Consider the following 112,802-nt stretch of genomic DNA (forward strand, 5'->3'; position numbering starts at 1 on the left):
AGGCGCGGCGGCTGGCCCACCCGGCGATGGAGCGGTTCGCCGCCGAGACGTTCCCGGGCGGCAACGGCGGCCTGGTCATCGACGACGTGGCGGTGCCGCGCGGCCGGCTGGCGGAGCTGCTCGACGGGGTGGCCCGGATCGCCGAGGCGTGCCGGGTGCCGATCGGGGTGGTCGGCCACGCCGGCGACGGCAACATGCACCCGAACATCGTTGTCGACCGGGCCGATCCGGCGAGCCTGGCCCGGGGACGGCAGGCCTTCGACGAGATCATGCGGCTGGGGCTGGACCTGGGCGGCACCTGCACCGGGGAGCACGGCGTCGGGCTGCTGAAGCGGGACTGGCTGGCCCGCGAGATCGGCCCGGTGGGCGTACGCGTGCACCAGGCGATCAAGGCGGCACTGGACCCGGCCGGGCTGCTCAACCCCGGCAAGGTGTTCTAGCCCTTGTCCTCCGCGGGCGTGGCCTGGGTAACGAGCAGCAGCACGTCGTAGGCCACCTTCGGCTTCGGCTCGCCCGGGCAGTCCTGAATGGTGACGGTAAGGTCCGGCGGCACGAGCAGCGTCGAGGTCAGCACGCCGATGCAGCCCTGCTTGTAGTTGCGGGCCTGGTCGGTCTCCTTCGCGATCGCCGGGTCCGCGAGCATCCGCTGGAGCCGCCGCTTCTGGTCCGGGCTCAGCGTGCCGGTGGCGTCCACGCCGTCACCGGCGCAGTCGCGGCACTGCCAGCGGCCGGACGGGTCCACGTCGAGGTTGCGGACCGGGCCGTCACCGAGCCGCTGCACCAGAGAGACGCGCCTGCCGTCCGGTGTCGGACTGGCCGCGCCGACCGCCCCGGGTGTGGTGGCGCCCTCGGCCCGGCCGAAGGAGCAGCCGGTCAGAGCGGTTGCCAGCAGCACAACAGCGGACAGGGCGGGGACGCGCAACCAGGATGGGCGAACCACGCGGGGAAACCTACACTTCCGTAGGTAGCGCGCACCAGCGGCCGAGCGGCCCGGGTCGGGGATCCCCTACCTGGGGGAGGCCGGAAGTTCAACGCCCGGGCCGTCGGTCCCACGGTCTGCCGCGAATCCGCGCACATCGGGCGCGCCGAGGCGGGCCGCGTCTGCCGCGATGTCGTCCGGCATGAGCTGCGACTCCCGCTCGGCCAGCACCCGCGCCCGGTAGTGGGCGACCTCCCGGTCCCGGGTCGCCGCGTCCCAGCCGAGCACCGCACCCATCAGCTCGGCGGCGTGCTCCGCCGACTCCAGGCCGCGGTGGCTGGTCTCGATCGAGATCCGGGTACGCCGGGTGAGCACGTCCTCCAGGTGCAGTGCGCCCTCGGCGCGGGCGGCGTACGTCACCTCGGCGGCGAGGTATTCCGGCGCGCCCGCCAGCGGCGAGCCGAGCAGCGGATCGGCGTCGACCAGGGCAAGCAGTTCCAGGGTGAGGCTGCCGTAGCGCTCCAGCAGGTGCTCGACCACGCCGACCGCCACCCCGTGCCGGCGGGCCAGGTCGGCCCGGTCCCGCCACATGGCGGCGTACCCGTCGGCGCCGAGCAGCGGCAGGTCGGCGGTACGCGAGGAGCGGGTCCGGCCGAGCCGGTGCATCGCGCGGTCGACCACGTCCGAGGCCATCACCCGGTAGGTGGTGTATTTCCCGCCCGCGACCAGCAGCAGGCCGAGCATCGGCTCCACCACGGCGTGCTCGCGGGACAGCTTGGAGGTGGAGTCCGCCTCGCCGGCCAGCAGCGGGCGCAGCCCGGCGTAGACGCCCTCGATGTCGGCGGTGGTCAGCGGCCGGTCCAGCACCTCGTTCACCTGCGACAACAGGTAGTCGATGTCGCTGGCGGTCGCGGCCGGGTGGGACCTGTCGAGTTGCCAGTCCGTGTCGGTGGTGCCGATGATCCAGTGCCCGCCCCAGGGGATCACGAACAGCACGCTCGTCGCGGTACGCAGGATCAGGCCGGTCTCGCCGACGATCGCCGAGCGGGGCACCACGAGGTGCACCCCCTTCGAGGCGCGGACCCGCAGCTTCGGGCGCAGCCCGACGTCGTTGAGCATCCGCGACATGTCGTCGCTCCACACGCCGGTGGCGGCGATCACGGTGCGGGCGCGTACCTCGAACTCGGCGTCCGGCGAACCGGCGGGCGCCTCCAGGTCGCGGACCCGCACGCCGGTGACCTCCCGGGCCTGCCGGGTCAGGCCGACCGCGCGGGCGCTCGTCACCACAGTCGCGCCGAGGCTCGCCGCGGTGCGCGCCAGCGTCACCACCAGGCGGGCATCGTCGACCTGGCCGTCGTAGTAGCGGATCGCGCCGGCCAGCTTGTCCGGCCGGAGGCTGGGGAAGATCCGGCGGGTGCCCTCGCGCGTGAGGTGCCGGTGCAGCGGCATGCCGCGCCCGCCGCCGAAGACCCCGGCGAACGCGTCGTACGCGGCCACGCCGAGGCCGTAGTAGGAGCGGCGGAAGAACCGCCCGGGCAGATCACGTGCGCCGCCCTCGGCGGGCAGCGGCACCAGGATCGGCACCGGCCGGACCAGGTGCGGCGCGAGCCGGGTGGCGAGCAGGCCGCGCTCGGTCAGCGCCTCGTGGACCAGGTGGAACTCCAGCTGCTCCAGGTAGCGCAGGCCGCCGTGGATCAGCTTGCTGGACCGGCTGGACGTGCCGGCGGCGTAGTCACGTGCCTCCACCAGGGCGACCTTCAGCCCTCGGGACGCGGCGTCGAGCGCGGCGCCCGCTCCGGTCACGCCACCGCCGATGACCAGCACGTCGAACCGCTCGGCCCGGAGCCGGCGCAGGTCGTCGGCGCGGCGCTCGGCGGACAGCCGGCCGGCCGTGGATCGGGACACACTCGGGTCACGCACCAGTCAACGGTAACCGTCCCGGGCGCGCGGCGACACGGCCCGGCCGTACCGTGATGACCATGCTGACCGGTCCGCCGCTCGCCCCCGTACCGCCGCCGCCACCGCGCGGGACCGGTCCGTGGCCGGTCGTCGCGGCGGTGGCGACCGGCGTGTGGATCGTGCTGGTCACCGTGCCGGGCCAGGTCACCGGCTGGCTGGTCGACCAGGTGGCGCTGGTGATCGGCGCGGACCGGCCGGTGGCGGCCTGGCCGGTGGTGGCGGTGGCCACGGTGCTGCTGGCGGGCGCCCCGGCGCTGGCGCTGGCGCTCGCGCCCCGCTCCCCCGCGCTGCGAGCGACCGGCCGGGCCTGGGCCGCCGCCGTGGTGGCGCTCGGCACGACCACGCTGCTGCGGGCGGTGCCGCCGGTGCACCACGAGGCGTACCTGGCCGCGCTCGCGGTGACCGCCGCGGTGCTCGCGCTCGTCGCCGTCCGTCTCGGCCGGGTCCGGCCACCGGTGGTGGTGGACGCGGCTCCGGAGGGCCGGTTCGGGCCGGTGTCGCTGCTGGCGATCGCGGCCGGGCTGGCCCTGCTGCTGCCGTGGGCCTGGGTCGGCGCGCTCGGCGGAGCGCTGGAGACGCTGCTGGCCGGCCTGGCCGCCGCCGCGCTGGGCGCGCTCGCCGGGGCGCTGCTCGGCGCCGGCTTCTGGGCCGCGTTCGGGCCCGGCCCGGTCCGGCTGGTGCTCGTCGGCGGCCTGGTCGCGGGTGTCGCGCTGACGCCGCTCGCGGCCGGCGCCGGGCAGACGGGCGTGCAACTGCCGGCGCTGCTCCTGCTGCCGCCGCTCGGGTTCGTGCTGGCCGCGCTGGAGGCGGCGGCCCGCCACGCGGGCCGTCCGGCCGGGCCCGCGCCGGTGCGCCGGCTGGTCGGGCTCGCCCTGCTGGGGCCGCTGGCGTTCACCGACCCGGAGGAGATCAGCCTCCTGCTCTCCGCCACCCGCGACATGCCGTTCTGGGTCGCGGTGGGCACCGGCGTGGCGTTCGCCGTCGCGGTCCTGCTCGCAGTCGGGTACGGCGTGCTGCTCGCCCGATCCCGCGCCCGCGCGCCCCGGCGCGGTCCGGCCGCGCTGGCCGCCGCCGCGCTGCTCGCCGCCGTCGCCGTGGTGTACGTGGTCCCCGGCCAGCCCGGCCTGTACGGCGAGCGACTGCTCGTGGTGCTGCGCGAGCAGGCCGACCTGACCGGCCTGCCGGCCGGGACGCCGGGCCGGGCCGGACGGGACGCCCGGGCGACCGAGGTCTACCGGCGGCTGGTGGCGACAGCCGACCGCACGCAGGGCGACCTGCGCCGCACGCTCACCCGGATGCGGCTGAACCCGACGCCGTACTACCTGGTGAACGCGATCGAGACGGACGGCGGCCCGGCCGTACGGGCCTGGTTGTCCAGCCGTCCCGAGGTGGCCCGCGTGCTGGTCAGCCAGCGGGTGCGCCCGCTGCCCGCGCTCGCCCCGGAGGCACGCGGCGACCAGCCGGCACCGGCCGGCCCGGCCTGGAACATCTCGCTGATCGGCGCGGACCGGGTCTGGTCCGAATTGGGGGTCACCGGTTCCGGTGTGGTGGTCGGCAGCTCCGACTCCGGGGTGGACGGCCGGCACCCGGCGCTCGCGGGCGGCTTCCGGGGCGGCGACGACTCCTGGTACGACCCGTGGGAGGGCCGCCGCGCCCCGGCCGACCGGGGTGGCCACGGCACCCACACGCTGGGCAGCGCGGTGGGCCGGGACGGGATCGGCGTCGCGCCCGGCGCGAGCTGGGTCGGCTGCGTCAACCTGGACCGCAACATGGGCAGCCCGGCCCGCTACCTCGACTGTCTCCAGTTCATGCTGGCCCCGTTCCCGCCGGGCGGGAACCCGCTGACCGACGGCCGTCCCTCCCGCGCCCCGGACGTGCTCACCAACTCGTGGGGCTGCCCGCCGGTCGAGGGATGCGACCCGGGGGCACTGCGACCGGCGACCGCCGCGCTGACCGCGGCCGGCATCCTGGTGGTGGCCGCTGCCGGTAACACCGGCCCGTCGTGCGGCTCGATCGCGGACCCGCCCGCGCCGTACCCGGACGTGCTGACCGTCGGGGCGGTGGACCGGCAGCGCCGCGTCACCGAGTTCTCCAGCCGGGGCCCGGCGCCGGACGGCCGGGCCAAGCCGGACCTGGTCGCCCCCGGTGCGGCTGTGCTCTCCGCGATGCCCGGCGGTGGGTACGCGACGCTGGACGGCACCTCGATGGCGACGCCGCAGATCGCCGGTGTGGTGGCGCTGATGTGGTCGGCGAACCCGGCGCTGCTCGGCAACCTGGAACGGACCCGGGCCATCCTGCGCGACACCGCGCAGCCGGTCGCGTCGCCTGCCGGCACCTGCGGCGGACCGCAGGACGTCTCCGGCGCCGGGCTGGTGGACGCGTACGCGGCGGTGCGCGCGGCCCGGGCCGGGTGAACGCCAGTCGTCACCGCCGTACCACCGGCCACCGCGACGCCCCGCCGGTCAGTCGAGCCAGCAGATGACCGCGTCGCCCGCCTTCGCCGCTGCGGCGAAGTAGTCCCGGGCGTACGGCAGGTGGTGGGCCACCCAGTCCAGCTCACCGTCGCGGTCCCAGATCAGCGGATAGATGTCCGCAGCGGTCAGCTCGGCCGGGTCGACGCCCCGCAACAGGTCCTCCTCGGTGATCCCGGCCAGCGCGGTCGCCGCCTCGGCCACCTGCTCCGGCGTCAGGTAGGCCGGCGGGCCGTAGCCCCAGTCGTACGGCTCGAGGAACTCCGCCCAGTCCATGCCCTCCGGCGGGGCGTCGGGCAGCGCGACGAGCAGCTCGCCGCCGGTGACCAGCGGCACCGTGACGCCGCGCCGCTCCAGCAGGAACTGCAGTGCCTGCCAGGCCTTGCCCGTGCCGGCGTGCCGCACGTCTTCGGCATCGGCCGCCGCCTGCGCGAACTCGTAGGCCCAGTCGTGGTCCGCTCTGGCCCGCGCCAACTCGTCGGGCCTCACCCGGATCCAATTCCCGTTCATGCTCACGGGCGCAGCCTAGAGACCGGGCCCGACACCCGTCGTCCGGCGGAGGGCGCTACCGTCGGCAGCCATGAACGTGGAGATCACCGATCTGCCGCCCGAGCCGTCGCCTGCGGTTGTCGACCTGTGCGGGCGCGCGCTCGACCTGTCCGAGGACGCGGCCGAGGCGCCGGGCATCGTGGACACTCTGACCCGGCGGGCGGCGGCGCACCGGCCGGTCGTGGTGCTCGGCGCGGTACGCGACGGCGCGCTGGTCGGCGTACTGATCGGGTCGCTGTCGGCGGCCGATCCGCGCCTCGGCCACGTCGACCTGGTCGCGGTCGCGCCTGCGGAACGCCGCCAGGGCGTCGGCGGGGCGCTGCTGACCGAGGCGGAGAGCCGGCTCGGCGCGCTCGGCGCGGCCGAGGTGCTGCTCGCCGGCAACCCGCCGCACTACGCCTGGCCCGGCATCGACGTGCGCTACACCCCGGCGGTCTGCGCCGCGCAGCGGCTGGGTTACCGGCAGGACCGTACCGCCTGGAACATGACCGCCGAGCTGGCCGACGGGTCGGCGGCGCTGCGTCCCACCGAGGCCGCCGAGCAGCGGCTGGCCGGGCGGGGCGTGACGGTACGCCGGGCCGGCCCCGACGACCTGCCGGCGCTCGCCGCGTTCGCCAGGTCCACGTTCGGCGGCACCTGGGACGGTGAGCTGGCCGGTTCGGTGGGGCGGCCGGACGCGGGTGTGCACCTGGCCGAGCGGGACGGCGAGATCCTCGGGTTCGCCGCCTACGGGTCGGCGCGGCCGAGCTGGTTCGGGCCGATGGGCACCGCACCGGCGGCGGAGGGCTCCGGGATCGGCGGCGTGCTGCTGCGCCGGTGCCTGCGTGACCAGGCGGCCGCCGGGATCACGGCGGCGCAGATCGGCTGGGTGGGGCCGGTGCCGTTCTACTCGAACGCGGCGGGTGCCCGGATCGAGCGGGTGTTCTTCCTGTACCGGAAAGCCGTCAAAGGGGCATAGACGTCAATAGCGCCATTCGGCCTCCTTCGCCATCGACCGGGCTCTACGGTCGGAGCAGAGGAGGCGGTGCATGACCACGAATGACGAACGGGCCGAGGACCCGGCGGCGGGCCGGCGCCCGTCCGACGAGCTTCCCGGCCAGCTTCCGTTCGACCGGCTCGACGTCGGTGACGCCGAGCAGCTCGCCGAGCTGACCGGCGGCGACGGGCCACCGGTGGAGGAGACACGGCAGCCGGTGGACGAGCCGAGGCGGTTGCCGCCGCCGTACGACAGGGCGCACAAGCGGCGCAACCAGCGCCCGCTGCCCACCTGAGCCGGGTACGCGGAAAGGGGGCGGACCGCTGACGCGGCCCGCCCCCTTCGGCGTACTGGATGGAGCTGGACTCAGAAGTCCATCTCCCCGCCACCCGGGCCGGCCGGGGCGGCCGGGGTCTTCTCCGGCTTGTCCGCGACGACGGCCTCGGTGGTTAGGAACAGCGCGGCGATCGAAGCGGCGTTCTGCAGCGCGGAACGCGTCACCTTGGCCGGGTCGATGATGCCCGCGGCCAGCAGGTCCACGTACTCGCCGGTCGCGGCGTTGAGGCCGTGGCCCGGGTCGAGGTTGCGGACGCGCTCGACGACGACGCCACCCTCCATGCCGGCGTTGACGGCGATCTGCCGCAGCGGGGCGTCCAGCGCGATCTTGACGATCTGCGCGCCGGTCGCCTCGTCGCCGGCCAGGTCCAGCTTGTCGAAGGCGGTCTTGCCGGCCTGCACCAGCGCGACGCCACCACCCGGGACGATGCCCTCCTCGACGGCGGCCTTCGCGTTGCGGACGGCGTCCTCGATGCGGTGCTTGCGCTCCTTCAGCTCGACCTCGGTGGCCGCGCCGACCTTGATCACCGCAACACCGCCGGCCAGCTTGGCCAGACGCTCCTGCAGCTTCTCCCGGTCGTAGTCGGAGTCGCTCTTGTCGATCTCGGCCCGGATCTGGTTCACCCGGCCCTGGATCTGCTCGGCGTCACCGGCACCGTCGACGATGGTGGTCTCGTCCTTGGTCACCACGACCTTGCGGGCGCGGCCCAGCATCTCGAGGCCGGTCGCGTCCAGCTTGAGGCCGACCTCCTCGCTGATGACCTGACCACCGGTGAGGATGGCGATGTCGGTCAGCATGGCCTTGCGGCGGTCACCGAAGCCCGGCGCCTTGACGGCGACCGACTTGAAGGTGCCACGGACCTTGTTGACCACCAGGGTGGCCAGGGCCTCGCCCTCCAGGTCCTCGGCGATGATCAGCAGCGGCTTGCCCGACTGCATGACCTTCTCCAGGATCGGGAGCAGGTCCTTCACCGACGAGATCTTGCTGTTGACGATCAGGATGTACGGGTCGTCGAAGACGGCCTCCATACGCTCCGGGTCGGTCATGAAGTAGGCGGAGATGTAGCCCTTGTCGAAGCGCATGCCCTCGGTGAGCTCGAGCTCCAGGCCGAAGGTGTTGCTCTCCTCGACGGTGATGACACCTTCCTTGCCCACCTTGTCCATCGCCTCGGCGATGATCTCGCCGACGCTGGGGTCGGCGGCGGAGATGGAGGCGGTGGAGGCGATCTGCTCCTTGGTCTCCACGTCCTTGGCGAGCTTGAGCAGCTCCTCCGAGACGTTGGCCACGGCCGCCTCGATGCCCCGCTTCAGGGCCATCGGGTTGGCGCCGGCGGCCACGTTGCGCAGACCCTCACGGACCAGGGCCTGGGCCAGGACGGTCGCCGTCGTCGTGCCGTCACCGGCGACGTCGTCGGTCTTCTTCGCGACCTCCTTGACCAGCTCGGCGCCGATCTTCTCGTACGGGTCCTCGAGCTCGATCTCCTTGGCGATGCTCACACCATCGTTGGTGATGGTGGGGGCACCCCACTTCTTCTCGAGCACGACGTTGCGGCCCTTGGGGCCGAGGGTCACCTTCACGGCGTCGGCGAGCTGGTTCATGCCCCGCTCGAGGCCGCGGCGCGCCTCTTCGTCGAACGCGATCATCTTGGCCATACGGCGTTGTCCTCCTGGACACTCACGGGCCACCCGGGATGCCCGGATGGGCCGTCTGGTGTACGCACCTTGGGGACGTCGCCACCTGGCGACGACGACGTCTCCTCGGTCGGGCCGGACAGCCCGCGACGACCGGCCTCGTACCGCTCCGGCACCCCTTCGGACACCGGTGCGACCGTGGCCCTACCGCCCCGACCTTCTGGCACTCACCGTACGCGAGTGCCAATGACTTGTTTAGCACTCTCCCTAGCCGAGTGCAAGCACGACAGCCCCGCTCAGCCGAGTTCCGCCGCCAGCCGAGCCGCGTTCACCGGGCCTTCGTGAGCCCGCTGTTCGGCGTACGTGACGACCAGCCCGACCTGCTGCGCCAGGTAGGCCGGGGCGGCGAGCAGGGCACCGAACACGGCGAGCACCACGGCCCCGATCGCGGTGCCGACGGCGTTCATCGGCGTGACGCCGAACGCCGCCCCACTGATCCCGCCCACCACGGCGTCGAGCACCGTCGCCGCGAAGAGCACCGCGATCACCAGCGCGACCCGGCCCAGCACCATGCCGAACCGGCTGTGGAACATCCGCCACGCGCGCCCGATCGGCTCCCGCCGCTCGAACAGGTAGACCGGGCCGAACAGGGCCAGCGCGAACGCGGCGTACAGGCCGGGCAGCAGGCAGAAGCAACTGCCGAGCACGACCAGGAGCGAGACGAGGAGCGTCCAGCCCCACAGGCCGAGAGCGCGGCGCAGCCCGTACCGGAAGGCGGCGCCGAGTTCGACCGGCTCGCCGGCCGCCTGGCGGGTGACCACCCAGGTGCCGGCGGCCCAGCCCATCGCCTGGAGCAGCCCGAAGACCAGCCCGGCGGACAGGAGCACGCCGTAGAAGGCGAACATCTGCCCCCAGAAGCCGGCCGGCAGCACCGGCGCGCCGTCCGGCGCTGTCGCCAGCTCGCCCTCGGGGCTGAAGACGAGCGTGAGGACGCTGATCACCGAAGCCGGGAGCACCTGGGTGAGCAGCACGATCGGCAGCAACTGCCGCCAGCCGCGCCGCAACGCGGCGGTGCAGCGGGCGAACCAGGGACCGATGCCCGCGTGCGGCGGGTTGACGAGCGGATCCTGCGGGTCGAGGCCGGGGAACCAGCCGGCGTACGCGCCGGGACCGGCCTGCATCGGGTACGCGGCACCGGGCACCGGGTACGCCGCGCCGGGCATGGGATGGCCCGGGTACGCGGGAGGGCCCCAGCCGGTGGGGGGCGTGCCGGGCGGCGCGTTCCAGCCGTGTGGCGGGGTGCCCGGGGCGTTCCAGTTCTGCGGCGTAGCGCCCGGCGCGGTCCAGCCGGGCGGGGTACCCCAGCCGGGTTGGCCGGCCGGGTTCGGGGCGCCGGGCTGCGGGCTGCCGTCCTCCGGAACGATCGGGGCGTGGCCGGTCTGACCGGCCCACGGGTCGGCGCCGGGCGGGCCGGAGGCGGGCGTCCCCGGCGGTCCCGGCGCGGCGGCCGGCGGTGGGGGCGCGGTCGGGTCGGCCGACGCTGGCGGCACCGGCTCGGTGGAACCCGACGGGGGCAGATCGGACATGGGCCCTCCTCAGCGACTACGGCTGGAACGGCTCATGATCTTCCATGGTGGCCGGCCGCGACGCAGCCCCCCGGTCCGGGGCCCGGTCACGGAGCACCGCCCGCCGCAGATCAGGCGATGACGCGGACCCGCTCGGCCTGCGGGCCCTTCTGCCCCTGCGCGATCTCGAACTCGACGCGCTGGCCGTCGTCGAGCGCCTTGTAGCCGTCCATCTCGATCGCGGAGAAGTGGACGAAGACGTCCTGCCCGCCGTCGACGGCGATGAAGCCGTAGCCCTTTTCGGCGTTGAACCACTTCACGGTGCCCTGTGCCACGGTGCACTTCCTCACTCTGCGCGGCGTTCCAAGACCCGGGGACCGGCGGACCGGCACCGGCGGCGCACCGGGCCCAGCGATCGGTAATGCTGAATTCGGTGACCGAAATCGCACGCTACACGAGGCGTGACGACGGCGCACGACCACAAATCGGGCATATTCCGGGCGTGGAACAGCCCGGTCGCACACGCGCGTCGGGTCGTCCGGTATGCATGCGGCATGACCAGCGTGCGCACCACGACCATCGTCCACCGGGTCCGGCCGACCGACGCCGCCCGGATGCGGGCGCTCCGGTTGGAGATGCTGGCCGACTCTCCGCTGGCGTTCCTGGAGACCGTGGCCGAGGCCGCCGCCCTGCCGCACACGGAGTTCGCGGCCCGGGTCGCGGCCGTCTCCCGGGGCGACCACAACGCGCAGTTCGTGGCCGATCCGGGTGGCCGTCTGGTCGGCCACGCCGGCGGCGTCGCGGCGCCGGACGAACCGGGCCTGACGCTCGTCTACGCGGTCTACGTGACCCCGGCGCTGCGGGGTACCGGCCTGCTGGCGGCGCTCGTCGACGAGGTGGCGGCCTGGTCGCGCGCCTGCGGGCGGCCCGAACTGATGATGGAGGTGGTGGTCGGCAACGACCGCGCCTATCGGGCCTATCAGAAGCTGGGCTTCGTGGACACCGGGGTACGGGTGCCGCACCCCCGGATCACCGGCCTGTACGAACTCCAGATGCGCCGCCCGGCCTGAGAACGCCGCCGGGCGCGTCGGTCGTCACCGCGACGACCGACGCACCCGAAGGCGGTGACTCAGGCGTGCCGGCGGCTCTGCACGATGCGGAACCGGTTTGCCACGTACGCGCCGTCGGTCAGCGCCGAGTTGGCCGCCGCGTTCGCGCCGGAGCCGTGGAAGTCGGAGAACGCGGCCGACTGGTTGACGAAAACCCCGCCGGTCAGGTTGCAGGACAGGTGCACCCCGGCGTCGACCGCCGCGGCCTCGGCCGCGTCCAGCACCGCCTCGTCGGTGGAGTAGACGCCCGCGGTCAGCGCGCCCTTCTCCCCCACCGTCTCGCGCAGGATGCGCAGGCTGTGCTCGGTCGAGTCGGTGGCGATGGCGAACGAGATCGGCCCGAACCACTCCCGCGAGTAGGTGGCGGTGTCGGACGCGTCGAGCTTCACCACGGTCGGCGTACGCACCACCGCGCCGGGGAACGACGGGTGCTCGACGGTGCGCGACTCCAGCACCGGCTCGCCGACCTTGGTGACCTCCTCCAGCCGCTCCAGCACGCCGTCGTTGACGATCGCGCCGGTCAGCTCGACGCCCCGGGCCGGGTCGGCGGTCAGCTTCGCGACCGCGCCGGCGATCCCGGCGGCCACCTCGTCGAAGCTCTTGTGCCCCTGGTCGGTGGAGATGCCGTCGCGCGGGATCAGCAGGTTCTGCGAGGTGGTGCACATCTGGCCGCTGTACAGGGTCAGCGTGAAGCCGAGGTTGCGGCAGAGCCCGGCGAAGTCGTCGGTGGAGTCGATCACCACCGTGTTCAGGCCGGCCTTCTCGGTGTAGACGGCGGCCTGCCGGGCGTTCGCCTCCAGCCAGTCGCCGTACTCGGTGGAGCCGGTGAAGTCGACGATCTTGACGGCCGGGTGCAGGGCCAGCGTGGTGGCGAGCTTCTCGCCGTCGGTCTCGGGGGCGAGCTGCACCAGGTTCGGGTCGAAGCCGGCCTCGGCGAGCACCTGGCGGGCGTACTTGACGGTGATCGCCAGCGGCAGCACCGCGCGCGGGTGCGGCTTCACCACCACCGGGTTGCCGGTGGCCAGCGAGGCGAACAGACCGGGGTACGAGTTCCAGGTCGGGAACGTGTTGCAGCCGATGACCAGCGCGACCCCGCGCGGCACCACGTGGAACGTCTTGGTCATCCGCAACGGGTCGCCCTTGCCTGCGGCCTTCTCCCAGCCGGCGGTCCCCGGGTGACGGGTCATCTCCGCGTACGCGTAGGCGATCGCCTCCAGCGCCCGGTCCAGCGCGTGCGCGCCACCGGCCTGGAACGCCATCACGAACGCCTGGCCGCTGGTGAACTGCACCGCGTTCGCCAGCTCGAACACGTTGCGGTGCAGCCGGTCCAGGATCTCCAGGCAGACACCGGCGCGGGCCTGCGGTCCGGCGTCGCGCCAGGCGGGCAGCGCCGCGCTCGCGGCGGACACCAGCTGGTCGGCGCCCGCGTGCGGGTAGCGCACGTCCAGCGCCACTCCGAACGGGCTGGCCTCGGTCGCCACTGTGGTGCCGTCACCGGCCTGGTCGAGCGGGAAGTCGCCGCCCAGGTACGCCTCGAAGGCGGCCCTGCCGTCGGCGGCGGCGGTCTCGCCGTACACCCGGGGGCTGGGCGACTCGGGGTAGGCCGACCAGTACCCGCGCTCCGCGATGGCGGTCAGCGCCCGGTCGAGGGTCTCGCGGTGCCTGTCGTACAGGGGGTGCGGGGTCTCCGTCATGCCCGCCATCATGCAACAGAAAGGCACCAGATCAGTAGGGGCGTGTCACAACTCAGATCGTCAACTGCCAGTCGACGGAACCGGCGGCTGGGCGGAACCCGAGCCGCTCGTTGATCGCGATCATGTGCCGGTTCGCCGCCGCGTTCCAGGTGTCGACGGCCCGCAACGCCGGTTCGTGCGCCAGCGCGTACGCCAGGTTCTCCGCCTTGCAGAGCAGGCCGAGCCGGTGGCCGCGGTGATCGGGGTCGACCAGGGTGATCTGCTGCCAGGCGTGGTCGGTGCTGCTCGCGTCAAGGCTGAGCTGGGTCCAGCCGACCAGGCGGCCGGTCGCCTCGTGCACCACGCCGGTGTTGTACCGGCGTACGCCCCGGGCATCAAGCGCCCGCTCCGCGTCCCGCACCCGCGCCGCGTCCATCCGCTCCGGCTCCCAGTCCAGCTCGCCCATCGGCGCGTCGAGCAGCAGCCGGCTCTCCAGGTAGGCGGCGTCCGCGACGTACTCGTCGGGCGCGTGCTCGCGCCACCGCACCAGCCGGTAGCCGGTGGCCGCGGCGCGGGCCTCGGCCAGCAGCGCGGCGAGCCGGTCACGGTCGAGCCCGGCCACGTCGAGCCGGCGGCGGACGTCGGCCAGTGCCGGCTCGGCGCCCAGGGCGGCGGCGAACGCGGCGCCGGGGAAGGCCTGGTCCTCCTCGCCGGGCAGCGCGGCGACCGTCGCACCGACCAGGCGTTTGCCGCCGCGCTCCCGCAGCAACCGGACGCCGTGCTCGTGCAGCATGCGCCCGATGCCACGCCGCCGGTACGCCGGGTCGACTGTCAGTTCGACGCTGGCGTTCTCGGTGTTCTCGATCGTGTGCAGGTGCAGCCGGAGCCAGCCGACCGGCAGCCCGTCCAGGCGGGCGACGAGCCAGCGTCCCTCGATGCCGGGCATCGGGTGCGACAGCAGCGCCTCGAAGCGGCGGCGGCAGGTCGGCGGAAGGTCCGGCTCGTCGACGGCCTGGGCGGCGCAGGCGATCCGGTACACCGCGTCGAGCGTCTGCCGGTCGGTGGGATCCAGCGGCGTCACGGTGAGCGTCATGCCACCGAGGGTGCGCCGGACACAGCGAAGGGGCCAGCGGTTTTCCGCCGGCCCCTTCGAACGTTGGTCGGGAGGGACGTCCGCACAACGCCTCCGGCGTTGGGTCGCAAGAACTTGAAAAGTCTCCGGCGGATGCCCTCCCGCACGAAGCATCTTGCGCCGTCCGGTTCCTGCCGTCAAGTCCTTGAGGGTGGTTTTCTGGCACTCACCGCACATCACCGGTTACCCACCGGTCTCACCCGATCCCCCACCCGGGCGAGCCCCACCTCCCCCACCCGGCCATCCCGGCACGGCCGGGGTGGCGGGAGAAGGGACCGTCAGGCGAGGAGGCCGGCGTCGCGGGCGGCGCGCAGGCTGGGCTTGATGCGGTGGGTGGGGCCGACCTGGGCGGCCACCGCGTCGAGCGTCTTCAGGCCCTCGCCGGTGTTGAAGACGACAGTCTCGGCGGACGGGTCGAGCCGGCCCGACTCGACCAGCTTGCGCAGCACGGCGACGGTCACGCCGCCCGCCGTCTCGGCGAACACCCCCGTCGTACGGGCGAGCAGCCGGATGCCGGCGCGGATCTCGTCGTCGTCGGCGTAGTCCATCCAGCCGCCGGTACGGCGCACCGCCTCCAGCGCGTACAGCCCGGCGGCCGGGTCGCCGATGTTCAGCGACTTGGCGATGCCGACCGGCTTGACCGGCGTGATCGTGTCGGTGTCGCCGTGCAGCGCGGTGGCGATCGGGTTGCAGCCGGCCGACTGCGCGCCGAACACCTTCCAGCCACCGGCCGGCGCCTCGACCAGCCCGATTTCTACCAGCTCGGTGAACGCCTTGTCGATCTTGGTGAGCAGCTCGCCACTGGCCATCGGGATGACCACCTGGGCCGGGATCCGCCAGCCGAGCTGCTCGGCCACCTCGTAGCCGAGCGTCTTGGAGCCCTCGGCGTAGTAGGGCCGCACGTTGACGTTGACGAACGCGGTGTCCTCGAACTCGTCGGTCTCCACCAGTTCGCCGCAGAGCCGGTTCACGTCGTCGTACGAGCCGTCGATGGCGACCAGGTCGCCGCCGTACACCGCGGTGGTGACGACCTTGCCCTGCTCCAGGTCACCGGGGATGAAGACGACCGACGGCACGCCGGCCCGGGCCGCGTGCGCGGCGACCGAGTTGGCGAGGTTGCCGGTGGAGGCGCAGGCGTAGCGGGTGAAGCCGAGCGCCTGGGCGGCGGTGAGCGCCACCGAGACGACCCGGTCCTTGAACGAGTGGGTGGGGTTCGCGCTGTCGTCCTTGACCCAGAGCGGCGCGGTGAGCCCCAGCTCGGCGGCGAGGTTCGGGGCGGCGACCAGCGGGGTCAGCCCCGGGTCGAGCGTGACCCGGGTGGCCGGGTCCTGACCGGCGGGCAGCAGTGCCGCGTACCGCCAGATGTTCGCCGGACCGGCCTCGATCTGCTCCCGGGTGACGGTGGCGAGCGCGGCGGTGTCGTAGTCGACCTCCAGCGGCCCGAAGCACTCGTAACAGGCGTGCTGGGCGGCCAGCGGGTAGCGCGCCGAACAGGCGCGGCAGACCAGGGCGCGGGCCGGGCTGAGGGTGGTGTCGATACCGGTGGCGACGGGAAGCGTCGACGTCATGTCGAGGAGTTCCTCTCATCTTTCCCCGCATCGCCGGGTGCGGCGGGGACGGAATTGGCACCTGCCCGCTGTCGCTCGTCGTCGAGCGTGCGGGTGGTTGCCGGGGCGTCGTCGGGCCGTATCCCTCAGCCCCTCTGGATGAGGTATTCAGTTGTGCCGCCGAGTCTATGCGCTGCTCACGGCCGCGCCACCTCGGGATCCCACGCTGTGGGCCGGCTCAGCGTCCGACCACCGCGACCGGGTCCACCACCGCGGGCCGGTCCACCACCGCGACCGGTGCCGGCACCGTCGCGGTCGCCGCTGCCGAGGGGGTACGGGTGACGAGGTTCGCGGCCACCAGGGCGGCGATGGTCAGCCCGGCGCCCACCAGCTCCACCGCGACCGGCCGGTATCCGCGCACGATCTGCACCGCGAACGTGGCCACCGGCACCAGGTTCATGAACAGCGCGGCATTCGCCGGGCCGAGCCGCCGCACGCCGGTGTTCCACGCCAGCACCGCGAGGACGGCGGCGACCAGCACCGCGTACGCGAGCTGCGGAGCGACGGCGACGAGGTCGGCGGTGGACGGCGCGTGCTGGAGCCCGGTGAGGTCGGCGACGGCGCTGGCGCCGATCATGGCGATCATGCCGGCGACGGCGGTCAGCGTGGTGTAGCGCAGCGCGGACCACTCGGGGAACCGGCTCGCGCCGTGGGTGTAGAACGCCCAGCCGAACACGGCACCGATCATGAGCAGACCGCCCCAGCCGAACTGGCCCAGCCCGTCGAGCCGGCCGCGGGTGATAACCAGGCCGACGCCGGCCAGGGCGACGAGCGAGATGCCGAGCAGTACCGGACGTGGGCGGACGCCGTCGCGCGCCCAGCGGACGAACTGGGTGACCAGCGGCACGGTGGCCGCGAACAGCGCGATCTGCTGCGGCGCGGCGTGGCCGAGGGCGAGATTCGTCAGCGTGTTGAACCCGGCGAAGCCGAGCGCGCCGAGGAGCACCACCTCGAGCCCGCGCCGCTGGGTGGACAGGGCGGCCACGCCCTCGCGGGCCAGCAGCAGGGCGAGCAGCACGGCGGTGGCGAGCACGTACCGGACGGTGGTCAGGTTGAGGGCGTCGACGCGGGTGAGCGCGCTGGCGAGCACGGGGAACATGACGCCCCAGCTGACCACGGCGAAGATCGGGAGGGTGGCGTGACGGGATCGCATCGCAGCTCCTATGTTCGAGTACCGTCGAACCAACGCCCCGACTCTAGGAACTTGTTCGACGATTGTCGAACATGGGTTATCGTTGTCACATGGAGCTGCACGAACCCGAGCTGCGCGAGGTGCCCGTCACCGCCGTCCTGGCGGCGCTGGCCGACGACGTCCGGCTGCAGATCGTGCGCGCGCTCGCGCCGGGCGGAGAACACGCCTGCGGCTCGTTCGAGTTCGGTGTCTCCAAGGCGACCCGAAGCCACCACCTCAAGGTGCTGCGGGAGGCCGGCCTGACCCGCACCCGGGTCGCCGGCACCACCCGCTACGTTCGGCTGCGCCGCGAGGAACTGGACCGCGTCTACCCGGGCCTGCTCGACGCGGTCATCGCCGAGCGCGACGGAGTGGCATGATCGCCGGATGCGGAGACCGGCGCGCCTGATCGGCGCCCTCACCGGCATGGCGCTGCTGACCGCCTGCGCCCCGGCGCAGGGGCCCGCCGACGGGCGGCTGCCCGACCCGCCCCTCACCGGTGTCGACCCGCTGACCACGGTGCCGCCGCGACCGGGCGCCCCCACGGCCGGGCCGGCACCCGCCGCCACCTGCTCCCCCGAGGGCATCGCGATCACCGAGCTGGGCGTGAGCGCCGCGATGGGGCTGCGGGCGATGGGCCTGGACCTGCTCAACTGCGGCGACCAGCCGTACGAGCTGCGTGGCTATCCGGCGGTCACGCTCCGGGACGCCGACGGCGACCCGATCGAGGTGCGGATCATCCCGGGTGCCAAGCCGATCACCTCCGGCTTCGACCACCCGCCCACCCGGATCGTGCTGGCCCCCGGCGAGCGGGCCGGCGCGGCGTTGATCTGGCGGAACCTGGTCACCGACCCGACAGTGGTGGCGACGGACGGCACCGAACTCGACGTCGCGCCGGTGGCCGGCCGGCCGGCGTACCCGGTCGCCCTGGACGGGCCGATCGACCTCGGCAACACCGGCCGGCTGGGCGTCAGCGCGTGGAAGCGCCGGGAGCCCGGCCCGGCCGGCACGCCCACGCCGGCCGCCCCAACGCCGCCCACGACGCCGCCGGTCAATCCGCTGTAGAACCAGAACCCGGCACGGGAGCGCCCCGACCGGGATCTGGTTCGGCGCGGACGCTCAGACCGGGACCGAGGCCGGCGCGGCGGCGCGCTCGGCCGGGACGGCGTTGCGGCGGGCCAGCAGCGCGTCGATCGCCCAGTTGCCCGGGCCGAGCACCGCGACCAGCAGGAACGACCAGCAGAAGAGCGCGGCCAGCTCGCCGCCGTTCTGCATCGGCATCAGGTGGTGCGGCTGGTGCACCACGAAGTACGCGTACGCCATCGAACCGGAGGCGAGCAGCGCGGCCGGCCGGGTGAACAGGCCGACGAGCACCAGCGCGCCGCACACGAGCTGGATCAGCGCCGCCCACCAGCCGGGCCAGGTGGCGAACGGGACAGCGCCGCCGGTGGCCGGATTGCCGCCGAAGACGCCGAATATCGAGGCGGCGCCGTGGCAGAGGAAGAGCAGGCCGGTGACGATGCGGAACAGGGACAGCGCGGGGGCCTTCAGCTGCGCCGGGATCATGGGAAACCTCCTGGTACGGGTGGCGGACGCCGTCCAGGATGGCGGGACTATTGATAGATGTTAATCGATATCTTTGCAGGCGGGACAATCTCATGGGAACGCTCCCATGATATGGGCCCGGCCGCCCCGCCGCGACCCCGTCCGGTCACCTCAGCTCGTGACGTCCTTGCGGGTGAAGCGCCAGAAGGCCAGACCCCAGAACAGCGTGGCGTAGACGACCGCCGAGAACGCGCCCTTGACCACGTCGTCGGTCTGCATCGGCGTGGACAGCAACCCCAGCCAGGCGCTGCTGTAGTGGGTCGGCAGCAGGTTGCGCAGCCCGCCCAGCGCGGTGATCTGGTCCAGGATGCTGGAGAGGATCCACAGCAGCACCGCCCCGCCGACCGCACCCAGCGCGGCGTCCGTGGTCACCGACAGCAGGAACGCCAGCCCGGCGACCACCAGCAGCACGACCGCGAGATAACCGAGTACGCCGAGCAACCGCAGCAACCCGTCTGCAGGCGCCAGCTCGGCCGAGACCTGGCTGCTCAGCGGCTTCCAGCCGTACCGGAGCGTGCCGGCGAGCAGCGCGGTGCCGGCCAGCAACAGCAGGGCCAGCCCCGAGTACGCGAGCGCCACCACCAGCTTCACCGCGAGCAGCCGGGCCCGGGGCACCGGCACCGCCAGCAGGTAGCGCAGGCTGCCCCAGCTCGCCTCGCTCGCCACCGTGTCGCCGCAGAACAGCGCCACCACCACGACCAGCAGGAACGACGCGGACACCAGGATCGAGAACAGGGTGAAGTTGAGCCCGCCCGAGGTGGCCAGGTCGGCCAGGCTGGAGAACTCGCCCCGCCCGCCGCCGTCGTCGTCCCCGGCGTCGAACTGGAACGCCACCAGGATGATCAGCGGCAGCAGCACCATGAACCCCAGCGCGAGCTGGGTACGCCGGCGCGACGCCTGCCGCCGAAACTCCGCGGCGAACGGGAGCGTGGCCGAGGGCCGGTAACCGGCCGCCGCCCCGCCCGCGCCCGGCGCCGCCGTACCGGACGTGCCGCCACCAGGCGACGATGCCACAGACGAACCCGCCATCACCGGTCCCCGCTTCCCCGAGAGTTCTCGCCCACCAGGGCGAGGAACGCGTCCTCCAGGCGGCGCCGGGGCACCACCCGGTCCACCCCGATGCCGGCGCGGACCAGTTCGGCCACCACCTCGCTGCGGGCGGTGCCGTTGGTGTCGACCACCAGACCGCCCTCGGTGTCGGGCAGCACCCGTACGCCGTCGAGCCGGTCGAGCACCGTCCGGGCCGCGTCCGGGTCGCTCACCTCGAACAGCACGCTCGGCGACTCGCCGACGATGTCCTCCACCGGGCCGGACGCCACGATCCGCCCCTTGTTCACCACCACCGCGTGCGTGCAGGTCTGCTCCACCTCGGCCAGCAGGTGGCTGGAGACCAGCACCGCCCGGCCGTCGGTGGCGTAGCGCTGGAGCACCCGGCGCATCTCGGCGATCTGCGGCGGGTCCAGCCCGTCCGTCGGCTCGTCCAGCACCAGCAGCTCGGGCAGGCCGAGCATGGCCTGGGCGATGGCCAGCCGCTGCCGCATGCCGTGGCTGTACTTCTTCGTCCGCCGGTGCACCGAGTCGCCCAGGCCGGCGATCTCCAGCGCCTCGTCGAAGTGCGCGTCCTCCCACGGGCGGCCGGTGGCCCGCCAGTACGCCTTGAGGTTGTCCAGGCCGGACAGGTGCGGCAGGAAGCCCGGCCCCTCGACCAGCGCGCCGATCCGGGACAGCACCGGCGAGCCCGGCACCAGCCGGTGCCCGAAGACGTAGATCTCCCCGGCCGTGGGCTGGGTCAGCCCCATCAGCACCCGCAGCGTGGTGGTCTTGCCCGCCCCGTTGGGTCCGAGCAGGCCGACCACCTGACCGGGGTGCACCTCGAAGTCGACGTCGGAGACCGCGACGAAGCCGTCCGCGTACTCCTTGCGCAGGTTGCGCACGGCGAGCGGGACGCCCGCGTACTCCGGGTGCACGGAGTCGTCCTGGCGGCGGTGCCGGCGGCGGGTGAGCAGCACGACCACGACGAGCCCGGCCACGATCGCGGCGAGCAGGCCGGCCAGCGCCCAGCGCCAGATCGTCGCGGTGGTGGGGATCGGTGTGGAGTCGACTGTGGGCAGCGTCAGCGACCCGTCGGCGAGCGCCACCGTGTGCACGGCCGGTTCGGCCGGCGAGGCGTACGCCTGGTCCGACGTCGCCACCACGAGCCGCAACCGGTGCCCGGCCTCGACCCGCCGGACGATCCCCGGCAGCGTCACGGTGACCGGCGTGGCCGCGTCGACGGTGGCCGGCAGGCCGGTCAGGCGCACCGGCGCGACCAGGCCGGACGGCAGCGTGGCGGCGCCCTGCGGGTCGACGTCGTAGAGCTTCACGAACAGCACCGCCTCGCCGGTCGGTGAGGCGGCCCTGATCCGCACCGTGGGCGCGCCCACCACGTCGACCGGCTCGTCCAGCGGCGCCGACTCGAAGCGGGCGTGCTGGCCGGGGATGTCACCGGCGACGCCGTCCAGCAGCGAGCCGAGCGCACCAGCGAACGGCACCGAGGAGATCGCCGCCGGGTTGCCGTTCGGCGGTACGGCGACCGGCTGCGGCGGCCCGGCGAGCGTCACCTCGCGCCGGTCCTGGCCGGCCAGTCCCGGATAGTCGGCGGTACGGAAACCGGTGGCGACCAGGCCCCGGTCGAGCGCGTCGAAGCCGGCGATCCGGGAGAACGTGAACGTGCCGCCGGGGGCAGCTCCGTCACCCTTGACGTAGTGGTCGAGCCACTGCGCGGTCAGGAACTTCACCCGGTCGGAGTCGGAGGTGGGCCCGGAGCCGCCGTCGTGGCCGCCGGTGAACCAGGCGACCCGCACCGGCGTGCCCGCGGCGGCGATGCCCCGGGCGTTGGCGTCCGCCTCGGCCAGCGGGAACAGCGTGTCCGCCTCACCCTGCACCAGCAGCGTCGGCGACTTGATCCGGTCCAGCACGCCGGCCGGCGACGACCGGCGCAACAGCTCGACCGCCGCCGCGTCGGCCCGGCCGGTGGTGGCGATGCGCAGGTACGCGGCGCAGACGTCGGCGGCGAAGCGGCCGCAGGACGGGTCGGCGGCGCCGGCCGGCGCGCGACCGGAACCGGTGCCCGGCCCGGCGCCCGGCTGCGGGCTCGGCGGGCCGGCCGACTCGGGCGCGCCCTCCGGCGCGGCGGCGGTGGCCCCGGAGAGCCCCGCCGGGCCGGAGCCGGCGTTCCCGCCCCCGCCGAAGAAGATGCCCGCCCAGCCCTTCTTGAACACGCCGTCGGTGGGCTGCCGGCCGCTGCTCTCCGGCAGGAAGGCGCGGGACAGGTCGTTCCAGGTGATCATCGGGACGATCGCGTCGATCCGCTGGTCCTGCGCGGCCAGCAGCAGGGCCAGGCCGCCGCCGTACGAGCCGCCCACCACACCGACCCGGGGGTCGCCGGCCGCGTCGAGGCGGATGTCCGGGCGCTCGGCGAGCCGGTCGAGCAGGCGCTGCGCGTCCCGCACCTCGTAGTCGGGGTTGTCCAGGTGGATCTGGCCGCCGCTGCGCCCGAAGCCGCGGGCGGTCCAGGTGAGCACCGCGTACCCGCGGGTGACCAGGTCCTCGGCGTCCGAGCGGACCGAGTCCTTGGTGCCGCCGAAGCCGTGCGCCAGCAGCACCGCCGGTACCCGCTTCGACGACGAGGCATCGGCCGGCAGGTAGAGCGTGGTGTCCAGGTCGACGGGCTCGTCACCGGAGGGCCCGGAGCGTACGGTCACCAGCGCCGCCTCGGTCCGGAAGTCGTCACCCCGCGGCCGGGCCGTCCAGACCAGCGCGGCGGCGACGAGGACGACCACCGCCACCGCGGCGACGATGCGGCGCGGATGGCCGGCCAGGGCGCGCCGGAGCCGCGCGGCGGTTGATCTCATGCGGCACACGGTACGGGCCGGCGGCTGAGCATTCGCTGAGATCCGCCGTACGTCTGTCCGGTTGCGCCGATCGTCGCGTAGCGTCCGTCATCCGCCAAAGGTCCAGAGCATCCCAGCGGGACGTATTCGGATCACGTGAATTCACATCTACAGGCGCAAACCATCGTCGATGTCATTTCTCGGCAACTCGATCACACGCTACGTACCTTTCGCCCTGACACAGGGTCACCCAAAATGGACTGACGTGAAGCCGACTCATCGGCCGAGGTCTCACGCGCGTCCGGTTCGGCTACTTTTCCGGTCCGGTGCACGGGACTGCGTACGGCGACCTCCCGGGGCACCGATCGCCCCGCCGTCGCCGGAGGAGAACACATGACAGTCCCCGCGTCGCGGGTCCGTCGGCGGCCCGCCGTACCGGGCCGTACGCTCACCCTGGTTCTGGTGCTGGCGCTGCTGGCCCCGCTCGGGCTGATCTTCATCCAGGCCGAGCGCGACTTCGCCGACGACCACGACCTGGTGAGCCGGGAGCGGCTCGGCGTCCGCTACCTGCGCGCCCTCGGGCCGGTCACCGACACGCTGGTGGAGGCCCAGGCCATCGCCGTCGCCGAGGGGGCGGTCTCCCGGGCCTCGCTCGCCGCCGCCATCGAGGGCGTCGCGGAGGTGGACAACGCCGTCGGTGACGAGCTGCGCACCCACGAACGCTGGGCCGGGCTGCGGGCCAAGCTGGAGGCGCTGCCGGACCGCGGCATCGGTGACCCCGAGGCGGCGTACCGGGCCTACGGCGAGGCGTCCGACCTGCTGCTGGCCCTCTACCGCAAGGTGCGGGAGAGCTCCGGGCTGATCCGCGACCCCCGCTCCGACTCGTTCTTCCTCCAGGACGGCATCGGCGGGGACCTGCCCACCGCGACGGTGCTGGCCGGGCGGCTCGTCGACCTGGCCCGGCTGTCCGCCAAGCGCCCCGCCGCCGAGCGCGCGCGGGTGGGCGCCGAGCTGGCCGAGCTGCGGGTCGCCGCGCTCGGTCCGGCCACCGACCTGGTCACCGACCTGCGCTCGGCGGTGGACAGCTCGGAGAGCACCGACCTGGGCGCCAACGTGCTCACCCCGCTGGACACCTACCAGCGGTCCCTGGAGACGTTCGCCGTCTACTCGGCGCCCGGCGCCGGCCGGTCCGCGCCGGGCACCGACCAGCTCACAAAAGCCGGGATCAGCGCGCAGAACGCCGCCAAGCAGCTCCGTACGGTCATCCTCGACCAGCTCGACGCACTGCTGCGGGAGCGGCTCGACACCCTGGAGCGGGACCGGCTGCTGGGCCGGATCGCCGCCGGAGCGGCGGTGCTGCTGATCGCCGGCATCGTCGCGCTGCACGTGGCCGCGCTGCGCCGGGACCGCTCCCGGGCCACCCCGTCCCGCCGGGAACCGGCCGGGGCCGCCCCGGCGGCCCACCCCGCCCCGCCGCCCGCCGTGCCCGAGGACGACCGCCAGCCGGTCGCCGTGGGACACGGTGGCGACGCCGACCGGTGGAGGCCGTTCGATGCTGCTCGGTAGGTTACGCATCCGGGGCAAGCTCGCCCTGCTGGTGATCATTCCGCTGCTCAGCATGGTCGGCCTGGCCGTACCGGTCGTCATCGACCGGGTGACCGCCGCCCGGCAGGCCGCCGACACCGCCGAGACCGTCCGCGTCGCCAGCCGGGTCGGCAGCCTGGTCCAGGACCTCCAGCAGGAACGCCTGCTCTCGATCGGCCTGCTGCTGCGGCGGGTGAGCCGCACCGAGCTGATCCAGAAGTCGGCCACAGTCGACGACCGGGTCGCCGACCTGCGCGCCGAGCCGCTCCCCGCGGCCGTCCGCGAGAGCCTCGACGGGGTACGCCGGCTGGAGGACGTCCGCAACGCCACGCTCGCCGGCCGGGCCACGCCGCAGCAGATCCTGACCGTGTTCGGCGAGGTCGACACCGCCCTGATCGACGCGTTGCGGCTGCCCTTCCGGGTGGACACCGACACCGCCGCCGGGCGGCAGGTGCTCGCCCTCGACGCGCTGCTGCGCGTCGACGAGGCCCTCAGCTCGTGCACCACCCAGATCGTGCTGGTCAAGGCCACAGGCGATCCGCAGGTCGCCCGGGCGTTCGTGGCCTGCATGGCGGCGCTCAACGTCGACAACCGGCGGTTCCGCAAGCTGATCACGCCCGAGCAGCTCAAGGTGGCCCAACTGGACGACGCCGCGGTGGCCGCCCGCACCAGCCCGACGTTCCTGGTGGACAGCCTCCGCGACCCGGAGGGCGCGATCGCGCCGGTGCCGCTGGACGTGCTGTTCCCCTCGGCCCGGTCGATGATCACGCTGGGCCAGTTCGTGGAGAAGAAGGTCGTCGCGGACGTCATCGCGGAGACCCGCGCCCGGGAACGGGAGGCGCTGACCGCGGCCTGGCTGGTCAGCCTCGCGGCGGCGGCGATCCTGCTCGTCGTGGTGCTGCTGAGCATGACCGTTGCGCGGACGGTGGCCCGGCCGCTGAGCCGGCTCACCCGCTCCGCCGAACGGGTCGCCCGGGTCACCGAGGCCGAACTGACCCGCGTCGCCGACGACGAGTCCGAGACGGTCCCCCCGGTACGCCTCGACCCGGTGGAGGTAAGCGCCCGGGACGAGATCGGCGACCTGGCCCGCGCGTTCGACCGGGTGCAGCACACCGCCGCCCGGCTGGTCGAGCGGCAGGTCGCCGGCCGGCGCAACGTGGCGCAGATGTTCGGCCACGTCGGCCGCCGTACGCAGAACCTGGTCGGCCGCCAGATCGCGCTCATCGACCGGCTGGAACGGCAGGAGACCGACCCCGGCCGTCTGGAGCACCTGTACCGGCTCGACCACATCTCCAGCCGGTTGCGCCGCAACGCGAGCAGCCTGGTGGTGCTCTCCGGCGCCACCGGCTCGGACGGCCACGTGGCCCCGGTGCCGCTGGCCGACGTGGTCCGGCTCGCGCTCGGTGAGATCGAGGACTACACCCGCGTGGACGTGGAGGTCCCGCCCGGCGTGGCGGCGGCCCCCGCCATCGCCGGTGACCTGGTGCTGACGCTCGCCGAGCTGATGGAGAACGCCACCTCGTTCTCGCCGCCGCACACCCGCGTGGTGGTGACCGGCGAGCTGACCGACGGCGGAGCCCGGCTGGTCGTGGTCGACCACGGCATCGGCCTGACCGGGGACCGGATGGCCGAGGAGAACGCCCGGTTCACCCGGCGGGAACGCCTCGACCTCGCCCCGACCGAGGTGCTCGGCCTGTTCGTGGTCGGCCGGCTGGCCCGCCGGCACGGCTGGAGCGTCCAGCTGAGCCACACCCCCGGTGGCGGCGTCACCGCGGCCCTGGAAATCCCGGGCGCCTCGCTCGTGATCCGCCGTCCCGAACCGGTCGGCGTCAGCGCCGGCCGGGCCGCCGTACCCGGCGCCCGCGAGCCGGAGCCAGCGGCCGTCGAGGCGCCGGCCGGCTTCGACGCCGAACTGCTGAGCCGGGCCACCCGCAGCATGTCCAGCGGCGACCCGTGGAACGCGTTCGGCCACCAGGCCGAGGGCGTGGAGCCGGCCGAGGACCAGGGCCCGCCCACCGGCGGTCCGCCGCCGGTCTGGCCGCCGTCGGCCGTACCACCGGCGCGTCCCGGGCATCTCTCCCCACCGACACCGGTCGCCGGCCCGGCCCCGGCCGCTCCCCCGGCCGCCGGGCCGGCGACCGGCCCGACAGTGACGCCGCCGGTCACCCACCCGGTTCTGGCGCCGTCCGCCGGGCCGGCGCTCGCGCCACCGCCCGCCGGGCCGGCCGTCGCGCCGCAGCACGGTCCGGGCCTCGCGCCGCAGCACCGTCCGGCGCTCGCGCCACCGCACGGTCCCGGGATCGCGCCACCGCACCGCCCGGGGCTCGCGCCGCCACCGGGTGGCGCGCGCCCGCCGGCGCCGGCCGGGTCACCCCCGGCCGTGCCGGCGCCGACCGGGCCCAACCCGGTCGGCCCGCCCGCCGGCCGCCCCGGTACCCGGTCGCCGATCCGGCAGCGGGTGCCCGGCGCGAACCTGCCGGCCGCCCCGCCCGCCGGACCGGCCGCACCGGCCACCGGCGGTCCGCTGATCGGCGTCCCGGCGGATCCGTCGAGCGTCCGGGCCCTGGTCGAGGCGTTCCAGGACGGGGTACGGCGGGCCGAGGGCGCGGTCGATCCCACGCCCCCGGCGACGGAACGGCCCCGGCTCAGCCGCCGGGTGCCCGGCGCGAACCTGTCCGTCTCCCCGGCACAGTCCGCGCCTCCCACCAGTTCCGACCCCGGCGATCCCGTCGAGGTCCGCAACCGGATCAGCGAATTCGAGGCGGGCGTCGCCCGTGCTCTGCGCGAAGTCAGTACCGACCGCCGCTACGAAGAGGACCCATCACGGTGACCAGCCCCTTCCTCCACGAGAACGTCGAACAGAGCACCACCGGCGACCTCAGTCCCGAGGCACGCACCTTCAACTGGCTGCTCGACTCGTTCACCTCCAGCACCGCCGGGGTGATGGAGGCGATCGCGGTCTCCTCGGACGGGCTGCTGATGGCCATGTCCGCGATCAAGGACAGGTCCAACGCGGAACGGCTCGCCGCCGTGGTGTCCGGCATGACCAGCCTCGCCGGGGGCGCCGCGAGCTGGTACGCGCTCGGCGCGCTCAACCGGGTGATCGTCGACATGGCCGAGGGATACCTGCTGATCAGCGCGATCAGCAGCGGCTCGGTCCTCGGCGTCGTCGCCGACCGCACTGCCAACCTGGGCACCGTGGCGTACGAGATGACGCTGTTCGCCGGACGCGCCGGCGGCGCTCTGAGTCCGCGTCTGATCGCCGAGCTGAAGAACGCCGTACAGCAATGATCCCAGGGGCCGCCGGCGCGGACCCGGAGCCGGAGCCCGGCGTCCGGATCCGCCCCTTCCTGAACGCGTCCGCTCCGGTGCCGGAGCCGGACGCGGGCGACGGGGAGCCGACCGGCCCACGCCCCTTCGTGCTGACCTCCGGACGGGTGGACGGTGACCCGGCGATCGGCCTGGAGACCCAGGTCACCGCTCGTCCGGGCAGCACCTCGTGGGCGGTGACCGCCCGGTTGGCCCCGGAGCTGGCGGCGATCGTCGCGATCTGCGCCGAGCCCGTCTCAGTGGCCGAGATCTCCGCCCGGACCCGGATGCACTTCGGGGTGACCCGGGTGCTGGTCGGCGACCTCCGGGCCGCCGGCCATCTCGACGTGCACGTCGCGGACGTCGACGACGCCCTCGATCCCGACATCATCCTGCGAGTGATTGATGGACTTCGTGCGATCTCCTGAATGGCCGGCGGCCGCCACGGGCGGGCCGGCCGCGAACAGCGCCCCGAGCCGCTACGGCGGCCCGGCGCCGCTGATCGGCCGGGCCACGCCGCCCCCGCCCACGCCGCCGCTGCCGTACCTGCCGCCGGGTGTGCCGCCGGCCGAACCGGCCCCGATCGTCAGCCGGGTGCCGGCGCCCCGGCCGCCGATCCCGGTCAAGATCCTCATCGCCGGTGGCTTCGGGGTCGGCAAGACCACCACAGTCGGCGCGATCTCCGAGATCGCACCGCTGACCACCGAGGCGGAGATGACCACCGCCGGCATCGGCATCGACGACCCGGGCGGGGTCGCCGGCAAGACCACCACCACAGTGGCCATGGACTTCGGCTGCGTGACCATCGACCGCAGCCTGAAGCTCTACCTCTTCGGTACGCCCGGACAGGCGCGCTTCGGGTTCATGTGGGACGACCTGGCCCGGGGCGCACTCGGCGCGCTCGTGGTGGTGGACAGCGCCCGGCTCGACGACTGCTACCCGGCGATCGACTTCTTCGAGCGGTCCGGGCTGCCGTTCGCGGTGGGCGTCAACGCCTTCGACGGCCGGCTGGCCCTGGACCTGCCGTCGATCCGCTGGGCGCTGGCGATCGGTGAGCACGTGCCGCTGGTGCAGTTCGACGCCCGGGACCGCCTCTCGGTGCGGGACGCCCTGCTCGTCGTCCTGGACCGCGCGCTGGACCGGGCCACCCGATCCCGGGCAGGCTGAACCGGCAGTCGTTTCGATCCGTTGTCTGGCGAAGGGGTGGACGCCATGAGAGGTGATCTGGACGAGACACTGGCCCGGATGGCGCGGCGCGAGGAAGCGCTGCGCCGCCGGGCGCCGACGCCCGGCGAGGCGGCCGGGACGCCCGAGCGGGACGTACCCGCGGAGGCGGCGGACGAGCCCGGCGACGGGCGGGCGGGGCACGGCGCGTACCGGCTGCGCGGCGGTGAGGCGCCGCCGCGGCGTGACCCGGTCGAGGAGGTCGCCGAGGCGGTCCGCCGGGTGGTGGCCGAGCACCCCGGGCTGGCCGTGACGCTGCGGGTGGAACTGGGCGAGCAGGCGTACCCGCTGCGGGTCTCCTGGTCCGGCACGGCGGTGACGGTGGGGCCGACCACGCCGCCCGCGCCACCGCCGGCGTGGCCCATGTCGGTGAAGACGGTGCCGGCGCCCGGCCACGACCCGCTGGAGTCCGACCCGGCGGCCCGGCTGGCCGAGATGATCCGCCGCGACCCCTCGCTGCTGGACGATCCGGGCCCGCGCTGACCGGCACCCGATGATCGGGGCGGCTACTGTCGGCGGGTGGCCGAACCCGACCTGACCCTGACCGCGACGCTGCGGCCGGCCGCGCTCGACGCCCGCCGCGGCGTGGTGCGCCTGCATCCCGAGGTGCTCACCGCGCTGGCGCTGCGCCCCGGCGACCCGGTCCGTCTGACCGGCCGCCGGGTCACCGCCGGCATCGCGGCCGCCGCCGAGCCGAGCACCAGCGGCGCCCTGCTGCACGCCGACGACCTGCTGCTAGGCAACCTCGGCCTGCGGGCCGGCGGCCAGGTCACGGTGAGCCCACTGCCCGCGACCCCGGCACGCCGGCTGACCCTGTCCGGCCCGGCCGCTGTGGTCGCCGCGGTGCCGCCGGAGATGCTGCGGCTCGCGCTGCTGGGCAAGGTGGTCACCGCCGGGGACGACGTCTCGCTGCTGCCGCAGGACGTGCTGCCGGACGCCGCCGTGCGCGGCCTGATCGAGGCCGCGCGGCGCAGTCTGGCAAGTTCCGTCGGGTACGCCTGGACGAGCACGCTGCTCACCGTCGTGTCGGCCGAACCGGCGGTCGGCGCGCTCGTCACCATGGACACGGTGGTGGGCTGGGAACACGGTCCCGCCACCCGCGGTTCCGGCCCGGCGTCCGCCGCCTCCACCGTGCGCGTCTCCGCCCCCGCCACGCCGCCCGGGACGGAACCCGACACCGACCTGCTCGGCCCGGAGGACGCGCCCGACGTGGACGAGCTGCCCGGCCTGCGCGCCCAGGCCGAGGAGCTGACCGAGCTGCTAGACCTGGGCTTCCACCACCGTGAGGTGCTGGGCCGGCTCGGCACCACCGTCTCGCTCGGCGTGCTGGTCGAGGGCCCGGCGGGCTCGGGCAAGTCCGCGCTGGTGCGTGCCGTCGCCGCCAAGGTCGGCGCGGGCGTACGGCCGCTCTGGGCGCCCGAGCTGGCCGCGCTCAGCAACGACGCGGCGGCCCGCCGGCTGCGCGAGGCGGCCTCGGCGGTACGCGCCGGCGGTCCGGCCGTGCTGCTGGTCACCGACGTGGAGTCGATCGCACCGGCCGACGAGCCGGGCCCGCTGGCCACCGTGTTCCGGCAGGTGGTGGCCGAGACGCTGCGGGCCGGTGCCGCAGTGGTGTGCACCAGCGGACGCCCCGAGGCGGTCGATCCGGCGCTGCGCGGCCCGGACCTGCTCGCGCTGCGGATCACCGTGCCGCTGCCCGACGTGGCGCTGCGCCGGGAACAGTTGACTGTGCTGACCCGTGAGGTGCCGCTCGCCGGTGACGTCCGGCTGGACGAGGTGGCCGCCCGTACCCCCGGTTTCGTCGCGGCGGACCTGGCGGCGCTGGTCCGCGAAGCCGGGGTCCGCGCGGCGCTGCGCCAGAAGACGGCGGAGACGCCGACGGTGGCGATGGCCGACTTCACCGCCGCGCTGGAGGTGGTCCGGCCGACCACGATGTCCGCGTCCACGCTGGAGCTGGCGTCGGTGACGCTTGACGACGTGGGCGGGCTGCACGAGGTCAAGCAGACGCTCACCGAGTCGGTGCTGTGGCCGCTCACCTACCCGGACACGTTCGCCCGGCTGGGCGTGACGCCGCCGCGCGGGGTGCTGCTCTACGGTCCGCCCGGCTGCGGCAAGACCTACCTGGTGACCGCGCTGGCCGGCTCCGGGCGGGCGAACGTGCTGTCGGTGAAGGGCGCGGAGCTGCTCTCGAAGTGGGTGGGTGAGAGCGAGCGGGCGGTCCGGGAGCTTTTCCGCCGTGCCCGCCAGGCCGCGCCCACGCTGGTGTTCCTGGACGAGGTGGACGCGCTGGCCCCGGTACGCGGGCAGGCCACCGACGGCGGTACGACCGACCGGGTGGTGGCGGCGCTGCTGACCGAACTGGACGGGGTGGAGGCGCTGCGCAACGTGGTCGTGGTCGGCGCGACGAACCGCCCTGAGCTGGTCGACCCGGCGCTGCTGCGTCCCGGCCGGCTGGAACGGCTGGTCTACGTGCCGCCGCCGGACGGTCCGGCCCGTACGGAGATCCTCCGCGCGTCCGCCCGGGACGTCCCGCTCGCGCCGGACGTGGACCTCGACGCGCTCGGCGCCGAGCTGGACGGCTTCTCCGCCGCCGACTGCGCCGCGCTGGTCCGGGAGGCGGCGCTGGCGGCCATGCGGGAATCGCTGGAGGCGAGCACGGTGACCGCCGCGCACGTCGAGGCGGCCCGGAACCGGGTCCGCCCCTCCTTGGACCCGGTGCAGCTCGCGCACCTGGAGTCGTACGCCGCCGGCCGGTCCTGACGAACCGGCCGCCTCCGGTCAGCGCTCGTCGCGGCGGCGGGTGGCCGGGCGGCGGGGCCGCTGCGGGACACGGCGGCGGCGCTCGGGTTCGCGCTGCCCGCCTGCCGTCCGGCTGCGGGCACGCTCCGGCTCGGTCCGGACCGGCTCGCCGGCGTACTCGTCGTCGTCGAAGTCGTTGCCCTCGTCGTAGGCGGCGTACTCGTCGTCCGACGGCCCGCCGTCTCCCCGCTCCTCCCGCAGCGCGGTCTCGTGGTCCTTGACGACCTGGGAGTCCTCGATCTCGCCGCGCCAGCCCTCGACCGCGTCCGGGTCGAGCACGGTCCGGGTCATCACGTGCCGGACGAAGTGCTTCAGCTCCAGCCGGACCCGGCGGCCCTGGGCGCGCCACAGGTTGCCGGTGTGCTCGAAGAAGCCCTGCGGGTGGTACTCCAGCACGACCAGGATCCGGGTCAGGTCCGGGCCGACCTCGTGGAAGCTCACCGTGCCGTCGACCGAGCCCTTCTCGCCCTTGGACCGCCAGTGGATCAGCCGATCCGGGATCTGCCGGACGATCGTCGACTCCCAGGTCCGGTGCGACCAGAGCACCTGCGCCTTCCAGGTCATCTTCTCGTCGGCGTCGCAGTCGGCCTGCTCGACCTTCTTCATGAAGCTCGGGAAGTCACCGAACGTCGTCCACTGGTTGTAGGCGACCCGGACCGGCACGCCGACCTCGACGGCCTCGACGATGTTGGTGACCTTGAGCGTCTTGCCGCCGTCCCGGCCACCCTTGCGACCGAACGCCGCCATCAGCTTCTCCTTACCGCCGGCCACGCCGGCATGGAACATGGCAGTCACCGGGGAGGCGCCACCGGCGAGCCGCTGCGCGCCGGTGGCCGCGGCGACCAGGCCCGGATCGCCGCCCTGCTTCGCGTACTCGCTGAGCCGCCCGGTGGCATCAGTGACCCGATCGGTGACCGCCTGCACGGCGCGTTCACCGAGGGCCGTGGCGAGGTTGCGCAGCTCGCCGCCGATCTCGTCGCGTACCCGGTCGGTGAGGTTGCTCGTCGCCACGACTCACCGCCCCCGATCGGCTCGGGCGGGCACCGGCGCGTCGGGCTGGTCGTCCAGCTCCGGCTCCTCGTCGGGCGCGGAACGCTCGGCGTCCGGCCGGCCCGTGCCGCTCCTGCGGCGCAACGCGTCGGCACCCCCGCGCAGGCGTCCGCCGATGGCGTCGATGCCGTTGCCGGCGGCGGCGGTCGCGGCAGCCCGCCCGGCGGCCACCAGCGGCGGGCCCAGCCCGCCGAGGTTACGCAGTTGCGGGTTCGCGGCGACCAGGTTCGCGCCGAGCTGCTTGAGGCCCCCCGGGCGCTGGCTGGCCCGCCCGGCGGCGACCGCCGCGGCGAGCGTCAGCGCGGTACGCATCTTCTTGCGGCGACCCAGCAGGTAGCCGAATCCCACCGCCAACGCCACTCGTGCTCCGCTTTTCATCCGCACTCCTTCGCGCTCCCCGGGAGGCGGACGTCGCGCTCCCGGAGAGGCGGGCAGTACCCGTCATCCCATTGGCAAAACATTTCCGCAGGAGCGCAAAATCGCCCAGCTAGGCAGAGCTGAGCAGGAGAAACGCGGCCGGGGTGAATGCGGGGAGAAGCGGGTCAGCGGATCGGCAGGGCGGAATCCAGCGACATTCGGGCGTGCAGTTTTCCGTCTTCCTCACGCAATTCCGCGCCGCATTTGCGCAGCACCGAGATCGCGCCCGCGTTGTCCGGCGTGGTGTCCGCGACCACCGTGTGCATCCCGGCCGCCGCGGCGGCGTGCAGCAGCTGCCGCAGCGCGGCCGCACCCAGGCCCCGGCCCCGTGCGGACCGGCCGAGCCACATCCCGGTCTCCACGGTGCCCGGCTCGTCCCGGCGGGTCATCCGCACCATGCCGACCACCTCACCGCCGGAGACGATCGCGTACATGGCGGTGCCGGTCGGGCCGTTCAGCCCGCCGAGGCTGGCGCGGTGGAACTCGCGGAACGCGTCACGGCGGGCCAGCGACCAGCCCGCCGGGGCGTCCACCGGAGGCATGACGTCCTCCGGTTCCGCCTCAGCCGCCGCTACGGAGAGCAACGGTTCCAGGTTCCGTTCGTCCACCGGCTCCAGCCGTACAGCACCCGTCACGTCGCGCAGTCTGCCGCGCGTGGTCCGGGTCGTCCACCCCTTTGGGGAGGGATTGCCGCTATGGCCGACCGCCTCGTCCGGTCGTACCCCCGGGGTGTTCCCGCCTCACGCTGCGTTGTCATCCGACCGGTTCTTCCGGCGTGAGCGTGGTCACGGCCGACTGTCGAACTCGCAGAGCACCGCCGACGCGTCGTCGGTGCGCTTGCGTCGCCGCAGCCGGTCCGGATGGTCCCGCTCGGCCACCCGGACCCGGTCGATCAGCCCGTCCGGGCCCTCCACCGTCAGCACCTCCAGCAGCCCGGCCCAGTCGAACAGGCCGAACTGGTCGACAGCGCAGGAGGCGCCGTCGCTGAGCAGCGCGGCCCGCCGCAGCGCACCCGGACCGCGCAGCGGAAGCGTCCCGGTGAGCGCGTGGTACGCGGCGTCCGGGTCGCTCGCCGCCGCCCAGTAGCCGTGGGTGCGGTTCATCCGGGCCCGCTGCACGGTCGTGGCGCGCCGGAACCGGGTGGCCGGGTCGGTGTCGCCGTCGGGCAGCTCGGCGGCGCTGCGACGCAGGTCCGCCACCGCGTCCGCGAGCCGGTCGTCGGTGACCACCTCGATCCCCCGGTCGGTGTCGAGCACCAGCGGGCTGTCGCAGAGCACCAGGTGGTCGACCCGGTCGCCGCTGTGCCGGAGCAGGCAGACGGTGGACGACGGGGTGCCCGGATGGTCGAGGTCGCACATCCCGCCGTGGTCGGCCCGTACCGCGAGGATCGCCGCCGCGAGGCTGCTCATCAGCGTGGCGGCGGGACGGGCCGCGACCGCCAGGCCGATCCGGGCGGCCAGGTGCCGGACGTACCAGGCGGGACCGTGCGCGCAGCCGGTGTCGAATCCCTCGGGCACCGTGGCCCCGTCGAGGACGCCGACGAGCGGGCCGAACCGGAAGACCACGTCCTCGTTCTCCGGCCGGCCGAGAGCCGGGTCGGAGGCGGAACGCACCCGCATCACCGGCGCCTGCGCGGCCGGACGGGCCGGGCTGCTGCCGATCGCGTACCGGCGGTCTGGTGCCCCCATCGTCGGCCTCCGTTCGTCGTCGCCGACCGCCTACCCGGACCGCGCCCGGTCATCCGCCGCCGACCCCGATCGTGGTAACCGTGCGTCATCTCCTCCGGACCTTCGGTAGCGTCGGACGCGACCGGGTCGGTCCCGGTGACAGGGGGTACGACATGTTGGAGCGGTTGCACGAAGGTGGCATCCGGGCGGAGCACGCCTACCTCGCCGGATTCGTCAGCATCGGCCTCTCGGTCACCAGCTGGTTCCTCTCGAAGCACATGGAGCGCGCCGGGGTGGCGCGAGCGGACCGCTGGGGCATCTTCATCGGCGAGTGGGCGCCGACGTTCTTCGCCATCGGCAACGGGCTGCGCACGTACGAGAAGTGACGCCGGTCAGCGACGCCGGTTGCGGGCGCGCGACGACCGCAGCCGGCGCAGCCGGCCGATCAGCAGCGGCTCGGCGGCGAGCGCGGCCGGGTGGTCGAGCAGGGCGTTGAGGAGTTGGTAGTAGCGGGTCGCGGAGAGCCCGAAGGTGTCCCGGATGGCCTGCTCCTTGGCGCCGGCGTGCTTCCACCACTGCGCCTCGAAGGCAAGGATCCGCTGCTCCCGCTCGGTGAGGCCGGCGGGCGTCGTGCCCGCACCGGTCGCATCTGCCGCATCCGGACCGGCCTGCTCGACCGGCGCGGCGGACTCGACGGGCGGCGAGGCGGGCCCGGCGGCGGCGGGCTCGGCGGGCCGAGCGGACTCCGACGGCTCCGAGGGTGCCGTGGATTCGACGGGCGGAGCGGTGCGCGGCGGCGGAACGGTCCCGCCCGCGTGGCGCGTACCCGCTGCCGGGCCGGACCGGTCGACGGCAGCCCGCTGCGAGGCGTCGGCGGACATGACGCTCCTCTCCGACGGCGGGTGACCGGCACGCGGAGCGCGCCGGCCGGGGAAGCCCCAGCGTAACCAGGGCCGCCCTCGGCCGCATCGGACGCGGGGTCCGCGCCGCCGGGGGGAGCCGGCGGCGCGGACCAGGTCAGGCGATGTCCCGCCGTCGCATCGTCCAGAACGCGGCCACGAGCGCACCCACCAGGGCCACGCCGAACACCAGGGCCGACTGCTGCCAGGTGACCACGTACGTCGCAGGCTCGCAGGCGCCCTGGGAGAACTGGCAGGTGTCGTAGTCGAACAGTTCCGCCTGCTTCAGGAACCACGACTGGGCATACGTGGACAGCACGTACCGGTCACCGAACTGGACGCCGAGCACCGCCACCGCGATCCGGATGCCGATCTCGCTCACCGCGAAGATGCCCACCGCCGCGCCGAGCGCCATCGCCGTGTGCCGGCCGAGCGAGGCCAGCGCGAACCCGACCGCCGCCACGAGCAGCGTCATCCCCAGCGCCCGCAGCCCGTCCAGGCCGATCGACTGCCACACTCCGGCGGTCATCTTCGCGGTGCTGCCGCGCTGGCCGGCGATCAGCCAGAACGCCGCCGTCCAGAGCGCGCCGAGCACCACGGTCAGGCCGAAGACGGTGGTGAGCAGGGCGGCCAGCTTCGTGCCCAGCACGGTCAGCCGCTTCGGCCGCCAGAGCAGCAGGTTCATCATTCCGCCGGTGTTCCACTCGGCACCCACGAAGGAGGCACCGACGATGAAGCCGAACAGCGCCACGGAGGCGGCGAACACGGCGATGAACAGGGGGAACTCGGCCCGGAAGTCGAACTGGTACGGCAGGTACCACTTCGCCTCGAACATGTCGGGCTGCGGCTGGTAGTCCTTGCCGCAGTTCGGGCCGTACCGCTCCTCGGTCTTCTCGCCGCGCGCCTGGGCCGCCTCGCACTCCGCGACGGTGCGCTTCCAGTCCGTCATCGCGGACTGGTAGTCGTTGTTCGCCTTGGCCTCGGCCTCGGCCACGGCGGCGGGCGAGAGCTTCTCGCTGGAGAAGCTGAACGCGGTCGCGACGGTGGCCAGGCCGAGCACCAGCAGCACGAGCATCAGCCGGGTCACCCGGCGCTTGCCGAGCCGGCGCAGCTCGGTGACGAACAGGCTCATGCGCCCCAACCTCCTGCGGTGCCGGTCTGGTCGACCTTGGCGGACTGATCGACCTGACGGTGCTGGCCGGGGACCGGCGCGGTGGCGGTCAGTTCGAGGAAGACGCTCTCCAGGTCGACAGCGACCGGGGTGAGCTCGCTGACGTACAGGCCCTGCTCGGCGAGCAGGCGGCTGACGGTGGCCGGCTTGTCCACGCCGGACAGCATCAGGTGGTCCGGCTCGGCGGCCACCTGGACCCCGGCCCGGGTGAGCGCGTCGGCGGCCTGGGGCAGGTCGTCGACCGCCTCCAGGCGTACCCGCACGGCGCCCTGGGAGTGGGCCGCGAGCACCTGGTCGACCGGCCCGAACGCGACCCGGCGGCCGAGCGAGATGATGGTGACCGAGTCGCAGATGAGCTGGATCTCGCCCAGGATGTGGCTGGAGAGCACCACTGTCATCCCGGCCTCGGACAGCTCCCGCATCAGCCCGCGCATCTCCCGGATGCCGCCCGGGTCGAGGCCGTTCGCCGGCTCGTCGAGGATCAGCAGCTTGGGGTTCTTGAGCAGCGCGGAGGCGACAGCGAGGCGCTGCTTCATGCCGAGCGAGTAGGTCTTGACCCGCTCGCCGGCCCGGTCGCGCAGCCCGACCAGCTCCAGCACCTCGTCCACGCGCTGCTTGGGCAGCTCACCGGCCTGGGCGAGCAGGCCGAGCGTGTCCCGCGCGGTGAAGTGCGGGAAGAACTGCGGACTCTCCACGATGGCGCCGACCTGCCCGGCGACCGCCGGCAGCGCGTGCGGCAGCTCCTGGCCGAGGATGGCCATCCGGCCGCCGTTCGGCTTGATCAGGCCGAGCAGCGTCCGCAGCGTGGTGGTCTTGCCCGAACCGTTCGGGCCGAGGAAGCCGTGCACCTGGCCGGCTTCCACTCGCATGTCGAAGCCGTCGAGCGCGTGGCGAACCCCGCGTTTCCGGCTCCGGTACGTCTTGCGGAGACCTTCGATCTCCAGGACAGCCGACACAGCTGACCTCCCCCGATAAGTAGGCGTCAGCGACACCATACGCGGTATGCACCCGAAGGCAATACCCGGTATGCAGTGTCGGTGTGTCGGGAGAGGTCAGGCGCAGACGACGTGCACGCCCGCGTCGCGGAACGCCGCCACCACATCGGGGGCCGCGCCGGAGTCGGTCACCAGCGTCTCGATCCGGTCCACCGGGCAGATCCGGGCGAACGCGTGCCCACCCAGCTTCGACGAGTCGGCTATCACGACGACCCGCTTGGCCCGGGCCACCATGAGGCTGTTCATGGCCGCCTCGCCCTCGTGGTGCGCGGCGGCGCCGAGCTGCGGGTCGATCGCGTCCACGCCGAGCAGCGCCACGTCCAGCGTGACCTCGCGCAGCAGCGCCCCGCCGAGCGGGCCGACCAGCTCGAACGACTTCGGCCGGACCACGCCGCCGGCCACCACCACCTTCATCCGCGAGCGCACCAGCAGTTCGTTGGCGATGTTCAGCGCGTTCGTGACCACTGTGAGCTGGGCGCCCTCGGCGCTGGTGTTGAGATCAGGGCGGACCGCCAGCGCCCGCGCCACCTCGGTGCTCGTGGTGCCGCCGTTGAGACCGACCACGGTGCCCGGCGACACGAGTGCGGCGGCGGCGGTGCCGATCCGCTGCTTCTCGGCCGAGTGCTTCGCGGTCTTGTAGCGCAGCGGCAGGTCGTAGGAGACACCGTTGGCGACCGCGCCACCCCGGGTACGGGTGATCATCTGCTGCTGGGCGAGCTGGTCGAAGTCGCGCCGGATGGTGGCCTGGGAGACGTCGAGCCGCCCGGCCGCCTCCTCGACGCTGACCCGGCCGCTGTCGGTCAGCATCTCCAGCAGCGCGTTCCAGCGCGCGTAGCGGTCCACCGCGGGGCCCTCCCCAGACTGTGCGTGAACGGTGATCGGTTGCGTGCACACTAGTGCGCGAAACTGGGTCCGCGCAAAACCCTGCGCTGCGCGAACGGGGAGACGGTTGCCACGACCACCAGGTTTCGCGCAGAATGACGCGCGAAAGGCGGCCGTATCGCGCCGTATTGCGCAAGGTCTCCCCTGGGGAGGAGTTGTCATGGCGTACGTGCACGCGGAGATCGCGAGCCAGCCCGACTGCTGGCGGGAGGCGGCGCGGCTCGCCCCGACCGTCGCCGAGCACCTGCCGCGCCCCGGCGAGCGGGTCGCCGTGGTCGGTTGCGGCACGTCGTGGTTCATGGCGATGGCGTACGCCGGGCTGCGCGAGTCCGTCGGCCAGGGCGAGACCGACGCCTTCCAGGCCAGCGAGTTCCCGGCCGGCCGCCGGTACGACCGGCTCATCGCGATCACCCGCTCCGGCACCACCACCGAGGTGCTCGACCTGCTCACCGCGCTGCGCGGACGGATCCCCACCACGGTCCTGGTCGGCGACCCGGACTCGGCCGCCGTCACGCTCGCCGACGCCACAGTCGCGCTGCCCTTCGCCGACGAGCGGTCGGTGGTGCAGACCCGCTTCGCCACCACCGCGCTCGCGCTGCTGCGCGCCCACCTCGGCGAGGACCTCGGACGGCTGGCCGCCGACGCCGAGGTCGCCGTACGCGCCCCGCTGCCGATCGACCCGGCCGGCATCGAGCAGGTCACCTTCCTCGGTCGCGGCTGGACCGTCGGGCTGGCCCAGGAGGCCGCGCTGAAGTGCCGCGAGGCGGCCACGTTCTGGGCCGAGGCGTACCCGGCGATGGACTACCGGCACGGCCCGATCTCGGTCGCCGCGCCCGGCCGGCTGGTCTGGGCGCTCGGCGAGATCCCGGACGGCCTGTCCGAGGACGTGGCCGCGACCGGCGCCGCGTTCGTGCACAGCCGCACGCACGGCTGGCGCACGGTGCTGACGAGCTGGTCGGCTGGCCGCAACCCGGTCGACCCGATGGCCGACCTGATCCTGGCCCAGCGCTTCGCGGTCGCGCTCGCCACCAGCCGCGGTCTCGACCCGGACGCGCCGCGTCACCTGACTCGGTCCGTGGTCCTGGCATGAGCGAACGCACCGAGCGAAGCGAGGGCCGTGAGCGCATGCCCAGCCAGCACAGCATGAGCGAACGCACCGAGCGAAGCGAGGGCCGTGAGCGCATGCCCAGCCAGCACAGCATGAGCGAACGCACCGAGCGAAGCGAGGGCCGTGAGCGCATGCCCAGCCAGCACAGCATGAGCGAACGCACCGAGCGAAGCGAGGGCCGTGAGCGCATGCCCAGCCAGCACAGCATGAGCGAACGCACCGAGCGAAGCGAGGGCCGTGAGCGCATGCCCAGCCGGCACAGCGTGAGCGAGCGAAGCGAGCCCACGGCGTGAGCACAGGCGACGAGGTCGTCGTCGCGCTGGACGTGGGCGGCACCGGGATGAAGTGCGCCCTGGTCCGGCCGGACGGCACGACTGTGCACACCGAACGGCACGCCACCGGCGCCCAGCGCGGCCCGGAGGCGGTGGTCGGCACGATCCTCGACGTGGCCGAGGGGCTGGCCGGCAAGGCCCGCGCCGACGGCCGTACGCCGGTGGCCTGCGGCATCGCCGTACCCGGGGTGGTCGACGAGGCGCGCGGCGTCGCGGTCTGGTCGGCGAACGTGGGCTTCCGGGACGTACCCCTGCGGGAACTGGCGGGCACGCGGCTGGGACTGCCGGCGGCGCTCGGCCACGACGTGCGCGCGGGCGGCCTGGCCGAGGCCCGGCTCGGCGCCGGGCGGGACGGCGGCCACGTGCTGTTCGTCGCGATCGGCACCGGCATCGCCGCCGCCCACGTGGTCGACGGGTCGGCCACCACCGGCGCGCACGGCGCCGCCGGGGAGATCGGCCACATCCTGGTCCGCCCCGGCGGCCCGCGCTGCGGATGCGGGCGGACCGGCTGCCTGGAGGCGGTGTCGTCGGCGTCGGCGATCGGGCGCCGGTACGCCGAGCTGTCCGGTGCGCCCACCACCGCCGCCCAGGTGGCCGACCGCGCGGCGGCCGGTGAGCCGCTCGCCGTGGAGGTGTGGCAGGAGGCGGTCGAGGCGCTCGCCGACGGACTCGCCACCGGGCAGGCGCTCTACGATGTCTCGACGGTGGTGCTCGGCGGCGGGCTGGCGCAGGCCGGTCCCCGGCTGTTCGACCCGCTGCGGACGGCGTTACGTGAGCGGCTGACGTTCCACCGCGAGCCGCGCCTGGTCGCGGCCGGCCTCGGTGACGAGGCCGGCTGCCTGGGCGCCGCCCTGCTGGCCCTGGACACCCTGGCGAAGGAGAGTCGATGACCCGGCGCGTGACCGGCAAGGTGGTGACCCCGACCGGCGTCATCCGGCAGGGTTGCGTGGAGATCGCGGACGGGCGGATCACCGCTGTGGCCGAGTATCCGTCGGTGCGCGACGGGCACTGGATCGTGCCGGGTTTCGTGGACATGCACACCCACGGCGGCGGCGGCCACACGTTCACCACCGGCGACGCGGAGTCGGCGCGGCAGGCCGCCGCGTTCCACCTCGGGCACGGCACCACCACGCTGCTGGCGAGCCTGGTCAGTTCCCCGTTCGAGCTGATGCGCGACGCGACCGCCGCCTACCGCCCACTGGTGGAGTCCGGCGTGCTCGCGGGCGTCCACTTCGAGGGCCCGTACCTGTCCGCCGACCGCTGCGGCGCGCAGAATCCGGAGTTCCTGCGCGACCCGTCGACCGGCGAGCTGACCGAGCTGATCGAGCTGGGCGGCGGCGCCGTCCGCATGGTCACCATCGCTCCCGAGCGCGACGGCGCCACCAAGGCGATCGAGCTGCTGGTGTCGCACGGCGTGGTCGCGGCGGTCGGGCACACCGACGCCACCTGGGAGCAGACCCGGGCGGCGGTGGCCGCGGGCGCGAGCGTCGGCACCCACCTGTTCAACGGGATGCGCCCGGTGCACCACCGCGAGCCCGGCCCGGTGGTGGCGCTGCTGGAGGCCCCGAACGTGGTGTGCGAGCTGGTCGCCGACGGCGTGCACCTGCACGACGGCATGCTCGGCTTCGCCACCTCGGTGGCCGGCCCGGAGCGGGCCGCGCTGATCACCGACGCGATGGCCGCCGCCGGCATGCCCGACGGCGAGTACGAGCTCGGTGGCCAGGCGGTCACCGTGTCCGGCGGGGTGGCCCGGCTCAGCCGCGACGGCGCGATCGCCGGCAGCACGCTCACCATGGACGCGGCGCTGCGGCACGCGGTCGGCGCGGGCGTGGCCCTGCCGGACGCCTGCCGGATGGTCGCCACCACCCCGGCCCGCGCGATCGGCCTGGGCGACCGGGTGGGCGCGCTCGTCGCCGGGCTGCGCGCCGACCTGGTGATGCTGGACGACGACCTGAACGTGGTGCGGGTGATGCGCGGCGGCGACTGGGTGGAGTGATCCGCCCGGGCGTCAGACCGTGGGCACCTCGACGCCGAGCACCGCCTGCTCGTCCGGGCGGTGCACCAGCACGTCGGCGAGGTACGACTGCACCGCCCGGCGCATCCCGACGTCCCGCCCGGCCTGCTCGGAGAGCAGCCACTTGTGCTCGATGATCTGGGCGAACAGCTCCTGCGGCTCCAGCTTGCGGCGCAGGTGCGCGGGCACCGCCCGGACCACCGGCTCGAAGACCTCGGTCAGCCAGCGGTGCGCCGCCTGCTGCTCGTCGGTCAGGTCGCTCTCCAGCCGGTAGGCGTCCAGGTCGTTGAGGAGCCTGCGGGCCTGGTTCTCCTCCGCGTCCAGGCCGGTCAGGCGCAGCAGCCGCCGGGTGTGGTAGCCGGCGTCGACCACCTTCGGCCGGACCAGGTAGCGCCCGTTGTCGACTGTCGACATGGCCACCTCGGCCACGTCGAAGCCCAGTTCGTTGAGGCGGCGGATACGGCGCTCGATGTCGTGCCGGGCCGAGCGCTCGACCTGCTGCTCGTAGGTGATCTCGTGCCAGAGCCGCTCGTAGCGCCGCACGACCTCCTCGCAGACCACCTCCGGGTCGATCGACTCGTGCAGCAGTCCGGCGGCCTGGAGGTCGAGCGCCTCGCCGAAGATGTTGACCCGGGCGATCTCCAGGTCCTCGCCGCGCTGGCCGTTTGACAGCGACGGGTACAGCGCCCCGGTCTCGGCGTCGACCAGGTAGGCGGCGAACGCGCCCGCGTCCCGCCGGAACAGCGTGTTGGACAGCGAGCAGTCGCCCCAGAAGAAGCCGGTCAGGTGCATCCGCACGATCAGCGCGGCCAGCGCGTCCAGCAGCCGGTTCATCGTCTCCGGGCGCAGCGTGTTGGAGAACAGCGCCCGGTAGGGCAGCGAGAACTGGAGGTGCCGGGTGATCAGCACCGGGTCCAGCGGCTCGCCGTCGTCGGTCTGCCGGTCGGCCACGATCGCGATCGCCTCGACCGACGGGAAGTCGATCCGCTCCAGCGCCCGCAGCAGGTCGTACTCGCGCTCGGCGACCCGCTCGCCGGTCTCCTTCACCGCGTAGACGTACCCGCCGAGCCGGACGAATCGCACGATGTGCCGGGAGATGCCCTGCGGCAGCGCCACCAGGTGCTCGGCAGGCCACTGCTCCAGCGGGGTCGACCAGGGGAGGTCGAGCAGCGCCGGGTCGACGAGAGCCGAGGTGATCCGCACGGCAACCAGTGTGACCGCTGACCCCCGCGCCGCGCTTCCCTTCGTGGCTGGGCACACAGCCGCCGATGCCCGCGCCGCCCGGCCGCCGCGCGCGGCCGGTAGCGTGGTCGCGTGCGTCAGACCTCGGGGGTACGCGGTGACCTGCGGCTGCGGCCGGTCCGGCCGGCCGGGTGGTGGTTCGACGGGCTGCTGCTCGCGGCAGTGGTGGCGCTGACCGTCGCGCTCGCCTCCGGCCACCTGTTCGGCCTCGACCGGGCGGTCGCCGACTGGTCCGACGAGAACCGCCCGGCGGCCGCCCGCTGGGTGGCGATGACGCTGAACCTGCTCGGCCAGGGCACGCCGCTGACGCTGCTCGCGGCCGGGCTGGGCGTCCTGCTGGCGTGGCGGCTGCGCTCGGTACGGCCACTGCTGCCGCCGGTGGCCGGTTTCGTGCTCACGTTCTTCACGGTCGGCCCGCTGAAGGTGTGGACGGCCCGGCCGGCGCCGAGCGCCTCGGTCAAGGAGCCGTTCCTGTCGCCCGAGCAGACGCTGCCGCTGTTCCAGCACGACCTGCCGGTGCGTTTCGCGCAGTCGTACCCGTCCGGGCACGTCGCCAACTCGATCGTCTGGTACGGCGTCCTGGCGCTGCTGCTGGCCCCGCTCGTGCGCACGCTCGGCCGTACCGTCCCGGCCGGGCTGGTCACCGCGGTCCGGGTGGTGCCCCCGGCGGTGGTCTTCTGCACCACCGTCTACCTGGGCTGGCACTGGCTGACCGACTCCGTCGCCGGGCTGCTGCTCGGCCTGCTGCTGGACCGCCTGCTGCACCGGGTGCCCTGGGACGACCTGCCGCTGCCGCGTCGCCTCGGCGACCGGGGACGGCCGGTCGCCTGGTCCGCGCCGGCCGCCACCTCCGGAACGCGGTGACGGGCGGACGCGGCGCTCAGCCGGCCGGCCGGATCTCCACGATGCTGATCCGGGTACGGGTGCTGTAGGTGAGCTTGCGGCGGTGGTCGCCGTCCGCCGGCCGCACCGCCACCTGGATGCGGATCTGGGTGCCCTTCGGCAGCTCGACCCGTTCGTCCGGGGTGCTCACCACGAACACCCCGCCGGTGGTCTCCGGGTCGACCGACACCCGCTCCTGCCGTAGCAGCGGGGTGTCGTTCTCCGAGTCTCCGGGCCGGGTGTACTCGGCGCGGATCCGGACCAGGTCGTCGCGCCGCAGCCCGCGCAGGTCGACTGTCGCCTGGATGCTCACCAGCCCGGTCTCCGGCACGGTCCAGTGGTAGAGGCCGGTGGCCCAGCGGATGGCGTGGAAGACGTCAGTGGTGTCGAGCGTGTCGCCGGCGTGCGCGGTGCTGTGGAAGGTGGCGATCACGTCCCGTTTCGTCGTCGTGGACGTCTTCTCCCCGATCATCTTCGCGAAGTCGTCGGTGGTGCCGCGGAACGCGTCCGCGTCGCAGGTGTGCTGGCGGCCGATGATCGCCGAATCGGTGAACTGCCAGATGCGCGGCGTCTCCGCCGGCTTGCCGTAGCGGGACCAACCCGGCCCGGAGTCCCCGCCGGCCCGCGCGTACGCGGCCTTGAAGTCCTCGGCCACCCGGTACGGGTAGTCCGCGTTCCAGCGCGGGAAGTCGCCCAGGTCGTCGTCGCCGTACTCACCGCGCGAGGCGTACATCACCGCCACCTTGCCGGTGCGCTCCTCCAGTTCCTCACCCACGTCGACGCCGATGCGCGGGGGCACGTCGTCGGTCGGCCAGCGCTCCAGGTCGATCTGCCAGAAGAACCCGTCGTAGGTGCGCCACCAGGGGGTGTGCTTGTCGGCGTAGTCGATGGCGGTGGTGGCCTGGTCCTCGATGGAGACGTCGGAGTGCACCACCACGTACATGCCCAGGAACGGGATGCCCGCGTCCTTCGCGGCGGTGAGCATCACCCCGTAGTACTGGCTGTGGAACGTGCCGTCGCGCGACTGCTCGGTGCCCTTGTAGGTCATGAAGTCGATGCCCGCGGCGCGGGCCTCCCGGATCCGATCGGCCGTCAACCCCCGGTCGACGTCGTAGTCACTGGCGTCCCAGCCGAAGAGCGTCATGTGCGGTACCTCCCGCGTTCGCGGAGAAGACGTTCCGGAAATTGCTTGTGCCGAATCGCGGGCACCATCGCCCGATCGGCGCAGAAAAAATCTGATCATCGCCATCGGATAATCGGCGCGGAACATTCGCAAAGCACTTGACCTGCGTAAACGACTCTACCCAGACCCTCCGCAATCAGCCACCGCTGAGCACCGGTTAAATTACACAAATCATTTTCGTCAATTTCCGGTCGCTGGGCACCTACCGTTCACCTGAGCACCCTAGGCTGCCGGTGTGGAACAACTGGCGCGGCGACTCGGCGTACCCGATGCGGTGGTCGTCGGTCTGGGCTCGATGCTCGGCGCGGGTGTCTTCGTGGTCTTCGCACCGGCCGCGGCTGCGGCGGGCGGTGCGGGCCTGCTGGTCGCGCTGGCGGTCGCGGGCTTCATCGCCTACTGCAACGCGACCAGCTCGGCCCGGCTCGCCGCCCGCTACCCCGAGTCCGGCGGCACCTACGTCTACGGCCGGGAGCGCCTGCACCCGTTCGCCGGTTTCCTGGCCGGCTGGGGGTTCGTGGTCGGCAAGACGGCGAGCTGCGCGGCGATGGCGCTGACCGTCGGGGCGTACCTGTGGCCGGGGCGGGCGCGGCTCGTCGCGGTCCTCGCGGTGGTGGCGGTGACGGCGGTGAACCTGCGCGGGATCGGCAAGACCGCCACCGCCACCCGGGTCCTCGTCGCGGTGGTGCTCACGGTGCTCGCCGTGGTCGCGGCGACCGGCGCGCCGCAGGTCGCCGCCGACCGGCTCACCGCACCGGCGGGCATCGGCGCGGGCGGCGTGCTGACCGCCGCCGGCCTGCTGTTCTTCGCCTTCGCCGGGTACGCGCGGATCGCCACGCTCGGCGAGGAGGTACGCGACCCGGAGCGCACCGTCCCCCGGGCGGTGCCGCTGGCGCTCGGCGCGGTGCTGGCGATCTACCTGACGCTGGCGGTGGTCGCGCTCGGGGTGCTCGGCTCCGACCGGCTGGCGTCCACCGACGCGCCACTGGTCGAGGTGGTGACCGCCGCCGGGCACCCGGGCCTGGCCTGGCTGGTCCGGGCCGGTGCGGCAGTCGCGGTGACCGGGGTGCTGCTGTCGCTGCTGGCGGGCGTCGGCCGGACCACGCTGGCGATGGCCCGCCGTCGGGACCTGCCGGGCGCGCTGGCGGCGGTCCATCCGCGCCACCGGGTGCCGCACCGCGCCGAACTGGCGGTGGCCGCCGTGGTGATCGCCGTGGTGACAGTGGGCGACATCCGGGGCGCTATCGGCTTCTCCAGCTGCACGGTGCTGATCTACTACGCGATCACCAACGCGTCGGCGCTGACGCTCGGCCCGGACCCGGACCGGCGCGTCCCGGTACGGCTGCTCGCCGCGCTCGGGCTCGTCGGCTGCCTGGTGCTGGTGGTCAACCTGCCACTGCCGAGCGTGCTCGCCGGGTTCGGCGTGCTCGCGCTCGGCGCGCTCGGATACGCCGTCCGCCGCCGTGGGCGACCCGCCTGACGCGGCCGGTCACTCCTGCGGGCGGCGCGCGACGGGCGGGCCGGTGGGCGCCGGCGGCGGCGCGGGCGTGGTCTCCCGGAGCAGCGCGGTCAGCCCGGCCCGCCGGGCCACCACCGTGAGCCGGTCACCGGCCTGGATCACCACACGCGGGTCGGCCGACCAGTCGGCCTTCTGGCTCGGCCGGGTGTGCGCGAGCAGGCGTACCTCGCCCGGCCTGGCCACCGCGCTCAGCGGACGGCCGTCCAGCGGCGAACCGGCCACCACCGGCACCTCCGTGACCAGCAGCGCGTGCCGGTCGACCGGGATGGTGGCGACCACCGCGCGATCCAGCAGGGCCGCCGCGAACGCCGGCGCGGCCAGATAGGACACGCTGCGCGAGATGCCGATGCCGAACGCCTGCTGGATCCGCTCGGCGAAGTCACCGTCGAACAGCCGCAGCACCACGCGCAGGTCCGGGTCGAGGGACCGGGCGATCAGCGCGGCCCGCAGGTTCGTCCCGTCGTCGGTGGACACCACCACGAGCGCCTGGCAGGTGTCCACCGAGGCGGACCGGAGCGTCTCCTCCCGGCCCGCGTCGCCCACGATCAGTGGCACCCCCAGCCGGCGCGCCAGCGCGGCGCCGCGCGCGTCCGGGTTCTTGTCGATCGCCACCACCTCGACGCCGAAGTCGTGCAACTGCGCCATCACCCGGGTGCCGATGTTGCCCAGCCCGACCATCACCACATGCCCGGAGCGGTCCGGCTGGACCCGGCCCGCGTGCAACGCCAGCCGGGCGTTGACGATGCCGTCGACCACCGCGGCCGTGATCAGCGGGATCAGCGCCAGCCCGGCCAGGTTGAGCACCACCTGCATCACCTGCGCCGCTACCGGCTTGCCGACGTCCGGATCCTGGCCGGTGAGCGTGGTGACCAGCGTCAGGTAGATCGCCTCGCTCCAGCTCACGTCGGCGGCCCGCGCGTTCAGCCAGCCCAGCGCCGCGATCACCCCGAGCAGCACCAGCACCGCGATGCCGATCTTGCGGGTGGCGAAGTGGCGGACCGCGCGCAGCAGCACCGCCACCGGCTGCCGGCGCCGCCGCGCCCGGACCAGCCGCCGCGCGGCGACCTCGGTGCCCGCCGGCCGCCCGGTCGCCTCGGCCAGCACCACGTCGGCCGCCGCCTCGTCAGCGGGCAGCACCCGGACCAGGTCCGGATCCGTGGTGACGGCCAGGCCGCAGACCACGTCCTGCTGGGGTACGTCGTCGCGGCGGGCCACGTAGAGCGTGCGCCCCGCGTGCCGGAAGTGGGTCGGCGCCACCTCACCCAGCGCGGCGGCCACGAAGGCGGGTGCGGCCATCGAGGCGTCGGAGAGCACCGCCGAGTCGGGGAAGAGCTGCCGCAGCCCGTCCGCCAGGTTGGTGTTGAACATCCGCACCACAAGGCGCAGCCGCGACTCGACCTCCTGGGCGCAGAGCGCGGCGTGCATGTTCCCCACGTCGTCCTGGTGCAACAGGGCCAGCCCGGCCGCCCCGGCCAGCCCGGCCCGGCGGAACGCGGCCTCGTCGAGCCGTTCGGCAGTCACCACCCGTACCCCGGGCACGTCGCGGCCGTCGGGGCCCTCGGACCGGCGGCGACCAGGCACCACGAGCGTCACCCGCACCCGGCCGTCGGCGTTGTCGGTCGCGAGCAGCGACCGGACCACCCAGTAGGCGAGCGGGTCGGAGCCGCAGACCACGTAGTGTGGGCGTTCGTCACCGTTCATCCGGAGCCGCCAGCCGGTCGCGCGGCGCGCGCGGTCGCGCAGAGGCTCGGCCATGTCCGGATCGTAGTCAGCCGCTCGCGATGTGCGCAGCCCCGGCGATCATGGACGCATGGCGGGGGCGGGTACGGGTAGAGCACCGGCATGCAGACGTTCCTGCCGTATCCGGACTTCCTGGCCAGCGCGCGCACGCTGGACCAGAAGCGGCTGGGCAAGCAGCGGGTGGAGACGATCCAGGTGCTGCGCGGGCTGACCCGGCCGGACTACGGCTGGCGCAACCACCCCGCGGTGAAGATGTGGGCCGGGTACGAGGAGGCGCTGACCCGGTACGGGCTGGACATGTGCGCGGTGTGGTGCGAGCCGGGCCGGGCCGACACCTGCGCCGGGACGCTCGCCACCGATCTCGCCGCCGCCTGCGGCATCCCGCTGATCCGTACCCAGGACGAGCTGGCCGCCGCGGGTGAGCTGCCGCCCTGGCTGGGCCGCGACGACCTGCACCGCAGCCACCGCTCGTCGCTGCTGCGCAAGGACCCCGCCCACTATGCACGGTTGTTCACCGACGTCTCCCCCGATCTGGAGTACGTCTGGCCCCCGTCGGACCGCCCCCGCCGCTGCCTGCCGTGAACGCCCCGTCGACGCGTACCCAGCGGGTTGCCCACCCGACCGGCAGACTGTGAGCACCGCCGACTGGAGGATGGCCCGTGAGTCTGTCGCAAGTGGTAGGTCGTCTGATCGGCGTACGCGAGCACCTGGTGGACCCGGGCGGCGGTGGCGCCGACCGCGTGCCGCGACCGGTCCCGGCGCTGGTGGTCGGCGGCGGCATCGCCGGCATGTCGGCGGCTGTGGTGCTGGCCGAGCGCGGCGTGGCGGTGACGGTGCTGGAGGCGGCGCCGCACCTCGGCGGACGGCTCGGCGCCTGGCCGGAGGAGTTGTCCGACGGCGTCCAGCGCAACGAGCACGGCTTCCACGCGTTCTTCCGGCAGTACTGGAACTGGCGGTCGATCCTGCGCCGCGTCGATCCGGCGCTGGGCTTCCTCAAGCCGATCCCGGGCTACCCGATCCTGTCCGAGCAGTGGCCCACGGAGGAGTTCGGCAAGCTGCCGCCCGCGCCGCCGGCGAACCTGCTGGCGCTGCTGCTGCGCAGCCCGAGCCTGCGCCTGGCGGACCTGCGCACGATGGATCGGGACGCGGCGCTGCCGCTGCTCACCTACGACCCGGTACGCACCTACGAGGAGTTCGACGAGCGGACCGCCGACGAGCTGCTCACCTCGCTGCGGCTGCCGGACCGAGCGCGGGCCATGCTGTTCGAGGTCTTCTCCCACTCGTTCTTCAACCACGAGGCGGAGATGTCGGCCGCCGAGATGATCGCGCAGTTCCACTTCTACCTGCTCGGCAACCCGGAGGGACTGGCCTTCGACTGCCCTGATCGGGACTACGGCACCGCGATCTGGGAGCCGCTGACCCGGTACGTGGAGAAGCACGGCGGCCGGGTCACGACCGGCTCGGCGGCGGCCCGGCTGGACCGTACCCCGGCGGGGTGGCGGGTGACCGGCGCCGACGGTGACGTCTGGGAGGCGTCGCACGTGGTGCTCGCGGTGGATCCGCCCGCGCTCGCCGCGCTGGTCGGCGCCTCCCCCGGCCTGGTCGCGGCGGCACCCGAGCTGGTGGCGCGGATGCCCGCGTTCGGCACGCCCGGGCCGCCGTACGCGGTGGCGCGCTACTGGATGGACGGGGACGTCCGGGCGGACCGGGCGGTGTTCAGCGGCGTCTCCCGGCAGCCCACGCTGGACTCGGTGACGCTCTACCACCGGCTGGAGGACGAGCCCCGCCGCTGGGCCGAGCAGACCGGCGGCTCGGTGGTGGAGCTGCACGCGTACGCCTGCGAGCCGGACGTGCCGGCCGACGAGCTGGCCGCGCGGATGCTGCGGGAGCTGACCGCGCTCTGGCCGGAGGTGGCCGGCCTGCGGGTACGCGAGCTGCGCGCCCGGGTCGAGGCACAGGCGCCGGCGTTCACGCCGGGTAGCCACGCCTGGCGTCCCGGGGTGGAGACCGACGCGCCGGGCCTCTACCTGGCCGGGGACGGCATCCGCACGGAGTTCCCGAGTGCGTTGATGGAACGGTCGGCAGCCACCGGGATCATCGCGGCGAACCACATCCTGCGGGCCGAGGGGGCGGCGGCCGAGCCGGTCCGGTCGATCCGTCCACGCGGTCTGCTGGCCGGTCGCACCCCCGCAAAACGCCCGTAAGCGGCCAAAAACGGCTCTACGCTCGACTGATCCGGTGACACGGGAGGTCGGGCGGTGAGCACCGCGACACGGGAGCGGCGCGACGAGGAGCACGGGACACCGCGGGACGAACGGACCGCGGTGGTCACCGCGCTGCGACTCGGCTGGTCGATGGCGGACGCCTACCACCACGCGCAGACCGCCGACCTGACCGACGGCGGGAACCGGCCGGTGGCCGCACCGCCGAAGTTGTCGAACCTGACCGAGCTGGCCGGACGGCACCGGCTCGGCATGTATCTGGACGGCGTGGACGTGGCGCTGGCGCAGATCGCGCCACTGACCCCTGCCGGCCGTACCGTGCCGTCCACCGCCGCCGCGCGCCGCGCCACCGGCACCGACCGGGAGCCGCTGCTGCGCGCGCTCGACGACCTCAACATCGACGTGCTGCGCTGGACGATGGCGACGAACCACCGGGTGGGTGTGGCGTACCGGCTGGGGCGCTCGCTCGCCGACACCGTGCGACGTGGCGACGCCGACCAACTGGCCGCGCGCTTCGGTGGCCGACACCTCCAGATCAGCAGGTGGCTGGACGAGCTGGCGAGCGTGCTGCCGCCGTACTCGGCCGCCGTGGTGCGCCGCTCGCTCGCCGCCTGGGCCACTGCTGTCGGCCGCGCCACGGTGGGTGACCCGGGCGAGGCCGGGCTCGCGGAGCTGGCCCGCGAGCTGCGCAACCAGGGCGACCTGTGGCAGGACGTGCTGACCGGCGGCCTGTACCCGCGCGACCTGCTGGACGAGGAGAACTGGGCGGTGATCGCCCGCAACGTCGTCATCCGGGACCGGAAGCTGGTGGCGCAGGCGGCCCGCGGCATCTTCTGGCCGGTGCTGGCACCACTGCTGGTGGTGCTGCTCGCGGTCGTGGGGGTCAGCGCCGCCGCTGCGGCCGGCTCCCCCACCACCCGGGCTGCGGTGGCGCTCGTCGGCCTCGGCGCGGGCCTCACCGCGATCTGGCGGTCGATCTCCACGCCCACGCTGTCGGTGGCGGCCGAGGTGAACCGCCCGCTGCTGGACAGCGAGCTGGTGGTGCAGATGACCGCCCGGATCGACAGACCGCTCACCGCCGCGAGACGTGCCGGGCGGGCCGGACGGCAGCGGCGGCCCGCCGACGACGGATCGAAATACGTTGGCCACGACTCCCGGATCGATCTACCGTGAGCGCGCAAGGTCAACCACCGTTCCAGGAGCCGTCGATGTCGCTGCGATACGCCACCACGATGACGTCGTGGCTGCTCGGCGACGGCTGCCGGGAACACGGTCCCTGGCCCGGAGGGCACGACTGACGCGCGTCGCGCGTCCCGTCGTCGCCGCCCGGTCCCCGTGGACCGGGCGGCTTTTTCGTCGCCGTACCGCCGATCGTGAAGGGAGAACCCGGTGGACGCCGTCCTCGTCATAAACGCCGACCTCGGCCCGCTGCACCGGGTCACCGTCAAACACGCGATCCGGATGCTCTGCCGCCGGGTCGCCGAGATCCACGAGGCCGAGCCGGACCGGGTGATCGGCGTCTTCCCGCTGCCGCGGGTGGTCCGCCTCGTCCGGTACGTGGTGACCCGCTGGCGGTTCAGCGCCGGCCCGGCCTGGTCCCGGGCCGGGGTGCTGGCGCGCGACCGGCGGAAGTGCGCGTACTGCGACGGCGCGGCGAGCACGATCGACCACGTCCTGCCCCGCTCGCGCGGTGGCCGGAACACCTGGGGGAACACCACCGCCGCCTGCTACGCGTGCAACCAGCGCAAGGGTGACCGGACCCCGGCCGAGGCGGGCATGCCGCTGCGGCGGGAGCCGGTGACGCCGAGCTGGGCCGCGCTGGCGCGGTGACCGACGGCCGGCGGGCACAGGGGGCGGTGTCGGGGGTACGCCCCGGCGCCGCGCCCGCCGGTCCCACCAGGGCGCCTAGCTGTCGAGCCGCCGGGCCAGCCCGTCGAGCAGGAGGTCGAGCCCGCCGCCGAACTCGTCCTCCGGTGCGACCGCGCCGGCCTCGCGCGCGGTCGCGGCGAGCAGGGGGAACTCGTCGCGGGGCAGCGCCGCGATGACAGCCGTTCCGGGGCCTGACAGCGCGCCGAGGTGCTCCATCTGGATCGCCCCGACCACGTAACCGAGCAGGGCGCGGAACGCGATCACCCGTCCGACGGCGGTGAAGCCGGCCCCGGTCAGCACCGCGAGCACCGCCTCGCCCCAGCGCAGGATCGTCGGCGAGCGGTGCCGGTACGCGGGGAGCAACGGCACCACCGCCGGGTGGACACCGACCGCGCGGCGTACCCGCTCGGCCAGGTCACGGATGCCGTCCGCCCACGGGACGGCGGGCGGCGGGCGGGTGTCGACCGGTTCGAGGACCCGCTCGACGACGAGCGCTTCCAACTCGTCGCGGTCGGCGACGTAGCGGTAGAGGCCCATCGTGCTGGTGCCGAGCTGCGCGCCCACCGCGCGCATGGTGAGGCCGGCGAGGCCGTCCCGGTCGAGCACCGCGAGCGCCGCGTCGGCGAGCTGGGCGTGGGTCAGGGAACGGGGACGGGGCATGGCCTTGACAGCGTACAAGATACGCCTACGGTTGTAGGAGTACGTCGTACGCCTACAACGGGAGCGCGCATGGACGTCGTCACCCCTCGCCACCTGACCAGCGTGACCGGCGCCGGAATCGACCTGCCGGATCCGGACCGCCTGATCCACCTCCAGTTCCGTCGCTTCGCCGGCTGCCCGGTCTGCAACCTCCACCTGCGCTCGATCGTCCGCCGGCACGCCGACATCGAGGCGGCCGGCGTACGCGAGGTGGTGCTCTTCCACTCCCCCGCCGACGAACTGCGCGAGCACGTCGCGGACCTGCCGTTCGCCGTGGTGGCCGATCCGGACCGGCGGCTCTACCGGGAGTTCGGTGTGGAGTCGGCGCGGCGTTCGCTGCTCGACCCGCGCGCCTGGCTGCCGATCCTGCGAGCAGTGGTGACCGGCACCTGGCACGTCCTGCGCGGCCGGGAGAAGCTGCCGTCCACCTCCCCGCACGGCGGGCGGCTCGGGCTGCCGGCCGACTTCCTGATCGCACCCGACGGTCGGGTCCTCGCCGAGAAATACGGCGAACACGCCTCCGACCAGTGGTCGGTGGACGAGTTGCTGGCCCAGGTCAGCCGGAGCCGGTCGGCGCGGTGACCACCGGATCGCCGGGGTGTTCCCGCAGGAACGCCTCGGCCCGGGGCACGTCCCGGAGGATCTGCCCGCAGGCGAGCGCGAACGCCACCGCGGCGACGCCGGACAGGACGAACCAGATCGGCGCCAGGCTGAGCAGCAACTGGCCGAGGTTCATCGTCACCAGGCCACCGAACAACGGCACGAGTCGCCGTTGCCGGATCATCTGCGCGGCGGTGATGCGCAGCCACGGCAGGTCATCCGCGGAGTCCACGACCCCGCGCCGGACGGCGCGGGCCAGTTCCCGGCGACGGCGGAAGCTCAGCGCCCAGAGCCGCGACTCGCGGTCGGCCCGGTAGCTGCCGCCGCGGACCATGCGGACCAGCGCGACGACTTCGAGCCCCATACCCAGCACCGCGAGGACCAGGCCGGTCACCTCCACCCAGTCGGGTGGGTCGCCGCGTTCCAGCCAGCTGCTCGGGAACGCACCGTCCGCCATCAGCCCGACCAGCAGCGACGCGAGCGCGAATGTCAGCACCGTGCCGACCAGCAGCAGCCGCACACGACGGCGTCCCCGCTTGATCTCCCGGCGTTCCGAATCACCGTCCACGATGGTCCCCCGTTCGACGACCGGGACGTACCCATCGGGGGATGCCGGGCAAACGGCGGTCAGTGGGTGGTCGGCGGGGTCCAGCCGAAGCGCGGCGGGCGGCGCTCGTTGATCGCCGCCACCCCCTCGCGGGCCTCGCCGCTGTCCCGCACCTGGGCGTGCCACCAGGCGAGCCGGTCGGCGTCGGCGCGCCCGTCGACGATCTCCTTGGCGGCGGTCACGGTGAGCCGGGACCGCTCGGCGATGGTGGCGGTCAGCGCCGCCACCCGCCCGGCCAGCTCACCGGTCGGCAGCACCTCGTCCACCAGGCCGATCCGCAGCGCCCGCTCGGCGTCGACCAGCTCGCTGGTGAACAGCAGGTGCTTGGCCGCCGACGGACCGACCAGCGCGGCCAGCCGCCGCGTGGTCGGCGCCGGGTAGACCAGGCCGAGCCGGGCCGGGGGTACGCCGAACCGGGCGTCCGCCGCGGCCAGCCGCAGGTCGCAGGCGACGGCGAGCTGGCAGCCGCCGCCCACGCAGGCACCCTCGATGGCGGCGACCGTGGGGCGGCCGAACGCGGCCAGCCGCTCCTCGGCGGCCACCGCGATGCTGCCGTCACCGGCCGCCAGCAGCTCGTCCAGGTCGCCCAGGTCGGCGCCGGCGCAGAACGTGCCGCCCGCACCGGTGAGCACCAGCACCCGTACCGCCGGGTCCGCCTCCAGGCCGTCGAGCAGTACCGGGAGCTGCCGCCACATGGCCGGAGTCATGGCGTTGCGCCGGGCCGGGTTGTGGATGACCACCGTCGCCACCGGGCCGTCCAGGGTGACTGTCAGTTCCGCGTCGGACATGGTGCGACCGTAACGGCCGGGGCCCGCCGGCCACCCGCGTGGGGTGGCCGCCGGGCCCCGGGATCGGCGGTCAGGTCAGGAGACGTTGAGCGCGGTGTCGTCGATCACGAACGAGGTCTGCAGCGAGCTGTCCTCGGTGCCGGTGAACTTCAGCGTGACGGTCTGCCCGGCGTAGGCGGCCAGGTTGAACGACTTCTGGCTGTAGCCGCTGGCCTTGTTCAGGTTCGAGTAGGTCGCCAGCGTGGCCAGCACCGAGCCGGACGAGTTGAGCACCTGCACGTTCAGCTTGTCGTACTGAACGCTGCTGGTGCTCTCGGCCGAGTCGATGTGCAGCCAGAACGAGAGGGAGTACGCGGAGCAGCCGCTCGGCAGGCTCACCGACTGCGACAGCGTGTCGGTGCGGGTGCTGCCGTAGCCGTTCAGCCACGCGTTCCACGTACCGGTGCGGGTCGGCTGGCCCTGCGAGCCGTACTGGCCGATCACGCCGGAGGTGGTGGCCCAGACCGTGTTGCCGGACTCGAAGCCGGGGTTGCCGAGCTTCTGGCCGGCGCCGGTGCAGCCGCCGCCGACGCTGCTCACGGTCAGCGAGTACGTGGCGGTCTTCGTGCCCGACGCCGCGCTGCCGGTGACTGTCACCGAGTAGGTGCCGGCCGGGGTGCTGGAGCTGGTGGCGATGGTGAGCGTGGACGAGCCGCCCGAGGTCACCGAGGTGGGGCTGAACGACGCGGTGGCGCCGGTCGGCAGGCCGGACGCGGAGAACGTCACGGTCTGCGCGGTGCCGCTGGTGGTGGAGGTGCCGACGGTGGCCGAGGCCGATCCGCCCGCGGTGACCGACCCGGAGGTCGGCGAGAGCGAGACGGAGAAGTCGTTGCCGGTCGAGCTGCACGGCGCGTCGTTGCCCGCCACGTTCACCGCGGTCCACGCGGCCTGGACGGTCTTGTACTCGGTGGAGCAGTTGCCGTACAGGTCGGTAGCGGCCCGCAGGGTGTACGCGCGAGCGGTGTTGGCCGGGTTGCTGGTGTTGACGTACGAGGTGTTCGAGGTGAAGTACACGTCGAGCGCCCGGTACCAGATCTTCTCCGCCTTGGCGCGGCCGATGCCGGTCACGGCCGGGGCCGAGCCGCAGACCGGCGAGGTGCCGTACGCGGTGGCGCCGGTGCCCTCGGCGAGGTTGAAGAAGAAGTGGTTGCCGACGCCGGAGGAGTAGTGCACGTCCTTGTTCTTCGTGCTGGTGGACCAGCAGGAGTCGGACGAGCCGTCCAGCGACGGGTTGTACATGTAGCGCAGCGGCGTACCGTTGCCGTTGATGTTGATCTTCTCACCGACCTGGTAGTCACCCGGGTCGCTCGGCGCGGCGGCGTAGAACTCCACCATGTTGCCGAAGATGTCGCTGGTGGACTCGTTGAGGCCACCGGACTCGCCGGAGTAGACCAGCCCGGCCAGCGCCTCGGTGACGCCGTGGCTCATCTCGTGCCCGGCCACGTCCAGCGAGACCAGCGGGCGGGAGTTGCCCGAGCCGTCGCCGTAGGTCATCTGGGAGCCGTCCCAGAACGCGTTGACGTAGTTGTTGCCGTAGTGCACCCGGCTCGGCACGCCCTGGCCGTTGCCGAAGATGCCGTTGCGGCCGTGCACGTTCTTGAAGTAGTCGAACGTCTTTGCGGCGCCGAAGTGCGCGTCCACGGCGGCCGACTGCCGGTTCGAGGTGGCGCCGTTGCCCCACGCGTTGTCCGCGTCGGTGAACGTGGTGCAGGTGGAGGTCCCGTTGTTCATGTCGCAGGTACGGCCGTTGCCGCGTACCGGGTCGATCATCTGGTACGTGCTGCCGGAGAGCGTGGTGTCGATGGTGACCGAGCCGGTGTAGATGCCCTGGCCGGTGCCGGCCACCGACTCGATCTCGTCGTACGAGCCGATCACCTTGCCGGTGGTGGCGTCGGTGATGACGTGCAGCTTCGACGGCGTCTGCTTGTCCGCCTTCCAGCCGGTCGCGACGGTCTCCCAGGCGAGGCGGCCCTTGCCGCTGCTGGCGTCGACGAACAGCTCCGGCGCGCCGACCGAGGTGAGCGAACCGGAGAACGTCTTGCGGGCGCTGGCCTTGGCCGCGTCCGCGCCGACCTTCGCGGTGGTGCTCAGGGTCAGCGGTGCGGACAGGCTGACCGACGCGCTGGTCAGGGTGCCGTTCGGGGCGGTGTGGATGACGAAGTCACCGCCGTACACCCGCAGACCCTGGTAGGTCCGGCTGTACCGGGTGTGCGCGGCCCCGGAGGGGTCGACCTTGGTGCGGACGGCCTGATAGGCCTCACCGCCGGCGCCCTGGACGACGCCGGGGTTGGCGCGCAGCAGGCTCGCGGCCTTGGCTGCGGCAGAGGTCTCAGGGCTGGGGGCGGTTGGCGCTGCCGCTTGCGCCGAGGTGGTGACGCAGGCCAGCACGCTGCTGGTGAGCAGCGCTGCGCTGACGGCGGCGACGGATCTTTTCACGGGCCCTCCTGGAAGGCGAAGTTGTGACGGGGGTAGTCACTGATGTAGATATAGCGATACATCGAAGAACGTGAAAGAGGCTGGCGAGAACCCGCCGGAGACACTGACCGAACGGATGAGGAGGAGCGGTGACCCGGAACCGGGTGGTCCCGTCGCGCGTCCGAACCGATATGAGAGCTGCCCCCGCCGTGGCGGCCGTCGCCGCCCTTCTCGTCCCGCTCGCCGGCTGCGCCCGCACCGACGCGCCACCCGTCGTCACGGACGGGCCCCCGCCGCTCGTCTCCGAGGTCGTGCTCGAGAAGTCGGGAGGCATCGCCGGGCTGTCCGACACCGTCCGGGTCGGGCCGGACGGCCACTGGACGAGGACCGACCGCGCCGGCGCCTCCCACGAGGGACAACTCGGCGCGGAGAAGCTCACCCGGCTGCGGCAACTCGCGGCCGACCCCCGGCTGGCCACCGAGGCCGCCGCCACCGTCCCGCCGACCATGTGCGCCGACGCGTTCACCTATCGGCTCACCATCGGGCCGAACCAGGTCGGCTACGTCGACTGCCCGCCGGAGACCACGCCGCCGGCCGTCACCGCGCAGGTGGTGGACCTGATCAACGGCGCCACCGGCTGACCCGGCCCGATTTCAAACCCGTTCCGGCTGTGACATCGGCCTATGGCCGGCCGGCGGGCGGCCGGGCCAGCATGGAAGGCATGACTCGCGCACTCATCGCCCTGACCAGTCACTCCGAGCTGGGCCGCACCGGCCGCTCGACCGGCTACTACGTCGGCGAGGCCGCCGAGCCGTGGGAGGTGTTCCGGGCCGCCGGGTACGACGTCGACCTCGTCTCCGTGGCCGGCGGGGAGCCGCCCGTAGACGGGCGGGACGAGAACGACAGCACCCAGAACGACTTCCTCGCCACCGCCGGCGTCACCGACACCCCGAAGGCCGCCGACGTCGACCCGGCCGGGTACGACGTGATCCTCTTCGCCGGCGGCCACGGCACCATGTGGGACTTCCCCGACGACCCCGACCTGGCCCGGATCGCCCGCTCGGTGTACGAGCGCGGCGGCGTGGTGGCCGCCGTCTGCCACGGCCCGTCGGCGCTGGTGAACCTCACCCTCACCGACGGCTCCCGGCTGATCGCCGGCAAGCGGGTGGCCGGGTTCACGAACAGCGAGGAGGCGGCCGTCGGCCTCACCGACGAGGTGCCGTTCCTGCTCGCCGACAAGCTCGGCGAGGCGGGCGCGCAGCACGTACCGGCGCCGGACTTCACCGAGCACGTGGTGGTCGACGGGCGGCTGGTGACCGGCCAGAACCCGCAGTCCGCCCGCGCCGTGGCCGACGCCGTGGTGAAGCTGATCGCCTGAGTCAGATCCGGTAGTCGCCGGGCAGGCCGGTGGCACGCAGCTCGGGCGGCAGGTGGGCGACGTCGTTGAACGCGATGAGCGCCGGCGGGCCGCCCGAGCTGTAGCGGATCACCGTCAGCCCGCAGTTCTGCTGGTTCAGCCCGATCCACCGGCGCGCCGGCGCGTCCACCGCGTGCAGCACCAGCCACGCGACCAGGAAGTTGTGGGTGACGACCAGCTCGCGTACGTCACCCTCCGCGGGGGCGGCGGCGAACCGCGCCACCGCCTCCGCTGTCACGCGCGGTCCGTCGCGCCGCTCCCGCTCGGAGAAACCGGCCAGGAACGCCGCGTACGACTCCGGCAGGCCGGCCGGGTCGGTGTCGTGCGGCAGGTGGTCGCCGGCGCGGTCGTCCTCGCGTACCGGAACATCTGGCAGCGACGCCGCGACCAGCGCGGCGGTCTCCGCGGCCCGGCGGGCCGGCCCATGATGCACGGCGGCGAAGCGCGTGCCGCGCAGCCGCTCGCCCAGCAGCGTCGCCTGCCGCCGCCCTCGCTCCGACAGCCCGGTGTCCGCCTCCTCCTCCGGCCGGTCCTGCTCGCCGTGACGGACCAGGTAGAGCAGGCGGCTGGGCATCGGCACCTCCACGGTCGGGGACCGCGAGACTAGCCCGCCGCCCGCCGTCCGGATGGCCCGCCGCTCACTGCCCCTGGCGCATCTGCCCGATCCGGATGCGGTTGCCGAAGGGGTCGCGGATGCCGAAGTCGATGCCGTACGGCTGGTCGGTCGGCTCGTCGGTCACCTCGACGCCCTTCGCGACCAGGTCCGCGTACGTCTTGTGCGCGTCGTCGGTGGTGAAGAACAGGAACCCGCCCGCGGCGCCCTTGGTGAGCAGTTCCCGGACCTGCTCGGCGGTCTTCGGGTCCAGCGCCGGCGGGCCCGGCTTCTCCAGCAGGATCTCCCGGCCCGCGTCGCCGGGCACGTGCACGGTGAGCCAGCGCATGAAACCGAGATCCTGGTCGAGGCTGACCTCCAGGCCGAGCTTGCCGACGTAGAAGTCGAGCGCCTCGTCCTGGTCGAGCACGTAGATCTGGGAGCGGGAAGTCGAAAGCATCGTCATGCCGACGACGCTAGAGCAGCGCCCCGGCCTGCTGCTTATCCAAAACCGCGCAGTCCTGCGGCCCGGCACCCTGGTCCGGCTTGCGTCGTTTGTCCAGACGGGGACACCACCTCGTCACCCGCTGTTAACGTCTTCGCGACGACATCGGGGGAAGTCGATGCAGTTGATGTTGGCCTGGGCCGCCACGAGCGCCCTCCCGCGGTCCCGTGGTGACGCCGCCGTCGCCCGGTTCCACAGCGCCGCCGCCGAGCTGGTGCCGGAGAGCTGGCACCGCCGGCACCTCGGCGGCACCGACTCGGGGGTGCTGGTGCTGCACCCCTCCGACCCGGGCGGCTACCGGTGGCCGCCCGTCGCCGGCGACGACGACGTCACCGCCGTCTCGGTGGGCATCCCGGTCGGCGTCGACGGCGACGACCCGGTGACGCTCGCCCGCCACCTGCTCACCGGCGCGGACGTGCACCGCGACGTCGTACCGCCGTTCGCGCTGCTCGCCCTCGGCCACGACCGCCTCGCCCTGCAACAGGACTGGCTCGGCATGGCCCGCGTGTTCACCGGCACCGCCGACGGCGTCACCGCCTGGTGCACCCGGCCCGGCCTGCTCGCCGCCTTCCTGCACGGCGAGGCCCGCCCCGACCCGGCCGGCTGGTCGTCGTACCTGCTCACCGGCCACTTCGGCGGCGACCTCTCCCCGCTCGCCGACATCCGGCTGCTGCGGCCGGGCGAGCGGATCACCGGCCGCCGCCGCGCCGACGGCGGCTGGCAGCTCACCAGCGAGATCCGGTACGCCACCGACGACGTGGTCCGCAGCGGCCTCACCGACCGGGACCGGCCGCTCGGCGAGCGGCTGGACCGGGCCGCCGACGCGCTGACCCGGGCCGTCGCCGGCCTGCACCGGCTGCACGACGGTGAGGTGACGCTCGGCCTCTCCGGTGGGAAGGACTCCCGGCTCATCGCCGCGACGCTCGTCGCCGCCGGCCGTACGCCGAACCTGGCCACGAACGACGACACCGCCGCCGAGGGCGACGTGGCCCGCGAGCTGGTCCGGCTCGTGCGGGACCGGCGCGGCCTGGAGCTGCCGCACCGCCTCGTGCCGGCCGCTCCCCCGGCCGCCGTCCTCGGCGTCGGCCTCCGGGAACGAGCGCGACGGCTCGCCGCGCTGCACGACCACCAGTTCCCGTCGAACTACCTGGCCCGGCCGGCCGTGCGCACCCGGCTGCCCGAGGTGGTACGCGCGCCGAGCCTCACCGGCGCGGCAGGCGAACTGGTCGTCGGCTACTGGTATCCCCGGGCCGACGCCGACCCGGCGCCCACCCCGGAGCAGGCGGGCCTGACCAAGCTGCTGGCGGGCGTGCCGAACGCCGCGGTGTCACCGGAGGCACTTGCCACCGAACGGGACCGGGTCACCGCCCTGCTGGCCCACGCCCGCGACATCGGCCTCCGCGACGAGCACCTGATCGACTACCTCTACCTGGTCGAGCGGATGCGCCGGTGGTGCACCTCCGCGTACACCACCGGGATGGTCACCCCGTTCCTGGCGCCGGGCTTCGTCGCGGCCAGCTTCGCGTTCACCGCGGCCGAGAAGCGGGCACGGCTGCCGCACACCGCGCTGATCGCCCGGCTCGTACCGGAGTGGGCGGACGTGCCGTTCGTCAGCGCCGCCACCGGGCCGTCCCGGGCCACCCGGATCTGGGAGGGCGACGGCGTCGCCGCCGTCTCCGACCTGCTGGACACCGTCCACGGGCCGCTCACCGAGCTGATCCGGCGGCCGGTCGTGGAGCGGGATCTGCGTACCGCCGCCCGAGGCGGCCGGCCCGATCCCCGCGTGCTCGCCCAGTTCACCGCGCTGGCGGTCGCCTCCGAACGGCTGGAGCCCGGCTTCACCAGGCCGTCGACAGGTGCCACCTACGCCCGGGTCACCGCGCCGCCGCGCCCGCGTACGCCGGCGAAGAGCCGGCTGGCCGGATTGCGCTGGGTACGGCGCAGCCGGCTCGGCGACCGGCTCTGGGTCATCGTGCGGCGGCAGGTGCGGGGGCGCTGAGCACGGCGGCTGGCTTCTTGCCCGCCGTGGCCGGCTTGGCGGCGGTGGCCGGCTCGCCCGCGGTGCTGCTCGGGCGCATCCAGGCCTTGGTGAAGCAGCCCGGGACGCCGGTCGGCGCGGTCTTGCGGCGCCGGTAGGCCGACGGCGACTCACCGACGATGCCGTGGAACGTCCGGCTGAACGTGCCCAGACTGCCGAAGCCGACCAGCTGGCAGATCTCCGTGACCGGCTCGTCGGTGCCTACCAGCAGGTACATGGCGCGTTCCACCCGGCGGCGTTGCAGGTAGCGGTGCGGTGTCTCGCCGAACGTGGCCCGGAAGGTACGGATGAAGTGCGCCTCCGAGACGTACGCGATCCGGGCCAGCGCGGGAATGTCCAGCGGCTGCGCGTACGCCCGGTCCATCGCGTCCCGGGCGCGCAGCATCGCCCGGTTGGACTCCTCGACGGCGCGACTCATCGCTGGTCAGCCTACTGCGCGGCCCGCGCCTCCCGCCCCTACGGCTCGTTCGCGAGGCTCTTGGTCATGATGTGCTCGCGGCGCACGCCGTCGGGCATCAGGCCGCCGACGTCGCCGGTGTCCCGGAAGCCGTTGCGCAGGTAGAGGGCCCACGCGTTCGGGTTGCCCTCCGCCACGGCGAGCCGCAGCGTCCGCGCGCCTGCCAGCCGGGCCCACTGCTCGACCGCCCGGACGAGGTGGTCGCCCACGCCCCGGCCGCGTCCCCCGGGTGTCACGTACATCGAGATCAGCTCGACGACCCCGTCGTGCGCGGTCGGCATCCCGCTGGCCATCCCGACCGGTTGCCCGTCGAGCAGCACCACGATGTTGTACGAGCCGGGGACGGCCAGCCGCCCGCGCCAGCGTTCCTCGCGGTCACCGTCGCCCTGCCAGTCCGCCAGCTGGGCACCGAAGGCGTACCCGGCCTCGGTGAGCGCGGCGAGCCGCAGCTCCCGCCACACCTTCCAGTCGTCCTCGCCGAGGACGCGCGTCTCAAGCATGCGGAGAGGGTGGCGCAGGCATCCCGAGCAGGCAATCGATATCCGGCGTGGGCGGGGTCGGGTGGCCGGGCCTCCACGCCGGCGCCGGCGCCGGATAGCCTGCACCGGCCGCGACGACCAGGGAGCCCGACCATGAGACTGCCGCCCGGGGCCACCGGCTTCCACGCACCCGGCGGACGAGCGGACGTCAGGGCCTTCACCGCCGTCTGTCACCACGCCGCCCGCGCCCTCGGTGCCACCATCGCCGGCGTGACCCCCGCCGGCGTCACACCCAGCTTCCACACCGTCGGCATCGCCGCTGCCCGGCACCACGTCGCGGTGCTGCGGCACGTCACCGTGCCGTTCATCGCCTTCGCCCGCCCGCGAGCCGTCGGCGACGCCACCGTGACGTTCGTCGACCATCCCGGCCTCGCCCCTGTCCTCGCCACCCTGTCCGACGCCCGGGTCCTCACCGCCGATCAGCTAGGGATCCCGCTGTCGCAGGCCGACCTGAGCGCCCTCGACCGCGCCGAACACGACCAGATCGGCTACTGGACACCGGCCACCGTCGGCGAGCTGCTGTTCAACTTCTGGGACTGACCATTAGTGGCCGAGCGCCGTGGCGAGTGCCTCTCGGTCCGCGTGGCATCGACCTCCGCGACTTCTCGCTCCTGCTCGCCGGAATGGCTGCTCGTCAGATGCCAGGGCTCTCTCTAGCCTGAATCCGGCAGGCTCAGCCTGACAGCGCCCAGCGGGGGAGAAGATCATGGAACGCGTGACGGGTATCGGCGGCGTCTTCTTCCGGGCCCACGACCCGGACCGGATCAACCACTGGTACGCCACGCACCTCGGGGTCGACCTGGCACCGGAGTCCTACGACGTGTCTTCCTGGTGGCAGAAACCCGGCCCTACCGTCCTGGCGGCCATGCCGGCGGACTCCGAGCACTTCGGCGGCCCCGAACACTCCTGGTCGCTCAACTTCCGGGTCGCGGACCTGGACGCGATGATCGACCAACTGCGCGGTGCGGGTATCGACGTCGAGGTGGACCCCGAGGAGTATCCGAACGGCAGGTTCGCGAGCCTGCGAGACCCGGAGGGCAACGTGGTGCAGCTCTGGGAGCCCGCAGGTGCCGACAGCCGTGGGCCCGCCTGACCGCTCGTGCGGCACGCCGTCGTGTCGCTGCTGACGGAGCCCGGCGTCCCGCGGCGACATGGGCCCCGGAACACCTTGTGAAAATGGAGCCCCCGGCCGGGATCGAACCGGCGACATCTCGCTTACAAGCTCTGTGCGTCGCGTCCCCACCCGTCCAGCAACGGCTGGATGCTCGGAGCTCCGTCCGTGCCAGCACTCATCGGCGTGCTGCCGTCCGGGGCCGTTGCTGTCAGCGTTGCTGTCGACAGCCGTTCCGCCGGCGCTCCTGCGGCATAGACTTGTGCCTGCGCGTTTGGAGGATCCGATGCAGATGGATGCGGCAGTTCACCGACGGAAGGCCTGGCGACAGGCGGAAAGTCCCCGTGTGCTCACGAAGAACATGAGCGGGAGTACCACCTGGGTTCGGACACCGGAGATGATGTCTGCATCGCTGTGGTGCCACCTGGGCTCGCGGCACGACGAAGCCCGGAGCGCTCGACGCACAGGACTACTAACGCCACCAGTTAACCAACTACGGGCAGGAGAAGTCCTGCCGGCCTGGTAGTCGGGCCGATCACGCCTCGCTACCTGGACAAACGTCGTCGCCAGTGGGCTAGCCAGCATCGATCGCCCCACGACGGCCTGGTGGCGGCCTGGCCGCGTCCCATGCTGCCTTCCACGCGCGTTGGTCGAGCCGAGCACGGGCATGCGGCTCATCCTGCCCGGCCGACAAGAAAGATCGCCTCCACGCCTTTCAATCCGTACGCACGTTCGACAGAATCGGCTCAACCGGCCAGGGAGTGTGGTCATGGCAGACAAGAGCTCCATCGAGTGGACCGAAGCCACGTGGAACCCGACGACTGGTTGTGACCGCATCTCGCGCGGCTGCGATCACTGCTACGCCCTCACCCTTGCGAAGCGCCTGAAGGCCATGGGGTCGCCCAAGTACCAAACGGACGGCGACCCGCGCACCTCCGGCCCAGGCTTCGGCGTGGCCACCCACCCGGCCGAGTTGGCACTCCCCCTGCGATGGCGAGAGCCCCGGATCGTTTTCGTCAACTCGATGAGCGACCTGTTCCATGCCAGGGTGCCCTTCGACTTCGTCGAGCAAGTCTTTGAAGTCATGGCGGCAACCCCCCAGCACACCTACCAGGTACTCACCAAGCGGGCTTCTCGGCTAGCGAAGCTTGCTCCGCGGCTGACCTGGCCGAGCAACGTTTGGATGGGTGTCAGCGTTGAGGACGCCTCTGAGGTTGATCGGACCGATCATCTGAGGACCGTGCCGGCCGCAGTCCGATTCATCTCCGCTGAGCCCCTTCTCGGCCCCGTGGCTCCCCTCGACCTGACCGGCATCCATTGGCTCATCGCGGGAGGCGAGTCAGGGGTGGGCGCCCGGCCTGTAGATCCAGCATGGGTTCGTGACCTCCGCGACCAGTGTCAAGCCGACGAGGTCGCATTCTTCTTCAAGCAGTGGGGCGGCAGGACGCCAAAGGCGGGCGGGCGCCACCTTGATGGCGCGACCTGGGACGAGATGCCGCAGCTTCCCGCCATGCCAGCCGTCGCATAGCGGGGTGGCCGATCAAGACTTCATGTCATACGGTGTCGAGACAACTGCGCACCGTAGACAGGGGGAGCCTTGCCGACGCCTGACGACGTGCTATGGGACAAAGACCCACACACAGCCGCGAAGCACCTCGTGTACCGCAGTTACCTCAACGCCTGGTTCCCCATCTTGCTCCAATCTGCTTACGGAGCGAAGGGCGTCACCTACGCTGAGGGCTTTTCCGGACCGGGCGAATACAAGGATGGCTCCCCCGGATCCCCGATTATTGCCCTGAGGTCAGCCCTCGGATGCATCGCGCCACCACGACCAGGCCGAGAAGGTCGTTTTCTGCTCCTAGAAGAGGATCAGGCGCGAGTCGATCACCTAAGCACGGTCCTTATACGTGAGCTCGGGACACTCGACCGGGCTGAGCTTGCAGCGCGAGGATTGGTGGTTGACCCCCAAAAAGGCAACTGCAGGGATCACCTACTCCCTCTCCTTGATAAGCATCGGGTGTGGAACAAACCATTACTCCTGATCCTCGATACCTGGGGCTCGGCCGTCGACTTTGAGATCCTGGTAAGGACCGCCAACAGCAGAGCCGCTGAAGTAATCGTGACAATGCAGCCAAGTCAGTTCTGGAGGTTTGCCTCCGACCCTCGCCACTACGGCGATAGGGTATTTGGTCCGGTCGTATGGCGGGACGTGCAAGCCCAACCCAAGGACGAGAAGGCCCAATACATCAAATCACAGTACCGGCGCGTACTTAACGAAGCTGGCTTCCAATACGTACTTGACTTCGAGCTGGCGGACGAGCGCAAGAACCTTCTCTACCTGGTCTACGGGACTAACTCGGAGAAAGGTGTCGAGAAGATGAAGGATGCAATCTGGCGCGCTGATCCATATCAGGGAATTGGCTACCGCGACCCTAGAGACCCTAATCAGGAAACTCTCCCCATACAACCAACGCCGCAACTCGGGCCGCTTCGCCGCCTCCTTTTGGAACATCTCGCGAACCTTCCAGGGCAGAGCGCAACCCTCGATGAGTTGCGCCGGTTCACGCTTCTCGACACCATCTTCCGTCCAGGTCAAACCTTGAACGCTGTGCGGATGCTGGCGGCAGAACGAAGCGTGAGCATCGAGCCGGAGGCGCGCCGCGTTGTTGGATCCTCGCGGATCGCCCACACCGGGGCCGTCGGCCTCTTCTGAGCGGGTCACGTCAGCCATCGGCGGCCGGCCTGGCGGCGTTCTTCCTTCCTGAGTGGACGATGTCGCTCGGTGTCCGTGTGCTCGTGCTGTACCCTCTATGGCGACACCCCGGAGGTGTTCCGCCTACCGTCATATTGGTGCGTCATCCAATGACCGCTCGCCCTCCAGCGCCCGAGGGCCACGGTAGTCATGGCGTCGGGAGGCCCCGCAGTGACTGATGAAGTCGCACCGAGGGATGGCAGCACTGGGCACAAAGCTCTAGAGAGTAGGACCGGGGAGGGTCTTCCCCAAGCGGGTGCAGGAAGCGCCAGCTCCAGACAGGACGACGCATTGCATGTGGTCGTACTTGGCGCGTCCGATCTTCATGGTGCCACCCATCAGGCCCTTACCGAAGCTCTTGCCAAACACGGCCGCGTGCTCCTCAACGAGGCAAGCCGCCTTGAGGCCGCCGCCAACCCCGGGCTCGCGCCGCCGATGATCACGCCAGGAATGATCCACGACGCGGAAACCTTGCAGCGCATCGGCTATGCCCAATCCGGTAGGGCAGCTGACCGCCGGAACTGGATGCTCGGAAGCCTTACGGCGACCTTCGTTGGCGGTTTTTTCACCAACAACTTGACCGAACCGTGGGGGGCGATCGGATTCGTAGTGTGCGGTGCTCTGGCGCTCGCATTCTTCAACAAGGGGTCGCAGACATGACAGTAGATGATCGTGGGATCCCAAACCTCCAGCTTTCAGAGGACGGAAAGGAACTCCTGGCCAACACCTTGATGGAGCTGCGCTCGGAGGCCCTGTCCCTTGCCGCCAGCCGAGCGGTAGAGGAGGGGGCTAGCGAAATCTCCTCCTCGGACCTACGGGCAGCCCTGATGGAGCTTGGGGTAATTTCAGCTGCCGCGCTGGACCGCAAAGAGGCGGCGCGGGGGCGCTACCGAATCGTTGCCGTTGTTGTAACCGCTCTAGCGACAGCAGTTTCTGCACTCATCGTCAATCTCCTCACAGGCGGCTGGGACGGCGACATGCCGCTTGACCGTGCTGACCAGATCGCGGCGAGTATCAGCTTCATGGTGGCAACGGCGTCGGCACTCGTGGCCGGCTTCGCTTCCTTTCGTGCCAAGCAGGCAACGAACGAGGCAGAGAAAATTAGCCACGTGGTTCAGGATAGGGTTAGAGCCGCCAATTTCCTGACTCTTTGGGGAGAACTTGAGACGCAGATTCGAGCTGCGGTTGCCGAGAGTTCAGGATACGCAAAGCGCGATATTCCCATTGGTGTTCTATTCAAGCATTATGCTCAGCTAGCCGGACTGAGCGACTCCGAGCGCAACTCACTGACGAGCGTTCTGAATCTTCGAAATAGGGTTGCCCACGGCCGAGTCGATTACACGAGCGCCGCTAACGACATTCGGAAGGGCTCCGTAACAATCGCGCACCACATTGAGCGAGCCAGAGATCTAGCAACGAGGTAATACGGCTCCTGCCATCCCGTTTGCCGTCGACCCGCCCTCCTGGGGAGCGGGCCGCCGCCCGGCCCGCCATTGTCAAGCGGACCTTGACGCAGGTTCGGACGCTGGCGGGCCGGGCGGTGGTCTGCTCGGCTTGCCCGGGTCGATGGCAGATGGGATGGCCTACCGCAACCACCCACGGACCGTGACCCGTCGACGGAGCCCCGGCCATCCTGGAGCCGGAGCGCCCCCGCCGGAGGCGCACTAGCCGCAACCCCGTGACCGCCAGCAGCTCGCCGACGCGCCCGGAGTGCCCTCCCCTACGCCGCGCGGGCTCGTGGCCGCGCGGCCCGGCCGGCTGCCGGCCCACCCCACCCGTTCAATACCCCTGTCGTTCTGCGGCGGCCCCTTGGGCTTCACGCTTCCGCGCCAGCCGCCGGGCGTGTCGCGTGGCCGGAGTCGGAGCGCCAGCGGAGCGACGGACGCGCGCCCAGGCGGCGGCGCGTGCGGCCCGTTGCGGGCCGCCTTGAAGACGTACAGAAACTTTGAACCACATCGCCGGCAGCCGGTTGTCCGGTCTCGGGACCTGCGTGACACATCGGTATCGGGACTTGGGTGACACTCCGCCGAGTGTTGGTGGAGATGAGCGTGATGGAACAGCGGTATCGAGCCGTCCAGGACGTGCTTGCCGGATCCACGGTCACGGACGTCGCCGAACGATTCGGGGTTTCCCGCCAGGCCGTGCATCGCTGGCTGGCCTGGTATCAGGACGAGGGCTTGGAAGGGCTTGCCGACCGATCCAGCCGTCCGCGCTCCTCACCAGGGCAAACGTCGCCGGAGGTGGAGGCGCTCATCTGTGAGCTGCGCCGGAACCATCCCCGCTGGGGCGCCCGTCGCCTCGTCTATGAACTCGGCCGACGTGACTGCCCCGGCCCAATCCCGTCGCGGGTCACGGTGCATCGGGTGCTGATCCGGCACGGCCTGGTCGACCCGACACCTCGCCGACGTCGGCGGGAGGACTATCGGCGGTGGGAACGTGGCCGGCCGATGGAGCTGTGGCAGCTCGACATTGTCGGTGGCATCCAGCTCGCTGACGGTGGTGAGGCGAAGGTCGTCACTGGCGTCGACGACCATTCCCGGTTCTGCGTCATCGCCGCCGTGGTCCGTCGGGCCACCGGCCGGGCGGTCTGTCTCGCCTTCGCCGAGGCCCTGCAACGGTTCGGGGTGCCCGAGGAGGTGCTCACGGACAACGGCAAGCAGTTCACCGCCCGGTTCGGCCGCGGTGGCGGGGAGGTGATGTTCGACCGGATCTGCCGGGAGAACGGCATCACCCACCGGCTGACCAAGCCCCGTTCACCGACCACCACTGGCAAGGTCGAGCGGTTCCACCAGACCCTGCAACGCGAACTCCTCGACGACGTCGAGGTCTGGGCCGACCCGGAGGAAGCTCAAGCAGCGATCGAGGTGTTCCGGCAGGAATACAACAGCGAACGACCGCACCAGTCCCTCGGGATGGCGTTCCCGGCCGACCGGTTCACCGCCCAGCCCGCCGGGGAGCAGATCCCCCTGCGGCTGCCGCCAACGCTGGCCACCACCATCCCCGCACCCCGAAAGCCGCTGCTTGCACCACCACCGGCGCCTCCATCAGCCGCCAGCTCGGTCACCGCCGCAGCAGCAGCACCATCGGCGACCGGCGACGACGTCGGCCTGGCCGTGGAGGTCACCCGCCTCGTTCCCGCCTCGGGCAACCTCACCGTCTGCGGGCAACAGTTCTGGCTCAGCCCCACCCGCGCCGGACTCCCGGTCACCCTCTGGGCCGACACCACCGTCGTCCACCTCCTTATCGACGGCGTCCGACTCAAGACCGTCCCGTCCCGGCTCACCCCCGACCACCTGCGGCAACTCCTCACCGACGACGGCGTCCCAGCTGGGCCACCACCGATCACCACCGGCCCCGTCCAAGCCGGCGCCCCGATCGAGATCGAACGGCTCGTCAACGCGACCGGCCTGATCAGCCTCGCCGGCCGGCAACACCCCGTCGGCTACCACTTCGCCGGCAGGCGCGTCACTGTTCGACTCGACCGCGGCCTCATGCAGATCACCGCCGACCGCATCCTGCTACGCAGCCTGCCCAACCCCCTGACACCAGCCGAGGCCGCCAGCATCCGCGACGCCCGCCCCGCCGGACCACCACCCACCCCGGCACCCGAACCGCTGCGGGTCGAACGCCGCGTCAGCTGCCGCGGAGCCCTGGTCATCGCCGGTCAACGCATCCACGTCGGCATCGCCCACGCCGGCCGCACCCTCACCGTCGAAGCCGCCGACAACACCTTCCGCGTCCACGACGGCGACCAGGTCCTCACCGAAGTGCCCCGCACGACCGTCAAACCGGTCGCCCGGTTCAAGGTTCGCAAGCCCGAACCCTCGCGGCGCAAACCCAGCGGTCAGGTCGAGTCGGAGTACGCAAGGTGAGCACCGCAGTGCCGGCAGCGGAACAGAAACGCGGTGACCAGGCCGTCCTTGCCGATCGCCTGCAGATACCAGTCCTTTTCCTCCGCCGACCAGCCAGACCCGGCCATCTCCAACCGCAGATGCTCCACAGCGTCAGGAAAGTCGGCCAACTCACGCGCACCGACCTCGCCATGAAACTCCGCCGCATCACCGCAATGGTGCAACCACCGCTCCTGCTGCCAGCCGGCGAAGCCCGGCGTTCGGCGAAGAACCACCTCCGTCACATCGGACGGGACATCTTCCGGCACGCGCCAATGCGCATCGGTGAACTGCGCATCGAACATCGCCGCGGCCCGGCCGTCCGCGATGCACCACGGACACAGCCTCCTGCCCAGCTCTTCGACGGCATACACAGGGCCGACATACATGAAGGGCCGCCGCTGTTCGCAACACGCACACACCACCTCGGCGGCCACTACCGAGCCCGTCGCCACCGGGTCTGGGTGGTAGGGAAACCGCGGAAGACCTGCCTGATCAGCCAGCACCCGCCGATCCTAGGGCGCTACGAACCAGCCGCTCGACCCCCAAGCAATTACCCTGACCTGAAGATCGTCTAGCCGGACGTGTCACCCACGTCCCGAGACTGATCTGTCACGCAGGTCCTGAGACCCGACATCGCCGGCAGCCGGTTGTCCTCCGTCGGCTGATGCGCGACACGTGTTCGCCAACTGATCTGCGACACCTCTGCGGCATGAGCGTGTGGCCCGTGAGATCGAGCCGTGCCCGCTGCGCGGCGTTGGGATGCGACCATGCTGCGCCCTCAGCGTCCGGCGGTCAGTCCTCCTCGCCGCTGGGGCCAAACGCCTCCTCGATCATCTCCGCGCACTCGATGTCGGTTGCGCCGCGCCACTCGCCGGTCGTCGGGTCCTGAACAAGCCATGGCTGGTACAGCGTGCCCTCGACCCACTTCGAGAACCAGTCAACGATCGTCATGTGCTGCGGGAACGCGCAAGACACGCCGTCCGGGGCCGGGTTCGGGTCGTAGCCCCAAATCTCGCCGTCAGCGAGGTTGAGTTCACTGCTAATGCCGCAGCCCCAGTCGCACAAAGTGAGGACGCCGCCCTTGAGTCCGGTCAGCGCGTCCAGGCCGCCAGTTCGATGTCCGTCCCTGAGGCCGAGGAGACCGTAACCGGGGCCGAAGCCGCCGTTGCCGACCTCCAGATAGAGCCGGCGCAGCAGCGACGGCAGTGATCGCCCGGCCAGTCGTTCGGCCTCCGCGACTGCGGCAGGCGGCGCGGGTCGGAGCAGCCCTACCCGGCTGGCTGGCACCTCGTCGATGTACCCGCCGGCAGCGATGCGTCGGACCACCGCATCGAACACCTGGTCCTCTCTTGTCGACATGGCCCGCAGCGTAGCCGCACGGTGTGCGATTCATCCGTCGGCTCGTCGGCTGGGCTCACGCACCACACCGAAGGCGGCAGATCCCGCAGATCCCGACGCCCACCGATGTGCCCATAGATTCATCGCGCTGTCGCGCATCACCAGGCAGAGATGTGTCGCGCATCAGTTGTCCGATCACACGCCGGCAGCCGGTTGTCGTACTCCGCTTGATCCGTGACGGGGTGGCGTCACATGATGCGTGACACTCGGCCGGGGTGCTGGCGCAGGCGACCGCGGTTTCCGGCTGGAAGCGGAGGAGCGACATGGATTTCGCACTACCGGACAATCGGGTTCTGGGTTGGGCGGAGTACGGCGACCCGGCCGGGGTGCCCGTGGTGTACCTGCATGGCACGCCAGGTTCTCGGCTCAGCCGCCCGGACGACGCGGCGTTGGTGGGTGTTCGCCTGGTGACCGTGGACCGGCCTGGATACGGTCGGTCGACACCTGTCCGGCGGCCAACGCTGCTCGGCGTCGCCGATGCGGTCGGTGCGCTGATGGCATCTCTGGGAATCGAGCGTTTCGGAGTGGTCGGGTTCTCCGGTGGCGCACCGTACGCTGTGGCCTGTGGTGCCCGGTTCCCGCATCGCCTTACCGGCGTCGTCGTCGCCGGCTTCACCGGCCCGTACCGGGAGCTGCGGACCGTACGCGGCTGGCAGCGGCTTCAAGCGTGGACGGTTTGCAACATCCCGGGACTCGGCCGCCCCTACGTGACTCGCGCTGCCGCCTGGTACGCGGAAGACCCCCTCAAACAGCACCGAGAACTGCTTGCGAGTGGCCAGGACACCTGGATGCAGCCGAGTGGGGAGTCCAACCTCGAAGGCGCCCGTCAAGGCGCGGCTGGCCTGGTCAGCGACTGGCTGGCCACAGACATTCGTCCGTGGGGATTCAAGCTTCGAGACGTGCCCTGCCGCGTCCTGATCTGGGCTGGTCGACACGACCCCGGCCGGGCTGTTGCCGACGCGCCACTGATCGCCGCACGGATGCCGGACGCTGAGGTCCGCATCGGTGAGAACGCCGCTCACACACCGTCTCCTGCCCACTGGCGGGAAGTGCTGGCATGGGTCAAGGGTGGCTAGGACCCGGCAGGCATACGGCGTGCGATAGGGCCGGCACCTCGCCAAGCGATGAACGAACTCGCGTCCGGCTACACCGACTCAGGAGCCTGACACCAGCGAGATCGACTAGCCGGAGCTGTCACGCATCATCTGATCCGGATCTGTCACGGATCAAGTGGAGCTCGACATCGCCGGCAGCCGGTCGGCCACCGCTGGGCCGGGGAGATTTCCCGCGCTCCCTCGTTTGTGCGCGCTGCTCCACCGAGAGGCTGATCTGGTTCGGGGCGACCCGCTGTTAGCGTGCCCTCGTGAAGGTTGCCGGTGCACTGACGATGATCTTTGGCATCATCGCCGGAATCGTCTTGTGTCTGCTGCCGGCGAGCGTAAGCGTCTTGGGTACGTCGGTAAGTTGCGGGCCGCCCATAGTGCGGCTCGTGGCACCGGACACAGCGGGGGCCGAAGACTCACTAACGGCCGCGCTGATGCAGGACTGCCGCAGCCAGTCGGCCGTACGCAGCTTCCTCGGTCTCGCGGTCTTCGCGGTGTCGGTCGGTGGTGGCGCAATCATGCTGGTTGTTGCTGGGAATAAGGCGTCCGAGCCTCAGTTGGTATGGGACGGCTACCGCTGGGCTAGTCGCAGCTAGCCGCTACTTCTCATCCCTGGGCCGCTTGATGCCAGAATGATGGCCGTGGGGACTGGCCCGGACACAACCGCGGAGTGGTGGACGACCTCCGACGTAGCTGCCTACCTTGGCGTCAAGGTGGCGACTGTGACGAACTACCGGAAGCGGGGCCAGATGCCGGAACCTGACGCGACGGTCGGTCGTACCCACATGTGGCGCCCGAGCCGAGTCGTGTCCTGGCACGAGAACCGGCCTCGTCCCGGTGTAGGTGGCCGGCCGAGCCAAGGTGGTTCGGGTGAAAGCACGGGTGGAGTCAGCTCGCGGTGAGTGCGCGGACCTCATCGAGGTAGGAGACCGCCTCCGGCTCCTTCGGGTACCGCTCCCGGAGCAGGGTCGCCAGTTCCTTGGAGCACATCAGCAGCGACGGCAAGGACTTGCGATCTCCATTCAAGGCCCGGCGCCCGTACGACACTGCCTGGTCGAGATCCCCGCTGCGCGCCGCCACGACGCCGAGCGTGATCCGGGCTTCAGCGTTGCGCATGGGCTTACGCTCGGTCCCGTCCGGGTCTGTAGACGAACGGATGACCTCACGGGCGTACATCTCCGCAAGACGGTCCTCACCGGCGATGCGGTAGCAGTCCATCGCGTAGAAGTCGAACTTCGCCGGGTCCACCACGAAGTGATGATCGGTGTCCTCCGGGTACGGCAGCGATTCCAGCAGGGATCGACCCTTATCCAGCGCCGTTTCCACCTGCCGCCTGTCGCCGAGCCGCGCCCAAGCCTTGGCGCGCTGCGCCGTCAACTGGACCGCCGCCCCGTCGTGCGCTGCTACTGCTTCGCCAGCCTCAGCGGCGGCGATCACACCTCGATAATCGCCCTGGGTAAGCGCGTACCACGCTCGCATCTCGTACGCCCAGCCAGAGATGGCGGCGTTACCGGCTTCGTCGCCCAGCTGTCAACGCCGGCTGAACTTTGACCCCTCTGTTCCGGCCGAATTTTGACCCCCTCGTTGGTTGTTGATGTTCAGTCGTTGGTCTTGGTGGCTGCGGGGACGCGGCCGAGGTCGCGGTCTTTGAGTCGGTAGCTGTCGCCCTTCATCGAGATCACCTCGGCGTGGTGAACGAGGCGGTCGATCATGGCTGCGGCGACGACATCGTCGCCGAACACTTCGCCCCAGCGGCCGAAGGGCTTGTTGCTGGTGACGATCAGGGTGGCTCGTTCGTAGCGGTTGGAGACGAGCTGGAAGAACAGGTTCGCGGCTTCGGCTTCGAAGGGGATGTAGCCGACCTCGTCGACGATCAGCAGCGGGATCCGGCCGAGTTTGACCAGTTCGTCTTGCAGGCGGCCGGCGTGGTGGGCATCAGCCAGGCGGGACACCCACTGGGCGGCGGTGGCGAACGCGACCCGGTGTCCTGCCTGGCAGGCCCGGATCCCGAGGCCGATGGACAGGTGGGTTTTGCCGGTGCCGGGCGGGCCCAGGAAGACGACGTTCTCTCGGCCGGTGATGAAGTCGAGGGTTCCCAGATGGGCGATGGTCTCCCGCTTCAACGACCGTTGGTGGTCGAAGTCGAACTCCTCCAGGCTCTTGCGGGCCGGAAACCTGGCTGCCCGGATGCGTCCTTCTCCGCCGTGGGCTTCGCGGGCGGCGACCTCGCGTTGCAGGCAGGCGGCGAGGAACTCCTCATGCGTCCACGACTCTGCCCGGGCCCGCTCCGCCAGGCGCTCCACCGACGCGGCCAGGGACGGCGCCTTCAGGGCACGGGTGAGGAACGCGATCTCGGATGCGACGTTGCGGCTGGTCTTGGCGGCCATCACGCAGCCACCTCGTCCAGGCCGAACATCCGGTCGTAGTCGCTCAACGGCCGGCGTTCGACTTGGGCGTCGACGGCGGCCGTCGGGGTGCGTTGGGCGGCGATGCGCAGATCGGCGGCGGCTTGGCGGTGGGCGGGGTCGGTGATGCTCTGATGCTTGGCCCAGCAACGGTCGTGCCGGGCCACCGGTCGGCCGTCGCAGAGCACCGTCACGTGGTCGCAGTCGGCGGTGACCTCGACCCGCCGGCCGACCACTGACGGGTGCACCGAGTAGTCGTTGCCGTCCAAGCGGACGTAGTGATCGCGGGGCAGCCGGGTGGCCTGCCGCCACCCGACCACCGGCGCGACCGGCGGCAGCGGCAGCATCACCTGCCGGTCGGCGTCCCACCGCTCCGCCGGGCGGCAGCCCAGCATCCGGTGCTGGCGGTTGTTCGCCCGCACCAACCACTCGGACAGCTGAGCGTTGAAGTCGCCGGGTGAACCGAACCGGCGTCCGGGCAGGAACGAGGTCTCCAGATAGCCGTTGGCCCGTTCGACCAGGCCCTTCGATTCCGGGTCCGCCGGCCGGCACTGGATCACCTTGATGCCGAGGGTGCCGCGGAAGGCGTTCATCGCCTCGGTCAGCTGCGGCCTGCCGGCCCGCCACTGCCCGACGGCGGACTCGTTGTCCCACACCAACGCCTTGGGCACCCGCCCCCAGCCGGAGATCAGCGTCCAGTGTCCGACCAGCAGGTCCGGCGACTGCCGCGACGGGATCATCACCGCAGACAGCCACCGCGAATACCCCGACACCATCACCAGCACCGGCGGCCGACCGACCTGCCCGAAGCCCAACGGCACGTCCGCCGGCGGGAACCACAGATCACACTGCGCCAGCTCACCCGGCAGATACTCCGTCCGCTGAGCCGGATCCGGCCGGCGGAACAACGGCCGCAGCTGCTGCACCCGATCAGAGAACACCGTCTTGCCGCGAGTCCACCCGACCCGCTCCATGATCACCGTCGTCGGCATGTCCGGGAACTCCGCCAACAACGCCCTGATCTGCGGCTCCACCGCGTCCACGATCGAACCCTTCGCCGCCCGCTGATAGCGAGGCGGCTCATGACTGGCCAAAGCCTTACGCACCGTGTTCCGCGAGACCCCCAGCCGACGGCAGATGGCCTTGATCGCCATCCGCTCCGCCCGGTACAACCGACGGATCTCCGCCCAGTCCTCCACGCTCAGCACCTCCCGATGCTTCCGGAAGGGGTCAAAATTCAGCCGGAACCACGGGGTCAGTTTTCAGGCGGAGCCGACACCAGCGTCAAGGCAGCCTTGCGGGTGCCTTCGGCAATGCGGCGTAGCCCCATGTCGTACTCCACGCAGCCAACGAGAAGCGCGACCCACCCGGCGAGACTCAATACCTCCTGGTGCTGGGCAAGAGTCAGCCGACGATCCATCAGGGCGGTGATTCGGCGGAGCCAAGCCCGTCCCTCCACCCGTAGCTGTTCCGACGCCATGTAGGGGTACTCGCAGCAGAGGCGGTCAGCGGTAATTCGGAGCGCTTCGAGCGTCGCTGCCGAGACGTCGGAGCTGCGCAGGCGAGCGAGAATCTCGACTGTCTCCATGCCGGTGCCTGCGATCAGTGCCGCGTCAGCCTCATGAGGCGTCGCGGGTGGGAAGAAGGCGGCGGTGACGGTGCCGAACGTCTTCGCGATCAGGGTCTTGTAGAAGCCGTCAGGCTCGGAACTTCCCGCCTCCCACCGCTTCCAATTCCGCAGCAGGGTGCTATCGGTCGGAAGCTGTTCGGTGGCGTGCACCCGCATCGCTCGGACGGCTTCTCCTTGTGACCATCCTCGGGCAGTGCGTTCAGCCCTGAGCCGGGTAGCCCAGACGGGGCGGTCGAGGTCAGCAGCTACGTCAGCCATACGGCCAGTATCGCCCCATCGCGGGGGCATGGCGAGGGGACTTAGACCTGTCACCAGAGTGACACCTGTCGTTCTATCGCAGCGAAAGAGATCGTTATGTGTGCCAGCGAAACGCCGAACCGATTCCGGCAAGAGTCTGGTGAAGTACCAACTGAGTTGGTACTTTGATGGCGAGGCAGTCATCCAACAGGGGATGCGCCTAGACACAGGAGGTCTGTGGTGAAGCTGTACGTGGACACCAAGGGCAAGCAGGTGACGGTGTCGAAGGACCCGGAGCCGAAGAACGACCAGAACGGCAACCAGCGGTCGGAGAAGGGAACGGGCCGGCTCATGTGGGCGACCCAGGTCATCGTGCTCGACGAGACCGGCGGTGAGGTCATCAGCATCACGACGGCGGGAGAGAAGCCGGGTGTGATGGTGGGGCAGCTCATCGAGGTCGAGCAGTTGGAGGCCATTCCGTGGGCGACCAACGGGCGCAACGGCGTCGCGTTCCGTGCGATCTCGCTGAAGCCGAAGGCTGGTTCGGCGGCCAAGTAGTCCTTCGCACAGCGTGCTGTGTGAAGCCTGGCGGTGTCTGACCTCCAGCGGCCTGAGGTCCGCTGATCGAGCCAAGTGAACAAGCAGTCCGAGGACGGCTCCGGCGTCCAACGTTCTCGGCCTGGTGACCACGACCGGTGGTCACATCCCGCGAGAAATGGCGCGGGGTCGGTACCGGCGTCCAAACCTGCCGACCCCGTGCCCTCCAACTCATCCGACCCAACTCGCGATTGGGAGGGATTCGTCGTGTCCAAGTCTAGCCCTCGCCGCTCCTTCGGACGGAAGTCCAGCGGCACCATCACCGTGATCGAGGCCAAGGTCCACCGGTCCTCGGCACGCAACGCCCGGTTGGCGTTCATCCTCACGGCGGTCATCGTCGGCCTGCTGTCGGCCGTGGTGGCCGCTTCCTACATCCACCCCATCCTCGCCGTCTTCGTCGGCGCCCTGATCGGGGTTCCCCTCGGCGGCCTCGCCTGGCTGCTCGTCCGTGTGTGGCCGGTGCTGCGGCTGCTGTGGTGGTGGACCCCCGAAATCGGGATCACCATGCTTCTCGGCACCTGCTGGGTGCAGCTGGTCAACCACACCTCGACCCCGGTCACGCTCATCGTGGTCGCCCTGGTCGTCGGCGTCCCCGCCGCCGTGCCGGTGTCCCGCCGGTCGCTGATGGCCTGGACCTGGTGCCTCGTGGTCAGGCACCGGCTGCGCGTCTGCTTCGCGCAGTTCATCATCGCCAACCAGTCCGGCAGCCTGCCGCTCATCCTCTGGGCCAAGCCCACCCCCGTCGGCGAACGGGTCTGGGTCTACCTGCGCCCCGGCCTTTCCCTGGCCGACCTGGAAGGACGACTCGACCGCATCGCCGTGGCCTGCCACGCCTCCACCGCGCTGATCGAGCGGGCCTCCGACCGTAACGCCGCCTACCTGCGGTTCGACATCAAACGCCGCGAGGTGCTGACCGCCCAGGTCGGTTCCCCGCTCGTCGACGTCATCGACCCCGACACCCCGGCGACCGAGCGGATCCCGGCCACCGTGCCGACCGCCCTGGACCTGCCCGACATCGACGCCCCGACCGTCACCCTGCCCACCCAGGGCAAACCGGCCGCCAAGAAGCCGCCGGCCACCACCGCCAACGGCAGCAAGCCCGCTGCCACGTCCTCGGCTGTCGAGGACGACGTTTCGGACTGGATCTGACCATGACGCAGATCGAGTACGACGAGGCCACCGACGCCTTCTACTTCCACTGCTACGCCTGCGGCCGTGACGGCCGCACCTGGGACCGCCGCCGTGACGCCGAGCTCGACGCCGACCGGCACGACGAGCAGCACGACGACGGCCTGATCTAACCGCCAACCCAACCCGGACGCGAGGAGCCCTGCGGGCTCGTTCGTGTGGCTCCTCGCGCCCACCAACGCCCAAGGAGGGCACCTCATGACCACCACACCCGCCCCGACCTCCGGGGTTCCGGTGGGGCCTGGCCTGTCGATGTTCGACCCCATCTTCGTCGGCATCGACGAGTTCGGTCACCCCGTCTACATCACCCTCGCCTACCGCAACCTCCTGGCTGGAGGCGAACCCGGCGGAGGCAAGTCCGGTCTGCTCAACACGATCGCCGCCCACGCCGCCCTCAGCGTGGACTCCCGGCTCGTGTTGCTGGACGGCAAGCTCGTCGAACTCGGCCAGTGGGAGGACTGCGCCGATGCGTTCATCGGCCCTGACATCACCGCCGCCCTCGACATCCTCCGCCGCCTGCAGCTGGTGATGAACAACCGCTACGCCTGGCTACGCGCCCACGGCCGCCGCAAGCTCACCGCCGCCGACGGCCTGTCCGTCATCACCGTCCTGGTCGACGAGATCGCCTACTACTCCGCCACCGTCGGTTCGAAGCAGGAGCAGGAAGAGTTCGTGGCTCTCCTGCGTGACCTGGTCGCCCGTGGCCGTGCCGCTGGTATCCCGGTGGTGGCCGCGACTCAGCGGCCGTCGTTCGACATCATCCCCACTTCGCTGCGGGACCTGTTCGGCTACCGGGCAGCGTTCCGCTGCACGACTCCGAACACCTCCAACATCGTGCTCGGGCACGGCTGGGCCGAGCAGGGCTACACGGCCACCGACATCGCCCCCACCAACCAGGGCGCCGCCTACCTCATCGCCGAAGGCGGCACCCCCCGCCGCATCAAAGTCGCCTACCTGACCGACGCCCAGATCGCCGGGATCGCGGACTACGCGGCCTGGATCCGCCGGCCCCGCCCGTTACCGGCCCTGATCCCGGACCTGACCCGGGTGGATTTCGAGGTGGCCGCATGACCACCCGCGAACAGGCCTACGCCAAAGCCAACAGCCAGCGTGCCGCCCGGTACGTCGAGATCTGGATCGTCGCCCAACCCGGCGAGATCGCCTCGATGGTTCAGGTCGCCTCGGCCAGCGGCCGACTCGTCTACCTCGGCCCACCCCACCCGGTGGGCGGCGACGACACCCGCCAACGCCGCTACCTGCGGCTCCGCACCCGATAAATCGGCCGACAGGACCAGGACCTCGCCTGGCAGCAGATCTGGTCCTGCCGACCTCCCACCAAGCCCTTCTGAAAGGACGTGGCTGCCATGAAGGCTACCCACAACCCACCCACCGCAGCATCGGTCACACCCGCTGACCTGCTGCGGATGGCTGCCCTCTACCTGCGCCGGCACGGCTGGCACCAGGGCACCTACTACCCCCACACCACCGACACCCCCACCCCGGCGGCCTGCGCCGTCGGAGCCATCGGCATGGCCTGCACCGGACACCCAGTGCACCACTGGTACGACCTCGACACCGACGAGCGGATCACCTACCTCGCCGCCATCGCCGCGTTCGTCGACTACCTCGACGACTTCGCGCCGGTCTTCCACATCGACGAAGACGGCTACCTGCTCGACGAGCACATCTCCCCCTACTCCTGGAACGACGACCCCGGCCGCACCGCCGAGCAGGTCATCACCGCCCTTGAGAACGCGGCCGACGAGTGGGACCGCCTCCACAACCAGGAAGGCGCGACGCGATGAACACCGTCAAGAAGCCCTTGACGCCGCGCATCCCGGTACAGCGTCGCCGGGACGTCGTCGAGAACGACGCCTTCGCCGCCTTCGCCCGGCGCATCATCCGCGCCCACGGCCGCCGCGTCGCTACCGGCGACGTCGAAGCCCTCCGCGACCTCGTCACCCTCTCCGCCGACCTCGACCGCGCCATCACCGACGCCGTCGTCGGCCTGCGCCAGTTCGGCTACTCCTGGGCCGAAATCGGCCAGCGCCTTGGCATCTCCCGGCAGGCCGCCCAGCAGCGCTGGGGAGACCGGCCATGACCACCTACACCTACGACCCGGCCAACCCCACCGACGATTTCCCCACCTACCCCTACCGGCTCGCCCCCGACGGCCTGGCCACCCGCCGCCAGTTGCGCGCCGCCGGACTCCGCCCCGGGGGACATCACGCGGTCGCGCAGATCCTCTGGCGTCGCGGTAAGCGCGTCGCCTACCTCTACCGCCTCGACTGGGCCAAGCCGAAGCGCGTCGCCACCCCCGCGCAGCGGGAGGCCATCGCCAAAGCCCTGCTCGCCCGGCGCACCTGCCGCGACTGCGGCCAGATCAAGCCCTACTACATCCCCCGCCGCTACGGCTGCTGCCTCGACTGCCACGGAGGCCACTGATGGCTGTCCTGATCACCTTCGCCGTCGTCCTGCTCATCGGCATCGCCCTGGCCTACATGGGAGGCGTCCGATGACCACCACCACCGCCGTCAACTTCGCCGCTCAGGAGCGGATGACCCCGGACGACTACGTCGTCACCGCCATCGCCCGGGACTTCGCCGCTCGCGGTGAGCTGTCCTTCGAACGGTTCCTGTCCGGCTACTACGCCGAAAGCCTGCGCATCATCCACGACGCGCACCTGACCCAGTGCACCGCCGGTCCCGACCAGCACTGCCCCACCTGCAACGGCATCCGCGTCGGCCTCGCCGGACTCGCCGCCGAACAGCACGCCGTCACCACCGGGCAGGTTCCCCATGACCACTGACCGACCCACCGGCCCTCGTATCGAGGGCCTGGTCCTGGTGCTCATCCTCATCGCCGTCGCCGGATTCGCCGGCGCCGCCTCCTTCACCCACGTCAAGGACTGGACCCTCGCCAACAGCCCCACCGGCACCGGGGCATGGTTCGGCTGGGCCAACGCCGTCATCAGCGAACTCGTCCCCATCGCCTGCCTGCTGACCATCCGCCGACGCCGCCGCAGCGGCGCACCCATCGGCTACCCGCTGTTCCTGCTCATCGCCGCCGCCAGCCTGTCCCTCGCCGCACAGTTGGCGGTTGCCAAGCCGGGCATCTCCGGCTGGCTGCTCTCCGCCGTCCCCGCCCTGGCGTTCATGGCCCTGGTGAAACTCGTCCTCGCCCCGGCACCCACACCGGAACAACCCACCACTCCGGCGGCTGCCCCGGCTGAACCCATCCGGGTCCAGGTGGCCGAGCAGGTCACCACCGAGCCGGTACCACCGGCCGCCATCACCCCAACCTCGGCCACCGAGCCGAAACCCGTCGCCGCACCGGCCGAGCCGGTCGACGTCCCTGTCCCTTCTCACCTGCTGCCGATGGCGCGTTTCGCGGCCGTGCAGCACGAACAGGCCACCGGCCAGCCCATCACCCCGGCCGAGCTGGCCGACCGCCTCGACGTCACCCCACCCGTCGCCGGACAACTCCTGGCCACCATCGGCGGTGGTGCCCGATGAGCATCCACACCGTCGACGTCGTGCAGCTCCTGCACACCTGCCCGGCCGAGCCGGAGCCCCACCCCTACGACATCCGCCGGACCGTCATCGACGTCATCGACGGCGGACCCTGCCGCAACCCGGTCACCATCCGCTGCGGCGACACCGTCACCCAGATCCGCTGCGGCCGGCACGAACCGTCCAAGCGCCAGTGCGGCGCCTGCCGGGTCATCGTCATCGAACGCACCATCACCAACCTGCACCCCACTGCTGGGGTGGCCGGTTGATGGCCTCGACGCTGGACCTCACCCCCCGCGCCTCGGCCCGGGGGGTGGGCTCGAACGCCGATGTCCCGCCCGTCTACAGCTGGACCGCTGCCGGAGCCGCGTTCGAACGCGCCACCCGACCCGACTACTTCGGCTGGCTGGAACACGTTCGCGCCGCCGCCGGCTGCACCCGCCCCATCCGCCTCGCCGGACAGATCCTCACCGTCGAGCAGGCCACCGGCCGTGTCCTGGATGCTCGGCACACCGACGCCATGCCCGACGCGGCGATCTACACCGCCTGCGGCAACCGACGCGCCACGGTCTGCCCCGCCTGCGCCCAGACCTACCAACGCGACGCCTTCCAACTCCTCCGCGCCGGCCTGGTCGGCGGCAAAGGCGTCCCCAAGTCGGTGGCGTCGCATCCGGCGGTGTTCGCCACCTTCACCGCACCGTCCTTCGGCACCGTCCACGCCCGGATCGTGAAGCGGCACACCTGCCGCAACCGACGCCGCTGCGACTGCCGCGCCGAACCCTGCCACGCCCGCCGCGACACCGGACTCTGCCCCCACGGCCGACCCGCCGTCTGCTGGGCACGGCACGAGCAGGGTGATGCGGTGCTCGGGCATCCGCTGTGTCTGGACTGCTACGACCACGACCACCAGGTCGTCTGGAACATCTTCTCCGGCGAACTCTGGCACCGCACCAAACAAGCCGCAGAACGCTGGCTCGCCAAACTCGCCCAGCGCCGCGGCATCCCCCGCGTCGAGATCCCCACCGCCTCCGGAAAGACCCGCAAAGTCGCCCCGGTACGGCTGTCGCCCGGGAAAGTCGCCGAACTGCAAGCCCGGGGAGCGGTGCACTTCCACGCCATCGCCCGCCTCGACGGCGTCGACCCCACCGACCCGCAAGCGATCGTGCCCCCACCACCTGGGTTCACCGTCAACGACCTCGTCGACGCGCTCCGTCACGCCGCCCGGCAGATCGCCTTCCACACCCCGCCCCACCCGGACCGGCCCGAGGGATGGCCGATCGCCTGGGGCGACCAGGTTGACCTGGAACCCATTGCTACCGACGGCTCGGGGGAGGTCACCGATGGGATGGTCGCGGGTTACCTTGCCAAGTACGCCACCAAAAGCACCGAGGCCACCGGGCACACCTCCACCCGCCTGACCGCCGACACGATCGGGGACTACGCCGACCCCGGCGGCGACCACACCGCCCGCCTCATCGACGCCTGCTGGCGCATCGGCCGCCCCACCAGCACCGCTCGGCCCTTGTCCGATCGGCCCCGGGAGCCTCGGCCCCGGCCCGGCTTCGTCGCCCGCTGGGAATGCCCCGACTGCGGCACGCACACCCGCTACGCCGCCTGCCCCGTCTGCGTCGCCCACCGTCAAGCCGCCCTTGACACCCAGCCGGCGAAAACGACGACAGCCAACCCTTACGCCCGACTGCGCCGATGGGCGCACATGCTCGGCTACGGCGGCCACTTCCTCACCAAAGCCCGCCGCTACTCGGTGACCTTCCGGCTCCTACGAGACACCCGCGTCCAGTACCGGCGCCACGAGCACCAGGACCACGAACACGCCGCCGCCAGCGGCCCACCCGCCGACCAGGTCGACGAGGACACCACTCTCATCGTCGGCACCCTCACCTTCGCCGGAGTCGGCTGGCACACCACCGGAGACGCCCTGCTCGCCAACACCGCCGCCGCCCTCGCCCGCGAACGACGAACCACCGGCCGCGAAGAACTCGCCCACGAACTCAGCGCCATCACCCCGGCCGGCATCGCGCCGGTCGCCGCGTGACCACCGCCCGACACACGAGGAAGGCCACCCGTTGGACACCCCGACCCCGATCACTCCTCGCGTGCTGCGCGTCGAGGAAGCCGCCCGAGCGCTCGGCATCGGCCGCTCGCTCGTCTACGACCTCATCCGCTCCGGACGGCTGCGCTCCTTCAAGGTCGGCAGCCGCCGCCTCATCCCCGCCACCGCCATCGACGAAGTCATCACCACACTCACCGAGGAAGCCGCCTGATGCCCAGACAACCCACACCCCGCCAACCCGCCCGCCGCAACCCCAACGGCGAAGGCTCCATCTACCAACGCGCCAGCGACGGCCGCTGGGTCGGACAGGCCTACGTCCTCACCACCGACGGCACCCGCAAACGCAAGTTCGTCTACGCAGCCACCTGGGAAGAAGCCCACGCCAAACTCATCGAACTCAAGTCGAGATCCCAACGCGGCATACCCGTACCCGACCGGGCATGGAAACTCGCCGACTACCTGCCCTACTGGCTCGCCGCCTACGTCACCGACCTCAAACCCACCACCGCACGCGGCTACGAAAGCGCCGTCCGACTACACCTGATCCCGGCATTGGGTACCAAGCGTCTCGACGGCCTCCAAGTCCAACACGTCAAGGCGTTCATGGACGACTTCCGCCGCAAGTGCCTCTGCTGCACGAACGGCCTGGACAAGATCCGCCCGGCTGATCGGCGGTGCTGCTCGGTCGGCAACTGCTGCCAGCGTTACCCCAGCGCTCGCCAGATCCAATTCGTTCACGCCGTGCTGCGCAACGCGCTCCAACATGCCATGCGTGAGGAGCTGGTGTCGCGCAACGTCGCCAAGCTCGTCCGGGTTCCCTCACCCCGGTACAAGGTGGGTAAGGGCCTGTCGGTCGACCAGGTACGCAAGATCCTTGCCGCCTCGTCGGGCCACCGGCTTCACGCGCTTTATGTCGTGGCGGCCACCATGGGCCTACGACGCGGCGAGCTAGTCGGCTTGCGGTGGTCGGACATCGACCTGGACCAAGGCACCCTGAGGGTTCAGCAGACCGTCCAGCGAGTCGCCGGGACACTTCACGTCCTGGACGCCAAGACCGAGGATTCCGAGGCGGTGTTGCCGCTGCCCGAGGTCACCTGGCTGAGCCTGATGGAGCACCAGGAGCGCCAGCAGGCAGAGCGGGCCGGTCTCGCCGAGGTCTGGGAGGATCACGACCTGGTCTTCCCCTCCGAGCGCGGTACTCCGATGGAGCCCACCAACCTCAGCCGATCATTCGCCCGGCTGCGTGAGACCGCCGGCCTGCCCGGTGTCCGGCTGCACGACCTGCGGCACACCGTCGTGTCCTTGCTGATGGAGCTGGGCGTCCCTCCGCACGTCGTGCAGGCCATCGCCCGGCACGCCGACGTCAAGGTCACGCTGAAGGTCTACGCCCACGCCAACCTCGACGCGATGCGTCAGGCGCTCGGCAAGCTCGACGGGCGGCTGTCGTGACCGTCGTTGCTGTCAGCGTTGCTGTCATCCGGCCAGATCGCAGCGGCTGCCGCCGCGAAATGCCTGATGGAATTGGAGCCCCCGGCCGGGATCGAACCGGCGACATCTCGCTTACAAGGCGAGTGCTCTGGCCAGCTGAGCTACAGGGGCGCGTGCGTCGCGCTCAGCATAGCGACTTGCCCCCGGAAATCCCGCCTCGCAGGGCTCCCGAGCACGGAAAACGTCGGCATCCCGACCGGTACGACCGATGGATCATCGCTCGGTCGCGCTCCCAAGCGGGAGATTGATGCCCCGCCGTGCCCGACTGACCGTTATGCGTATGCCGTCCATCCCACCCCGAGCGCTACGTCTTGGCACGATCGCGAAAGCCGTTTACCGTGCAGTGACACGGACGACACTCCGGCCGGCCCCGGCTGCCCTGAGCGACGACCCCGTTGGCCGGTGCCTTGGGCGCCGGTCGCTCCTTCACTCGGATCGTCCGGCACGTTCCTGCCGGTGAAAGGAAGCGCTCCATCATGGCTACGGTCACCTACTCGAAGGCGTCCCGGATCTATCCGGGCACCGAGCGCCCCGCCGTCAACCAGCTCGACCTCCAGATCGGTGACGGGGAGTTCCTCGTCCTGGTCGGCCCGTCCGGCTGCGGCAAGTCCACCAGCCTCCGGATGCTCGCCGGCCTGGAGGACGTCGACGACGGCGCGATCTACATCGACGACCGGGACGTCACCCACCTCCCGCCGAAGGCCCGCGACATCGCGATGGTCTTCCAGAACTACGCCCTCTACCCGCACATGACGGTGTACGAGAACATGGCGTTCGCGCTCAAGCTGCGCAAGACCTCGAAGTCGGAGATCGACCGGCGGGTCAAGGAGGCGGCCGGGCTGCTCCAGCTGGAGGAGTTCCTCAGCCGCAAGCCGAAGGCACTCTCCGGTGGTCAGCGCCAGCGTGTCGCCATGGGCCGCGCGATCGTCCGCGAGCCGCAGGTCTTCCTCATGGACGAGCCGCTGTCGAACCTCGACGCCAAGCTGCGCGTGCAGACCCGTACCCAGATCGCCTCGCTGCAGGCGAAGCTGGGCGTCACCACGGTCTACGTCACCCACGACCAGGTCGAGGCCATGACGATGGGTCACCGGGTGGCGGTCATGCTCGACGGCGTGCTCCAGCAGGTGGACACCCCGCGGGCGCTCTACGACACCCCGGCCAACGTCTTCGTCGCCGGCTTCATGGGCTCCCCCGCCATGAACATCAAGACGGTGAAGCTGACCGAGCAGGGCGGCGCGTTCGCCGAGATGATCGTGCCGCTGACCCGCGAGCAGGTCCAGGCGGCCAGCGCCGAGGGCGGCGACGGCAAGGTCACCGTCGGCTTCCGGCCGGAGGACTGCGACCTGGTCAGCCCGTCCGAGGGCGGCATGCCGGTCGTGGTCGAGCTGGTCGAGGACCTCGGCTCCGACGCCAACGTATACGGCCACGCCGCGCTGGAGGGCCACAACGAGCGGTTCGTGGTCCGCACCGACCGGCGCAGCATGCCGAACATGGGCGACACCGTGTTCGTCAAGCCGCGTACCGGCCGCAGCCACGTCTTCCACGCCGCCACCGGCCAGCGGATCTGACGTACGCGAGAAAGGGGCGGCCCGCCACGGCGGACCGCCCCTTTCCGTTGCTCTCGATCAGGCCTCGACGGACCGGCGGCGCGCGACCTCGGCGAGCGTGACCGCGGCGGCGACGCTGGCGTTGAGCGACTCCACGTCGGAGACCATCGGGATGCTGACGGTCAGGTCGCAGGTCTCCCCGACCAGGCGGGACAGCCCGCGTCCCTCCGAGCCGACCACCACGACGAGCGGGCCGACGGCTGCTTCCAGGTCGTACAGGTCGGTCTGTCCGTCGGCGTCCAGGCCGACCACGACGAAGCCGGCCTCCTTGCATGCCTTGAGCGACCGGGTCAGGTTGGTGACCTGGGCGACGGGCACGCGCGCGGCCGCGCCGGCGCTGGTCCGCCAGGCGGTCGCGGTGATCCCGGCGGCACGCCGTTCGGGTACGAAGACACCCTGCGCGCCGAACGCGGCGGCCGACCGGATGACCGCGCCGAGGTTGCGCGGGTCGGTGACGCCGTCGAGCGCGACGAGCAGCGGGGCGGCCTGTTCCAGCGCGGCGGCGACCAGGTCGTCGAAGGGCTCGTAGGCGAACGGCGGCACCTGGAGGCCGACGCCCTGGTGCAGCACGCCGCCGGTCATCCGGTCCAGCTCGGCGCGGCTGACCTCGAGGATCGCGATGCCCCGGTCGGCGGCGGTGCGGACGATCTCCTTGACCCGGTCGTCGATGTCGATGCCGTGCGCGGTGTAGAGCGCGGTCGCGGGCACCTGGGTGCGCAGCGACTCCAGCACCGGGTTGCGCCCGACAAGCAGCTCCGGGCTGTCCTTCGCCGGGTTGGCCTTGCGACCCGGCGCGACCCGGGGACCGCCCCGGCCGGCGGGCTTGCCCTTGCCGCCCTTGAGCGGCACGCCGGCCCGGCTGCCCTTGCCCCAGGTGGTGTCCTTGGTGCCGGGCTGGCCGATCTTGGGTGCGCGCCCCTCCTCGGCGGCGGCGCGGCGCTCCTTGTCCTGCTTCCAGGCGGTGCGCTGGGGCAGCTTCTCGGTACCCGAGTACGCCTTGTGCCACGGCCGCTCGTCGGCGGGCAGCGTGCGGCCCCGCCCGGCGAGGGAGTCCTTGTTCTTGCCACCGGTGCCCTTGGGGGCGCCCGCCTTCGGCGTCAGTCGCCGGCCACGGCGCTGCGAGTTGCCGGCCATCAGTCCTGCTCTCCAATAGTCCAACGCGGGCCCTGGGGGGTGTCCTCGACGACCACGCCGGCCTGCTTGAGCTGGTCGCGTACGGCGTCGGCGGCGGCCCAGTCCTTGCGGCCGCGGGCCTGCGCGCGCTGCTCCAGGGCCAGCGCGATCAGGGAGTCCACCACGCCGCGCAGGTCGTCCGTGCGGCCGCCGCCGGTCCAGGCCGGGTCCAGGGGGTCGACGCCGAGGATATCCAGCATCGCCCGGGTGGCGGCGAGCGTCGTGCGGACGGTCACATCGTCACCGGCGGTCAGCGCGGTGTTGCCGTCACGGACCACCTCGTGCAGCGCTGCCAGCGCCGCCGACGTGTTGAGGTCGTCGTCCATCGCGGCGGTGAAGCCGGCCGGCAGGTCGCCGGACCGGCCGCCGCCGACCCGCTCGGCCGCCCGCTGCACGAAGCCTTCGATCCGCCGGTACGCCACGGCGGCCTCGCGGAGCGCGTCCTCGGAGTAGTCGATGCGGGACCGGTAGTGCGCGGCGACGTAGTAGTAGCGCAGCTCCACCGGGCGCACGCCGAGCGAGGCCACGTAGTCGAGGTCGAGCGTGTTGCCGAGCGACTTGCCCATCTTGGTGCCGCCGATGCCGAGCAGGCCGTGGTGCACCCAGTAGCGGGCGAACGGCAGGTCGGCGGCCTGCGACTGGGCGATCTCGTTCTCGTGGTGCGGGAACGTCAGGTCGAGCCCGCCGCCGTGGATGTCGAACTCGGGGCCCAGGTAGCGCCAGCACATGGCCGAGCACTCGATGTGCCAGCCGGGGCGGCCGCGGCCCCACGGCGACGGCCAGTAGGCATCGGCCGGTTCGCCCGGCTTGGCGCCCTTCCAGAGCGCGAAGTCACGCGGATCCCGCTTGCCCCGGTCGGGGGCGTCGCCGGCGGGTTGCATGTCCGCCGGGGACTGGCCGGACAGCGACCCGTACGCGGGCCAGGAGGCCACGTCGAAGTAGACGTCGCCGGAGCCGTCGGTGGCCGGGTAGGCGTGACCGGTCTCGATCAGCCGGGCGATCAGCTCGTGCATCTCCGGGATGTGCCCGGTGGCCCGCGGCTCGTACGTCGGCGGGAGCACGTTCAGCGCCCGGTAGGAGGCGGTGAGGATCTGCTCGTTGGCGTACGCGATCGACCAGAACGGCCGGTCCTGTTCCATCGCCTTGGCCAGGACCTTGTCGTCGATGTCGGTCAGGTTGCGGATGAACGTGACCTCGAAGCCCTTGTCGAGCAGCCAGCGGCGTAGCACGTCGTAGTTGACGCCGGAGCGAAGGTGACCGATGTGCGGCGGGGCCTGGAGCGTGAGACCACACAGGTAGACCCCCACCTTGCCGGCTTCCCGCGGGACGAAGTCCCGCACCGATCGGGTGGCGGTGTCATACAGGCGTAGCGTCACCTCACAAGGGTAGCCGTCCGCACATTTCCGGGTTGGCCGGAGCCGGGTCGTACGCTGCGTGCTGTGGACACGGCGGCACGCACGGGAGAGACGGCGCAGACCCTGGACCGGGGCCTGCGGCTGCTGCACCTGGTCGCGGACGCGCCGGGCGGGCTGACGGTCACCGAGGCGGCGCACCGGCTGGGCATCGGACGGGCGGCCGTCTACCGGCTGGTCGGCGCGCTGACCAGCCACGGGATGCTCCGGCGCGACGGCGAGGGCCGCCTGCGCATCGGCGTGGGCGTGCTGCACCTGGCCCGCCGCGCCCAGCCGCTGCTGGCCGAGGGCGCCCTGCCGGCGCTGCGCCGACTCGCCGAGGGCACCGGGGCGACCGCACACCTGACGGTGGTCGAGGGCGGCGAGGGGGTGGCGCTCGCGGTGGTCGAGCCGAGCTGGACGTCGTTCCACGTGGCGTACCGCACCGGTACCCGGCACCCGCTGGAGCGGGGGGCCGCCGGCCGGGCGGTGCTGGCCGGGCGGGCCGGCGATCCGGGGCCGGTGAGCACAAGCGGCGAGCTCCAGTCGGGCGCGTACGGGGTGGCGGCGCCGGTGCTCGGCGTGCCGGGTCTGGAGGGCAGCGTCGGGGTGGTGTCGCTGACCCCGCTCGACGTGGCGGACGTCGGCGCCCAGGTCACCGCCGCCGCCGCGGCGGTGGCCGCCGCGCTCTCCTGACCCGCGTGCCCTCGCCGGTCCTCGCGGGTCCTCACGCCAGATCGGCGAAGTGGCTGCATCAAACGACCCGGATACCGCCACCTCCCCGAAGTGGAGTCGATCAAGCGAGCTCAACACCTCCGGAACGCGCCCACGAACCTGCCCTCCTCCACACACCCCCACGCCAGCACGGCGAGGTGGCTGGATCAACACGCCCCGGACACCACCACCTCCCGAGATGGAGTGGATCATGGAAAGGCCGAGGGCTATAGCACGCCGACAGGGCCGTGCGGGGGTTGTCCACAGGGCGCGTAGGGCGGCACGGCTGCGACTGTCCACAGGGGTACCGATCTCGACCCGTGCGCCGCCACGCTCGTCACATGCCACCTCATCCTCATCGACCACCGGAGTTGGCCTGGCAGGTCTTCCGGGGCTCGGAAGCGATCCGGCGCGGGCTGCTGTCCCGGCATCATCTGCGCGGCGCGTCCTGGATCCGGCTCCGGCAGGACGTCTACGCCGACGCGCGACTCGACCGCGACCACGCGCTGGCCTGCCGCGCGGCGCTGCTGCGCCTGCCACCCGGCGCGGCGATCGCCGGTCCGTCGGCGGCCTACCTGCACGGGGTCGAGCACGCCGCGGGCTTCACCGACGACGTGCACGTCCTGCTGCCGGCCACGGTCCGGGCCGACTCCCAGCCGGGTGTCCGGGTGCACCACGCCCCTATGGCGAGCACACGCAGCGGTCTCCTGGTCTCCGTCGGCAGCGCCGCAAGGGGGCCCGGACCGCACGGCCGGATCGTCCCGCCGGCTTCCGCCGCCGCATCGAACCCGTTCGCGGAGTCGTCCCCCGGCGCGGTGATGATCCTGGCCGGGCCTCCGCCACGCACCGAGCCGGCCGCCTGCGCTTGGGAGACTGCGGTCTGGGCCGATCCGGTGGAGGCGGTCGGCATCATCGACGGGCTGCTGCGTACCGGTTCGGTGAACCGGTCGGCGCTGGCGAGCGAGGCGGCCCGGAACGCCTGTCGCCCCGGTGGGCGGCGGGCGGTCTGGGTGTTCGGCCTGACCGACGGGCTGGCCCAGTCCCCGCCCGAGTCCCACCTGCGGGTCCGTCTCGTCCTCGCCGGCCTGCCTCGCGCGGTGGCCCAGTATCCGGTGCGGGTGCCGACCGGGCTGATCCTGCACCCCGACCTGGCCTGGCCGGAGTTCCGGGTCGCTGTCGAGTACGACGGTCAGTGGCACTCCGACGCGGACCGGATGCACCTCGACCGGCGGCGGCTCAACCAGTTCGTCGCGGCCGGCTGGCTGGTGCTGCACGTGACCGGCCGCCGTCTGCGCAAGGAGTTCCCCGCCCTGGTGCGGGAGATCCGCGCCGCACTGGTGACCCGGGGGTGGCGGCCGTGACACCGGCCGCCGCCCCACCAGCCGCCACGCCACCAGCTGCGCCGGTCACCGGAACGCGAAATGGCGGCGTCCGGAAACTCCGGACACCGCCACCTCGGGGGAACTGTCGTTACGGTCGAACGTTGGGCTTGACCGGGGTCTTCACCGCGGCGTAGGCGTCGACGATGCCGTAGCCGTAGAAGCCGTTGAAGTTCAGCGAGCCCGCGCAGTACGCGTCGAACTCGGCGTCCCGGCCCTCGTTGGTGTAGCTCTGCAGCCGCGGCTCCGGGCAGGCGTGCTCGGCCGCCGTCCGGTAGAGGTGCTGCTCGACCAGGTTCGGCGCCATGCCGTAGCCGTTGCGGCCCTCCTTCTTGCCGTGCTTGCTGACGATCAGCGCCGCCACGCCCGAGACGTGCGGGGACGCCATCGAGGTGCCCTGCAGGTAGGTGTAGTAGCCACACTCACCCTTGGCGGTGCACTGCTTGAACACCGAGTTCTCGAAGCCGGCGACGATGTCGCCGTTCTCGTCGACCGACCCCTCCTCCTGGAGCACCTTCTTCGGGTACGTGGAGAGGATCATGTTGGCGTCGGTGCGGTACGTGTCGGTGCCGAAGCCGTCGCGGAACCAGCCGCCCGGAGCCGCCACCGAGATCTGCTCGGTGCCGTAGTTCGAGTAGTCCGACTTCTTGCCGGACGGGCCGACCGCCGACACGCCGATCACGTGCGGGCCCTCGACCGGCAGGTCCCAGCAGGTCGCGTTGTCGATCGGGCGCGGGTACGGGTCGGCGCCGTAGTCCGGGCTGCTCACGTCGGTGCGCGGTGCGCCCAGGTCCTCGTGGTTGTTACCGAGCGAGCCGACGAGCGTGACGCCCTTGCGGTGCGCGAAGTTGAGCGCCCGCTTCATGGCCTCGATGACGGTGCGCTGCTCGGCCTGCGCCTCCGGCGAGTCGGCCGGGTTGGCGGTGCAGTTGTAGAGCCACGGGTCGACGTAGAAGGACATGTTCACCACGTCCAGCCCGGACCGGCCCGCGTGCACCAGGGCGTTCACCACCGGGTTGAGGAAGAAGTAGCCGCTGTCCTGGCCGCCCTTCAGCTCGACCAGGGAGACGTTCGGGGCCACGCCGGACAGGCCGAAGCCGTTCGCGGCGGCGCCGATGGTGCCGGCCACGTGCGTGCCGTGCCCGCCGTCGTCGGTGCCGACCGGGTCGAGGCAGCTCGCCACCTCGCACGGGCCGTCGACCTCGGGGATGTCCGGGGCGAAGTTGCGCGACAGCGCCCAGTTGAAGTTCGGCGCCAGGTCGGGCTGGCTGGCGTCGACGCCGGTGTCCAGGATGCCGACGGTGACGCGGCGGTCGCCCGGCTCGATCTTGCGGGCCTTGTCGGCCCGGATCATGTCCAGACCCCAGAGCTTGTCGTCGAGCGGGTCCATCTTCTTGCCGTTGCCCTTGGCGGCCTTGCCCTTGGTCGCCGCGGCGGCCAGCAGGTGCTCCTGCTCGACCCGGTCCAGCTTCGGCTTGCGGCCGATCGCCTTCTCCTCGGCCGCGCCGACCAGCGCAGCGGCCGCGGTGGCCCGGCTGGCGAAGTCCGCCCGGTCGCTTCTGACCTGGAACAGGCCGACGTCGTCGGTGCGGGCGACGACCTTGCCACCGGCGGCGGTGATCGCGGCGACCGCGGCGTCACTGGAGACGCCGCTCTCGGCCAGCACGGTGAAGGTCCGGAACTCCGACGGCGCGGCGTTCGCCGGGATGCTCAGGCCGGTCACCGTGAGTGCCAGCGAGGCCGCAGCAGCGACCGCGCCGACGGTGAAGCGCTTGCTCACCACATCAGATCCTCTCGTTGAGGGACGTGGTGTCATCCCACATCACGGGAGCCGGTTCCGCCAGATCGACGTCCGTTATCGGCGGCAACTAGGCATTCGCGCTCATCAAGGTGGCGAGCACCGTGGACAGTCCGGCGAGCGAGGACACCTCGGCGTCCGGTTCGAGGCCGCGCGGGCGGGGCAACCCGGCCCGGTTGAGCCAGACCGCGCGCAGCCCGGCCCGCTGGGCGGCGGCCACGTCGTGCTCCGGCGAGTCGCCCACGTGGACGATGCGCGCGGCGGGCAGCCCGGACGCGGCCACCACCGCCGCGAAGAACTCCGGCGCCGGTTTCTTGGGCAGGCCACCCTCGTGCGCGTACAGCTCGAAGGCGAACTGCCCGGCGAGCCCGCAGCGTTCGGCGCGGCTGTTGCCGTTCGTGGCGAAGCCCAGCACGTGGTGCGGGCGCAGCGCCGCCAGCGCGGGCAGCGCGTCGGGAAAGGGCCGGCTCAGCGCGTACCGGCGGGCGAAGAACAACGCCGCGAACTCGTCCAGGTCCGCCTCCAGCCCGGCCCGGGCCAGCGACCGGGCCAGCGCGGCCCGCCGGATCTCCTGCACCGGGGCGGCGCTGAGCGCGCCGAAGACCGCACCCCAGTCCCCCTCCAGGTCCGCGAGCACCACAGCGGCCGCCGCCGGGGTCCGCCGCCGCATCTCCTCGAGTACGGCGACGAGCGCGCCGGTGATCGCCGGGCGCAGGTCGACGAGTGTCTCGTCGGCGTCGAAGACGACGGCGCCGGGCGGCCCGCTCATCGCTCGCCGGTCAGCACCGGCTCGGCCGGTGCGTCAGCCGGTTCCGGCGGTGTACCGCGCAGTTCGTCCGCCCGGACCAGGGCGACGCCGCCGAGGATGAGCACGCCGCCGGCCAGCTGGATCAGGCTGGGCAGTTCGTCGAGCACCAGCCAGGCGATCAGGACCGCGAACATCACCTCGGTCAGACCCACGAAGGAGGACAGCCGTGCCCCGAGCAGCCGGGTGCCGGCGACACCGGCGAGGTACGCGACCACTGCGGCGATCAGCGACAGCCCGGCGATCGGCACCAGCCAGCTCACCCGGTGCCCGCCGAAGGTGACGTCGGCGGTGCCGGCCGCCAGCGGCAGCGCTCCGATGCCGCCGAGCAGGAGCAGCGCCAGCGCCCCGACGGCCATGCCGCCGCTGGCCATCACGACCGAGGGCAGGCCCGCGTCGATCCGGCCGGCGATGACGAAGTATCCGGCGAGTCCCACGCCCGCGCCGAGGCCCCAGAGCACGCCCACCGGGTCGAGTCGTCCGGCGCCGGTGAGGTCGAGGACGAGCACCAGCCCGCACAGGGCGATGACCGAGCCGGCCACAGTGAGCAGCCGAGGGCGCTGCCCGTGGACCAGCCACATCCATCCGACCACGAGCACGATGCCGAGGTATTCGAGCAGGAGCGCCACGCCGACCGGCAGGTAGCGGACCGCGTTGAAGAAGCACGCCTGCGCCGTGGCCACGCCGAGCAGCCCGAACAGCACCACGGTTCCCGCGTTGCGGCGCAGCACGTTCCACCTGCCGCGCAGCGCGAGCACGGCGGGGACGGCGAGCACCAGCGCGGCGATGCCGACCCGGGCGATCACCACGGCGACCGCCGTCCACTCGCCGGTGATCAGCGGGCGGGCGAAGGTGCCCGAGGTGGCGAACGTGATCGCGGAGAGCAGTGCCAGGCCGAGCCCGACGCCGGACCGTTCACGCATCGGCATCTCCTGGTCATGAGTCAAGGAAGGTTATGCTGATGACGCTAGGCGTAGCCTCCGACAGGAGTCAAGTTGCTTTTCGCCCATGACACCGAATGCGCGCTGGTCAGCGTCGCCGCACTGGTGAACACCGCCGGCGACGACCGGGAAGGGCTGCCCGACGTGGCCGCCCTGGACGCGTTCTTCACCGCCCACGGTTGGAGCGGCCGGCACGAGCACACCGACGCCGAACTGCGCCAGGTCCGCGCGCTGCGGCCCCGGCTGCGCCGCATCTGGTACGGCGACACCGACGAGGTGGTCGCAATCGTCAACGCGCTGCTGCGCGAGTCGCACGCGCTGCCGCAACTCGTGCGGCACGACGACGAGCCGTACCACCTGCACGCCGTGCCGCGGGACGCGCCGCTGGCGACCCGGATGGCGGTCGAGGCCGCGATGGCGATGGCCGACCTGGTCCGGATGGGCGAACTGAGCCGGCTGCGGCACTGCGACCACCCGGACTGCGACAACGTGCTCGTCGACCTGTCCCGGAACCGGTCGCGCCGGTTCTGCGACGCCGGCTGCGGCAACCGCGCCGCGGTGAGCGCCTACCGGGCCCGCAGGGCCGCCGCGTCCCACTCCTGACGCGTCCCGGGCCAGGCGTCGCGGCGCAGCTCGTACTCGACCTCGCCGTGCTCCGTACCCGGGATCGGGTCGTCGAAGGCCAGGTGGAACGTGCGGACGTAACGCAACCCGGCGCGGGCCATGACCGCGCGGGAGCGGTCGTTGACCGCCATCGTCTGGGCCCACACCCGGCGGACGCCGACCGTGTCGAACGCGTGCCGCACCAGCGCCCGCGCGCCCTCGGTCGCCAGCCCGTGCCCCCACGTGGCGCGGCGCAGCCGGTAGCCCAGCTCCGCCTCGGCGCCGTCGTCGGACGGGTCGAGCGAGTGCCAGCCGAGGAACTCGCCGGTGAACCGGTCGAGCGTCGCCCAGCGGCCGAGCCCGGGAAACCTGTCGTACTGCGCGAGTACCCGGGGCAGCACCTCGTCCCGGTACGTCGCGGCCGAGGTCGGCGCGCCGCCGGTCAGGAAGCGCATGACCTCCGGATCGGCGTCCAGCGCCACCAGCCGATCCACGTCGTCAATCGTGAACCGGCGCAGCGTCAGCCGCGCGGTCTCCAGCAACACCCCGCCGTCGTCACGCACCGTCGGATCATGCCGCGCCCCCTGTGACGGGTCGAGGCAATTACCGGCGCCGGCTCAGGGGTGGGTCATCCGGAGCAGGTCCAGCGCCTCGTCCAGCTGGGTCTCGGTGAGCGTGCCCGAGTCGACGTGCCCCCGGGCGATCACCACCTCGCGGATGGACACCTGCTTGGCCAGCGCCTCCTTGGCGATCGAGGCGGCCTCGTCGTACCCGAGGTGGCGGTTGAGCGGGGTGACAATCGACGGCGAGCCCTCCGCGTACGCCAGGCAGACCTCGGCGTCCGCGACCAGGCCGGCCACCAGCCGCTCGGCGAACAGCCGGCTGGACGCGGCGATCAGCTTGATCGACTCCAGCAGGTTGCGGCCCATCACCGGGAGCATCACGTTCAGCTCGAAGTCGCCCTGCGACCCGGCGAAGGCCACCGCCGCGTCGTTGCCGATCACCTGGGCGCAGACCTGCCGCATCGCCTCGGCCACCACCGGGTTCACCTTGCCCGGCATGATCGACGACCCCGGCTGGAGGTCGGGGATGCGCAGCTCACGCAGCCCGGCACGCGGGCCGGAGCCCATCCACCGCACGTCGTTGGCGATCTTGTAGAGACCGACCGCGACGGTACGGAGCTGGCCGGACGTCTCCACCAGCGCGTCCCGGGCGCCCTGCGCCTCGAAGTGGTTGCGCGCCTCGGTCAGCGGCAGCCCTGTCGACTCCCGCAGCTTGCCGATCACCCGGTCGGCGAAGCCCAGCGGCGTGTTGATGCCGGTGCCGACGGCGGTGCCGCCCAGCGGCAGCTCGGCCAGCCGGGGCAGCGCCGACTCCAGCCGCTCGACGCCGTAGCGGACCTGCGCGGCGTAGCCGCCGAACTCCTGCCCGAGCGTGACCGGCGTGGCGTCCATGAGGTGGGTACGCCCGGCCTTGACCACCGTCTCGAACTCGGCCGCCTTCTCCTCCAGCGCGCCCGCGAGCTGCTTCAGCGAGGGAATCAGATCCTCCACCACGAACTGGGTGGCGGCCAGGTGGATCGAGGTGGGGAAGACGTCGTTGCTGGACTGCGACGCGTTGACGTGGTCGTTCGGGTGCACGTCGCGGCCCAGCTCGCGGCTCGCCAGGGTGGCGATCACCTCGTTGGTGTTCATGTTGGACGAGGTGCCGGAACCGGTCTGGAACACGTCCACCGGGAACTGGTCGTCGTAGCCGCCCTCTGCGACGTGCGCGGCAGCGGTGGCGATCGCCTGCGCCACGTCCGCGTCGATCACCCCCAGCTCACCGTTGACCAGGGCCGCCGCACCCTTGATCTGCGCCAGGGCCTTGATCTGGGCCGGTTCCAGCCCGCGCCCCGAGATCGGGAAGTTCTGCACCGCGCGCTGGGTCTGCGCCCGCCACAGCGCCTCGGCGGGCACCTCCACCTCGCCCATCGAGTCGCGTTCGATCCGGTAGCCGGTCGCCTCTGGAGTCGTCACGCGTTCCATCCTGCCGCGCCGCCGGTCGGTGTGCAGGGAAAGTGGCGCGGCCCTCAGCCCAGCTCGGCGAGCAGCCTCTCGGTCTCCCGCCGGTCCGGCGACTCGACCTGGCGGAACAGCGCCAGCGCTCGCACGGCATACCGGCGGGCCTGGTCCGGGTCGGTGTGCCGCAGGCAGCGGGCGAGGCCGTCCAGGGCCCGCGCCTGCTCGTAGCGCAGGCTCAGGCGCGTGGCGTCGTCCAGCACCCGGCGGTGCAGGTCGATCGCGGCGTCGACGTCGCCCAGGTCGTGCAGGGCGCGGGCGAGGAGGTTACGGGAGGCGCACTGCCCGATCCGGTCCCCCGCGTCGGTCATCGCGAGCAGAGCGGCCCGGTGCTGGTCGGCGGCCTCGACCGGGCGGCCCGCCTCACGCTCCATCATGCCGATCTCGTTGAGGATCTCCCCCTCACCGAACCGGTTCGCGGTGCTCCGTTTCAGGTGCAGCGCCGCCCGGAGCAGCCGGCGGGCCGGCCCGGTCTGGCCCAGGCGGTGCCGGATCATGCCGAGGTGGCCGACCGCGTTCGAGGTGTGCCGCGGATCCCCGGCCTCCCTCCCCAGGACGATGTGCCGCCGGGCCGCCCGGAGGGCCAGGTCGTACCGGCCACGGAACAGCTCGGCGACCGACAGCATGTTGAACAGGCTGGACATGGTCGCCGCGTCGTCCGGGTAGCGGCTGATCCGCAGCGCCTCGTCGACGTACCTGATGCAGCGCTCCGCGTCGTCGGTCCCGAAACACACGGCGGCGAGGTTGGAGAGCGCCTGGACCTGCTCCCGGCGCAGGCCGAGCCGGCGGTACCTGTCGACGCCCGCCTCCAGGAACCGGATCGCCTCCGGAAAGTCCCCCAACCGGAACTTCGCCGAGGCGAGGTAGTTCATGGTGATCGCCACGGCCTCCTCGTCCCCCGACCCGACGGCGGCGCGCAGCGCCACCTCATGCGTCTCGACCAGTTCGTCGAGGTGGCCACCGACGAAATTGGACCACCAGCACGCCCGGGTCAGCTGCCAGCAGTACGCCGGAAGGCCCTCCGACTCGGCCAGGTGCACCAGTCCGACGAGAGCCGCCCGGTTCTCGTCGAACCAGGACTGACCCGGCGTGCCCGGGGCCGGCAGCAGATCGGGACGCCGCGGCGGCGGGAAGGCGACCTGGCTCAGCGCGCCCAGCTTCGTCTCGGCGACCATCGCCAGGCCGACCGCCACCTGAAGGTGATGGTCGAGCAGATGGGCCACCGCCGTCTGTCGCTCCTCCGGGCGCTCGGTCTCGGCCAGCAACCGGCGGGCGTACTCCCGGAGCAGGTCGTGGAGGCGGTAGCGGCCCGGGGCCGTCTCCTCGGCCAGGTGCACGTCCACCAGCTCGTCCAGCAGGTCCTGCGCCTCCGGCAGAGGAACGTCGGCGAGCACCGCCGCCACCCGGTTGTCGAACCGTATGCCGGGGTGGAGTCCGAGCAACCGGAACAGCCGCCGGGCCGGCGCCGAGACCTGCGCGTACGAGAGCGTGAAGGCGTCCCCGACGGACCGCTCGCCGACCGCCAGCTCGGCCAGCGAGTCCTGCGCCTCGGCCAGCCGCCGCGCCAGGTCGGCGACCCGCCAGTGCGGACGGTGCGCGAGCCGGGATCCGGCCAGCCGGATGGCGAGCGGCAGGTGACCGCACCGCTGGACCACCTCGGCGGCCGCGGCCGGCTCGGCGTCGACCCGGTCGGCGCCGACGATCCGGCCGAGCAGTTCGACGGCCTCGTCCGGGTCCAGGACCGGTAGCGAGTGAGGACGCCCCTCGTCCAGCCCGGCCAGCCGCCGCCGGCTGGTCACCAGCACGAGATTGTCCGGACCGCTGGGCAGCAGCGCCGCCGCCTGGGCGGCGCTCGCCGCGTTGTCGAGCACCACCACGGCCCGCCGGTCGGCCAGCTCGGAGCGCCACATCGCCAGCCGGTCCTCCGCGTCGACCGGCACCCGCTCGGCCGGCACGCCGAGCTGCCGCAGCAGGGTGGCCGCGGCCGCCGCGGGGGCCAGCGGGCTGCGCTCGCTGTAGCCGTGCAGGTCGATGAAGAGTTCCGCGTCGGGGAACCGCTCGCGCAACCCGGTCGCGACCTGGACGGCGAGGGTCGTCTTGCCGCTGCCGGCCATCCCGTCGATCAGATACAGCCGTGTGCCCCCCTCGACGATGTCCTTGACGAGCCGCGCCATGGTCTGCTGACGACCGGTGAAGTCCCGGATGGCCCGGGGCAGTGTGCGTACCGGGGCCGCCGGGCGCGCGCCCGCCGCCTCGTCGCCGGCCAGCACGCGCTGGTGCAGCTCCTGCAACGCCGCGCCCGGCTCGATGCCCAGCTCCTCGGCGTAGATCCGTCGGCCCTCCCGGTAGACGGCGAGCGCGTCCGCCTGCCGGCCGACCGCCGAGAGAGCCAGCATCAGCTGACCTCGCAGCCGTTCCCGCAGCGGATTGTGCTCGACGGCCTCGGTGAGTTCGTCGACCAGTTCGGTGCCCCGGCGCAGCCGCAGCTCCACGTCGACGCAGTCCTCCAGCACGGCTAGCCGCTGCTCGTCGAGCGCCTGGGCCCGCAGCCGCACCACCCCGGCCGGGATGCCGGCGAGCGCCGGGCCGCGCCACAGCGCAAGAGCTGCCCGGTAGTGGCGGCGCGCCTCGGCCGGCCGGCCGGCGGCGGCCTCGGCACGCGCCGCCTCCACGGCACGGGCGAACATGTCGGCGTCGAGGTCGTCCGGCTCGATCCGGATGCCGTAGCCCGCCGGGTCGGTGACGATCGTCCCGGCTGGCAGCCCGAGCACCGCGAACCGCTGCCGCAGCCGCGAGACACAGATCTGGAGCTGGGTGCGCGCGGTGGCCGGCGGGCGCTCCTCCCAGACCGCGTCGACCAGATCCTCCACCGGCACCACCCGGCCGGGGCGCAGCAACAGCATGGCGAGCACGGTGCGATCCCGGCCCGCGGTGACGGTGGCTTCGCCGCCGCCGACCCGCAAGGGCCCCAAGATCCCGAATCGCATCCGCGCCCCCGCCTGCCGCCATGCAACTTCCAGCAGCGTAGCCCGACGGTCACCGAGCGGCGCGACGAGGCGATAGCGATCCGATAGCGACGGCACCCAGACTCGTCAACGGTTGTCGGTGACGGCATCCGACGGGGGCGGTGCGCCTGCCCGGCCACCCGGCCGGGCAGGCGCACCGATGTCGATGCACGACGGACACATCGAGGGCGCCCGGGACGATCCCGAGCGCCCCTGGTGTACGTCTGACGTCAGCGCCGGCCGACGGTGAGGACCGGCTTGGTGACCTCGGCGAAGAAGTCGTTGCCCTTGTCGTCGACGACGATGAAGGCGGGGAAGTCCTCCACCTCGATCTTCCAGACCGCCTCCATGCCCAGCTCGGCGTATTCGAGCACCTCGACGTGCTTGATGCAGTCCTGCGCGAGGCGGGCCGCCGGGCCGCCGATCGAGCCGAGGTAGAACCCCCCGTGGGCCTGACAGGAGCGGGTGACCTGGGCGGACCGGTTGCCCTTCGCGAGCATCACCATCGAGCCGCCGGCCGCCTGGAACTTCTCCACGTACGCGTCCATCCGGCCCGCCGTGGTGGGGCCGAACGAGCCGGAGGCATAGCCCTCGGGGGTCTTCGCCGGGCCGGCGTAGTAGACCGCGTGGTCGCGCAGATATTGCGGCATCGGCTCGCCCGCGTCCAGCCGCTCGGCGATCTTCGCGTGTGCGATGTCCCGGGCCACGACCAGCGGGCCGGTCAGCGACAGCCGGGTCTTCACCGGGTACTTCGACAGCTCGGCCCGGATCTCGTCCATCGGCCGGTTCAGGTCGACGCGGACGACCTCCTCGGTCTCCAGCGTCTCGTCGGTCACGTCGGGCAGATAACGCGCCGGGTCGGTCTCGAGTCGTTCCAGCCAGACGCCCGACGGGGTGATCTTCGCCACCGCCTGCCGGTCGGCCGAGCAGGAGACCGCGATCGCCACCGGGCAGGAGGCGCCGTGCCGGGGCAGCCGGACCACCCGTACGTCGTGGCAGAAGTAGCGCCCGCCGAACTGCGCGCCGATGCCGAAGTTGCGGGTCAGCTCCAGCACCTCGGCCTCCAACTCCAGGTCACGGAAGCCGTGCGCGCTCATCGAGCCCTCGGTGGGCAGCGCGTCGAGGTACTTCGCGGAGGCGTACTTCGCGGTCTTCAGCGCGTACTCCGCGGAGGTGCCGCCGATGACGATCGCCAGGTGGTAGGGCGGGCAGGCGGCGGTGCCGATGAGCCGCAGCTTCTCCTCCAGGAACTGCATCATCCGCGTGGGGTTCAGCAGCGCCTTGGTCTCCTGGTAGAGGTAGGACTTGTTGGCCGAGCCGCCACCCTTGGCCATGAACAGGAACTTGTACGCGTCGGCGTGGCCGTCCGGGTCCTCGGCGTACAGCTCCACCTGGGCGGGCAGGTTGCTGCCGGTGTTCCGCTCGTCCCACATGGTCAGCGGGGCGAGCTGCGAGTAGCGCAGGTTGAGCCGGGTGTACGCCTGGTAGACGCCGCGCGAGATCGCCTCCGCGTCGGTGCCGTCGGTGAGCACGTGCCGGCCGCGCTTGCCCATCACGATCGCGGTGCCGGTGTCCTGGCACATCGGCAGCACACCGCCGGCCGCGATGTTGGCGTTGCGCAGCAGGTCGAGCGCGACGAAGCGGTCGTTCGGCGAGGCCGCCGGATCGTCGATGATCGCGCGGAGCTGAGCCAGGTGGGCCGGGCGCAGGAAGTGGGCGATGTCGTGCATCGCCTCGGCCGTCAGCGCGGTCAGCGCGCCCGGATCCACGGTGAGGAACCGGCGGCCTCCGGGGCCGTTGACGACGTCCACGCCCTCGTCGGTGACCAGGCGGTATTCGGTCTGGTCGGGACCGGTCGGCAGCAGGGGTGCGTACGAGAAGGCGGCGGCACTGCTCATGACCGAAAAGCCTAGGGCAGAGCCGTCGATCGGTGGCACCCGCAGGTCGGTCCTGGGACGACCCTCTCACCCGCTGTCACTTGCCGTCGGCGCAGAGTTCCCGTTTCGGTCCGCAACTTCCCTGGTCGCTCGGCGGGCGCCAACTGCCTCCCGGGTCGGGCGCCACCGGCGCGCCGTCCTGGTCCGGCCCCGGCGCCTCGGACGTGCCGGCGCCCCAGCGGACGTACCCGATCTCCCGCCCCTCGCCGATGATCATGCCGTTCGGGCCGACCGCCAGCGCGTTCGCGGAGGTGCGCAGCTCGACCAGCACCCGGCCGTCCCGGGGCCCGACCGCGATCAGCCGGGACGGCTTCTCCTCGCTGATCACCGCCGCGTACGGGGTGAGCGCCGCGCCGCTCTTGCCGCCCGCCGGGCGGGTCCAGCGGGTCCGGTCGGCCGACAGCTCCCGGCCCAGCAGCGAACCCTTGTCGGCGCTGCGCACCACGGCGTAGCGGTCGTCCACGGCGAGCAGCTTCTCGCCGTCCGCGCCGACCTGGAGCAGCCGGCCGTCGTACCCGTCGAGCACCGCCTCACGGCCGTCCGGGGCGACCCCGATGAGGACGTTGCGTCCACCCTGCGGGTCCTCCCGCTGCACGCAGCCGGCGTAGTCGGCGGTGCGCAGGTTGATCCCGGTACGCCGCCACACCTGCTGACCGGTGGCCGGGTCCACGGCGGTGACCGCGTAGTAGCAGCTCCCGTCGCGGGAGGTGGCCTCGATCCGCAGCAGCCGGCCGCCGACCACGGCGAGCCGCTCCTCCCGGCCGGGCTGGACGTTCTGGAGCACCCGGCCGGTGGCGGTGTCCACCACGTGCACCCGCCCGTCGACCGGGAAGCCGAGAAGCGGCGGGACGGACTCCGGCCCGGCCACTCCGCCGTCGATCCGGGTGGCGCCGAGCCGCCGGGTGCCGAGGAGTTCCGGGTTGTCGGCGAGCACGCCGCTGTGCACGCCGGGCAGGAACGCGCTCCACAGCGGAGCGGTGCCGCGCGGGTCCCAGGCGCGCAGTGTGCAGTCGGTGGCCTGCACGCAGTACGCGTCGAGCAGCAGGTTCCGGTAGGTCCAGACGGCGATCGCGCGATCGTCGCGGCGCCGGGTCACGCCGCTGACCGGGTCGAGCACCTCGTACCCCTTGTCGAGCAGCTTGCCCACGGCGACGACCGACTCCCGGCCGCTGCCCGCGACCGCCGACCAGTCGGCCTTGCGTTCCCACAGCTGGCCGCCGTCGGCGAGGTTGCGCGCCTCGATGCGGGTGCGCTGCTCGACGATCACGGTGTCGCCGGCGATGGTGACGCTGCGCGGCGTGCCGCCGACGCGCTGCTGCCAGACCACGTCGGGCTCGCTGATCGGCTTGCTCCGGTCGACCCAGTCCCACAGCGCCGGGAACGGGTTCCAGACGCCTGTCGCGGCGAGTACGACCACGGTGACGAGCCCGAGCAGCAACCAGCCGCGTATCCCTAGGCCCTTCACACCGCACACGGTAGCGACGATCACCGGTCCCCCGGGCCGCGTGCGGTGCGTGTCGCGGCGCTTCTTGGGCGGCCCGGGGTGTTAAGGGGCGCCGCGGGCGGCGGAGCGGACCAGCGGCAGCGTGCGGTACGGGATCTGTTCGGCAAGCGCGATGATGGTGGACGCGCGCCGGATGCCCTCCGAGGCGACGATCTGGTCGATGACCCGTTGGAGGTCGGTGTTCGACCGGGCGACGATGCGGCAGAGCAGGTCGCTGGAGCCGGTGATGGTGTGCGCCTCCAGCACCTCGGGGATCGCGGCCAGGTGCGCGGTGACCTGGTCGTGGCCGTGCCGCTGGCTGATCTCCAGGGTGACGAAGCTGGTCACCCCGAACCCGATCGCGGCGGGGGTGATGTCCGGCCCGAACCCGGTCACCACGCCCCGGTCGACGAGCTTGTCGAGCCGGGCCTGGACCGTGCCGCGGGCGACGCCGAGGCGCCGGGAGCACTCCAGCACGCCGATCCGGGGCTCCTCCGCGAGCAGTTCGATCAAGCGCGCGTCGAGCTCGTCGAGCTGTACATCCTGACCAGTGTTCATGGTGTCCGACGGTACCGAATGCACAACCTGACCAGGAATTACGTCAACTGTTGCCCAACTCACCGCGGTCCGTAGATCCTCGCCGGAAGAGCACATCCACGGCGGCCCCCGAGGCCGGCCGGTACGCGAGGGAGGCCACCATGACCCAGGCGATCGACCGACCCCAGTCGACCGAGGAGGTCGACGTCGACGCTCTCGTCGGCGCAGTCGACCACGACATCACCCGCGACCCGTTCCCGGTCAAGGGCATGGACCACGTCCACTTCCTGGTGGGGAACGCCAAGCAGGCCGCGCACTACTACTCCACCGCGTTCGGCATGACCTGCGTGGCGTACCGGGGGCCGGAGCAGGGCTACCGCGACCACGCGCAGTACGTGCTCACAAGCGGTTCGGCCCGCTTCGTGCTGACCGGCGCGGTCCGCCCGGACGCAGACGGCGCCGAGCACGTGGCGAAGCACAGCGACGGTGTCTCCGACATCGCGCTGGAGGTGCCGGACGTGGACGCCGCGTACGCGCACGCCGTGGCGCAGGGCGCGACCGGCCTGGTCGAGCCGCACGACGTCAGCGACGAGCACGGCACCGTGCGGATGGCGTCCATCGCCGCGTACGGCGACACCCGGCACAGCCTTGTCGACAGGTCCCGCTACACCGGCCCGTTCCTGCCCGGCTTCGTCGCTCGCGGCCCGATCGTGGACCGCCAGCCGATGATCGACGCCGGCCTCCAGCCGAAGCGGTTCTTCCAGGCCGTCGACCACGTGGTCGGCAACGTGGAGCTGGGCCGGATGGACGAGTGGGTCGAGTTCTACAAGCGCGTCATGGGCTTCTCGAACATGGCGGAGTTCATCGGCGACGACATCGCCACCGACTACTCGGCGTTGATGAGCAAGGTCGTCGCCAACGGCACCCGCAAGGTGAAGTTCCCGCTCAACGAGCCGGCCGTGGCCCGCAAGAAGTCGCAGATCGACGAGTACCTGGAGTTCTACCAGGGCCCCGGCGCCCAGCACATCGCCGTGGCCACGAACGACATCCTGGCCAGCGTGGACGCCATGCGCGCGGCGGGCGTCGAGTTCCTGGACACCCCGGACTCGTACTACGAGGACCCGGAGCTGCGCGCCCGCATCGGCAACGTCCGGGTGCCGATCGAGGAGCTTCAGTCCCGCAAGATCCTGGTCGACCGGGACGAGGACGGCTACCTGCTCCAGATCTTCACCAAGCCGGTGCAGGACCGCCCCACCGTCTTCTTCGAGCTGATCGAGCGGCACGGCTCGCTCGGCTTCGGCAAGGGCAACTTCAAGGCCCTGTTCGAGGCGATCGAGCGCGAGCAGGAGAAGCGCGGGAACCTGTAACACTGTCCGCGTGACCCAGCCTCCTCCGAACCCGACGCCGCCGCCCGCCGGTCCTGTACCCGCGGGCGGCGGCTTCGCGCCGCCCGGCGGACCGGCGGTGCCCGCGCAGCACGTTCCCCCGGGGTACGCCGGCCCGCCCGGCTACCCACCTCCCGGTTACCCCCCACCCGGGTACGCCCCGATGCCCGTCCCGCCTCCGGTCGCGCCGAACGGGCAGCCGCTGGCGAGCTTCGGTGACCGGCTGCTCGCCTACCTGATCGACACCGCCGTCGCCGTGGCGGTGACGATGGCACTGTTCCTGCCGGTCTTCTTCCTCGTCTTCGTCCGGATGATCGACGAGATCGAGCAGGCCGGCCCGAACGGCCCCGACCCGGCCGAGCTCTGGACCGGCGTACTCCTGCCGTTGTTCGCCGCCGAGCTCGGGGTGCTGCTGCTGATGCTCGCCTTCTACTGGGTCTACCACGTCGAGTACGCCCGCCGGACCGGGCAGACGCTGGGCAAGAAGGTGATGAAGCTACGGATCGTGCCGCTGCAGCCGGACGCCGCGCTGAGCCGGGGGATGCTCGGCAAGCGCTGGGTCGTCGAGTTCGCCGGCGGGATGTTCGTGCCGTTCCTCAACTACCTCGACGGTTTCTGGCAACTGTGGGACAAGCCCTGGCAGCAGTGCCTCCACGACAAGTTCGCCGGAACGGTCGTCGTTAAGGTTGGCCCGTGAGCGCGAGGAGTGAGCCGGGTCTGCGAGCCCCGCAGTCGGGAACAAGGACGGCATCGTGAGTTTGGAACCTGGCTGGTACGTCGACCCCGCCGACACGGAGACCCGCAGGTGGTGGGACGGCGAGGGCTGGATCGGCGCGCCGATCCCGGTCGACGTCACCCCGCCCGACGGCCCGCCGCCCCCCGAACCCGAGCCCGCGCCGGCCGCCTCGACGCCCGCCGCCGGCCAGCAGGCCACCGACCCCGGCGGCCGCCCCGACGCGACCACGACGTCCGGCACGCCCGGCGGTCCGGGCGGACCGAGCCCGTGGCCGGGTCAGCCGGGTCAGCCCGGCCAGGGCGGCCCGTGGCCGGGACAGCCGGGTCAGGTGAACCCGTGGCCGGGTCAGCCGGGTCAGCCGGGCCAGCCCGGGCAGCCGGGGCAGGCCGGGCCGGGCACGCAGGGACCGCCGCCGGGCTGGCCGTACCCGCACTGGCCAGGTGCGCAGCCGGTCCCGCGTCCGCACGGGCTGCCGCTCGCGTCGTACGGCGCCCGGCTGGTCGCGCGCCTGATCGACTTCGGCGTGGTGTTCCTGCTCAACGCCGTGGTCAACGGCTGGTTCGTCTGGCGCTACGTCGAGGCGGTCTCCCCGTACCTGCGCGAGTCGGTGCGCCGGGCGCTCAACGGTGACACGTCCACCGAAGGGCTGCCCCAGATCGACGACCAGGCCGGCGGCCTCCAGATCGCGATTCTGGTGATCGCCACCGCGCTCTGGTACGCGTACGAGGTGCCGTCGATGGCGGCGCGCGGCCAGACCTTCGGCAAGCGGCTGATGGGCATCCGCGCGCTGCCGGTCGAGGCGGACCAGCCGCTCGGCTTCGGCCGGGCCACCCGGCGCTGGAGCACGCTCGGCCTGCCGACGCTGCTCTGGTACTGCTGCGGGCTGGGCCTGGTGCTCCAGCTCATCGACGCGGTCTCACCCCTGTTCGACCATCCGCTGCGCCAGGCCCTGCACGACAAGCGGGCGCAGACGGTGGTGGTCCAGCTCCCCCGCAAGCGTGACACCCGTACCACCCCGCCCGAGAGCGCCGACACCCCGGGAGACACCCCATGACCGAGACCGGACGCCAGCAGCCCGCGCTGCGGCTCACCCGCGCCGACCTGGACGCGCTGCCCAACTACGTGCCCGGCCGCAGCCCGGCCGACCTGGCCCGCGAGCTGGGGCTGGCCGAGGCGATCAAGCTGGCCAGCAACGAGGTGCCGTACGGCCCGCTGCCGGGCGTGGTGGAGGCGGTCGCGGAGGCGGTGGCCGGTTCGCACCGCTACCCGGACATGGGCGTGGTGGCGCTGCGTCAGGCGCTCGCCGAGCGGTACGGCGTGGACGCCGACCGGATCGCCACCGGCTGCGGTTCGGTGGCGCTGGCCGAGCACCTGGTGCGCGCCACCTGCCTGCCCGGTGACGAGCTGCTCTACTCGTGGCGCTCCTTCGAGGCGTACCCGATCATCGCGGCGACCAGCGGCGCGACGAGCGTGCGGGTGCCGAACGACGCCGGCCACGGCCACGACCTTTCCGCGATGGCTGCGGCGGTGACCGACCGGACCCGGATGGTGCTGGTCTGCAACCCGAACAACCCCACCGGTACGGCGGTGCGCCGGGCCGAGCTGGACCGCTTCCTCGACGCGATGCCGGACGACGTGCTCGTGGTGATCGACGAGGCGTACCGGGAGTTCGTCACCGACCCCGAGGTGCCGGACGGCCTGACCTACCTGGACCGGCCGAACGTGGCGGTGCTGCGCACGCTGTCCAAGGCGTGGGGCCTGGCCGGTCTGCGGATCGGCTGGCTGGTCGCCGCGCCGGAGGTGGCCGCCGCCGTGCGCAAGGTGGTCACTCCGTTCTCCACCAGCATGGCGGCCCAGGCCGGCGCGCTGGCCGCGCTGGCGCAGGCCGACGAGGTGGAGCGGCGCTGCGCGCTGGTGGTGGCCGAGCGGGACCGGGTCACCGAGGCGCTGCGCAAGTTCGTCCCGGACGTGCCGGACAGCCAGGCCAACTTCGTCTGGCTGCCGCTGGGCGAGCGGGCGGTGGAGTTCGGCCGGGCGTGCGAGGCGCGCGGCGTGATCGTCCGCCCGTTCCCCGGCGACGGTGTCCGGGTCACCATCGGCACCCCGGCCGAGAACGACGCGTTCCTGGCCGCCGCAGAGGCCGCGCTGGCCTGACCGGGCGCGCCCGGCGTCGGTCCGTCAACCCCCTACGGACCGGCGCCGGGCGTCCGGATCAGGTCACGGCGAGCAGCACCGGCTCGGCCATCAGGAAGTAGCCCTGGTCGTCGTCCTCCGGAGCGGCCTGCTCCCGCAGCCGCTCCACGGCGACGTAGCCGTCCACCGCGTACGCCCGGCCCGGCCGCCAGCCGATCCCGTCCCGTCCCAGGTCGAGCACGAAACTGGACCGGGTGGTGCCGGTCAGCGGGTCCACGGTGACCAGTTCCCGCCGGTCGGTCAGCAGATGCACCCGTCCCGGCTCGGTCGCCAGCACCCGCGCCGGGTGGATGTCCGCCCGGCGCCACAGCTCCTCGCCGGTACGCGCCGAGCGTCCGACCACCACCGGGCCGGACGTGTCCACCGCCCGCTCACCGTCCAGCACCGTGTCCGGGTGGTCCAGGCCCGGCGCCGCGGCCGGCTCGCCCGGGTCGGTCACCAGCCAGCCCCGGCTGCCCGCGCCGTCCGGCCCGGCGGTACGTAGCCCACGGCAACCGGAGTGCCCGTGCGGGCAGCCCACAGGCGTGACGACGAGTTGCTCCGGCGCGTCCGGCGGCCGCCAGCGGGTCCGCACCGTACCGGTCGCCGCGTCCCGCAGCTCGACCGCGGCCGGGCCGTCGCAGCTGTCCACCCCGACCAGCTCGCCGCTGGCGGTGGTGCCCACGTCGGACCGGCAACCGCTGCCCACGTCGACGCGCCAGAGCCGGCGGCCGTCGGCGAGGTCGTAGCCGCCGAGCCCGCCCGGACCGGCCGCGAGCAGCACGGTCCGCCCGTCCGCAGCGCGCGCCACGTGCAGCCCGGCCGGATCCCAGACCGTGCCGGCGAAGGTGCGTCGCGGCTCCGGCACCGACCCGGGCCGCGGGCCGTCCGCCCGCCAGGCCACCCGACCGGTACGCGCGTCGAGCGCCACCAGCTTGCCGTCGGACCAGCGGCTGACCACCGTGGTTCCCTCGGCGAGCACTCCGACCAGCGTTGCCGGCCAGCGGCGGAAGGACCAGAACGGGGTGACCCGGTGCCGACCGGTGACCGGCTGGTCGGCGTACACCTGACGGGCGCCGGCGTAGACGCGGAGGCGGCCGTCCACGACGAGCGGCGCCACCGGCAGCCGCGCGAGCACCCCGGCGGTCGGCGCGGGCACCTCCGGGTACGACTTCCGGGCCGGGGTGTCGACCTCGGCGGGCGACAGCACCCGGACGACCACGGCGACCGACGCCGCGACGGCGAGCACCGCCACCAGCGCCACCACGGCCCGCCGCCTCGCGGCCTTCGCCATCCGTCACCTCCGCCCCGGCACCCTACCGGCCGTGTGCGGGCGGGGTGCGGGGAGCGGCCGGGTCGGCTCAGGCGGCCTCGGTGGATCGGTCGGAACCGGCGGCCAGCGCCAGGTCGGCCAGGTCACGCCGGAGCGCGCCCTCGACCGCGCGGGCCGCCAGGCCACCGAGGATCAGGGCCAGCACCCGCCCGTACGCCCGGGTCGGCACCGCCTCCTGCTCGACCGTGACCTCGGTGCAGCCGCGCCGCCGCCGCTCGACGGTGCGCAGCGTCCAGGTGATCCGGTAGTCGGCGCCGGCGCCGCGCGACCCGAGCACCAGGCGGCCGGGCGCGACCGCCTCGATCACCTCGAACTCCTCCGGCTCGGTGCCGCCGTCCGGGCGGACGCGGGTCTCCCGCCACACGGTGCCCGGTCCGAAGCCGCCGGTGCCGACGACCTCGACCGCGTCCACCGCCGAGAGCCAGTCGGCGCGGGCCGGGAGGTCGGTGAGCAGCCGCCACAGGTCGGCGTCCTGCGCTTCGATGAATGCGGAAACCGTCACCGTCGACATGGCACCTCCCGTGTCGTACACGGTACGGGCCGTGACCGGAAACGGGGAGCCTCCCGGTGACATTTCCACCACCGGCGCCCCGGCCGGGGCACCGGTGTGGGCGCGAGCGGTCAGCCTCCGAACGTGCCGCCCCGCAGCGCGGTGACGAACGCGGCCCAGCCCGGCGGGCTCACCGCGAGCGCGGGGCCGTCCGGGTCCTTCGAGTCGCGTACGCCCACCACGCCGTGCGCGGCGACCACGTTCGTCGCCACCTCGACGCAGAGACCCTGATCGTTCGAGCGGCTGCTGGTGCGCCAGACGGCACCGGTCAACTCGGTCATGCTCGATCCTTCCTCTCGGCTTTCGCTGGTACGCCCGGCCCGGCACCGCGGGCGGCTCCCGGGAGGAGCCACCGGCCGGGGCGTACGTGATCCGGAGCGATCAACGGCGAAGGAAACGGCCCCGGTCGCACATCGGGTGCGACCGGGGCC

Annotated in this window: 112 protein-coding genes, 1 tRNA gene and 1 riboswitch (1 of these 114 cut by a window edge); of the genes, 60 read left to right on the top strand and 53 right to left on the bottom strand. The window is 72.3% G+C overall.

The window, feature by feature from the left end; translation table 11 throughout:
* A protein-coding gene (locus O7546_RS26365; protein ID WP_281600138.1) for an FAD-linked oxidase C-terminal domain-containing protein crosses the window boundary here: on the top strand, positions 1-440 show its 3' end. Its footprint begins 961 nt before the window's first position; only the last 440 of its 1,401 coding nucleotides appear in the window; the start codon falls outside the window, past its left edge; the stop codon is at positions 438-440.
* On the opposite strand, the gene O7546_RS26370 is transcribed toward O7546_RS26365, so the two are convergent.
* Entirely contained in the window at positions 437-940 is a 504-nt protein-coding gene (locus O7546_RS26370) for a hypothetical protein (RefSeq protein WP_194801854.1), read from the bottom strand. The two genes, O7546_RS26365 and O7546_RS26370, sit on opposite strands and share 4 nt — an antisense overlap.
* Before the next feature lie 66 nt (positions 941-1,006).
* Positions 1,007-2,824: a glycerol-3-phosphate dehydrogenase/oxidase gene (locus tag O7546_RS26375; RefSeq protein WP_194802002.1), complete on the bottom strand. Its 1,818-nt coding sequence runs from the start codon at positions 2,822-2,824 to the stop codon at positions 1,007-1,009.
* A gap of 68 nt (positions 2,825-2,892) precedes the next feature.
* Between O7546_RS26375 and O7546_RS26380 the strand changes: the two genes are divergently transcribed.
* The gene (locus O7546_RS26380) at positions 2,893-5,292 is read left to right on the top strand and encodes a S8 family serine peptidase (protein WP_281600139.1); all 2,400 of its coding nucleotides are present in this window, start codon (positions 2,893-2,895) and stop codon (positions 5,290-5,292) included.
* 48 nt (positions 5,293-5,340) lie between these two features.
* On the opposite strand, the gene O7546_RS26385 is transcribed toward O7546_RS26380, so the two are convergent.
* On the bottom strand, positions 5,341-5,859 hold the full coding sequence (locus O7546_RS26385; RefSeq protein ID WP_281601185.1) for a YfbM family protein: 519 nt from the start codon (positions 5,857-5,859) through the stop codon (positions 5,341-5,343).
* A 70-nt stretch (positions 5,860-5,929) separates the two neighbouring features.
* On the opposite strand from O7546_RS26385, the gene O7546_RS26390 reads away from it, so the two are divergent.
* Positions 5,930-6,856 carry a GNAT family N-acetyltransferase gene (locus O7546_RS26390; RefSeq protein WP_194801856.1) on the top strand — a complete coding sequence of 309 codons (927 nt, stop codon included), beginning with the start codon at positions 5,930-5,932 and terminating at the stop codon, positions 6,854-6,856.
* Positions 6,857-6,926: 70 nt separating this feature from the next.
* Positions 6,927-7,169 carry a hypothetical protein gene (locus O7546_RS26395; protein ID WP_194801857.1) on the top strand — a complete coding sequence of 81 codons (243 nt, stop codon included), beginning with the start codon at positions 6,927-6,929 and terminating at the stop codon, positions 7,167-7,169.
* Positions 7,170-7,240: 71 nt separating this feature from the next.
* On the opposite strand, the gene groL is transcribed toward O7546_RS26395, so the two are convergent.
* The 3 genes from groL to O7546_RS26410 all read right to left on the bottom strand — a co-directional run bounded on the left by groL (position 7,241) and on the right by O7546_RS26410 (position 10,742).
* The gene (groL, locus tag O7546_RS26400) at positions 7,241-8,863 is read right to left on the bottom strand and encodes a chaperonin GroEL (protein WP_018787968.1); all 1,623 of its coding nucleotides are present in this window, start codon (positions 8,861-8,863) and stop codon (positions 7,241-7,243) included.
* Positions 8,864-9,138: 275 nt separating this feature from the next.
* Entirely contained in the window at positions 9,139-10,428 is a 1,290-nt protein-coding gene (locus O7546_RS26405) for a hypothetical protein (protein ID WP_281600140.1), read from the bottom strand.
* A gap of 110 nt (positions 10,429-10,538) precedes the next feature.
* The gene (locus O7546_RS26410; protein ID WP_013288855.1) at positions 10,539-10,742 is read right to left on the bottom strand and encodes a cold-shock protein; all 204 of its coding nucleotides are present in this window, start codon (positions 10,740-10,742) and stop codon (positions 10,539-10,541) included.
* Between the two features lie 219 nt (positions 10,743-10,961).
* Between O7546_RS26410 and O7546_RS26415 the strand changes: the two genes are divergently transcribed.
* The gene (locus O7546_RS26415; RefSeq protein WP_194801859.1) at positions 10,962-11,477 is read left to right on the top strand and encodes a GNAT family N-acetyltransferase; all 516 of its coding nucleotides are present in this window, start codon (positions 10,962-10,964) and stop codon (positions 11,475-11,477) included.
* 59 nt (positions 11,478-11,536) lie between these two features.
* Here O7546_RS26415 and paaN read toward each other — a convergent pair whose 3' ends face one another.
* From paaN to O7546_RS26435, 4 genes are all read right to left on the bottom strand, one after another.
* Positions 11,537-13,210 carry a phenylacetic acid degradation protein PaaN gene (gene paaN, locus O7546_RS26420; RefSeq protein ID WP_194801860.1) on the bottom strand — a complete coding sequence of 558 codons (1,674 nt, stop codon included), beginning with the start codon at positions 13,208-13,210 and terminating at the stop codon, positions 11,537-11,539.
* Between the two features lie 52 nt (positions 13,211-13,262).
* Positions 13,263-14,282 (bottom strand): GNAT family N-acetyltransferase, encoded by a 1,020-nt coding sequence (locus O7546_RS26425; RefSeq protein ID WP_281600141.1) that lies wholly within the window; start codon positions 14,280-14,282, stop codon positions 13,263-13,265.
* Between the two features lie 317 nt (positions 14,283-14,599).
* Complete coding sequence (gene thrC / locus O7546_RS26430) at positions 14,600-15,889, bottom strand: threonine synthase (protein ID WP_194801862.1); 1,290 nt, start codon at positions 15,887-15,889, stop codon at positions 14,600-14,602.
* A gap of 12 nt (positions 15,890-15,901) precedes the next feature.
* Positions 15,902-16,034, bottom strand: a riboswitch (SAM riboswitch).
* Positions 16,035-16,106: 72 nt separating this feature from the next.
* Complete coding sequence (locus O7546_RS26435) at positions 16,107-17,081, bottom strand: DMT family transporter (protein WP_194801863.1); 975 nt, start codon at positions 17,079-17,081, stop codon at positions 16,107-16,109.
* An 89-nt stretch (positions 17,082-17,170) separates the two neighbouring features.
* Here O7546_RS26435 and O7546_RS26440 point away from each other — a divergent pair, with 89 nt between their 5' ends.
* Entirely contained in the window at positions 17,171-17,479 is a 309-nt protein-coding gene (locus O7546_RS26440) for a metalloregulator ArsR/SmtB family transcription factor (protein ID WP_135242255.1), read from the top strand.
* Positions 17,480-17,486: 7 nt separating this feature from the next.
* Positions 17,487-18,164, top strand: a complete 678-nt coding sequence (locus O7546_RS26445) for a DUF4232 domain-containing protein (RefSeq protein ID WP_194801864.1) — start codon at positions 17,487-17,489, stop codon at positions 18,162-18,164.
* 54 nt (positions 18,165-18,218) lie between these two features.
* Here O7546_RS26445 and O7546_RS26450 read toward each other — a convergent pair whose 3' ends face one another.
* From O7546_RS26450 to O7546_RS26460, 3 genes are all read right to left on the bottom strand, one after another.
* Positions 18,219-18,665 (bottom strand): DoxX family protein, encoded by a 447-nt coding sequence (locus O7546_RS26450; protein ID WP_194801865.1) that lies wholly within the window; start codon positions 18,663-18,665, stop codon positions 18,219-18,221.
* A 150-nt stretch (positions 18,666-18,815) separates the two neighbouring features.
* Complete coding sequence (locus O7546_RS26455; protein ID WP_194801866.1) at positions 18,816-19,733, bottom strand: ABC transporter permease subunit; 918 nt, start codon at positions 19,731-19,733, stop codon at positions 18,816-18,818.
* Positions 19,733-22,597 (bottom strand): alpha/beta fold hydrolase, encoded by a 2,865-nt coding sequence (locus O7546_RS26460; RefSeq protein WP_281600142.1) that lies wholly within the window; start codon positions 22,595-22,597, stop codon positions 19,733-19,735. The genes O7546_RS26455 and O7546_RS26460 overlap by 1 nt, the downstream gene beginning before the upstream one ends.
* Before the next feature lie 372 nt (positions 22,598-22,969).
* On the opposite strand from O7546_RS26460, the gene O7546_RS26465 reads away from it, so the two are divergent.
* From O7546_RS26465 to O7546_RS26495, 7 genes are read left to right on the top strand one after another with little or no spacing between them, the layout of a single operon-like run.
* Entirely contained in the window at positions 22,970-24,142 is a 1,173-nt protein-coding gene (locus tag O7546_RS26465) for a hypothetical protein (RefSeq protein WP_194801868.1), read from the top strand.
* On the top strand, positions 24,129-26,990 hold the full coding sequence (locus O7546_RS26470; RefSeq protein ID WP_281600143.1) for a nitrate- and nitrite sensing domain-containing protein: 2,862 nt from the start codon (positions 24,129-24,131) through the stop codon (positions 26,988-26,990). The genes O7546_RS26465 and O7546_RS26470 overlap by 14 nt, the downstream gene beginning before the upstream one ends.
* A complete protein-coding gene (locus tag O7546_RS26475; RefSeq protein WP_013288866.1) occupies positions 26,987-27,451 on the top strand; it encodes a roadblock/LC7 domain-containing protein in 465 nt (154 codons plus the stop codon). The genes O7546_RS26470 and O7546_RS26475 overlap by 4 nt, the downstream gene beginning before the upstream one ends.
* Positions 27,448-27,897, top strand: a complete 450-nt coding sequence (locus O7546_RS26480; protein WP_018787957.1) for a DUF742 domain-containing protein — start codon at positions 27,448-27,450, stop codon at positions 27,895-27,897. Before O7546_RS26475 ends, O7546_RS26480 begins: the two co-directional genes overlap by 4 nt.
* The gene (locus O7546_RS26485; protein ID WP_013288868.1) at positions 27,875-28,636 is read left to right on the top strand and encodes an ATP/GTP-binding protein; all 762 of its coding nucleotides are present in this window, start codon (positions 27,875-27,877) and stop codon (positions 28,634-28,636) included. The genes O7546_RS26480 and O7546_RS26485 overlap by 23 nt, the downstream gene beginning before the upstream one ends.
* 45 nt (positions 28,637-28,681) lie before the next feature.
* The gene (locus O7546_RS26490) at positions 28,682-29,176 is read left to right on the top strand and encodes a hypothetical protein (protein WP_194801870.1); all 495 of its coding nucleotides are present in this window, start codon (positions 28,682-28,684) and stop codon (positions 29,174-29,176) included.
* Between the two features lie 36 nt (positions 29,177-29,212).
* Positions 29,213-31,453, top strand: coding sequence for an AAA family ATPase (locus tag O7546_RS26495; RefSeq protein WP_194801871.1), 2,241 nt, complete (start codon positions 29,213-29,215; stop codon positions 31,451-31,453).
* A gap of 18 nt (positions 31,454-31,471) precedes the next feature.
* Here the strand turns inward: O7546_RS26495 and O7546_RS26500 are convergent, their stop codons facing one another.
* From O7546_RS26500 to O7546_RS26515, 4 genes are all read right to left on the bottom strand, one after another.
* Complete coding sequence (locus O7546_RS26500; RefSeq protein ID WP_281600144.1) at positions 31,472-32,503, bottom strand: SRPBCC family protein; 1,032 nt, start codon at positions 32,501-32,503, stop codon at positions 31,472-31,474.
* A 3-nt stretch (positions 32,504-32,506) separates the two neighbouring features.
* On the bottom strand, positions 32,507-32,902 hold the full coding sequence (locus tag O7546_RS26505) for a hypothetical protein (protein ID WP_281600145.1): 396 nt from the start codon (positions 32,900-32,902) through the stop codon (positions 32,507-32,509).
* A gap of 182 nt (positions 32,903-33,084) precedes the next feature.
* Positions 33,085-33,594, bottom strand: a complete 510-nt coding sequence (locus O7546_RS26510; protein ID WP_194801874.1) for a GNAT family N-acetyltransferase — start codon at positions 33,592-33,594, stop codon at positions 33,085-33,087.
* 150 nt (positions 33,595-33,744) lie between these two features.
* Positions 33,745-34,647, bottom strand: coding sequence for a hypothetical protein (locus tag O7546_RS26515; RefSeq protein WP_194801875.1), 903 nt, complete (start codon positions 34,645-34,647; stop codon positions 33,745-33,747).
* Between the two features lie 152 nt (positions 34,648-34,799).
* Between O7546_RS26515 and O7546_RS26520 the strand changes: the two genes are divergently transcribed.
* Complete coding sequence (locus O7546_RS26520; RefSeq protein WP_013288875.1) at positions 34,800-35,012, top strand: hypothetical protein; 213 nt, start codon at positions 34,800-34,802, stop codon at positions 35,010-35,012.
* Positions 35,013-35,018: 6 nt separating this feature from the next.
* Here O7546_RS26520 and O7546_RS26525 read toward each other — a convergent pair whose 3' ends face one another.
* From O7546_RS26525 to O7546_RS26540, 4 genes are all read right to left on the bottom strand, one after another.
* Complete coding sequence (locus tag O7546_RS26525; RefSeq protein WP_194801876.1) at positions 35,019-35,507, bottom strand: DUF3263 domain-containing protein; 489 nt, start codon at positions 35,505-35,507, stop codon at positions 35,019-35,021.
* Positions 35,508-35,643: 136 nt separating this feature from the next.
* Entirely contained in the window at positions 35,644-36,657 is a 1,014-nt protein-coding gene (locus O7546_RS26530; protein WP_194801877.1) for an ABC transporter permease subunit, read from the bottom strand.
* A complete protein-coding gene (locus O7546_RS26535; RefSeq protein ID WP_194802004.1) occupies positions 36,654-37,565 on the bottom strand; it encodes an ATP-binding cassette domain-containing protein in 912 nt (303 codons plus the stop codon). The genes O7546_RS26530 and O7546_RS26535 overlap by 4 nt, the downstream gene beginning before the upstream one ends.
* A 183-nt stretch (positions 37,566-37,748) precedes the next feature.
* Positions 37,749-38,534 carry a DeoR/GlpR family DNA-binding transcription regulator gene (locus O7546_RS26540; protein ID WP_194801878.1) on the bottom strand — a complete coding sequence of 262 codons (786 nt, stop codon included), beginning with the start codon at positions 38,532-38,534 and terminating at the stop codon, positions 37,749-37,751.
* Positions 38,535-38,733: 199 nt separating this feature from the next.
* On the opposite strand from O7546_RS26540, the gene O7546_RS26545 reads away from it, so the two are divergent.
* From O7546_RS26545 to nagA, 4 genes are read left to right on the top strand one after another with little or no spacing between them, the layout of a single operon-like run.
* Positions 38,734-39,663 carry a sugar isomerase gene (locus O7546_RS26545; RefSeq protein ID WP_194801879.1) on the top strand — a complete coding sequence of 310 codons (930 nt, stop codon included), beginning with the start codon at positions 38,734-38,736 and terminating at the stop codon, positions 39,661-39,663.
* Positions 39,660-39,974, top strand: coding sequence for a hypothetical protein (locus O7546_RS26550; protein ID WP_281600146.1), 315 nt, complete (start codon positions 39,660-39,662; stop codon positions 39,972-39,974). Before O7546_RS26545 ends, O7546_RS26550 begins: the two co-directional genes overlap by 4 nt.
* 47 nt (positions 39,975-40,021) lie before the next feature.
* Positions 40,022-40,903 (top strand): ROK family protein, encoded by an 882-nt coding sequence (locus O7546_RS26555; RefSeq protein ID WP_281601186.1) that lies wholly within the window; start codon positions 40,022-40,024, stop codon positions 40,901-40,903.
* Positions 40,900-42,009, top strand: a complete 1,110-nt coding sequence (nagA, locus tag O7546_RS26560; protein ID WP_269697739.1) for an N-acetylglucosamine-6-phosphate deacetylase — start codon at positions 40,900-40,902, stop codon at positions 42,007-42,009. Before O7546_RS26555 ends, nagA begins: the two co-directional genes overlap by 4 nt.
* Positions 42,010-42,021: 12 nt before the next feature.
* Here nagA and O7546_RS26565 read toward each other — a convergent pair whose 3' ends face one another.
* A complete protein-coding gene (locus O7546_RS26565) occupies positions 42,022-43,230 on the bottom strand; it encodes a DUF4032 domain-containing protein (protein WP_194801883.1) in 1,209 nt (402 codons plus the stop codon).
* 111 nt (positions 43,231-43,341) lie between these two features.
* On the opposite strand from O7546_RS26565, the gene O7546_RS26570 reads away from it, so the two are divergent.
* Positions 43,342-44,133 carry a phosphatase PAP2 family protein gene (locus O7546_RS26570; RefSeq protein ID WP_269697740.1) on the top strand — a complete coding sequence of 264 codons (792 nt, stop codon included), beginning with the start codon at positions 43,342-43,344 and terminating at the stop codon, positions 44,131-44,133.
* Positions 44,134-44,149: 16 nt separating this feature from the next.
* On the opposite strand, the gene O7546_RS26575 is transcribed toward O7546_RS26570, so the two are convergent.
* A complete protein-coding gene (locus O7546_RS26575) occupies positions 44,150-45,295 on the bottom strand; it encodes a hypothetical protein (protein ID WP_281600147.1) in 1,146 nt (381 codons plus the stop codon).
* A 274-nt stretch (positions 45,296-45,569) separates the two neighbouring features.
* On the opposite strand from O7546_RS26575, the gene O7546_RS26580 reads away from it, so the two are divergent.
* Positions 45,570-46,811 (top strand): APC family permease, encoded by a 1,242-nt coding sequence (locus O7546_RS26580; RefSeq protein WP_269697742.1) that lies wholly within the window; start codon positions 45,570-45,572, stop codon positions 46,809-46,811.
* Between the two features lie 9 nt (positions 46,812-46,820).
* Here the strand turns inward: O7546_RS26580 and O7546_RS26585 are convergent, their stop codons facing one another.
* Complete coding sequence (locus tag O7546_RS26585; RefSeq protein ID WP_269697743.1) at positions 46,821-48,605, bottom strand: NAD-binding protein; 1,785 nt, start codon at positions 48,603-48,605, stop codon at positions 46,821-46,823.
* Positions 48,606-48,692: 87 nt separating this feature from the next.
* Here O7546_RS26585 and O7546_RS26590 point away from each other — a divergent pair, with 87 nt between their 5' ends.
* The 4 genes from O7546_RS26590 (at position 48,693) to O7546_RS26605 (ending at position 52,642) form a co-directional block, all read left to right on the top strand.
* The gene (locus O7546_RS26590) at positions 48,693-49,172 is read left to right on the top strand and encodes an MSMEG_6728 family protein (protein WP_269697744.1); all 480 of its coding nucleotides are present in this window, start codon (positions 48,693-48,695) and stop codon (positions 49,170-49,172) included.
* A gap of 77 nt (positions 49,173-49,249) precedes the next feature.
* On the top strand, positions 49,250-50,794 hold the full coding sequence (locus O7546_RS26595) for an FAD-dependent oxidoreductase (protein ID WP_269697745.1): 1,545 nt from the start codon (positions 49,250-49,252) through the stop codon (positions 50,792-50,794).
* Between the two features lie 54 nt (positions 50,795-50,848).
* On the top strand, positions 50,849-51,985 hold the full coding sequence (locus tag O7546_RS26600; RefSeq protein ID WP_281600148.1) for a hypothetical protein: 1,137 nt from the start codon (positions 50,849-50,851) through the stop codon (positions 51,983-51,985).
* Between the two features lie 216 nt (positions 51,986-52,201).
* Positions 52,202-52,642, top strand: coding sequence for an HNH endonuclease (locus tag O7546_RS26605; RefSeq protein ID WP_269697747.1), 441 nt, complete (start codon positions 52,202-52,204; stop codon positions 52,640-52,642).
* Between the two features lie 75 nt (positions 52,643-52,717).
* On the opposite strand, the gene O7546_RS26610 is transcribed toward O7546_RS26605, so the two are convergent.
* On the bottom strand, positions 52,718-53,341 hold the full coding sequence (locus O7546_RS26610; RefSeq protein ID WP_269697748.1) for a TetR/AcrR family transcriptional regulator C-terminal domain-containing protein: 624 nt from the start codon (positions 53,339-53,341) through the stop codon (positions 52,718-52,720).
* A gap of 69 nt (positions 53,342-53,410) precedes the next feature.
* Between O7546_RS26610 and O7546_RS26615 the strand changes: the two genes are divergently transcribed.
* On the top strand, positions 53,411-53,962 hold the full coding sequence (locus O7546_RS26615) for a peroxiredoxin-like family protein (protein WP_269697749.1): 552 nt from the start codon (positions 53,411-53,413) through the stop codon (positions 53,960-53,962).
* On the opposite strand, the gene O7546_RS26620 is transcribed toward O7546_RS26615, so the two are convergent.
* From O7546_RS26620 to O7546_RS26630, 3 genes are all read right to left on the bottom strand, one after another.
* Positions 53,937-54,548 carry a hypothetical protein gene (locus O7546_RS26620; RefSeq protein ID WP_281600149.1) on the bottom strand — a complete coding sequence of 204 codons (612 nt, stop codon included), beginning with the start codon at positions 54,546-54,548 and terminating at the stop codon, positions 53,937-53,939. The genes O7546_RS26615 and O7546_RS26620 overlap by 26 nt on opposite strands.
* A 59-nt stretch (positions 54,549-54,607) precedes the next feature.
* Complete coding sequence (locus O7546_RS26625) at positions 54,608-55,375, bottom strand: enoyl-CoA hydratase/isomerase family protein (RefSeq protein WP_281600150.1); 768 nt, start codon at positions 55,373-55,375, stop codon at positions 54,608-54,610.
* A 75-nt stretch (positions 55,376-55,450) separates the two neighbouring features.
* Entirely contained in the window at positions 55,451-57,850 is a 2,400-nt protein-coding gene (locus O7546_RS26630; protein ID WP_281600151.1) for a M4 family metallopeptidase, read from the bottom strand.
* A gap of 188 nt (positions 57,851-58,038) precedes the next feature.
* Here O7546_RS26630 and O7546_RS26635 point away from each other — a divergent pair, with 188 nt between their 5' ends.
* Together O7546_RS26635 and O7546_RS26640 are read left to right on the top strand one after the other, a co-directional pair.
* Positions 58,039-58,470, top strand: a complete 432-nt coding sequence (locus tag O7546_RS26635; RefSeq protein ID WP_269697753.1) for a hypothetical protein — start codon at positions 58,039-58,041, stop codon at positions 58,468-58,470.
* Positions 58,471-58,550: 80 nt separating this feature from the next.
* On the top strand, positions 58,551-59,207 hold the full coding sequence (locus O7546_RS26640) for a type 1 glutamine amidotransferase domain-containing protein (protein ID WP_228532484.1): 657 nt from the start codon (positions 58,551-58,553) through the stop codon (positions 59,205-59,207).
* 1 nt (position 59,208) lies between these two features.
* Here the strand turns inward: O7546_RS26640 and O7546_RS26645 are convergent, their stop codons facing one another.
* Both O7546_RS26645 and O7546_RS26650 read right to left on the bottom strand, forming a co-directional pair.
* Positions 59,209-59,820: a histidine phosphatase family protein gene (locus O7546_RS26645; RefSeq protein ID WP_281600152.1), complete on the bottom strand. Its 612-nt coding sequence runs from the start codon at positions 59,818-59,820 to the stop codon at positions 59,209-59,211.
* A 64-nt stretch (positions 59,821-59,884) separates the two neighbouring features.
* A complete protein-coding gene (locus O7546_RS26650) occupies positions 59,885-60,304 on the bottom strand; it encodes a VOC family protein (RefSeq protein ID WP_194801897.1) in 420 nt (139 codons plus the stop codon).
* A 157-nt stretch (positions 60,305-60,461) separates the two neighbouring features.
* Between O7546_RS26650 and O7546_RS26655 the strand changes: the two genes are divergently transcribed.
* Positions 60,462-62,342, top strand: a complete 1,881-nt coding sequence (locus O7546_RS26655) for a hypothetical protein (RefSeq protein ID WP_194801898.1) — start codon at positions 60,462-60,464, stop codon at positions 62,340-62,342.
* Here O7546_RS26655 and O7546_RS26660 read toward each other — a convergent pair.
* Both O7546_RS26660 and O7546_RS26665 read right to left on the bottom strand, forming a co-directional pair.
* Positions 62,311-62,799 (bottom strand): AraC family transcriptional regulator, encoded by a 489-nt coding sequence (locus O7546_RS26660; protein ID WP_194801899.1) that lies wholly within the window; start codon positions 62,797-62,799, stop codon positions 62,311-62,313. The genes O7546_RS26655 and O7546_RS26660 overlap by 32 nt on opposite strands.
* 38 nt (positions 62,800-62,837) lie before the next feature.
* Positions 62,838-63,338, bottom strand: a complete 501-nt coding sequence (locus tag O7546_RS26665) for a GNAT family N-acetyltransferase (protein WP_281600153.1) — start codon at positions 63,336-63,338, stop codon at positions 62,838-62,840.
* Positions 63,339-63,470: 132 nt separating this feature from the next.
* On the opposite strand from O7546_RS26665, the gene O7546_RS26670 reads away from it, so the two are divergent.
* The 7 genes from O7546_RS26670 to O7546_RS26700 all read left to right on the top strand — a co-directional run bounded on the left by O7546_RS26670 (position 63,471) and on the right by O7546_RS26700 (position 71,112).
* Positions 63,471-63,917 (top strand): hypothetical protein, encoded by a 447-nt coding sequence (locus tag O7546_RS26670; RefSeq protein ID WP_194801901.1) that lies wholly within the window; start codon positions 63,471-63,473, stop codon positions 63,915-63,917.
* Positions 63,918-64,083: 166 nt separating this feature from the next.
* Positions 64,084-64,470 carry a VOC family protein gene (locus tag O7546_RS26675; protein WP_194801902.1) on the top strand — a complete coding sequence of 129 codons (387 nt, stop codon included), beginning with the start codon at positions 64,084-64,086 and terminating at the stop codon, positions 64,468-64,470.
* 787 nt (positions 64,471-65,257) lie between these two features.
* Positions 65,258-66,016, top strand: a complete 759-nt coding sequence (locus O7546_RS26680; RefSeq protein ID WP_281600154.1) for a phage Gp37/Gp68 family protein — start codon at positions 65,258-65,260, stop codon at positions 66,014-66,016.
* 129 nt (positions 66,017-66,145) lie between these two features.
* A complete protein-coding gene (gene tcmP / locus O7546_RS26685) occupies positions 66,146-67,201 on the top strand; it encodes a three-Cys-motif partner protein TcmP (protein ID WP_281601187.1) in 1,056 nt (351 codons plus the stop codon).
* A gap of 330 nt (positions 67,202-67,531) precedes the next feature.
* On the top strand, positions 67,532-67,900 hold the full coding sequence (locus O7546_RS26690; protein ID WP_281600155.1) for a hypothetical protein: 369 nt from the start codon (positions 67,532-67,534) through the stop codon (positions 67,898-67,900).
* A complete protein-coding gene (locus tag O7546_RS26695) occupies positions 67,897-68,664 on the top strand; it encodes a hypothetical protein (protein ID WP_281600156.1) in 768 nt (255 codons plus the stop codon). The genes O7546_RS26690 and O7546_RS26695 overlap by 4 nt, the downstream gene beginning before the upstream one ends.
* A gap of 618 nt (positions 68,665-69,282) precedes the next feature.
* Positions 69,283-71,112 (top strand): IS481 family transposase, encoded by a 1,830-nt coding sequence (locus tag O7546_RS26700; RefSeq protein ID WP_281600157.1) that lies wholly within the window; start codon positions 69,283-69,285, stop codon positions 71,110-71,112.
* Here O7546_RS26700 and O7546_RS26705 read toward each other — a convergent pair.
* Both O7546_RS26705 and O7546_RS26710 read right to left on the bottom strand, forming a co-directional pair.
* The gene (locus tag O7546_RS26705) at positions 71,085-71,636 is read right to left on the bottom strand and encodes a CbrC family protein (RefSeq protein ID WP_281600158.1); all 552 of its coding nucleotides are present in this window, start codon (positions 71,634-71,636) and stop codon (positions 71,085-71,087) included. The two genes, O7546_RS26700 and O7546_RS26705, sit on opposite strands and share 28 nt — an antisense overlap.
* 289 nt (positions 71,637-71,925) lie before the next feature.
* Entirely contained in the window at positions 71,926-72,492 is a 567-nt protein-coding gene (locus O7546_RS26710) for a hypothetical protein (protein ID WP_281600159.1), read from the bottom strand.
* Between the two features lie 254 nt (positions 72,493-72,746).
* Here O7546_RS26710 and O7546_RS26715 point away from each other — a divergent pair, with 254 nt between their 5' ends.
* Positions 72,747-73,607 (top strand): alpha/beta hydrolase, encoded by an 861-nt coding sequence (locus O7546_RS26715; RefSeq protein ID WP_281600160.1) that lies wholly within the window; start codon positions 72,747-72,749, stop codon positions 73,605-73,607.
* A 287-nt stretch (positions 73,608-73,894) separates the two neighbouring features.
* Positions 73,895-74,230, top strand: a complete 336-nt coding sequence (locus tag O7546_RS26720) for a hypothetical protein (protein ID WP_281600161.1) — start codon at positions 73,895-73,897, stop codon at positions 74,228-74,230.
* Positions 74,231-74,522: 292 nt separating this feature from the next.
* Here the strand turns inward: O7546_RS26720 and O7546_RS26725 are convergent, their stop codons facing one another.
* From O7546_RS26725 to O7546_RS26740, 4 genes are all read right to left on the bottom strand, one after another.
* On the bottom strand, positions 74,523-75,071 hold the full coding sequence (locus O7546_RS26725; protein WP_281600162.1) for a hypothetical protein: 549 nt from the start codon (positions 75,069-75,071) through the stop codon (positions 74,523-74,525).
* A gap of 161 nt (positions 75,072-75,232) precedes the next feature.
* The gene (gene istB, locus O7546_RS26730; RefSeq protein WP_281600163.1) at positions 75,233-76,021 is read right to left on the bottom strand and encodes an IS21-like element helper ATPase IstB; all 789 of its coding nucleotides are present in this window, start codon (positions 76,019-76,021) and stop codon (positions 75,233-75,235) included.
* A complete protein-coding gene (gene istA, locus O7546_RS26735; protein ID WP_281600164.1) occupies positions 76,021-77,247 on the bottom strand; it encodes an IS21 family transposase in 1,227 nt (408 codons plus the stop codon). Before istA ends, istB begins: the two co-directional genes overlap by 1 nt.
* A gap of 47 nt (positions 77,248-77,294) precedes the next feature.
* Positions 77,295-77,825, bottom strand: a complete 531-nt coding sequence (locus O7546_RS26740) for a hypothetical protein (protein WP_281600165.1) — start codon at positions 77,823-77,825, stop codon at positions 77,295-77,297.
* A 321-nt stretch (positions 77,826-78,146) separates the two neighbouring features.
* Here O7546_RS26740 and O7546_RS26745 point away from each other — a divergent pair, with 321 nt between their 5' ends.
* From O7546_RS26745 to O7546_RS26810, 14 genes are all read left to right on the top strand, one after another.
* Positions 78,147-78,464 carry a hypothetical protein gene (locus O7546_RS26745; RefSeq protein WP_030274472.1) on the top strand — a complete coding sequence of 106 codons (318 nt, stop codon included), beginning with the start codon at positions 78,147-78,149 and terminating at the stop codon, positions 78,462-78,464.
* A gap of 246 nt (positions 78,465-78,710) precedes the next feature.
* Positions 78,711-79,652 (top strand): hypothetical protein, encoded by a 942-nt coding sequence (locus tag O7546_RS26750; protein WP_281600166.1) that lies wholly within the window; start codon positions 78,711-78,713, stop codon positions 79,650-79,652.
* 2 nt (positions 79,653-79,654) lie between these two features.
* The gene (locus tag O7546_RS26755; protein ID WP_193599537.1) at positions 79,655-79,804 is read left to right on the top strand and encodes a hypothetical protein; all 150 of its coding nucleotides are present in this window, start codon (positions 79,655-79,657) and stop codon (positions 79,802-79,804) included.
* An 85-nt stretch (positions 79,805-79,889) separates the two neighbouring features.
* Positions 79,890-80,762: an FtsK/SpoIIIE domain-containing protein gene (locus O7546_RS26760; protein ID WP_281600167.1), complete on the top strand. Its 873-nt coding sequence runs from the start codon at positions 79,890-79,892 to the stop codon at positions 80,760-80,762.
* Positions 80,759-80,968, top strand: coding sequence for a hypothetical protein (locus O7546_RS26765; RefSeq protein ID WP_151016282.1), 210 nt, complete (start codon positions 80,759-80,761; stop codon positions 80,966-80,968). Before O7546_RS26760 ends, O7546_RS26765 begins: the two co-directional genes overlap by 4 nt.
* An 87-nt stretch (positions 80,969-81,055) precedes the next feature.
* Positions 81,056-81,496 carry a hypothetical protein gene (locus O7546_RS26770; RefSeq protein ID WP_281600168.1) on the top strand — a complete coding sequence of 147 codons (441 nt, stop codon included), beginning with the start codon at positions 81,056-81,058 and terminating at the stop codon, positions 81,494-81,496.
* Positions 81,493-81,792 (top strand): hypothetical protein, encoded by a 300-nt coding sequence (locus tag O7546_RS26775; protein ID WP_281600169.1) that lies wholly within the window; start codon positions 81,493-81,495, stop codon positions 81,790-81,792. The genes O7546_RS26770 and O7546_RS26775 overlap by 4 nt, the downstream gene beginning before the upstream one ends.
* Positions 81,789-82,136: an RRQRL motif-containing zinc-binding protein gene (locus tag O7546_RS26780; protein ID WP_281600170.1), complete on the top strand. Its 348-nt coding sequence runs from the start codon at positions 81,789-81,791 to the stop codon at positions 82,134-82,136. The genes O7546_RS26775 and O7546_RS26780 overlap by 4 nt, the downstream gene beginning before the upstream one ends.
* 70 nt (positions 82,137-82,206) lie before the next feature.
* Positions 82,207-82,500, top strand: coding sequence for a hypothetical protein (locus tag O7546_RS26785; RefSeq protein WP_281600171.1), 294 nt, complete (start codon positions 82,207-82,209; stop codon positions 82,498-82,500).
* The gene (locus tag O7546_RS26790) at positions 82,490-83,206 is read left to right on the top strand and encodes a hypothetical protein (RefSeq protein WP_281600172.1); all 717 of its coding nucleotides are present in this window, start codon (positions 82,490-82,492) and stop codon (positions 83,204-83,206) included. The genes O7546_RS26785 and O7546_RS26790 overlap by 11 nt, the downstream gene beginning before the upstream one ends.
* Positions 83,203-83,472, top strand: coding sequence for a hypothetical protein (locus tag O7546_RS26795; RefSeq protein WP_281600173.1), 270 nt, complete (start codon positions 83,203-83,205; stop codon positions 83,470-83,472). Before O7546_RS26790 ends, O7546_RS26795 begins: the two co-directional genes overlap by 4 nt.
* Positions 83,472-85,256 (top strand): replication initiator, encoded by a 1,785-nt coding sequence (locus O7546_RS26800; protein WP_281600174.1) that lies wholly within the window; start codon positions 83,472-83,474, stop codon positions 85,254-85,256. The genes O7546_RS26795 and O7546_RS26800 overlap by 1 nt, the downstream gene beginning before the upstream one ends.
* A gap of 31 nt (positions 85,257-85,287) precedes the next feature.
* The gene (locus O7546_RS26805) at positions 85,288-85,485 is read left to right on the top strand and encodes a helix-turn-helix domain-containing protein (RefSeq protein WP_281600175.1); all 198 of its coding nucleotides are present in this window, start codon (positions 85,288-85,290) and stop codon (positions 85,483-85,485) included.
* Positions 85,485-86,723, top strand: coding sequence for a site-specific integrase (locus O7546_RS26810; protein WP_281600176.1), 1,239 nt, complete (start codon positions 85,485-85,487; stop codon positions 86,721-86,723). Before O7546_RS26805 ends, O7546_RS26810 begins: the two co-directional genes overlap by 1 nt.
* Before the next feature lie 73 nt (positions 86,724-86,796).
* On the opposite strand, the gene O7546_RS26815 is transcribed toward O7546_RS26810, so the two are convergent.
* Positions 86,797-86,873 (bottom strand) — tRNA-Thr (locus O7546_RS26815).
* A 365-nt stretch (positions 86,874-87,238) separates the two neighbouring features.
* Here O7546_RS26815 and ugpC point away from each other — a divergent pair.
* The gene (gene ugpC / locus O7546_RS26820) at positions 87,239-88,330 is read left to right on the top strand and encodes a sn-glycerol-3-phosphate ABC transporter ATP-binding protein UgpC (RefSeq protein WP_194801903.1); all 1,092 of its coding nucleotides are present in this window, start codon (positions 87,239-87,241) and stop codon (positions 88,328-88,330) included.
* Between the two features lie 57 nt (positions 88,331-88,387).
* Here the strand turns inward: ugpC and rlmB are convergent, their stop codons facing one another.
* A complete protein-coding gene (gene rlmB / locus O7546_RS26825; RefSeq protein ID WP_194801904.1) occupies positions 88,388-89,503 on the bottom strand; it encodes a 23S rRNA (guanosine(2251)-2'-O)-methyltransferase RlmB in 1,116 nt (371 codons plus the stop codon).
* On the bottom strand, positions 89,503-90,918 hold the full coding sequence (cysS, locus tag O7546_RS26830) for a cysteine--tRNA ligase (protein ID WP_194801905.1): 1,416 nt from the start codon (positions 90,916-90,918) through the stop codon (positions 89,503-89,505). The genes rlmB and cysS overlap by 1 nt, the downstream gene beginning before the upstream one ends.
* 63 nt (positions 90,919-90,981) lie before the next feature.
* On the opposite strand from cysS, the gene O7546_RS26835 reads away from it, so the two are divergent.
* Together O7546_RS26835 and O7546_RS26840 are read left to right on the top strand one after the other, a co-directional pair.
* Positions 90,982-91,629 carry a helix-turn-helix domain-containing protein gene (locus tag O7546_RS26835; RefSeq protein WP_281600177.1) on the top strand — a complete coding sequence of 216 codons (648 nt, stop codon included), beginning with the start codon at positions 90,982-90,984 and terminating at the stop codon, positions 91,627-91,629.
* 359 nt (positions 91,630-91,988) lie between these two features.
* The gene (locus tag O7546_RS26840; RefSeq protein WP_281600178.1) at positions 91,989-93,008 is read left to right on the top strand and encodes a hypothetical protein; all 1,020 of its coding nucleotides are present in this window, start codon (positions 91,989-91,991) and stop codon (positions 93,006-93,008) included.
* Between the two features lie 109 nt (positions 93,009-93,117).
* Here the strand turns inward: O7546_RS26840 and O7546_RS26845 are convergent, their stop codons facing one another.
* From O7546_RS26845 to O7546_RS26855, 3 genes are all read right to left on the bottom strand, one after another.
* Positions 93,118-94,806: a S8 family serine peptidase gene (locus tag O7546_RS26845; protein ID WP_194801908.1), complete on the bottom strand. Its 1,689-nt coding sequence runs from the start codon at positions 94,804-94,806 to the stop codon at positions 93,118-93,120.
* A gap of 88 nt (positions 94,807-94,894) precedes the next feature.
* Positions 94,895-95,593 carry an HAD family hydrolase gene (locus O7546_RS26850; RefSeq protein WP_194801909.1) on the bottom strand — a complete coding sequence of 233 codons (699 nt, stop codon included), beginning with the start codon at positions 95,591-95,593 and terminating at the stop codon, positions 94,895-94,897.
* Positions 95,590-96,552 (bottom strand): EamA family transporter, encoded by a 963-nt coding sequence (locus tag O7546_RS26855; RefSeq protein WP_194801910.1) that lies wholly within the window; start codon positions 96,550-96,552, stop codon positions 95,590-95,592. The genes O7546_RS26850 and O7546_RS26855 overlap by 4 nt, the downstream gene beginning before the upstream one ends.
* 72 nt (positions 96,553-96,624) lie before the next feature.
* On the opposite strand from O7546_RS26855, the gene O7546_RS26860 reads away from it, so the two are divergent.
* Complete coding sequence (locus tag O7546_RS26860; RefSeq protein WP_135242298.1) at positions 96,625-97,173, top strand: CGNR zinc finger domain-containing protein; 549 nt, start codon at positions 96,625-96,627, stop codon at positions 97,171-97,173.
* Here the strand turns inward: O7546_RS26860 and O7546_RS26865 are convergent.
* From O7546_RS26865 to O7546_RS26890, 6 genes are all read right to left on the bottom strand, one after another.
* Positions 97,137-97,736, bottom strand: a complete 600-nt coding sequence (locus tag O7546_RS26865) for a GNAT family N-acetyltransferase (RefSeq protein ID WP_194801911.1) — start codon at positions 97,734-97,736, stop codon at positions 97,137-97,139. The two genes, O7546_RS26860 and O7546_RS26865, sit on opposite strands and share 37 nt — an antisense overlap.
* A 54-nt stretch (positions 97,737-97,790) precedes the next feature.
* Entirely contained in the window at positions 97,791-99,200 is a 1,410-nt protein-coding gene (locus tag O7546_RS26870) for a class II fumarate hydratase (RefSeq protein WP_194801912.1), read from the bottom strand.
* A gap of 44 nt (positions 99,201-99,244) precedes the next feature.
* A complete protein-coding gene (locus tag O7546_RS26875; protein ID WP_194801913.1) occupies positions 99,245-102,220 on the bottom strand; it encodes an AfsR/SARP family transcriptional regulator in 2,976 nt (991 codons plus the stop codon).
* 248 nt (positions 102,221-102,468) lie between these two features.
* Positions 102,469-104,136 (bottom strand): fumarate hydratase, encoded by a 1,668-nt coding sequence (locus O7546_RS26880; RefSeq protein ID WP_013288918.1) that lies wholly within the window; start codon positions 104,134-104,136, stop codon positions 102,469-102,471.
* Between the two features lie 76 nt (positions 104,137-104,212).
* Positions 104,213-105,649 carry a PQQ-binding-like beta-propeller repeat protein gene (locus O7546_RS26885; RefSeq protein WP_194801914.1) on the bottom strand — a complete coding sequence of 479 codons (1,437 nt, stop codon included), beginning with the start codon at positions 105,647-105,649 and terminating at the stop codon, positions 104,213-104,215.
* A 72-nt stretch (positions 105,650-105,721) separates the two neighbouring features.
* On the bottom strand, positions 105,722-106,216 hold the full coding sequence (locus O7546_RS26890; RefSeq protein WP_194801915.1) for an Lrp/AsnC family transcriptional regulator: 495 nt from the start codon (positions 106,214-106,216) through the stop codon (positions 105,722-105,724).
* A gap of 140 nt (positions 106,217-106,356) precedes the next feature.
* Here O7546_RS26890 and hppD point away from each other — a divergent pair, with 140 nt between their 5' ends.
* From hppD to hisC, 4 genes are all read left to right on the top strand, one after another.
* Positions 106,357-107,562, top strand: a complete 1,206-nt coding sequence (hppD, locus tag O7546_RS26895; RefSeq protein WP_013288921.1) for a 4-hydroxyphenylpyruvate dioxygenase — start codon at positions 106,357-106,359, stop codon at positions 107,560-107,562.
* Positions 107,563-107,743: 181 nt separating this feature from the next.
* Entirely contained in the window at positions 107,744-108,277 is a 534-nt protein-coding gene (locus O7546_RS26900) for an RDD family protein (RefSeq protein WP_281600179.1), read from the top strand.
* Between the two features lie 55 nt (positions 108,278-108,332).
* Positions 108,333-109,370 (top strand): RDD family protein, encoded by a 1,038-nt coding sequence (locus O7546_RS26905; RefSeq protein ID WP_281600180.1) that lies wholly within the window; start codon positions 108,333-108,335, stop codon positions 109,368-109,370.
* Complete coding sequence (gene hisC / locus O7546_RS26910; protein WP_135242305.1) at positions 109,367-110,470, top strand: histidinol-phosphate transaminase; 1,104 nt, start codon at positions 109,367-109,369, stop codon at positions 110,468-110,470. Before O7546_RS26905 ends, hisC begins: the two co-directional genes overlap by 4 nt.
* 58 nt (positions 110,471-110,528) lie before the next feature.
* Here hisC and O7546_RS26915 read toward each other — a convergent pair whose 3' ends face one another.
* The 3 genes from O7546_RS26915 to O7546_RS26925 form a co-directional block, all read right to left on the bottom strand.
* Positions 110,529-111,782, bottom strand: coding sequence for a PQQ-binding-like beta-propeller repeat protein (locus O7546_RS26915; protein WP_194801918.1), 1,254 nt, complete (start codon positions 111,780-111,782; stop codon positions 110,529-110,531).
* 67 nt (positions 111,783-111,849) lie between these two features.
* Positions 111,850-112,332: an SRPBCC family protein gene (locus O7546_RS26920; RefSeq protein ID WP_135242307.1), complete on the bottom strand. Its 483-nt coding sequence runs from the start codon at positions 112,330-112,332 to the stop codon at positions 111,850-111,852.
* A gap of 110 nt (positions 112,333-112,442) precedes the next feature.
* Positions 112,443-112,652 carry a DUF397 domain-containing protein gene (locus O7546_RS26925; protein WP_194801919.1) on the bottom strand — a complete coding sequence of 70 codons (210 nt, stop codon included), beginning with the start codon at positions 112,650-112,652 and terminating at the stop codon, positions 112,443-112,445.
* Positions 112,653-112,802: the final 150 nt, after the last annotated feature.

Source organism: Micromonospora sp. WMMA1976 (genome assembly GCF_027497335.1).
GTDB classification, from domain to species: domain Bacteria; phylum Actinomycetota; class Actinomycetes; order Mycobacteriales; family Micromonosporaceae; genus Micromonospora; species Micromonospora aurantiaca.

Coding starts and splice junctions, on each gene's coding strand:
- O7546_RS26380 (WP_281600139.1), top strand. CDS start 2,893: ATGACCATGCTGACCGGTCCGCCGCTCGCCCCCGTACCGCCGCCGCCA.
- O7546_RS26385 (WP_281601185.1), bottom strand. CDS start 5,859: ATGAACGGGAATTGGATCCGGGTGAGGCCCGACGAGTTGGCGCGGGCC.
- O7546_RS26390 (WP_194801856.1), top strand. CDS start 5,930: ATGAACGTGGAGATCACCGATCTGCCGCCCGAGCCGTCGCCTGCGGTT.
- O7546_RS26395 (WP_194801857.1), top strand. CDS start 6,927: ATGACCACGAATGACGAACGGGCCGAGGACCCGGCGGCGGGCCGGCGC.
- groL (WP_018787968.1), bottom strand. CDS start 8,863: ATGGCCAAGATGATCGCGTTCGACGAAGAGGCGCGCCGCGGCCTCGAG.
- O7546_RS26405 (WP_281600140.1), bottom strand. CDS start 10,428: ATGTCCGATCTGCCCCCGTCGGGTTCCACCGAGCCGGTGCCGCCAGCG.
- O7546_RS26415 (WP_194801859.1), top strand. CDS start 10,962: ATGACCAGCGTGCGCACCACGACCATCGTCCACCGGGTCCGGCCGACC.
- paaN (WP_194801860.1), bottom strand. CDS start 13,210: ATGACGGAGACCCCGCACCCCCTGTACGACAGGCACCGCGAGACCCTC.
- O7546_RS26425 (WP_281600141.1), bottom strand. CDS start 14,282: ATGACGCTCACCGTGACGCCGCTGGATCCCACCGACCGGCAGACGCTC.
- thrC (WP_194801862.1), bottom strand. CDS start 15,889: ATGACGTCGACGCTTCCCGTCGCCACCGGTATCGACACCACCCTCAGC.
- O7546_RS26435 (WP_194801863.1), bottom strand. CDS start 17,081: ATGCGATCCCGTCACGCCACCCTCCCGATCTTCGCCGTGGTCAGCTGG.
- O7546_RS26440 (WP_135242255.1), top strand. CDS start 17,171: ATGGAGCTGCACGAACCCGAGCTGCGCGAGGTGCCCGTCACCGCCGTC.
- O7546_RS26445 (WP_194801864.1), top strand. CDS start 17,487: ATGCGGAGACCGGCGCGCCTGATCGGCGCCCTCACCGGCATGGCGCTG.
- O7546_RS26450 (WP_194801865.1), bottom strand. CDS start 18,665: ATGATCCCGGCGCAGCTGAAGGCCCCCGCGCTGTCCCTGTTCCGCATC.
- O7546_RS26455 (WP_194801866.1), bottom strand. CDS start 19,733: ATGGCGGGTTCGTCTGTGGCATCGTCGCCTGGTGGCGGCACGTCCGGT.
- O7546_RS26460 (WP_281600142.1), bottom strand. CDS start 22,597: ATGAGATCAACCGCCGCGCGGCTCCGGCGCGCCCTGGCCGGCCATCCG.
- O7546_RS26465 (WP_194801868.1), top strand. CDS start 22,970: ATGACAGTCCCCGCGTCGCGGGTCCGTCGGCGGCCCGCCGTACCGGGC.
- O7546_RS26470 (WP_281600143.1), top strand. CDS start 24,129: ATGCTGCTCGGTAGGTTACGCATCCGGGGCAAGCTCGCCCTGCTGGTG.
- O7546_RS26480 (WP_018787957.1), top strand. CDS start 27,448: ATGATCCCAGGGGCCGCCGGCGCGGACCCGGAGCCGGAGCCCGGCGTC.
- O7546_RS26485 (WP_013288868.1), top strand. CDS start 27,875: ATGGACTTCGTGCGATCTCCTGAATGGCCGGCGGCCGCCACGGGCGGG.
- O7546_RS26490 (WP_194801870.1), top strand. CDS start 28,682: ATGAGAGGTGATCTGGACGAGACACTGGCCCGGATGGCGCGGCGCGAG.
- O7546_RS26515 (WP_194801875.1), bottom strand. CDS start 34,647: ATGGGGGCACCAGACCGCCGGTACGCGATCGGCAGCAGCCCGGCCCGT.
- O7546_RS26520 (WP_013288875.1), top strand. CDS start 34,800: ATGTTGGAGCGGTTGCACGAAGGTGGCATCCGGGCGGAGCACGCCTAC.
- O7546_RS26525 (WP_194801876.1), bottom strand. CDS start 35,507: ATGTCCGCCGACGCCTCGCAGCGGGCTGCCGTCGACCGGTCCGGCCCG.
- O7546_RS26530 (WP_194801877.1), bottom strand. CDS start 36,657: ATGAGCCTGTTCGTCACCGAGCTGCGCCGGCTCGGCAAGCGCCGGGTG.
- O7546_RS26535 (WP_194802004.1), bottom strand. CDS start 37,565: ATGCGAGTGGAAGCCGGCCAGGTGCACGGCTTCCTCGGCCCGAACGGT.
- O7546_RS26545 (WP_194801879.1), top strand. CDS start 38,734: ATGGCGTACGTGCACGCGGAGATCGCGAGCCAGCCCGACTGCTGGCGG.
- O7546_RS26550 (WP_281600146.1), top strand. CDS start 39,660: ATGAGCGAACGCACCGAGCGAAGCGAGGGCCGTGAGCGCATGCCCAGC.
- O7546_RS26555 (WP_281601186.1), top strand. CDS start 40,022: ATGAAGTGCGCCCTGGTCCGGCCGGACGGCACGACTGTGCACACCGAA.
- nagA (WP_269697739.1), top strand. CDS start 40,900: ATGACCCGGCGCGTGACCGGCAAGGTGGTGACCCCGACCGGCGTCATC.
- O7546_RS26575 (WP_281600147.1), bottom strand. CDS start 45,295: ATGACGCTCTTCGGCTGGGACGCCAGTGACTACGACGTCGACCGGGGG.
- O7546_RS26585 (WP_269697743.1), bottom strand. CDS start 48,605: ATGGCCGAGCCTCTGCGCGACCGCGCGCGCCGCGCGACCGGCTGGCGG.
- O7546_RS26590 (WP_269697744.1), top strand. CDS start 48,693: ATGCAGACGTTCCTGCCGTATCCGGACTTCCTGGCCAGCGCGCGCACG.
- O7546_RS26610 (WP_269697748.1), bottom strand. CDS start 53,341: ATGCCCCGTCCCCGTTCCCTGACCCACGCCCAGCTCGCCGACGCGGCG.
- O7546_RS26615 (WP_269697749.1), top strand. CDS start 53,411: ATGGACGTCGTCACCCCTCGCCACCTGACCAGCGTGACCGGCGCCGGA.
- O7546_RS26625 (WP_281600150.1), bottom strand. CDS start 55,375: ATGTCCGACGCGGAACTGACAGTCACCCTGGACGGCCCGGTGGCGACG.
- O7546_RS26640 (WP_228532484.1), top strand. CDS start 58,551: ATGACTCGCGCACTCATCGCCCTGACCAGTCACTCCGAGCTGGGCCGC.
- O7546_RS26645 (WP_281600152.1), bottom strand. CDS start 59,820: ATGCCCAGCCGCCTGCTCTACCTGGTCCGTCACGGCGAGCAGGACCGG.
- O7546_RS26650 (WP_194801897.1), bottom strand. CDS start 60,304: ATGACGATGCTTTCGACTTCCCGCTCCCAGATCTACGTGCTCGACCAG.
- O7546_RS26655 (WP_194801898.1), top strand. CDS start 60,462: ATGCAGTTGATGTTGGCCTGGGCCGCCACGAGCGCCCTCCCGCGGTCC.
- O7546_RS26660 (WP_194801899.1), bottom strand. CDS start 62,799: ATGAGTCGCGCCGTCGAGGAGTCCAACCGGGCGATGCTGCGCGCCCGG.
- O7546_RS26665 (WP_281600153.1), bottom strand. CDS start 63,338: ATGCTTGAGACGCGCGTCCTCGGCGAGGACGACTGGAAGGTGTGGCGG.
- O7546_RS26670 (WP_194801901.1), top strand. CDS start 63,471: ATGAGACTGCCGCCCGGGGCCACCGGCTTCCACGCACCCGGCGGACGA.
- O7546_RS26675 (WP_194801902.1), top strand. CDS start 64,084: ATGGAACGCGTGACGGGTATCGGCGGCGTCTTCTTCCGGGCCCACGAC.
- O7546_RS26680 (WP_281600154.1), top strand. CDS start 65,258: ATGGCAGACAAGAGCTCCATCGAGTGGACCGAAGCCACGTGGAACCCG.
- O7546_RS26695 (WP_281600156.1), top strand. CDS start 67,897: ATGACAGTAGATGATCGTGGGATCCCAAACCTCCAGCTTTCAGAGGAC.
- O7546_RS26700 (WP_281600157.1), top strand. CDS start 69,283: ATGAGCGTGATGGAACAGCGGTATCGAGCCGTCCAGGACGTGCTTGCC.
- O7546_RS26710 (WP_281600159.1), bottom strand. CDS start 72,492: ATGTCGACAAGAGAGGACCAGGTGTTCGATGCGGTGGTCCGACGCATC.
- istB (WP_281600163.1), bottom strand. CDS start 76,021: ATGGCCGCCAAGACCAGCCGCAACGTCGCATCCGAGATCGCGTTCCTC.
- O7546_RS26740 (WP_281600165.1), bottom strand. CDS start 77,825: ATGCGGGTGCACGCCACCGAACAGCTTCCGACCGATAGCACCCTGCTG.
- O7546_RS26755 (WP_193599537.1), top strand. CDS start 79,655: ATGACGCAGATCGAGTACGACGAGGCCACCGACGCCTTCTACTTCCAC.
- O7546_RS26760 (WP_281600167.1), top strand. CDS start 79,890: ATGACCACCACACCCGCCCCGACCTCCGGGGTTCCGGTGGGGCCTGGC.
- O7546_RS26765 (WP_151016282.1), top strand. CDS start 80,759: ATGACCACCCGCGAACAGGCCTACGCCAAAGCCAACAGCCAGCGTGCC.
- O7546_RS26770 (WP_281600168.1), top strand. CDS start 81,056: ATGAAGGCTACCCACAACCCACCCACCGCAGCATCGGTCACACCCGCT.
- O7546_RS26775 (WP_281600169.1), top strand. CDS start 81,493: ATGAACACCGTCAAGAAGCCCTTGACGCCGCGCATCCCGGTACAGCGT.
- O7546_RS26780 (WP_281600170.1), top strand. CDS start 81,789: ATGACCACCTACACCTACGACCCGGCCAACCCCACCGACGATTTCCCC.
- O7546_RS26785 (WP_281600171.1), top strand. CDS start 82,207: ATGACCACCACCACCGCCGTCAACTTCGCCGCTCAGGAGCGGATGACC.
- O7546_RS26790 (WP_281600172.1), top strand. CDS start 82,490: ATGACCACTGACCGACCCACCGGCCCTCGTATCGAGGGCCTGGTCCTG.
- O7546_RS26795 (WP_281600173.1), top strand. CDS start 83,203: ATGAGCATCCACACCGTCGACGTCGTGCAGCTCCTGCACACCTGCCCG.
- O7546_RS26800 (WP_281600174.1), top strand. CDS start 83,472: ATGGCCTCGACGCTGGACCTCACCCCCCGCGCCTCGGCCCGGGGGGTG.
- O7546_RS26810 (WP_281600176.1), top strand. CDS start 85,485: ATGCCCAGACAACCCACACCCCGCCAACCCGCCCGCCGCAACCCCAAC.
- ugpC (WP_194801903.1), top strand. CDS start 87,239: ATGGCTACGGTCACCTACTCGAAGGCGTCCCGGATCTATCCGGGCACC.
- rlmB (WP_194801904.1), bottom strand. CDS start 89,503: ATGGCCGGCAACTCGCAGCGCCGTGGCCGGCGACTGACGCCGAAGGCG.
- O7546_RS26840 (WP_281600178.1), top strand. CDS start 91,989: ATGCCACCTCATCCTCATCGACCACCGGAGTTGGCCTGGCAGGTCTTC.
- O7546_RS26850 (WP_194801909.1), bottom strand. CDS start 95,593: ATGAGCGGGCCGCCCGGCGCCGTCGTCTTCGACGCCGACGAGACACTC.
- O7546_RS26855 (WP_194801910.1), bottom strand. CDS start 96,552: ATGCGTGAACGGTCCGGCGTCGGGCTCGGCCTGGCACTGCTCTCCGCG.
- O7546_RS26870 (WP_194801912.1), bottom strand. CDS start 99,200: ATGGAACGCGTGACGACTCCAGAGGCGACCGGCTACCGGATCGAACGC.
- O7546_RS26875 (WP_194801913.1), bottom strand. CDS start 102,220: ATGCGATTCGGGATCTTGGGGCCCTTGCGGGTCGGCGGCGGCGAAGCC.
- O7546_RS26880 (WP_013288918.1), bottom strand. CDS start 104,136: ATGAGCAGTGCCGCCGCCTTCTCGTACGCACCCCTGCTGCCGACCGGT.
- O7546_RS26890 (WP_194801915.1), bottom strand. CDS start 106,216: ATGAACACTGGTCAGGATGTACAGCTCGACGAGCTCGACGCGCGCTTG.
- hppD (WP_013288921.1), top strand. CDS start 106,357: ATGACCCAGGCGATCGACCGACCCCAGTCGACCGAGGAGGTCGACGTC.
- O7546_RS26900 (WP_281600179.1), top strand. CDS start 107,744: ATGCCCGTCCCGCCTCCGGTCGCGCCGAACGGGCAGCCGCTGGCGAGC.
- hisC (WP_135242305.1), top strand. CDS start 109,367: ATGACCGAGACCGGACGCCAGCAGCCCGCGCTGCGGCTCACCCGCGCC.
- O7546_RS26915 (WP_194801918.1), bottom strand. CDS start 111,782: ATGGCGAAGGCCGCGAGGCGGCGGGCCGTGGTGGCGCTGGTGGCGGTG.
- O7546_RS26920 (WP_135242307.1), bottom strand. CDS start 112,332: ATGTCGACGGTGACGGTTTCCGCATTCATCGAAGCGCAGGACGCCGAC.
- O7546_RS26925 (WP_194801919.1), bottom strand. CDS start 112,652: ATGACCGAGTTGACCGGTGCCGTCTGGCGCACCAGCAGCCGCTCGAAC.